Here is a 111404-nt window from a genome sequence, read left to right as displayed (position 1 = left end):
GAAGGGTTCGATGCGGCCGAGCCCGCCCTGGCGGATGCCGTGGCCGCCGGTATGAGGCCAGTCCGATGCCCACAACAGGCGCTCGGGGGCGGCATCGGCCAGGCGCCGGGTGAACGCCGCCAGTTCGTCCAGGTACGCGCCGCCCGGCGCGGCGCGATAGGGCGCCGACAGCTTCACGTACAGGGGCATGGCGCGCACCAGCGCCACCACGGTGTCGGCCGGTTCGGCCGTCGCGGCGCCAGGATGGGCGAGCAGGCCCGCGAAATGATCCAGCACCACGGGAATCTCCAGCGCCGACAGCGTCTCGGCCAGGGCGGCCACCCGGCCGATGTCCGCGTGCAGTTGCAGGTGCCATCCCAGCGGCGCGATCCGGTCCCGGGCGCGCAGCAATTGGCTGACGGTATCCGGTCCGCCGGCGGGGTTCCGCACCGCCAGGTTCAGGCGCACGCCGCGCACGCCCTGCTCATGCAAGGCCGGCAGATCGAGCAGCGGATCCGCCAGTTCTTCCAGTACCGCGATGCCGCGAGCCCGGTCCGGACCGAACGCGTGCAAGCCTTCCAGCAGCGCGGCATGGTCCGAGGCATAGACGCTGGGCTGCACCAGCACCACGCGCGCCATGCCCAGCCGCGACAGGAAGGCGTCCAGGTCGCCGGTCTCGGCCGCGCCCGGGGTATAGGCGCGGTCCGCCGCATAGGGATGGCGGGCGGGCGCGAACACATGGACGTGGCAATCGCAGGCCCCCAGGGGCGGCGGCACCATGGGTGCCTCGACCGCCGCCAGCGAGACCCGGGACGGGCCGGTGTCCAGGTGCGCTTCATTCATTTCTGGTCTTCCTCTTTTTGGTATTTTATGGAATCATAGTACCAAAATAAAAAGAAAAACCAGCTTTAAAAAGCTATTGAAAGGTTCTTTTTGATTGATAAGTTCCAACAAGAAGTGTTGATAGGACGGCGTGTATGATTGCCGGAGCCTTCCCTTTTCCGCCCCTTCGTGACTCGACCCCTTACCGATACGCTCGCGGCCGACATCCACCGCTACATCGCCACCCAGGGCCTGGGAGCCGGCCAGCGCCTGCCCGAGCGCGCGCTGGCCGAACAATTCCGCGTGTCGCGTTCGCCCATTCGCCGCGCGCTGGAGCGGCTGGCCGTCGAGCGGGTGGTCGAGGCGCGGCCCGAGGGCGGCTACGTGGTCACCGAGGCGGCAATGCGCCTGCCCCGGGAACAGGCCGAAGAGGCCTACGGCGCAGCCAGCGAGGACGACGTCTATTTCCGCATCGCGCGCGAGCGCCTGGCGGGCCTCTTGCCCGACCGCTTCACCGAAAGCGAATTCATGCGCCGCTATGGCGTGACCCGTGGGGAACTGGCGGCCATCCTGCGGCGCATGGCGCAAGAGGGATGGGCCGAACGGCTGCCCGGCCACGGCTGGGCCTTCCTGCCCACGCTGGCCTCGGCCGAGGCCTACGGGCAGGGTTATCGGTTCAGGCTGATGCTGGAGTCGGGAGGGATACTGGAACCCAGCTTCAAGCTCGATCGCGAGGCGCTGCTGCAATGCCGCGCGGAACAGGAAGCCCTGGTCGCGGGCGCGGTCCATACCGCTTCGCCCGCCTATCTGTTCGACGCCAACAGCCGCCTGCACGAAACCATCGCGGCGTGCTCCGGCAATGCCTTCATCCTGGATGCGCTGAAGCGGCTGGACCGCCTGCGCCGCCTCATGGAGTACCAGAAGGCGGTGGATCGGCAGCAGGCCGAGCGCCGCTGCCGGGAACACCTGGTGTTGATCGATCTGCTGTTGTCGGGGCAGCGCGAAGCCGCCGCCGATTTCATGCGAGTGCATTTGCGGCAGGCGGCCATCGAGAAGCAGGCGGGGCCGCACGACGTGGGCGGGGCCGGGGATTAGGTCCGGGCACGCCTGGACGACACACGCCAAGGAGGCAACACGGGTGGATGCGCTAAGCCCTTCTCTCTGGATCGCCGTGGCGGCGATCATTCTTGCCGTTCCCGGACTGGGCATGGCCTTCGGGTCGCGCGGCCTGCGGCCGCTGCGGCGCCTGCTGGGGCTGGCGCTGGTTGCCCTGAGCCTGGTCTCCGGACTGCTGGCCTTCACCGTCTACCGCTACCTGGAACTGTTCGAGGACCGGCACGTGGCCACCATCGAACTCAAGCAGGACGGCCAGCAGCGTTTCCGCGCCACCGTCGTGCTGCCGCCCGGGCCGGCGGGCGCGCCCCAGGGCGAGCGCCAGTTCGTGCTGTCGGGCGACGCGTGGCAGATCGATGCGCGCGTGCTGCGCTGGCGGCTGCCGGCGGCGCTGGCCGGGGTGCCCTCGTTGTATCGCCTGGACCGCATCGGCGGGCGCTATGACGACATCGAGCGCGAACGCAGCGTCCTGCGCACCGTGTATGCGCTGGACGACGACCGGCGCCTGCCCGACCTGTGGGTGCTGAAGCGCGAGTTCTCGCGCTGGCTGCCCTACGTCGACGCCGAATACGGCAGCGCCACTTTCATGCCCATGTTCGACGGCGCGCGCTACGACGTGTTGTTCAACGATCGCGGCGGCCTGCTGGCCAAGCCGGCGGACGAGGCCACGGCGGCGCGCCTGCGCGGAGGCTGAAGTTTCACGCCGGCAGCGGCAGCTTGCTCGAGAACTTCACTTCCCGCAGCGACAGGCTGGTGCGCACCGTGGCCACGTTGGGCAGCGTGCGCAGCACCTTGTCGATGAAGTCGCGCACCGAATCCAGGTCCTCGGCCACCACCATCATCACGAAGTCGGCCTCGCCCGTGACGCGGTGGCAGGTCAGCACCTGGTCGTTCGCCGCCACCAGTTGTTCCAGCGCCTCGAAGGCCTGGGCCGTGTGCGGCGAGAAATTCAGGCTGATGAAGGCCAGTTCGCCCAGCCCCAGCTTGCGGCGGTCCAGCATCGCCTGATAGCCCTGGATGTAGCCTTCGGATTCCAGCTTGCGCAGCCGGTGCCAGCAGGGGGTTTCGCTCAGCGCCACGCGCTGGGCCAGCTTGGCGTTGGACAGGCGGCCGTCTTCCTGCAGGTGACGCATCAGTTGCAGGTCGGTCTGGTCCAGGGATTCGGTTGGAGCATTCTTTTTCATTGCTCCATTTTAATAGGAGATTCTTCTTTCATCCGGCCCTTAGCCTGAAATCGTAAATCCAAGGGCGGAGTTTCTTCGACAAGATCCGTCCGCTGTCCGCGTGCAGGGAATTCAGCAAGACATTGAATTCTTCGGGAACGACGACCGAAGGAACCATGAAAAGCGCGGGCGCAGACCTGTCGTCGAGCCAGCGGGTGCCGAGCTCGACGCTTGCTCTGTCCCAGGGCGTGGCGTCCCAATTGGCGGGCGCGTCGGCGTGATCGAGTCGCTTTGCCGCCTGCCAGACATCGTCGGGTATTTCCAGGCGGACGAGGAAGCGCCGGACTGGCAGGGTCCCTGTATTGATGTGCACGAGCGTTTCCAGGCACGCCAGGGAAATGGACGAGGCGGCATAAACGACGGGGAAGCCGGGACGGTTCCACCTGCCACCCCTTTGCCCGGCGCCTTCTCCACCCAGGTCCTCGGCCAGGTATCCCAGCCCATCGGACGCGATGCGCCACGCAAAATAGGTCATGCGTAAGCGCTGCCCTGGGCCATGGCGAGAATGTGGCGAACGAGTTGTTGCCCTTTCATCGTATCCATGTAGCTTGCCGGTGTGGCATTGCCCAGCGCCGGATTGGGCTGTTCCAGCCATGCGCCTACCCAGGCGGCGGCATCGAAGGGCTCAGTGGATCCCGATTCCCGGACGATCGTTTCGGCCAGGCCCACCAACTGGGACAGCCCGATGGCGCGTTCGGATTCCTCCTGGCTGAGTTTGTCGTCGTTGCCGAGCCGTCGTTTGATGGTCGAACGACCGAAGCCCAGCAGGCTGTAGACTCGGTCTTCGCTGGTGGACAGCCGGCTGACGAACCGCTGGAACTCGCGGGCGTCCACGCGCGCCTTGATCCAGTCGACAATTTCCCCATCCGAGGCAAGAAAGGCTGTGGTGTAGTCGACCAAGGACGGCGGACGCCGCGTTGGGCGGCGAGGCGCGTTCTTGGCGGGTTTGCCGTGAATGGCTTGAGTCATGGCTTCATCTCATGTGAGCCAATATTTTATCCCATATGGGACGTGAGCGCCGTATCGGTCGTCGCTTCCGTCTGCGTCGGTGCGAGATCATTCCTGCCGATGCGGTTTCGGCCCTGGCGCTTGGCCTGCGCCAGAAGCCGATCGACGTGGGCATAGGCGTCTTCGAAAGACACTTCGCGTCCGAAACTGCCTATGCCGAAGCTGGCCGTGCAGCGCAGCCCAGGCACGATGGAAGAGAAATCGTGCTGCGCCAGGGCCGCCTGCAATCGCGCCGCGGCCTGCTCGGTTTCCCCTAGTGTCGCCCCGGGCAGGACCAGCATGAATTCCTCGCCGCCTATGCGGCCGATGGCGTCCATCTTGCGCACGTGCTGCGCCAGCACGCCCGCCATGGCCCGCAGCACCGCGTCGCCCACGGGGTGGCCGTAACGGTCGTTGATCTGCTTGAAGTGGTCCGCGTCCAGGATGACGAGCCCGTAGTACTGCGTCGCTCTGCGGCTCCTGGCCAGGAAATCGAGCAGGCTGTTGCGGTTGCGCAGCCCGGTCAGCGCATCGCGTTCAGATACCAGGCTGAAATGGGCGATGGTGCGGAACGCCGTCAGCAGCACCAGCAGCCCCGCCGCGCCCACGCTGAAAAGATAGAAGCTGAGCTGGGTCAGCACCCAGTACATGCCGCCGTCGTAGCCATAGGTCAGGGTCTTGGCGTTCATGGTCAGCAGCACGCGCGGCAGCAGGCTGACGGTGCCCAGCAGCAGGAAACCGAACAGCAGCCGTTCCAGCGCCGTTCCCCGCGCCAGATGCCGGATCCGCCACAACGCCAGCAGGAACAGCAGGGTCACCGCCGCGTACAGCGCGCCTATCCGCAGGCCCGACCAGGCCGGATCGCGGGTGCTCCACAGGCGCACCGCCAGCATGGCCGCCAGGACCAGGGCAGATGGCCAGGCCGGCAGGCGCTTGCGTTCCAGCTGCGCGATGCCGCTGGCGAACAGGAAGGCCGCGGCGCCGTACAGCACGCCGGTCGCCGCGATGTTGACCGTCTGGTTGGCGGGCCAGAGCGTGATCTGCAGGATCAGCCCTGTGCCGTAGCCGGCGAAGGCGCCGATGAAATACCGCAGGTGCGCAGGGCGCCCCATGAATCGCCACGCGCCCACCAGCAGCGCGGAGATCAGCAGCGCCACGAGAGGGTGGGAAAGCGCGAGCAGCGTATCGGTATGGGGCATGGGAGGGTCTGTCCCCGCCAGTGTAGCCCTGATGGGGTTTTTGGGACTTTTTGGGTGTCTGGATGGATGTCTAGGGATTTCTTCCTTGAAAATCACTAAATAAGGAAGAATCTTCTTTCCGGGCCGGCGGAATGCCCAAAAAAAGCAAGGCTATTTCCGCCCGCCTGGAAGATACTATCGATCGTATCTGTATCGGCATCACCACACTCAGGAGCGGCTCATGGGGCGGCAAGACGACAACAAATCCAAAGTGGCGATCATCGGCTCGGGCAATATCGGCACCGACCTGATGATCAAGATCATGCGCCATGGCAAGGCCCTGCAAATGGGCGCCATGGTCGGCATCGACCAGAAATCGGACGGCCTGGCCCGCGCCGAGCGCCTGGGCGTGCCCATCACGGCGGGCGGCATCGACGGCCTCCTGGCCATGCCCAACTTCGGCGAGATCCGCATCGCCTTCGACGCGACCTCGGCCGGCGCCCACAAGCGCCACAATGAACTGCTGCAGGCCAAGGGCGTGCAGGTCATCGACCTGACCCCCGCCGCCATCGGCCCCTACGTGATCCCGGCGATCAACATCGACGAGCACCTCGACTCGCCCAACATCAATATGGTCACCTGCGGCGGCCAGGCCACGATCCCGATGGTCAACGCCGTCTCGCGCGTGGCCAAGGTGCACTACGGCGAAATCATCGCCTCGATCTCCAGCAAGTCGGCCGGCCCCGGCACGCGCGCCAACATCGACGAATTCACCGAGACCACCTCCAAGGCGATCGAAGTGATCGGCGGCGCCGCCCGCGGCAAGGCCATCATCATCCTGAACCCGGCCGAGCCGCCGCTGATCATGCGCGACACCGTGTTCACGCTGTCCGAGATGGCCGACACCAAGGCCATCGAGCAAAGCATCGCCGACATGGTCGCCAAGGTGCAGAGCTACGTGCCGGGCTACCGCCTGAAGCAGCGCGTGCAGTTCGACGAAATCCCGGCCAGCGCGCCGCTGAACGTCCCCGGCCTGGGCAAGCTGTCCGGCCTGAAGACTTCGGTGTTCCTGGAAGTGGAAGGCGCCGCGCACTACCTGCCCGCCTACGCCGGCAACCTGGACATCATGACCTCGGCCGCCCTGGCGTGCGCCGAGCGCTTCGCGCAGACCCACCTGGTCGAAGCCGCCTGAGGATCGAACTATGAGCAACAAGAAACTCTACATTTCCGACGTCACGCTGCGCGACGGCAGCCACGCCATCCGCCACCAGTACAGCATCAAGAACGTCCGCGACATCGCCAAGGCGCTGGACGAAGCCAAGGTCGACAGCCTGGAAGTCGCCCACGGCGACGGCCTGTCGGGCTCCAGCTTCAACTACGGCTTCGGCGCGCACACCGACCTGGAATGGATCGAGGCCGTGGCCGACACGGTCAAGCACGCCAAGGTCGCCACCCTGCTGATCCCCGGCGTGGGCACCGTGCACGACCTGCGCAACGCCTACGACGCCGGCGCGCGCGTGGTGCGCGTGGCCACCCACTGCACCGAGGCCGACGTCTCCAAACAGCACATCGAATACGCCCGCAACCTGGGCATGGACTCGGTGGGCTTCCTGATGATGAGCCACATGACCACGCCCCAGGCGCTGGCGCAGCAGGCCAAGCTGATGGAAAGCTACGGCGCCTCGTGCGTGTACGTGGTCGATTCGGGCGGCGCCCTGAACATGAACGACGTGCGCGACCGCTTCCGCGCCTTCAAGGACGTGCTCAAGCCTGAAACGCAAACCGGCATGCACGCCCACCACAACCTGAGCCTGGGCGTGGCCAACTCCATCGTCGCGGTGGAAGAAGGCTGCGACCGCATCGACGCCAGCCTGGCCGGCATGGGTGCCGGCGCCGGCAATGCGCCGCTGGAAGTGTTCATCGCCGCCGCCGAGCGCATGGGCTGGAACCACGGCTGCGACCTGTACACCCTGATGGACGCCGCCGACGACATCGTCCGTCCGCTGCAGGACCGCCCCGTGCGCGTCGACCGCGAAACCCTGGCCCTGGGCTACGCCGGCGTGTATTCCAGCTTCCTGCGCCACGCGGAAACCGCCGCCGCCAAGTACGACCTGAAGACCGTGGACATCCTGGTCGAACTGGGCCGCCGGAAAATGGTGGGCGGCCAGGAAGACATGATCGTCGACGTGGCGCTGGACCTGAAGAAGTAATCGGCAGGCCGTTGCGACGGCCGCCGCGGTGTTTGAGTAGTAGTTAGCACGTGGCGCCGAAGGGCGCTTTGGTAGCCCGGGATGGTTTTCCATTCCGGGCTTTTTTACGTAGTATCGGTATTGGCGATATTTTAGAATTATCGACATTGCCGATTTCTTGGCATTACAAGCCAACATTTGTTATTGCGCTATATCGAGAATGGCGATAAATTGATTTTATCGATATAGCCGATGAAAAGCCATGTTCCGAATTTCCATGTCTTCTCAGGTTGGAACCATGTTGGTCAGTCGCCGCAAGTCCATGGGCCTTTCCCAGACCGTGGTTGCCTCACGTCTCGGTATCAGCCAGAACCGTCTGTCGGAACTCGAAAAGAACCCCGCGCATCTGACGCTGGATCGCTTGTTGGCGTTGACGGCGATTTTGGGTTTGGACCTGGTGCTGCAGGAGAAGGGGAAACCGTCGACGGCCGGCGTCGAGTGGTGACCATGGGCCGTCCTTCCCAAACCCGGGCTCTGGACGTATGGGCCAATGGCATTCGAGTTGGGCAATGGCACCTTCCTGCCCGGGGCGCGGACGAATTCCTCTACGACGACGCTTGGGCGGTTTCGCCGGTCGGACGCCCGCTTTCCCTGTCCTTGCCTGTGCCATTGGATCCGATTCCGCTGCGCGGAGCGGCGGTCCGTAGTTTTTTCGACAATCTGCTGCCTGACAGCGATCGGATACGCCAACGTCGAGCGCATTTTGCGAGGAGCCGCTGGTTCGCCGCGAGGAGTCGGCCAACTCGATGACGATGACGAAGAGCTCAGGATCTCGATCGCCGGCGCTCAGGAGAAGACCGCGTTGCTGTGGCATGAGGGGCGGTGGTGTCGGCCGCTAGGTGCGACGCCCACGACGCATATCTTCAAACTGCCGCTCGGGTTGGTTGGGAACCGGCAAGCCGACATGCGTACCTCCGTAGAAAACGAATGGCTGTGCGCGCAAATACTGTCAGCGTTCGGCGTGCCTGCGGCATCGTGCCGGATCGGGGAGTTTGGCGAGCAGAAAGTATTGATCGTCGAGCGCTTTGATCGACGGCTTGCCGACGGAGGCTATTGGTTGCGCCTGCCTCAGGAGGACTTCTGCCAAGCCTGCGGCGTATGGGCGGACGTCAAATACGAAGCGGACGGCGGCCCGGGTTTGAAAGAGATTGCCGCCATCCTGGCCAACTCCGACCGCCGTGACACTGACTTGCGCACACTATTGCAGGCCCAATTACTGTTCTGGCTGCTCGCGGCCACGGACGGGCATGCCAAGAATTTCTCCATTCATCTGTTGCCTCAGGCGCATTACCAACTGACGCCGCTCTACGATGTGCTATCGGCATGGCCCGTGATCGGCAAGGGTGCTAATCGGCTCGATTACAAGAAGTTGAAGCTGGCGATGGCGTTGCCCGGCAAGAACAAGCACTACAAGCTGGCCGAGGTGCAACGCCGGCATTTCAACAACACCGCGCGCTTGTGCGGCTACGGGCCGGATATGGAGCAGATCATCGGGGAAACGTTGGCGAACGTCGATGGTGCGCTGGAGGATGTGGGTAACAAGCTGCTAGCGGGCTTTCCTGCCGATGTCTTTGAGTCGATTGCCTCGGGAATGCGTCAGTCCGCCGCCAGATTGGCGGCCATGCCGAGTTAGCTGCCAGCAAACCGGGCCATGGGGCGCAGGGGGCGCCCCCGCGCGCCCCAGGCTCGGAGTGCGAGAATCCTATTGCCTAGCGATCGCCGCGGCGGCATCGGCCTTCATCTTGCCCAGCGCCGCGCCGGAAAGATACCGGCCCTTTAGCACCACGGCCGAGATCCTGTCCAGGTTCGCCACGTCGGCCACCGGATTGGCGTCCAGCACCACCAGGTCGGCGTCCTTGCCTTCCTCCACCGAGCCCAGGCTGGACTGGCGCCCCAGGAACTCCGCCGGATCCCGCGTCGCCATCTGCAGGACTTCCAGCGGCGAAAAACCCGCCGAGGCCAGTTCGCGGAACTCTTGGTGCAGGCTGACGCCCGGCACCAGCCAGATGCTCATGTCGCCGCTGAAGTCCGACCCCGCCATGATCTTGACGCCGTTCTGCTTCATGAGCTTGGAAACCCGCTTCTGCAATTCATAAAACTGCTGCAGCGTAGTAACCGCGCTCGCGGGCAGCTTGGCGAACTGGTCACCCACCTGCTGCCAGATCGCGCGCGTGGACTTGTCGATATAGACCAGGTTGGGGTCATTGCGGTACTGCGCATCGTTGCCGTAGTCCTGCGTGCGCAGCCGGATCAGCGTCAGCGTCTGCCAGGTGCCGTTCTTCGCGAACAGCTTGCTCAGCTCGACGCACTTGGCTTCATCGTAGGTGTCCAGGATGCGCTGGTAGAACGGCGCGTTCTGGGCGCCGTCGTAGGCGCGCGGGTTGGTGACGAAGGTGGGCGGGAAGGGCGGCTTCAGCGACCCGGCCAGCGCCGCCGGGCGCAGCGTCTGTTCCTCGCTCGAGCAGTCCATCAGCAGCCCCCAGCCGGCGCCCAGGTGATCGAAGGACGGTGCGCCCGCGTTGCTCGCGTCCCGCGCGCTGATGGTGGGGTTCAGGTGCGCCTCGCCGCCATGGAAAATGACCTCCGGCGCCAGCACCCGCCCCGCGGCGCTGTCCTGGTTCAGGACCTTGCCGCGTTCCATGTTGGCCGGGGAATCGGATTCCTCGCGGAATCCCGTGATGCCGCTGGCGAGCATCATGGGCCAATAGGGCGGATCGCGGTCGGCACTTTCCACCGCATGCGCATGCATGTCCAGGTAGCCGGGCACGACGTACTTGCCCGAGACGTCGATGGCCTGCGCGCCGCCCGTGGCGCGCAGCGGCTGCGAGGTGATGCGCCGGATCTTCCCGCCCTCCACGTGGACGTTCATGCCTGCGGCGAGCGAACCGTCGCGCGTATTCACCACCGTCGCGTTCTGCAGGATCGTGCCGCCGGCCACGTCGATGCCGCCGTCCCCCCCGCCGCCACAGGCGGCAAGAATGGGCAGCAGCGCCGAGAGGGCGCCAAGAAAGGCGTGCTTGTGTCGTGTCATGGCCTGTCTCCTTTTGGTGTCGTTATCCGCGTCGGATCTTAGGAGGCCTTGGCACGGCCGAGGAGATGGCGGCTTTGCCACGACGATACCCGCGAGGTATCGGTAGGGCGCGCACCACCTGTTGCACCCCGTTGCCGCTTGTTCCAGGATAGTTGGGAATACTGGAGGCGAACTCATCCCACCCACGACAGGAGCACAGCATGGCCTCGGATAGCAACGTGGAAAAAGCCAAGGACGTCCTGGAAGAAGGCGCTGACGCCGTCGACAAGGCGGCGCACGCCACCGCCGACAAGGTGACCCGCGCCACGCGGCGCGCCAAGGACGCCGCCGCGGATGCCCTGGACGAAGGCAGCGATACGCTGGAAAACGCGCTTCTGTGCGCCAGGGACGTCATCCGCCGCCATCCCATCACGTCCGTGGCGGCGGTCGCGGCGGTGGCGTATCTGTGGGGGCGGATCCGGGGATAGGTCCGGAGGAACCGGCAGCGCCGGTCGGGACTAACCGGCCGGGCGCGCCGCCAGCTCGCGTCCGGCGTGCTGGAACATGCCGCGCAGCCACCGGTGCCCGGGATCCTTGTGGCTGCGTTCGTGCCAGTACGCCGCGTAGCGGATGCGGGGCAGGCGCAGCGGAACCTCCAGCAGCCGCAGCGGGTACTGGTCGGCGAATGGCCGGGCCAGCATGCGCGGCAGGGTCGCCAGCATGTCGGTGCGCGAGACGATGGCCGGGATGGTCAGGAAGTTCTGGACCAGGAACGGCCGTTCGATCTTCCGCCCCTCTCTTGCCAACGCCTCGTCCAGCACGACGGCCGTGGTCGGCCGTCCCGTTCCCAGCGGGCGCACGTGTGGACATCCCAGGAAGTCCTCGACCGTCAGCCGGTCCCGGATCGTGGGGTGCGAGCGGCTGGCCAGGCACACGACCTGGTCCTGGAACAAGGGCATGGAACGCAGCGTGGGCGTGGGGGCCAGCAGCCAGGCAATGCGCAGATCCAGGTCGCCCGCCTCCAGTTGTTCGATCGCCCGGGCCGGCTGCGGCGGGCGCACTTCGATGCGGATGTCGGGCGATTCCCGCCGCAGGCGCTCCAGCAGGGGCGGCATCAACATGTGCTCGGCATATTCGGGAATGGTCACCACGAAGCGCCGGCGCGAGGTCGCGGGATCGAAGCGGTCGGCGGGCGACACCATCCGGTCGTATTCCGCCAGGATCTGGCGCGCCGACTGTTCCAGTTCGCGCGCCCGTTCGGTGGGCACCATGCCGCCGCGCGTGCGGACCAGCAGCGGGTCGTTGAAGTGTTCCCGCAGCTTGCCCAGCGTCTGGCTCAGGGCCGGCTGGCCGACGCCAAGGAGATTCGCGGCGCGGGTGACGTTCCTTTCCGTGACCAGGACGAGCAGGGCACGCAGCAGGCGAAAATCCATATTATCCATGGTTGGTGATTTTAAAGATTAGCGAATGCCCATGGTAACGGGCAGGGGGGCTGGAGTCTAATCCGGTCGTGATCAATGACCCGCCCGCCACCATGTACTCGACCTTTCAGCAAGCGCAGCAGGCGCTGGCCGGACAAGCGCCCGGCGATCCGCTTGCCCAGCCCATCGAGGAAGCCCGCCTGCGGCAGTCGCGCTACTTCCAGGCCTTGAACACCGGCGTCTCGGACGTGGCCCGGTCGGACGACCACGCCATCGGCGGGCCGCATGGAGATATCCCGGTGCGGATGATCTGCGCCCACCGGCGTCCGCACGCGCCCTGCCTGGTATTCCTGCGCGGCGCGGGATTCTGGGCCGGCGGCATCGATTCGCACCTGGGTACCCTGCATCGCCTGGCGGTGCTGACCGGCTGCGTGGTCGCCGCCATCGACTACCGCAAGACCCCCGAGCACCGCTATCCCGTCCAGCAGGACGAAATCCTGTGCGTGCTGGCATGGCTCCGGCGCCATGGCGCGGAACTGGGCCTGCGGCAGGGCGCATGGGTGTTCTTCGGCGAATCCGCGGGCGCGACACTGGCGCTGTCCGCCACGCTGGCGCTGCGCGACGGGCAGCAAGACCTGCCCGCCGGACTCGTCCTGTTCTATCCCAATTGCGGCGGCCCCCGACCCGGCGCGCGGCCGTATTCCCAATGGGTATGGCGCAGCTATCTCGGCGACGCGGATCCCGACGCCGTACCCGGACCGGTCCCTCTGCGCCAGAACCTGCACGGGCTGCCTCCCGTATGGTTGGGCTGCGGCACGGCGGACCCCTTGCTGGCCGATGCCCAGGCGCTTGCCGACGGCCTGCAACGGGCGGCGGTCCCCCACCAGCTCGCGCGCTTCCCGGACATGCCGCATGCGTTCGTGATGCACGCGGCCGCGCTGCGCCCGGCCCGCCTCGCACTGGAGCAGGCCGCGGCACAGGTCCGCAGCCTGTTCGATTTCCCCCTCATGGAAACCCTTCCATCATGAAGCGATACACCCCCACCCAGGAAGAAATGCAAGGCCGCATCGCCAGGTTCAAGGATCTGGTCTCGACCAAGGCGCGCATCCAGGAAAAACTGGGCCTGCCCCAGGAGGTCATGGAAATGATCACGGCCAAGGCCACCTTCAACGTCATGTCCCCAGGGCCGTTGCCGGGGCAGATCTCGCCCCGTCCCGCCGTGGAAGGCGGGGACGCCGGCGTGTTCCGGCTGGGCATCGTCACCTGCCCGCCCGGGCAGGGGCCGGGGCTTCACGTGCACTATCACACCCACGAGACCTTCATGTGCCTGACGGGGCGCTGGCTGATCCAGTGGGGCGACCATGGCGAGGAAAGCACCGTGCTCGAACACCTGGACCTGATCGCGCTGCCGCCCGCCGTCACCCGCCGCTTCCAGAACCTGTCGGAGCAGGACGCGCAATTGCTCGTGATCGTGCAGGGCGAACGCGACCAGTTCGACGACATCGACCGCGATCCGGCCACCGCGGAGAAAATCGCCGCCCGCTTCGGGCCCGAGATCGTCTCCAGGCTGGAGACGGCCGGCTGGAAATTCACGATAGGCAAGGAGGCGGCCCATGAACCCGCGCGAGCCTGACATGGCGTCCTTCGACCCGGACGCGCTGGAGCCCAGGCAACAGTACAAGCTGATGAGCGGGACCATCATTCCCCGCCCCATCGCGCTGGTGACGACCCTGGCGCCCGACGGCGTGGCCAACGCGGCGCCCTTCAGCCTGTTCAACATGGTCGGCGTCGATCCGCCCATGCTGATGTTCTCGCTGACGCCGCGGGCAGGGGAAGTCAAGGACACCGGCCGCAACATCGAGCGCCTGCCGGAATTCGTCGTCCATATCGTGGACGAAGGCGTCAAGGAAAAGATGAACATCTGTTCGGCCGATTTCCCGCCGGGCACCAGCGAGATCGACTTCGCCCGGCTGCGGACGGCACCGTCCGTCAAGGTGCGACCGCCCCGTCTGGTGGAATGCCCGGCCCAGTTCGAATGCCGCCTGATCGACATCATCAAGGTCGGCCGCCGGCCCAACCATCTCGTCATCGGCGAAGTGGTCATGATGCATTACCGGGAAGGCATCGTGGACCCGGCCAAGTTCTATGTGGACGCCGCGCGGCTGGCCCCCATCGGCCGGCTGGAAGGCGCCGGCATGTACACGCGGGTGACCGACCGCTTCCAGATGGGACGCCCCGAGATTCCCGGCGTGCCCGCCACCAGCGGCTGAACCACCGCAGGCTTCCCAAGAAAAGGAGACAACATGAAGATTTCACACTGCCTGCGCGGCATTGCCGCGGCGGCCGCCCATGCCGTCCTAGCCCTGGGCGCCCCGGCCATGGCGCAGGGCTTTCCCGCCAGGCCGGTCAAGCTCGTGGTTCCCTACACGCCCGGCGGCGCCGCCGACATCCTGGGCCGCGTCGTGGCCGATGGCCTGGGGCGCCGGCTCGGCCAGCCGGTCATCGTCGAGAACAAACCCGGCGCGGGCGGCGCCATCGCCGCCAAATACGTGGCCGATGCCCCCGCCGACGGCTACACCATGATGCTGGGCGGCACCACGCCCCTGGTACTTTATCCGCTGCTGTACGAACGCCAGGCCTACGACGCCCGCAAGGACTTCACCGGCATCGGCATGCTGGCCTACTCGCCGCTGGTGCTGGTGGTGAACGCGCAATCCCCGGTCCGGTCCGTGGGCGACTTCGTCAAGGCATCGCGGGCGGGCTCGCTGGCCTATGGTTCGGCCGGCAACGGTACCGCCATGAACATCGCCGGCGAACTGTTCAAGAGCCAGGCCGGCGCCGACCTCATGCACGTGCCCTTCAAAGGCAGCCCGCCGGCGCTGAACGCGCTGCTGGCCGGCGACATCGCCTCGGTGTTCGACCTCGTCGCCTCGGCCAAACCCTTCATCGACGGCGGCCGGCTGCGGCCGCTGGCGGTCCTGAGCGGCCGGCGCAGCGGCGCCCTGCCCGACGTGCCCACCTTGCGCGAGCTGGGCTACAAGGACTTCGACTTTTCCGTGCGCTATGCATTGATCGCCCCCAGCGCCACCCCGCCCGCCGTCATCGGCCGCCTGAACACCGAACTCAACGCCGTCCTGCGCGACCCCGCGGTCGCCAAGCAACTGGCCGGCCAGGCGCTGGACGTCATGCCCGGCCCTCCGGAGGCCGTCATGGACTTCGCCCGAGCCGAGATCGAACGCCTGGCGCCGGTCATCAAGAACGGAGGAATCCGCCTGGACTGAACGCGGCGCCGCCGCGTCTCCCGCCGGCTTGCCCCGGTGCCTGGTATCCGTACCGGATGCGCGCCCCCGCGCGGGGTGCGAGAATACGGCATAACACCACGGCATAGCCCGGCAGGAGACGATTTTGCAGAGCCCCCTGTCCTCCCTCAAATTCAGCACCGCCTCCGGCCACATCTGGCTGGACGAAGAGCGCATGCTGCTCCTGCACGCGCGCGCCCTGGGCGCCCTGCGCAAGGAACTGTTCGACTCCCTGGGCGTGGAGCGCACCCGGGGCCTCCTGGTCCGCATGGGCTACGCCTCCGGCATGCGCGACGGCGCCTACGCCGTCAAGCGCCGCCGCGCCGGCATGCAGACCAACGAAGCCTTCCTGCTCGGCCCCAAGCTGCACGCCGTAGAAGGCGTCGTCCAGGTCGAACCCATAGAACTCAGCATCGACCTTGCCAGGAATCACTTCTACGGCGAATTCCTGTGGCGCAACTCCTGGGAATGCGAAGCCGACGTCCAGGAATACGGCCACGGCGAAGACCCGGCATGCTGGACCCAGATCGGCTATGCCTCCGGCTATTCCAGCGCCTTCATGGGCTCGCCCATCGTCTACAAGGAAATCGAGTGCCGCGCCCAGGGAGACACCCACTGCCGCATCGTCGGCCAGCCCGCCGACGCCTGGCAGGACGAGGCCTACCTCAACTACTTCGCGCCCCATCCCTTCGCGGGCCAGCTGATCGAATATTCCATCGGCCTCGAACACCTGCGTTCGTCCTCCACCCGCAAGCCCGCCAACCAACCCCTGGCCGGTGCTTCCGCCGCCTTCCAGGCGGCGTTCGAACTGCTGCGCAGCGCGGCCGGCAGCCCCATCACCGTCCTGCTGCAAGGCGAGACCGGCGTCGGCAAGGAAGTGTTCGCCCGCTGGCTGCACGACAACGGCGAACGGGCCAAGGGACCGTTCATTGCGGTCAACTGCGGCGCGATTCCGGCCGACCTGATCGAGGCCGAACTGTTCGGCGTGGAGAAGGGCGCCTATACCGGCGCCCACCTGGCCCGCTCCGGTCGCTTCGAGCGCGCCAACGGCGGCACCCTGTTCCTGGACGAAATCGGCGATCTGCCCCTGGCCATCCAGGTCAAGCTGCTGCGCGCGCTGCAAAGCGGCGAAATCGAACGCCTGGGCAGCGAAAAATCGCAACGCGTCGACGTCCGCATCGTTGCGGCCACCAATGTCGATTTGCAGAAGGCCATGCAGGACGGGCGCTTCCGGCCGGATCTGTACTACCGGTTGAATACCTTTCCCATCACCATTCCGCCATTGCGCGAGCGGCGGGCGGATATTCCCGTGCTGGCCAGCCGTTTCCTGCAGAAGTACGGCGGGCTATACGGTAAGAAGCCGGGCGGGCTGACGGATCGGGCGATGCAGGAGTTGCTGAATCACCATTGGCCGGGGAACGTGCGCGAGCTGGAGAACGTGATCGAGCGCGCGGTGTTGTTGAGTCCGGATGGGGAGTCGATCGAGGCGACGCATTTGTTCGGGCAGCGGCTGCCGGGCGGGGATTGTCCGGGGCGTGTGGCGGATGGTGGGGAGGTGGTGGAAGGGGAAGGTGGGGAGATCGATCTGGTTTGTGGAGATCTGATCGAGAGGAATGTGCCGCTGGGGACGCTGGAGCAGGGGATGATGCGCGTGGCGATGCAGCGGGCGGGGGGGAATTTGAGTAAGGCGGCTCGGTTGTTGGGGATTACCAGGGCGCAGTTGGCTTATCGGTTGAAGAGGGAGGGGATACCGGTTTAGGGGGGGGCCGACGGCCGGGCCCTTTCATAGCCTGTGGTCCGATTGCTTGCGGATTATCGTTCGAGTATTTAAAATGAGATCAATTCTCATTTTTACTTGCTCCCTTTCGCCCTGATGCCCGCTCCGGATTTACCGCTTGCCGATGACTTGACCGGCCTGTATGCCGAGCACAGCACTTGGCTTCAGGGCTGGCTGCGCAGGCGCATCGGCGACACATTTACGGCGGCTGATGTGGCGCAGGATACTTTCCTAAGCCTGCTGGACCGCAAAACTGCGACCGAGGAGATCCGTGAGCCGCGGCCGTTCCTGGCGACGATCGCCAATCGGCTGCTTGCGCACCGCCATCGTCGGCAACTGCTCGAAACCGCCTATTTCGAAGCCATCGCGAGCCTGCCCGAAGAAGTGGCCCCTTCACCAGAGACGCGACTTATCGCGGTCCAGAGTCTTCAGGAGATTGACCGCGTGCTTGATGGATTGCCTCTCAAGGTGCGGGAAGCTTTTCTGTTGGCACACTTGGCCGAACTGAGCTACGCCGAGATCGCCAAGCGGCTAGGGGTCTCGGCCAGCTCGGTCAAGCAGTATCTCGCCAGGGCCAACCGCGAATGCCTGTTCGCAATGACGTTCTGACGCCGTGGCCACCCATAGCGACACCTTGACCCTGCCCAATGGTCGGGTGATCAGCCGGGCCACTGCGGATGCTGCCGCGGACTGGCTCACGCTGTTGATGTCTGGTGAGGCGGGTGAGGAGCAGCAAAGACAGTGGCGCCAGTGGCGCCAGGCGCATGCCGACCATGAAGCTGCCTGGCAGCACGTCGAGTCCGTCACGGGTCGAATGAAATCGTTGGGACCCAGTCCGGCATACACGGCTCTGTCATCCTATGGTGCGAGCCGCCGGCCATCTTCCGTGGTTCGTCGACGGACCACGCAGGTACTCGTGTGGGGCGGTCTAGCCGCCGGCGCCGGGTTTCTCGTTTCACGTACCGGTCCCTGGCAGGCCAGTATGGCCGACTGCCGGAGTGCTACAGGAGAGCAGCGCCGCTTTGCACTAGCGGACGGCACGCAGCTCATGCTCAACACGGGCAGCGCAGTGAATCTTCGATTCGATGCCAGTGAGCGCCGCATCCTGCTGGTGGCGGGCGAAATCATGGTCGCGACTCGTCATGGGCCGAGTTTGTCCGCCGATCCCCGGCCGCTGCTGGTGGAGACCGCCGAAGGCATCATCCGCTCGCTGGGCACCCGTTTCACCGTACGCCAGCGCCCCGAACGCACCAGCGTAGCGGTTCTGGAGAGCGCCGTTGAGATCTCTTCCCGGGGAACGCCAGCCAGCACGCGTGTGCTGCACGCTGGCGAGCAGACGCAGTTCAGCCGCGAGACGATCGAGGCACCCGGTCTGGCCGGTGAGCACACGGACGCGTGGACTCGGGGCCAACTCCTGGCTGACGAGCAGCGCCTCGATGATTTCCTGGCCGAGTTGGATCGCTACCGGCCGGGCATGCTGCGTGTCGATCCCCAGGTCGCGGGTCTGCGCCTGTCAGGCGTCTTTCCCTTGGCGGACACCGATCGCATTCTGGCCACGCTGCCCAGCGTGCTGCCGGTACGCGTGCAGTGGCGTACCCGTTACTGGGCGACGGTTGTCCCTGCGGATCGGCGCCTCTGAAATATTTTTTCCGCATTGACTGCCCGATTGGCATTCTCGCGGCACCTACCTCATGAGGGACCGGAATTTCCGGAGGTCCGATCACGAGGAACGACATGTCGAATTTGCAGCGGGGCCGCCATTCGGGGGGGCCACATCCATCTCCCGTCGCGCTCGCCGTCCTGGCACTGGCCCTGAGCGTTACGGTCGGGGCACCGTCTCTCGCGAGGGCGCAGGGCGCTGCGCAAGCGTCCGGTACGTCCGTCACCGACTTCCGCATACCCGCCGGGCCGTTGGCCCCAGCGTTGCGCGAGCTGGCAAGCACCGCCAACATCATGTTGAGCTTCACGGCTGAGCAGAGCGACGGCAAGCGCACGACCGGCGTGAACGGTCGCTACCCAGTCGCTAGCGCCTTGGGCCTGCTGCTGGACGGGACCGGCCTTCGGGCTGTGCAATTGGACAACGGCGCATTCGTGCTGCGAGCCGACAGCACTCCCGCAGCCTCGCCACCGGCTTCGGCTGCCGAGGCGCCCGCGGCCGGCATGCTGCCATTAGTCACCGTGATCGGCACGGCTGTTGCCGACAGCACCACCGAAGGTACGCACTCGTATACCACGGGCAGCACGAGCACGGCCACCCGGCTCAACCTGTCGATGCGCGATACGCCGCAGGCCGTCACCGTCATCACCCGCGAGCGCATTGAGGACCAAGGCCTGGCGACGGTCAACGACGTGGTCCAGACCGCCCCCGGCCTGACCTTTCGGCGGTTCGGGCCGGAGCGCGCATCCTTCTATTCGCGCGGCATGTACGTAGACAACATCATGTACGACGGCCTGCCGGTGAGCCTGGACAGCTCCAACCTGTCGCAGGACCTGCTGGCCACCGACATGGCCATCTACGACCGCGTGGAGATCGTGCGTGGCGCCACCGGCCTGGCGCAGGGCGCGGGCAACCCCTCAGCCGCCATCAACCTGGTGCGCAAGCGACCGACCAAGGTGCCGCAAATGTCCGTCGGCGTGAGCGCTGGAAGTTGGGACCGCTACAGGGCAGAGTTGGACGCCTCCGGTCCGCTGTCGGAGGACGGCAGTCTGCGCGGTCGCACGGTGATCGCCACTCAAGACTACGGAAGCTACAAGCGCGGCGAAAGCAGCAAGGGCCAGACGCTCTATGGGATCCTGGAGAAGGATCTGGATGCCTCCACCACGGTCACGCTCAGTGCGTTGCACCAGGAAAACCGGCTGCACGGCAACGGCTTCACCGGCCTTCCCGTGGCTAGCGACGGCAGCGATCTGGGACTGCCCCGGTCCACGTCCTACGCCAGTAACTGGGAACATTGGAACAAGACTACCGACTCCGCCTTCATGGGGCTGGACCACCGATTCGACAACGGCTGGCGTATGCACCTCTCGGCCTACTATGCACAGGCCGATGTCGACATGCAGGGCCATTACCTCAGCCACAGCGTTACCACCGGCAACTACAGCCAGCTCGGCGCGCGCAACGCCCACCGGGAAAAGCAGAGCAGCGTGGACCTGTATGCCAACGGCCCCTTCGAACTGTTGGGCCGCAAGCACGAGCTCGTGCTGGGCGCCAGCTACCGCAACATCGATTTCGACGGCAACAGCCGCCAAGGCCTGGTGCTCAACAGCAGCCTCGACCCGTACAACTTCGATCCCGGCGCCGTGGCCGACCCGAACATCCCTTTGCGCGACTGGATGGACGCGAAGATCACCCAGCAAAGCGTGTACGCCACGACGCGCCTGAATCTGGCCGACCGGCTGAAGCTGATACTGGGCGGGCGGGTGGACTGGTTCGACTACAACGACACCGTCAACACGTATCCGAACTTCAGCTCCAACACGCCTTCCGTCAGCGCTAACAACCGCTACAGCGTCAACAACCATCTGACGAAATACGCCGGCCTGGTCTACGACCTGAACGATCAGCATGCGATCTATGCGAGCTATACCGACGTCTTCAAACCCCAGAACTACCGGGATGCCAGCAACAAGCTGCTCGATCCGGTGGTGGGCCGCAATTACGAAATCGGTATCAAGGGAGAATACTTCGATGGCGCACTGAATGCCTCGGCAGCGGTGTTCCGCATGGACCAGAAAAACCGCGCATTCCGCAGCACCGACCAGACTCAATGCGCAAACTACCCGACCGTCACGTGCTATTCGGCCGCTGGAGAGGTCCGCAGTCAGGGCGTGGAGTTTGAGGTGCAGGGCGCCATCACGCCCAACTGGCAGGTGGGTGCCGGCTACACGGTTGCCATCGCGCGCTATCGCAAGGATGCGACCGCCAGCAATGTAGGCGCGCTCTTCGACACCGATACGCCACGGCACCTGTTCAAGCTGTCGACCATGTACCGGCTGTCCGGTGACCTGCAGGGCTGGCGCATCGGTGGGTCGGTTTATCGCCAGGGCTTCATCTACAACAAGGGCACCACGAGTGGCGTCCCCTTCAACATTACTCAAAGCGCCTACGTCGTGGTCGACCTGGTGGTGGGCTGGCAGGCCACACAAAATCTGGACCTGCGGCTCAACATCAACAATGTATTCGACAAGAAGTACTACAACGCGTTGTCCGGCAGCGCGAGTTTCCCCAGCAACGTCTATGGCGAGCCGCGCAACGTGATGCTGTCCGCGCGCTACCGGTTTTGAAACGCGGCGGCATGCGCGGCGCGCTGGTAGTGCTGCACCGCTGGTGCGGCCTGTTCATCGCCGGTTTCCTGTTCATCGCCGGCTTGACGGGCGCGGTGATTGCCTGGGACCACGAACTCGACGAGTGGGCCAATCCCCGACTGTTCCGGGCTGACTCCGGTGCGACGGATACCCCGCTTGCACCTCTGGAACTGGCGCGCCGGGCCGAGGCGGCCGATCCGCGCCTGCGGGTCAGCTTCCTGCCGCTGACGCTGGAACCCGGCCACACGGCGATGCTGGGCGTGGCCGCGCGCATCGATCCCGACACCGGCGCACCATACGCCCTCGGCTTCAACCAGTTGGCCCTGGACCCGGCCACCGGCCAGGCCCAGGGCCACAGGCAGTGGGGACGAATATCGTTGTCGCGCGAGAACCTGCTGCCCTTCCTCTATAAGCTGCACTACACCATGCACATTCCCAAAGGTTGGGGCATCGAATTCGGGGTGTGGCTGATGGGGGTTGTGTCGGCGGTGTGGACCGTCGACTGTTTTCTTGCGCTCTGGATTTCCTTTCCCAGCGCGCGCTCCTGGCGCAAGTCGCTGAGCTTCCGGCTGCGCCAGGGCGGCGCCAAGCTCAATTTCGATCTCCACCGCTCCGGCGGCGTGTGGGTATGGGGTCTGCTGCTGATGCTGGCCGTGACCTCGGTATCGCTGAACCTGGGGACTCAGGTGATGCGGCCGCTGGTATCGATGCTATCGCCTCTGACTCCCTCGCCATTTCAGTCGCGCCAGGGCAGTCGCGAGCGGGAACTGGCCGACCCGCTGCTGAGCCGAGAGCGGGCTATCGAAGTGGCCGAGGCCGAGGGCCGCCGCCGCGGCTGGACCGCTCCCGCCGGATCCATCTTCTATGCCCAGCGCTTCGGCATCTACGGCGTGGCGTTCTTCACGCCCGAAAACGACCGGGATGACGACGGCATGGGCAACGAGGTTCTCTACCTGGACGGGGACTCGGGGGCGGTCGTTGGCGAAAAGGTGCCGGGTCAAGGCACCGCGGGCGACGTCTTCATGCAGGCCCAGTTGCCGCTTCACTCCGGCCGGCTGCTGGGCATGCCGGGGCGCGTGCTGATGTCGTTCATGGGGGTGTTTGTCGCCGCGCTGAGCGTGACAGGCCTGGTGATATGGGTGCGCAAGCGCCGAGGCCGGATAGCGAACAAATTGCGCTCGCAATCGTAGGCGGCGTGGCGTTTCGTCCATCGCCGCCTTGTTCCACACATAGAAGAGTACGCCAAGGGGCTTTTCAGACGTCCACCAGGGCGTTGTTGAAACCGGAAAAAACCTCCTTCACACAATCCCCCATCCGCCTAGCCAACGCCCCAACCGGAAAATTCTCCGACGTAACCGCATAACTATAAAGCTCCACCTTCTCCGAAAACCCCACCTCGCAAACCCCCGGAACCCGCATCGCCCTCGCTACCACCGGATTCACAATCGATACCCCCAACCCCTTAGCCACCATGGTGCATATCGTCGTCGCATAAGGTGTCTCGATCGACAGCACCCGCTTATCCCGCACAAAGTGCCGATCAATCGCCGCCCGATTGAAACTCCCCGCCGGCAGCGAAATGAAATCCTCCCCGTCGAAGTCCGAAGGCTTGAGCACCTTCTTCCTGGCAAGCCTGTGCTTCTTCGGCACGACCCCCACACCGTAAGCCGTATTGATCCGCTCATACTGCAAACTCGGCAGATCGGTATGTATCGAACAAAACCCGATATCGCAATACCCTGTCGCCACCCATTTCGCCACGACATCCGATCCACCGGTATTGACCACCACCGGGATGTCCGAAACCTTTTCCCGGAAGATCCGCATGGCATCCGGCATCACACATTGCGTGATCATCCCCACCGCCCCCACGCGCAGCAATCCCTTGCCGCGCAGCCGGATCGAGTTGGCGCTGTCGTTCAGCGACTCCAACCCGATGAACGCGCGCTCCACGTCCGCGTAGAACGCTTCCGCTTCCGGTGTCGGAATCAAGCGTGTCCCCAATCGCTGGAACAGCGCGAAACCCAGCGTCTTCTCCAGCAACGCAATCCATCGGCTGACGTTCGGCTGCGACGTATGCAGCAGCCCCGCCGCGGTGGTCATCGACCGCGTCATCATCACCGCGCGAAAGGCTTCGACCTGCTTGAAGTTCATGGCTGATTCCATTCCGATGCATGCGCGTCGAGCATATCATTTTTGTATTTGAAACCGTCAATCTGTGATTTGACGTATGGGTTGGCCGAGATGGAGACTGCATTCCTGCATTCATCACCGGCCCACCACATGGAATCCAAAGTCAGTGCCCGCCTGAAGCAACCCCTCGCGCAGGAGGTGATCGAGTTCATCTTCCTGCCGCGCCTGAACCGGGAGTTCTTCGCCAATTTCGAATTGCTGCATCAGATCAATCTTGCCCATCTGCTGATGCTGGACGAGCAAGGGATCCTGGACAAAAGCACGTCCATCCAGCTCGCCAAGGCGCTGCTGAAAATGCAGGCCGACGGCCCGGACGTCGTGGAGCTCGACCCGGCGCGGGAAGAAGCCTATTTCAACTACGAGGCCCATCTGATCAAGCTGGCGGGCCAGGACGTGGGCGGCCGGCTGCATACGGCGCGCAGCCGCAACGACATGGGCGCGACCATCGATCGCATCCGGGCGCGGGATTTCGGGATGCGCATCGGTACGGCGTTGATCGGCCTGGCGCAGGCCGCGCTGGATCGGGCCGGGCAATATGCCGATTGCGTGATGCCCGGCTACACGCACATGCAGGCGGCCCAGCCGATCACCTACGGCTACTACTTGTCGGCGCTGGTGGACGCGTGGTCGCGCGACATCGATCGCGTGCTGCACACGCTGGATACGGCGAATGCGTCGCCCCTGGGTTCCTGCGCGCTGGCCGGCACGTCGTTCCCCATCGACCGTGCGCTGACCAGTTCCATGCTGGGCTTCAGCCAGCCGCTGGCCAATGCGCTGGACGGCGTGGCCTCGCGGGATTTCGCGCTGGAGCTGAGCGCGGCGCTGGCTATCATGATGATCACGTGCAGCCGCCTGGTGCAGGATTTCTACATCTGGTCCACGCCGGAGTTCGGTTTCCTGTCCTTCCCGGACAGCATCGCCAGTACGTCCAGCATCATGCCGCAGAAGAAGAACCCGGCGGTGCTGGAGAACCTGCGGGGCAAGGCGGGCCACTTGATCGGCCTGACGACGGCGGCTTTCTCCACCGTGAAGTCCACGCACTTCACGCACTCGGGCGACAGCAGCCGGGAAAGCACCCGGACCTGCTGGGAGGCCTGCGAGGAAGCGCTGAAAGCCCTGACCTTGATGAAGCTGCTGGTGGAACGGGTGGAGCCCAACCGCGAGCGCATGGCTGCGCGCGCGGCGGAGGACTTCTCCACCGTAACCGATCTGGCCGATCTGCTGGTCCGCAAGGCCGATACCTCGTTCCGCGACGCGCATCACATCATCGGCGCCGTCGTGCGGCAGGCGCTGGACCAGGGCTTGTCGGCCAGGCAGATCACGCCCGCGATGATCGCGACGGCGGCCAGAGAGCAACTGGGGCGGCGGATCGAGCTGCGCGAGGACGACCTGGCCAGTTGCCTGGACCCGCATGGCAACGTGGCCGCCCGCCAGTCGCAGGGCGGTCCCGCACCTAAGCGCGTGCTCGAGCACCTGGGCGAGCAGCGCGCCCGCCTGGACAAGCAAAGAACCGTCATCGACCGGACGGCCCGGCGCATCCACGACGCCCGGGAGTCGTTGCAGGAACGCATCCGCGCGCTGGTCGCCGTCGAAGCGAAGTGAGCACGGATCCCTTCAATCACTTGATAATCATGTGCAGGAGAGCAATCATGTTCAAGCCCATCGCCTTGCTCGCGATTGCCCTGGGCGTCTGCCCCGGGGCCCAGGCCCAGACTTATCCCAACAAGCCCGTCACGCTGGTCGTGCCGTTCGCGCCCGGCGGCACGGTCAACCTGATGGGCCGCATCCTGGCCACCCGCATGTCGGAAGTGCTGGGCCAGCCCGTTGTCGTCGAGAACAAGGGTGGCGCGGGCGGCAGCATCGGCGCGGCCATCGTCGCCAAGGCGGCGCCCGATGGCTATACGCTGCTGTTGGCCACCATGGGCCAGCAGTCCATCCAGCCGCTGCTGTCCAAGGACCTGCCCTATGACGCGGAGAAGGATTTCGCGCCCATCGCCTTGTTCTCCACCGTGCCCAACGCGCTGGCGGTATCGACCAACGTGCCGGTGAAGACGGTCCAGGAACTGATCGCGTACGCCAACAAGCATCCCGGTAAGCTGAACATGGCTTCCGCCGGCATTGCGTCGGCCAACCATCTGACCGGCGAACTCTTCATGCTGCGCTCGGGGGTGAAGTTCACGCATGTGCCCTATCGGGGCGCGGGGCCCGCGACCGCCGACCTGCTGGCCGGCCAGGTACACGTAATGTTCGCCAACCTGCCCAACGTGCTGCCCTATATCAAGCCGGGCAAACTGCGCGTGCTGGCCATGGCCAGCGAGAAACGCAGTCCCGCCGCGCCCGACGTGCCCACGCTGGAGGAAGCCGGCGTGAAGGATGCGACGGTCGAGTCCTGGTACGGGCTGATGGCGCCGGCCGGCACCAGTCCGCAGATCATCAAGAAACTGGAAACAACGATCATCGGCATCGCCAAGGAAAAAGCCATGGCTGCGCAACTGGCCGAGCAGGGCGCCTTGCCGTTCCCCGGGACCAGCGAGGATCTGGCCAAGCTTTCCAGCGAAGAGACGAAGCGGTGGAAAGACATCATCTCGCGCGCCAACATCCAGTTGAACTGAACGCACGGCATGCAGCACAGGGGCAGAAGAACGTGGTTCCAGTCGGCATCATCGGGGGCATGGGCCCGTTCGCGGGGGCGCACTATGTCGGCCTGTTCCTGGATGAATGCGCGCGGCTGATCGAGGCGGGCGGGGCAGGCGTGACCGACCAGCGCTTCCCGCCCCACTATCTGTTCCAGTTGCCGGTGCCCGACAGGACGTCGGCGCTGTTGGGGGCGCGGGACGAGTACGGGCGCGTGCTGCATGCGTTGTCCGGGCAGATGGACGGGCTGCGGGCGCTGGGGGCCAGGGTGGTTGCGATGTCGTGCAATACGGCGCATGCGTGGCATGCCGAGTTGCGGCGCATGCATCCGGACATGGCGCTGCTGCACATCGGCGATGCCACGGCAGACTATCTGGTTGGACAAGGCGAGACGGAAGTCGGGCTGTTGTCCACGGCCGGGACGGTGAAGTCGGGCGTCTATGCCGAAGCGTTGGCTCGGGTGGGGATCGCGTGCAGGGCGGCGGATGGCGACGAGCTGGATCTGGTCATGCGGGGCATCTACGACGGGGTGAAGGCGGGCGACAGCGAACTGGGGCGAGCCTGCTTTACCAGTGCATTGCTACGGATGCGCGGGCGTACCGGCGTGACGGGTTTCCTGATGGCGTGCACGGAGATTCCGCTGGCGCTGGGCGCGAGTGATGTGCCGACGGAATGCCGGTTGTATGACCCGGGGCGGTTGTCGGCCCGGGAACTGGCGAGGCGGGCATTGGCATGACGGCCGCCGGCTCCGTCCCATAGTTGAGGCACAATCCCGGCTAGGATTCATACGATTCGGCCGAGACGTGAGCCTTCCATCCCGTCCCTCGTCGCTGCGCCTGAGCGCGCTCGATGCCCATCTGCTGCTCGGCCGCGACCGGCCAGGCCTGACCGGCATTCCCCGCTACGACGCGCTGCTGGTCATCATGACCTTCACGATCGTGGCCAATCTGAAGCACATCAAGGAAAGGGTTCACGTGCCGGAGTAGGCGCGGGTCCGCATCCACGGGCAACTTGCCAAGCAAGGCTTGTTCAAACAATAATAATAATCAATTACCTTTCACCAAAGCTTCTGCGCCCCGCTCCCCACGGCGCACCCGAACCCCTATGCACGAGCGCTACTACCGCGAGCTGTTGCGCTATTTCACCCGCCGGGCGGGAAATGGCGACACGGCAGCGGATGTCGTGCAGGAGGCCTATGCCCGGGTATTGGCATTGCAGCGCACCGGCGCCCCCATATTCGAGCCCCGCGCGGTGCTGTACCAGGCCGGCCGCAACATCCTGGCGACATTGCGTCTGCGCAGCGCGGTCGAGGCAAGGGTGCTGGAAACACTGGCGCTGGTGGGCGACGACAGCCGGCCGTCGGTGGAGCGCGAGGTCGGCGCCCGGCAGCAGCTCGAACGTTTGCTGGTCCTGTTGAAGAGCATGCCGTCCAGGCGGCGCGACGTGTTCATCCTGGTGCGCATCCATGGCATGAGCTATGCGCAGACCGCCGCGCACATGGACATGACCGTGCGAACGGTGGAGCGGCAGATGGCGCGCGCGCTGCTCGACTGCGCGGGCTATGCTCCCGGGGAAGATTGAAGCCCGTTCACGCCATGGCACCGAAGCCTGTCCCCCTGTTCGACCGCGAAGAGCGGCGCGCGCCACGCCAGTTGGTCGAGCACGCGCTGATCCTGATCGGCCGCATTCACCATGGGGATGCGGCCGCCGCCCAGCGTGCCGAGCTGGCGCTGCAAACGTGGCGCGAGTCCTCGTCCGAACACGCCGAAGCCGCCTTGACCGCGCAGCGTATCTGGAATGCCACCGAGCCGGGTGCCCTGCGCTCGCAAATCGCCAAGCCCGCCAGCGCGGCGCAGAGGCAGCGCCTGCGGCGCCGCGCGCTTGGCTTGGCCGGTGTGGGGGTGGGCCTGGGGCTGTTGGGCGTGGGCGGGCGCTGGGCATGGCGGCTGCCGGTGTACGAGATTGCGCTGCGAACCGGACGCGCGCAACGGATGACGCAGGCGTTGCCGGACGGCAGCAGCGTGGACTTGTCCGCGCGTACCGCGGCCCAGGTGACGTTCTTGCGTGCCAGGAGAACCGTCAGGTTGACCGAGGGCGAGGCGCGGTTCTCCGTGGCGTCCGACGCCGAGCGCCCATTCTGGGTGGAAACGGATTGGGGCCGCGTGCGCGTGGTCGGCACCGTGTTCACGGTTTCCACCCGCGAGGCCCGCATGCGGGTGGAGGTCGCCGAAGGCCGGGTCGCCGTGTGGGGCGCGGAGAACGGCCAGGCGGCGGATCCGGCGCCTTCCGTTTTTTTGGAGGCGGGCCAGGCTGCCGACATCGACGGCCGGGGGGTCGGTTCGCCTCGTCCGGTGGATCCGGGCGAAGTTGGCGGCTGGCGGCAGGGATGGCTGTTCTTCCGCGACACGCCGCTGCCGGAAGTCGTATCCCGGTGGAACGACTACCTGTCTCGCCCCCTGAGGTTGTCCCCGCGGGATGCGGCCCTGCGCGAGATGCGGGTGACCGGCAGCTATTTGCTGAAGGACCCTCAGTCCTTTCTCGACAGCCTGGCGCACATGCTGCCGGTGCGGGTGATGCCCGCGGACGAGCAGGGTATCGAGATCCGGGCGCGCGGTTGATTCCCGCCGGCGAAGTTGCTTTTTGTTGCAAGTGGGGAGGGGGGGCAAATGCGCCGTGGCGTGTCTTCTGCATGACACGTTCAGTTCTTTCACCATGACCGCACACGACGCTTCCCGATTCTTCCGACCGTTCGCCGCCCGGCGCAGCCGCCATGGCGCGGCCATGGCTCCGTTTCTTCTGGCCTGCGCCGTCGGCGCCGCGGGCCTGCTGCCGGCCGGGTCCGTCCGGGCCCAGCCCCAGCCCGCGCTCGCCTCGACGCCTGTCGATCTGTCGCTGCCCGCCCAGCCCCTGGCCAGGACGCTGGCCGCGTTGTCCAGGCAGTTCGGTGTTTCCATCGGCGGCGAGGCCGGGTTACTGGACGGCCGCCAGGCGCCCGCGCTGAATGGGGCCCTGACCCTGGAGCAGGCGTTGCGGCATGCCTTGGAAGGCTCGGGCCTGGTTGCCGTGCGCAGCGGCGCCTCGGCGATGACGGTGGTGCGCGGATCGGATGCCGTCACGACCCTGCCGGCCGTGACGGTGACGGCGCGCGCCGATGCCCTGGGCGGCGAGCGTCCGCCCGCCTATGCCGGCGGGCTGGTGGCGCGCGGCGGGGGCCTCGGCCTCTTGGGCGACACCGATTTCATGGATACGCCCTTCAACGTCGTCAGCTACACCGCGCAGGCCGTCGAAGATCAACTGCCCCGCAGCGTGGCCTCCTTCCTGGCCCGCAACGATGCGTCGGTGCGGGTGGTGGGCGGCGAGGGCGATTCGACCGACACGCTGCGCATCCGCGGCTTCGATCTGGCCACCGACGAAATCGCCTTCAATGGCCTGCCCGGACTGCTTGCGCAGTATCGCAGTGCGGCCGAATTCATGGACCGCATCGAAGTGCTCAAGGGGCCGGGCGCGATGCTGAGCGGCATGTCGCCCAGCGGCGCGGCGGGCGGCGCCGTGAACATCCTGACCAAGCGCGCGGACGACGCGCCGTTGACGCGGCTTACGACCAGCTACTTCTCGGATTCGCGCATCGGCCTGCATGCCGACGTGGGCCGCCGGTTCGGCGCCGACGGCGAGTTCGGCGTGCGGGTCAACGGCGTCCTGCGGCGGGGCGATACCGCACGCGACCACCAGGACGAACAGATGGGCATGGGCGCCGTTGCCCTGGACTATCGCGGGCAGCGGCTGCGCGCGTCGCTGGACTACGTCAAGCAGTCGCACCGGGGTCACGCGGTACGCACCGTCCTGAGCAGCTTCGCCGTGGCGCCCGGCGTGTCCCTGCCGGCACCCGCCGGCAGCACGAACTTCGGCCAGCCCTGGAGCTATCTGCGCAGCGGCGACGAAACCCTGGCGGCCCGCGTTGAATACGACCTGGCCGACGACGCGACGGCCTATGCCGCGATAGGCCGCTCCCGCGGCTGGCACGGCGGTATAGGGGGCAACATCTACCTGATGTCGGCCGACGGCGACACCACGCAGAACGCCGCGGCCTCCGCCTTCGACCTGCATACGACCTCGGCCGAGGCCGGCGTGCGCGGACGCCTGCGGACCGGACCGGTCTCGCATCGCTGGGCGCTCAGCGCGAACACCCTGAAGCGCGACGTTGCCTATGGTTTCTCGACATCGGTGGCGACGTTCGAGTCGAACATCTACGACCCCGTCATCTACCCCCAACCGGACGGCATTCCCGGCGTGGCCGCACAGCCGGCATCGCAAACCCGATTGCGCAGCATTGGCTTCGCCGACACGCTGGGTTTCGCGGATGACCGCATCCTGCTGACGCTGGGGCTGCGCCACCAACAGGTCAAGGTGCAGAACTTCCCGGCCACCGCCGGCCAGTACGACGAGTCCGCCGTCACACCGCTGGCAGGCATCGTCGTCAAACCCTGGGACAACGTCTCGCTGTACGCCAACTACGTCGAAGGGCTGGCCCAGGGCGGTACCGCGCCGGATGGCGTGGCCAATGCCGGACAAGTCCTCAAGCCCCTGAAAACCCGCCAGGCCGAAGTCGGCATCAAGCGCGACTGGGGGCGCCTGGCGACATCCGTCAGCCTGTTCCAGATCCGCAAACCCAGCGGCTTGCTCGACCCGGCCACCAACCGCTACGAGGCGAACGGCGAACAGCGGCATCGCGGCGTGGAGCTGAACGTCTGGGGCGAAGTGACGCCCGGCTTGCGCATGCTGGGCAGCCTGGCGTGGATGGATGCGGAGATGACCCGGACCAACTCCGCGGCCACGACGGGCAAGGACCCGGTGGGCGTGCCGCGCATGACCGCCAACGTCGGGCTGGAGTGGGACGTGCCCGCGCTGGCCGGCGTCACCCTGACCGCCGCCGCCATCCATACCGGCTCGGTATACGCCGACGGCGCTAACGCCACGCGCGTATCGGGCTGGACCCGCTTCGACTTCGGCGCGCGCTGGGCCACCCGGGTCATGGACCGCAACGTGACCTTCCGGGCGATGCTCGAGAACGCCTTCGACAAACGCTATTGGACGATAGGCACCTGGCAATCCGCCTATCTCGGCCTGCCGCGCGCGGTCGTGCTGTCGGCCACCATCGACTTCTAGGGATTGCGCCTGGCCAGCACCTGGTCACGCGGGCCGGCATCGACCACCTTGCCGGCTTCCATCACGACAACGGTGTCGAACCGTTCGAGCAGGCTGGGCCGGTGTACCGAGGCCACGATGCAGGCCGACGGGAACGCCGCCACCATGCGGTCGAACACCCGGCCCTCGGCCTGCGGGTCGAGCGCGCTGGTGGGCTCGTCCAATAACAGCAGCGAACTCCCTTGCGCCGCCAGCGCGCCGCGGGACAGGGCCAGCCGCTGCCGCTGGCCACCCGAAAGATTGCCGCCGCGTTCGTTCAGCGGACTGGCCAAACCCTCGGGCAGGCGTTGCAGCACCTCGTCGAACACCCCCGCATGCACGGCCGATTGCAGCGCCGCCGCGTCGGCCGGCTCGCCGAAGGTAAGGTTCTCCTCCACGGTGGCTTCGAACACCTCGGCCTCCTGCGGGATCAGCGTGGCCAAGGTGCGCAGTCCGGCCCAATCCACCGTCAGGCCGTCGCGCAACAGTTCGCCCTGCTGCGGCGGATAAAGGCCGGCCAGCATGCGCAGCAACGTACTCTTGCCGCCCCCGCTCGGACCGATCAGCGCCACCCGCGATCCTCGTCGCAGCAGCAGATCAATCCCATGCAGCCCGCCGCGCGCGTCGTCGGCATAGCGCCAGGTGGCGCCGCGCAGCTCCAGCGTTTGCCATGGCGCGTCGCGCACCACGGCCGGCACCACCGCATCGGGGTCGCCGGGCGCTTCCCAGATCGGCTCCGCGCTGCCGTAGTCCGTATGCATGCGCGCGAAACTCTGGAAGTTCGACGCCATCGCGCCCACCACCGTCGCGGCCTGCTGGGCGTACTGGTAGATCATGAAGACCGTGCCCAGCATCACCGCCTGCCCGGGCTGCCGCGATTGCAGCACGTAGACCACCACCAGTATCCAGGTGAGCCCCATGCCGAGTATGTCCACGGTGAACCACTTGCCTTCCGTGACCATGACCGCGCGGCGCAGCGGCGCCATCACCGCCTGCATGCGGCGGCCGAGCACCTTGCGCGAGGCCGATTGCAACCGCAGGCCGATCACCGTGCCGGCGTTGCCGACGAAGTCCAGCAGCGCGGCGGCATAGCGTCGCTCCGCGTCGTTCTCGGCGCGGGCAAGCTGCATCAGCGCGCGGTCGAAGCGCATGATGATCAGCGCGATGATGACGTAGCCGGTGATGGCGATGGTGCCGCTGGTGCGCGACAGCAAGGCCAGGGCGACCAGAGGACCGACGAAGTTGAAGGCGCTTTGCAGGTAGCCGAACTGGTTCTGGGCGAAGTCGGACAGGGCGCGGCTGGATTGGACGACGCGGTGTTGGAGTTCGCCGGAGTGCCGGCCGTCGCGCCAGGCGAGCGGGGCGGCGGCGATGCGGGCGTAGAGTTGGTCGGCCAGGCGTTCGCGGACCCGGACGCCTACGTTGCGTTCCAGGATGCGGCCGGGGCCGTGGAGGAGCCAGGACAGGAGGTAGACGCCGACCAGGTAGGCGATCCAGCGGCCGGCTGTTGGCATGTCGCCTTGCTGCAGGGCGTTGATGGCCTGTGCGGCCAGCCAGGGCATGGTCAGGCGGAGTAGCTGGGCTGCCGAGAGCAAACCGGCGGCGCCGAGCATGTGGGGGCGAACGCCGGCTGCGTGGCGCCATAGGGCGCGGTAGAGGTCGCGGGCTGCGGTGCCCAGGCCGATGGGAGGTGGGCGGTGCGGGGAAACGGGTTTCGTCACGTGAAGACAAGCATGCTTTCAGATCAATAGCGAATTTGCAGGAGGCCCGGTGATCTTTGGCGTGGTGGGTAAATCGGTTCCTGCTAAAGGTGATTGAGTGCTGCAAGGACGCAGTCGGATGCCCAAAGCCAAGCAGCAGCATATGCTACATGGAAGCGTTCTTGATCCTCCAGTTTTTTCCATGGCCCTCGATAGAGACCTTCAACGCAGCACACATCTCCTTATGCACGCGGCGGTTGGGGGGCGTTGCTGGCGCAGCGCGTACAAGCGATTGCCGAATGAGCGCCCGCGCGGACATCCGCCTCATTCCAGTTCCGTAATGACCTGTGCCGATCGATGCAGCCGTCGCGCGCCGCCAGCGCCGATCAGGTAGTTGTCGCATACCCAGCTGTACACCGATGCGGTGCGATAGGTGGGATGCACGACGATGTTCATGTCCGCCGCGAGCGCCATGGGATCGTCATCGCGCAGCGAGGGGCGTTCCACCAGGTCATAGCCTTGGCCGTGGCTGAAGAGCCGCTTTTCTTCAGGGCGTCCGACGTTGCGCATGAAGGCGTTGTGCGCATGCCAGATGTCCGCCGGGGTGGCGCCGGGACGCAGTTTTCCGGTGGTGGCGGCCTGGGCCTCGACGGCTATCCGGAATTCGTCGCGCAATTCGTTCGAGGCCTTGCCGAGCACGCAGGTCCGTCCCAGTTCGGTGTAGTAGCCGCCGGGTCCGTTGACCTCGATGAGCATGGTGAAATGGTCGCCTTTTTGCAGCACCCGGTTCTGAAAGTGGCGGTGTCCTTTGATTGCCGGCGTGCCCAAAGGCGCCGAACCGGTCAGTATCAGCCCGTCCGTGCTGCCCAGACGCTGCGCATGGGCGAACGCATGCGATGCGACATCGACCTCGCGCATGCCCGGTTTCACGATGTTGAGGACCTCCGCCCATACTTCGTCCTGCAGTGCCGCCGATCGCTCGATCAGCGAGATCTCCTCGGCGCTCTTGACCGCTTTTATCCCGTCGACCATGGCGGACACGTTGACAAAAGCGCTATCCGGGAAGGAACGCCGCAGGCATTCTCCGAAGCTCCATCGGATCGCCCCCTGGCCGATGATGCCGATGGTCGCATGAGGATGATCGGCGATCGCGCCTGCCGCCAGCCGGCCATCGATCTCGTCCGTGGTGCACTCCGCGGTGCCGTACGGGCCCGTCAACACCGCGGCGACTCCCCTGAACAGGTCCGAGCCATCGTCGGCCGGCATCTGTCGGCCGCCCCGCGGTCCCGATGTCACGACGATCATCCGGCCGACGCGTGGGAAGACAACCGTGATCGGAACGCCATGACGGGCCGCGACATCGGTGAACCAGCGCACATAACCGCCGTTGTGCTCGTTGCTGTTCTGCATGACCAGGACGTCGATGCCTTGCGATTCCATTTCACGGCGCACGGATGCCCAGCGCCGTTCCAGCTCGGCACGGGAAATCCGGTGGGCCAGACGTTGATCCAGTGGAATCATTCAATTTGTTCCTTGTAGAAAGTCTCGAAGCGTTCCGGCGCTTGGGGCCGGCCGTCGTTCAATCGATGCTCGCGCCGGATACGCGGACCATGCGCGCATAGTAGGTCCGCTCTCTTTTCATTCTGGCCAGGTACGTGGAAGGCAGGCCATCCGATGGCTCCATATAGAGACGGCCCAGCCTGTCCTGGACGTCCGGCATCTTCAGCGCTGCCTGGATGCTCGTCGATAGTCGGCCGATAGCGGCCTGCGGCGTGCCGGACCTGACCAGCACGCCTATCGTGGGAACGACCTCGAGCGGTTCGTGCAGGGTTTCTTCGACCGTCGGCGTATCCGGTATGCCTTGGTAGCGGTGTCGCGAGGCGACGGCAATCGGTTTGGCCTTCCCGCTGGAAAACAGTTGTCCCGCGCTGACGGGGCTCGTGCAGATGGCGGATACGTCCCCGGTCACCAGCGCGGTAACCATCTGGGCGGCGGACTTGTAGGGAATGTGGGTCAGTTCGACGCCCGCGATGTTGGCGAGCATTGCCATGCATAGATGATGCGGACTGCCGTTGCCGACGGTACCGTAGTTGAGCTTGCCGGGTTGTGCGCGCGCGAGTTCGACCAGTGTTCTGAGATCCGGAATGCCGCTATCGGCTCGTGTCCAGATGAAGAACGGCTGCGAGCCGATCTGTCCGACAGGAGTGAAGTCTTTGAGCGGCTCGTAATTCAGGTTTTTCTGGAGCGCGGGCGTAATGGCGAGCTGGCCGCTGTCGGCCACCCATAGAGTCTGTCCATCAGCGGGAGCGTTCAAGATGGATTGGGCGGCAATGGCTCCGCCCGCGCCGGGCTTGTTCTCCACCACCACGGATTGGCCAAGGTCGGCGGACAGTTTTTCCGCCAGCATGCGGGCAAGCTGATCGGGCGTGCCTCCCGGTCCATACGGGACGACGATGCGGATCAGGCGCTGCGAGGCTGAGTCAGCCAGGCAAGCGAAAGGCAGCGATAGCGCCAGAACGATGGTCAAGGATCGCAACACGGTAGTCTCCGTTCTTGTGTGTCTTTATCGGTTTGGGTGACCGCATCGCATTCAGGCCGTCGTGGATGGTTTGCGATGCGCGTTGGGGGCGAGGATCACGTTCTCCAGCATGTCGGGCTGCCCTTGGAAGTAGGCGCGCAGGTTGCGCTCCAGCAAAGGCAGCGCCCGGGCCTCGTATTCCTGGACATGGCCCGCGACGTGCGGGGTGACGATGATGCGCGGGTGGCGCCAGAAGGGATGATCGGCGGGCAGGGGCTCCTGGCGGAATACGTCGAGCGCAGCGCCTGCCAGGCGTCCGGTTTCCAGGGCGTGAAGCAGTTCGGCATCGTCCAGCACGTCGCCGCGCGCCAGGTTGACCAGATACGCTCCGGGTTTGATCGCTCGCAATACGCTGCGGCCGATGCCGCCGCGGGTGATGGCGTTGGAGGCCATGGCAAGAACCAGGAAGTCGACATCCGCCACGTGCGCCGCGACGTCGGAAAACGTGACGCAGGCCTGCGCGTCGGACAGTTGGCGAGGGGTTCGGGATGCGGCGACTACATGCATGCCGAACGCCGAACAGAGACGGCGGATCTCATTGCCCGATGTGCCGGTGCCGATGACCATGACCCGTTTGCCCGAGAGCAGGGAGCCTTTGGGCCGGTGCCATGCCGCTTCCATTTGCTGGCGAAAGAGTGTGGGGGTGGCGCGGGCAAGGCTGAGCATTGCCCAGATGGCCATTTCCGCCAACTGCGCGCCGTGTATGCCGCTGGACGAGGTGAGCAAGAGATCCGCCGGCAGGTCGGGCCGCTTGAGCAGGTAGTCCGTGCCGGCGCTCAAGGCATGGATCCATCGAAGACGCCCGGCGTTGGCCAGAAAACCATCGGGAAGGCTGGAGCCGAAAGCGGCCAGGACTTCACTGCGTCGAATGTCAGAAGCGGCGTTTCCCGCGGTGGATGCCGCGACGAATTCCACGTCCGGGAACCGGGGGGCCAATGCGTCGCGGTACCACGCGGCGCTGGAGTCGATGATGAGAACTCGGGATGAGGACGGCATGGACATGGACTTACGACCTGGCAGGATGGGCGCTTTCTTCGCGGGCGGAACGGAGCTAGGGCAGTCGCGGGTGGTCGCGGCTGGAGGTCATGCTAGATAATGGACGGATATCGGAGAAGACCCTTTTTTCGTTTGGGGATCATGAAAAAATCGTTGGAGCGGCTGCCGGACATTGCCGAGTTGAAGGCCGTGGCGGCGATTCTGCGGAATGCATCCATTACGCATGCAGCGGCCGAGTTGGGTGTCAAGCAATCGACGCTGAGCTACACGCTTGACCGCATCCGCAGCCGGCTGGGCGATCCTTTGTTCGTCCGGGTCGGAAACCGGATGGTGCCCACGCCCTGCGCGGAAAAATTGGCGGAGTTCGCCCAGCGCCTGGTGGCGGACATGGAAAGAGAAATCGACGAGCTTTCCGGCTTCGATCCGCGCACGACGCAGCGTACTTTTCGTGTGGCGATCAACGAGGTGGGCTCCATCGTCATGCTGCCGGTGCTGCTCCGGAAGTTGAACATCGAGGCGCCTTCCGCGCGGCTGGTTCCCATGCAGGTAAAGGGGGCCGAACTCGAGAGCAGGCTGAGTTCGGGCGAACTGGACGTGGCGGCCGGCCACTTTCCCACCGCGGGGGCCAACCTTTTCCGCCAGCTGCTGTTCCGGCGCAAGTATCTGTGCATCGCCAGACGGGGGCATGCCCTGGCCAGGGGTTCCGTCTCATTCGAACAACTGGCCCGCACGCCGCAGGTCGTGAACGACTTGATGCCTGCGCCTTACGTGTGGCTTCATGAACAATTGACCGAACGGGGCCTGGGGCTGCCCATCGCCATGGTCAGCCAACACGGCGCATCCATTCCCTTCATCGTCGGCGCTACTGACTTCCTGGCGGTAGTCGCGGAGGATGTTTTCGCGCTTTTCAAGGATTCGGCCGGCATCGAAGCCGTGTCGCTGCCCGTGCAACTGCCCCAGGTGGACATCTTTCTGTATTGGCACGCCCGAGTCGGAACCGACCCGGCCAACATGTTTTTGAGGGAAGTCATCAAAAAGGCGGGCCGGTTGCCGTTCGCCATGCAAGAAGCCGGCTAGGAGACCAACATGCCGCATGCACTTTCATCCCGTGAAAGCAGCGGGAGGCTCGATGACACGCCATCCCGGGATTCTCCGTATCACATGGTACGCGGCCTGGAGCGTGGGCTGCTTGTGCTGCAGGCGCTCAACCGGCTGGGCGAAGCCTCTTCGCAGCAGGTCTCCGCCCAGGTCGGGCTACCCCGCCCCACTGTGCACAGATTGCTCGAGACGTTGCGCTTTCTCGGGTATGTCGATCGCGGAAGGCTTCGGGATCTCTATCACCTGACCTCTCGGGTCACCCAACTGTCGGTGGGGTATCGCCGGGTCGACAAGTTGGTCGAGGCAGCGACTCCCATTCTGCAGTCGTTGTCTTCGGAAGTGATATGGCCTGTCAACGTCGCGACCTATGAGGACGGCGCCATGGTGCTTCGGGCCAACACTCATCGCGACAGTCCGCTTTCGCTGGTGGCCGCCTTGCCCGGGACCCGCGTTCCCATGCTGGGCACTGCCGTCGGCCGCACCTATCTTGCATTCTGCGGCCCGGACGAGCGTCGGTGGATACTCGAACTGCTGGGCGAGGACAAGGCGTCTGGCGAACCATCGGCCGCGGATCTTTCCCGGGGCCTTGCCCGGATTCAGGACGACGGCTATGCCATCCAGGAGGGCTGCGTTTGCAAGCGTTCTGCCGCGCTTGCTGTTCCGATCAAGACGGATGGGCATATTGCGGGCTGCCTCAACATCATGTGGATCCGCACGGCGCTTCGGTCCGAGGTGGCCACGACCCTGTTTCTCAAGCGGCTCCAGGCTGCCGCGGCGGCGATCGAGCAGAATCTTGCCCGCCTCGACTGAATCCCGCGGGAGGGCTGGACGTTCAGTATCTGAACAAAGCCGTTTTGCTTCTTTGTCCCCTCTTTCCTGACTGATACGCTGGGTTCCTCGTGTGATCGATGGCGCGACCAGACGCCATTCATACAAGGCGAGGAGACAGTGATGAATGCATCATGCCATCGGAGGTTTGCGGCAGGGGCCGTCGCCGCGGTTCTGATTTCCCCATGCGCATCGGTCTTGGCTGCCGACGGCACGGACGCCTACCCCTCGAGGCCGATCCGCCTCTTGACCGCCAATTCGCCCGGCGGCTCCGCGGATCAGCTTCTACGCAGCATTGCGGAGGTCCTGTCGAAAGAGCTGGCGCGGCCCGCGGTGGTCGAGAACAAACCGGGCGCGGAAGGACTGCTGGCGGGGGAGGCCTGTGCCCGAGCCGCTGCGGATGGACACACGCTATGCATGCTGGATCTCTTCAACTGGGCGCTCCTGCCGAAGATGAAGGCGAATCTTTCCTATCGGCCGAGCGATCTCGAGCCCGTCATGCTGCTCGCATACATCCCTGCCGGCTTTTGGTCCCAGCCCAAGCTCGATGCGGGCAACATGAAAGAATTGCTCGCTCGCGTCCGAAGCAGACCGGAAGAGATCACATTGGGAAGCTGGGGCAGGATGAGCACGCCCTACCTGTATGGCGAATTCTTTCGGCATACCGCCGGCGCGACGTTCAATGTCATCTCCTATAAGTCGGTCACCCAGGCATGGCAGGCGTTGGTATCGGGAGAGGTGCAGAGCACGACGTATTCCATACTCGCCGGCTTGCCTTACATGAACAGCGGGAAGGTCAAGCTGCTTGCCGTCAATACTGCGCAGCGCATGCCGTCGCTGCCCGACATTCCGACTTTTGCGGAAGAAGGCATGCCCAGCGTGATGCAGTGGCTTGCGCTGTTCGCGCCGCGCGGAACCCCGCCTGCGATCGTCGAGAAGATCAACGCCGCGTTGGCCAGGGGCGCCTACGCGGATCCCGCTGTGTCCGCCCGGATTTTCTCCCAGTTCAGCCTCTCCGATGTGGCGGGCGGCGCCGCCGGCGATTTCAAACGGTTCCTGAACGATCAGCAATCGCAGTTCGACCAACTGCTGAAGGCGGCCGATATCAAGCCGGAGTAGTTCCGCGTCCCGGCTTGATCCGGCTCTTTCGCGCAACCCGAATGGAGTTACAGATGAATAGCACCGATGGTTCTTCGCTTACCCATCTCGACTACTGTTTGACGGGCCCCGGCACGCTCGGGGGCCGATACATGCGCCGTTTCTGGCAGCCTGTCAGCCGGAGCGAGGATCTACCCAGGGAGCGGGCCCGACCGATCCAGATACTCGGCGAGTCGTTCACCCTGTATCGGGGGGAAAGCGGCCAGCCCTATGTGGTCGGGCAACGTTGCCCGCACAGAGGGACGCAATTGTCGGTAGGGTGGGTGGAGGGCGAGACGATACGCTGTCGCTATCACGGCTGGCGGTTCGACCACGTGGGGCAGTGCGTCGAGATTCCGGCCAACTCCGCGGCTTTTGCCGCCAGTATGCGGATCGCGGGTTATCCGACGATGGAGCGGTTGGGGCTCATCTTTGCCTATTTCGGGGAAGGGGATCCGCCGGATTTTCCTTATCCCGACTTTGCCGGGCATGGCGTGGTCGAGACCCGCGTCCAGGAACTGGGCTGCAATTTCTTCCAGAGCTACGAGAACGATTGGGATCTCTATCACGCTGCGTGGACGCATCGCACCGGAGGGCTGCACATACCCGTCGATCCCGCCCGCATCTCGTTCGAGGAGACCGCCTATGGCGTGATCATGCGAAGCGTGCGCGACACGGGGCTGCCGTCCACCTCCGTGCTGATGCTGCCCGCTGCGATACGCTTGCCGGTGCCCACGCACAATGCGCTGGCGTACCGGCAAGCCGGTCCGGCATGGCGCGACACCTACATCATCCACGTGCCGACGGACGACGAGAATCACCTGGTGTTCGTCACGCAAGAGGTGCGCATCAGCGAGGATGAACTGCCGGAGTACCGCCGGCATTACGCCGATTACCTGGCCGAACGCCAGGCGATGCCGGTAAAGGAATACGGAGAGCGCATCGTGGCCGGCGAGCTCTATCTTGCCGATGCGCTGAATCATCCCAATCTGGTTACTCTGGAAGACTACATCGCCCAGGTGGGCCAGGGCAGGCTGGTCGACCGGTCGCAGGATCACTTGTCGCGTACGGACAAGGGAGTCATGCTGCTCCGGCAAATATGGCTGAGAGAGCTGCGTGCGCTCAAGGAAGGGCGGCCCGTGAAAAACTGGGAGCCCATGGGTGAAAGGCCCGATGCGGAAGTGGTCGAGGCGGTACTGCGGCACGAGGGAACGGGGGTGCGGAAACCTGTAGGCGTGTAAGTTCGGGCGCGGAGGTTCCCGCGCCGGACGCGCGCGGCTTCCGCGTGCGGTGGTTCCGTGGCTGGATCAAGTCCGTCCTCTTTCACCATTTCATAAAGCTGCACCGCAGCATTTCCCCTTTTCCGCATCCAGGAAATCCCGCACCTCTGGTCTCGCGCAGAAAAATCCCCCGCCAAATCAACCACTTGCCCCCGCTGGCACGCCCGTTGCACTTCTCATGGCACCACCGCAGCCCCCGCTGCGCCAAGTCATGAAATCAACGAGGGCATCACGCCCCATGGAGACACGCCCATGGATGCAACCGCCGCCGGCACGCCACCGCATCCCTCCCGCTATGTCCGCGTCCTGGGTCTGCTGGAAAGCCGCTACGTCGAGTTCGAGTTCTCGATAGGCGATCCGGAACTGGCCGTGGAGCTGGTGCTGGAGTTTCCCCAATTCCAGGAGTTCTGCCGCCGCAACCGCGTGCGGATGGTGGGCGCGGAGGAAGCGGCCCGCCTGGACCTGGAGCGCATGAAGTGGCGCTACGGCTCGCCCGGCGTGGCCGAGTAGCGCCTTCCCTTTTTCCCCTTCCGACGAGACCCAGCCATGCAAGTCGATATCAAGACTTCCGACATCCGTCCGATTCGCCAGACGTTTTCCCACATCGCGCGCCGTTTCGGCGCGGACAAGCCGGCGTCGCGCTATCAGGAGGCGACCTATGACCTGCAGCCGGAGGTGAATTTCCACTACCGGCCGTTGTGGCAGCCGGAGTTCGAGCTGTACGACACGCGCCGCACGGCGGTGGCGATGCGGGACTGGTACGCGTTCAAGGATCCGCGTCATTACTACTACGGCACGTACACGCAGGCCCGCGCGCGGCAGCAGGAGGCGCAGGAAAGCGCGCTGGAGTTCGTGGACAAGCGCGGCCTGCTGCGCGAGGCGCCGGGCGAGGCGCGGCAGCGCATCGAGGAACTGGTGCTGCCGCTGCGCCACTACGAGTGGGGCGCGAACATGAACAACTGTTATGTGACGGCCTATGGCTATGGCGCGGCGATCACGCAGGCAGCGCAGTACCAGAGCATGGACCGGCTGGGGCTGGCGCAGTACCTGAGCCGTATCGGGCTGCTGCTGGACGGCAATCAGGGGGCGTCGCTGGCGCGGGCGAAGCAGCATTGGCTGGGCTCGCCGGAGTGGCAGGGGCTGCGGCGCGAGATGGAGAACCTGTTCGTGACGAAGGACTGGTTCGAGGTGTTCGTGGCGCAAGACTTCGCGCTGGACGGGCTGGTCTATCCGCTGGTGTTCCAGGCGCTGGAGCGGGAGCTGTCGGCGGCCACGGGCAATGGTTTCGGGATGAGCGTGGAGTTCATGCGCGACTGGCATGGCGAGAACCTGCGCTGGGTGGACGCCTGCCTGAAGACGGCGGCCGAGGAATCGCCGGAGAACGCGGCCTTGCTGTCGACGTGGTTGAAGGACTGGCTTGCGCGCGGCAAGGAGGCGCTGGCGCCGTGGGCAGCGGTTGCCTTCGGCGACCGCGCCGCCGCGCAGCTGGACGAGGCGGCGTCGGCGCTGCGCCAGCGCGCCGCGAAGTGCCAGATCGCCGTTTGACCCGAACCCCCATCAAGCAAGGAACCGCCATGTCCCAGAACGTATTCATCGCCTTCCAGGCCAATGACGATACCCGCAGCATCATCGACGCGATCCTGCAAGACAACCCGCGCGCGCAGCGCCAGGATTTTCCGGCCATGGTGAAGATCGACGCGCCGGATTCGCTGGTGGTCCGGCGCGCCTCGGTGGAGGAGCGCCTGGGCCGCGACTGGGATCTGCAGGAGCTGCACGTGAACCTGATCTCGCTGTCGGGAAACATCGACGAGACGGACGACGAGTTCACGCTGGCCTGGCACCGCTGAGGCCGGCAAACGCCATTCCCCATCAAGCAAATACGGAGACGCACATGACCACATCGACGCCCGCGCGCAAGCTGGGCCTGAAGGAGCGCTACGCGCTCCTGACCCGCGACCTGGGCTGGGAAACCAGCTATCAGCCGATGGACAAGGTGTTCCCCTACGACAAGTTCGAGGGCATCAAGGTGCACGACTGGGACAAGTGGGAAGATCCTTTCCGCCTGACGATGGACGCGTACTGGAAGTTCCAGGGCGAGAAGGAGCGCAAGCTGTACGCGATCATCGATGCCTTCGCGCAGAACAACGGCCAGTTCAACGTGACCGACGCGCGCTACATCAACGCGATCAAGCTGTTCCTGCAAGGGGTGAGCCCGCTGGAGTACGCGGCGCACCGGGGCTATGCGATGGCGGGGCGCAATTTCCGCGGGGTGGGGGCGCGCATCGCGAGCCAGATGCAGTCGATCGACGAGCTGCGGCATTCGCAGACGCAGATCCACACGATCAGCCACTACAACAAGTATTTCAACGGCCTGCATGACTTCAAGCACATGCATGACCGGGTCTGGTACCTGTCGGTGCCGAAGTCGTATTTCGACGATGCGATGTCGGCGGGGCCGTTCGAGTTCGTGACGGCGATCTCGTTCTCGTTCGAGTACGTGCTGACGAATCTGCTGTTCATGCCGTTCATGAGCGGCGCGGCGTTCAACGGCGACATGGCCACGGTCACCTTCGGCTTCTCGGCGCAGAGCGACGAGTCGCGCCACATGACGCTGGGGCTGGAGATCGTGAAGTTCCTGCTGGAACAGGATCCGGACAATCTGCCCATCGTGCAGAAGTGGATAGACAAGTGGTTCTGGCGCGGCTATCGGCTGTTGACGCTGGTGGCGATGATGATGGACTACATGCTGCCCAAGCGGGTGATGTCGTGGTCCGAGGCCTGGGAGATCTATTTCGAGAAGAACGGCGGCGCGCTGTTCCAGGACCTGGCCCGCTACGGCATCCGCATGCCGAAGTATCACGAGCAGGCGCGCAAGGAGAAGGATCACATCTCGCACCAGGCCTGGGGCATTTTCTACAACTACACGCACGCGGCGGCGATCCACACGTGGATTCCGCGGCCGGACGAGATGGCCTGGCTGTCGGAGAAGTATCCGGCCAGCTTCGACCGCCTGTATCGCCCGCGCCTGGAGCACTGGGACCGGCAGGCGCGGGACGGCAAGCGCTTCTACAACAACGCGCTGCCCATGCTGTGCCAGATCTGCCAGATCCCCATGGCTTTCACCGAGCCGGACGACCCGACGCGCATCTGCATGCGCGAGACCACCTATCACGGCATGAAGTACCACTTCTGCTCGGACGGCTGCAAGGACGTGTTCGAGGGCGAGCCCGAGAAGTACGTGCAGGCCTGGCTGCCGGTGCACCAGATCTTCCAGGGCAATTGCGGCGGCGCCACGGTGCCCGAGGTGCTGGACTGGTACCACCTGAAGGCGGGCGAGGACAACGGCGATTTCGACACCTCGGCCGACCGCCGCAACTGGGACCGCTGGACTGGTGGCGACACGCCGGAAAAGCAGGTCGCGTAAGCAAACTCTAGGAGACGAACATGCCTGTCATCGCGCTCGAACCCGGCTATGCCGGTCCCGTCCAGGATACCGAGGACAAGTTCGGCGGCAACCGGCTGCTGTACATCAACTGGGACGGCCACATGATGTTCTGCTCGCCGGTGTGTCTGCCGGTGCCGCCGGACATGCCCTTCGCCGCCCTGGTGGACGAGGTGCTGCCCGGCATCTACGGCGCCCATCCCGATTTCGCCCGCATCGACTGGTCGGCGGCGCAGTGGGAACACGGCGGACAGCCGTGGCGGCCGGACCCCGGCAAGAGCCTGGCCGACAACGGCCTCGCGCACAAGTCGGCGATACGCCTGCGCACGCCGGGCCTGGACGGCATAGGCGGCAGCCATTCGTAGGATACGTGGGAGCAGCACATGAGTTACCAACTCACCATCGAGCCGCTGGGCCAGACCATAGACATCGAGCCGGGCCAGACTGTGCTGGACGCCTGCCTGCGCAGCGGCATCTGGCTGCCGCATGCCTGCGGCCACGGCCTGTGCGGCACCTGCAAGGTGCACGTGCAGGAAGGCGAGGTGGACCACGGCGCGTCCAGCAGCTTCGCCCTGATGGATTTCGAGCGGGACGAAGGGCATTGCCTGGCCTGCTGCGCCATGCCCGAGGCCGACCTGATGATCGAGGCCGACGTCGACGAAGAGCCCGACGCGCAATACCTGCCGCTGGAGGACTATGTGGGCGAGGTGGTGGCGCTGCGCGACCTGACGCCCACCATCAAGGGCGTGTGGCTGCGCACCGACCGGCCGGTGCGCTTCCAGGCGGGGCAGTACGCCAACCTGGCGGTGCCGGGCGTGGAAGGCCGGCGCGCGTTCTCGCTGGCCAACGCGCCGGGTGAGAACGTGGTGGAGCTGCACGTACGCAAGGTCGAGGGCGGCGCGGCCACGGGCTACATCCACGAGCACCTGCGCGAGGGCGAATGCCTGCCGCTGTCGGCTCCGTTCGGGCGCTTCTACGTGCGCAAGTCGGCGCGGGTGCCGATGATTTTCCTGGCCGGCGGATCGGGGCTGTCCAGCCCCAAGTCCATGATCGCCGAACTGCTGGCCGAGGGCTGCGAGCAGCCCATCACGCTGGTGCACGGCGCACGCCATGCGGGCGAGCTGTACTGCTCGGACTGGTTCGAGGAACTGGCCGCGCGGCACGCCAACTTCCGCTACGTGCCGGCGCTGTCCGACGCGCACGACGGGCAAGGGCGGTGCGAGACCGGTTTCGTGCACGAGGTGCTGGCGCGGCTGTACGCGGGGCAGGACGGGCGCGCGGATTTTCGCGGCCACAAGGCCTATCTGTGCGGACCGCCGCCCATGATCGAGGCCTGCATCGGCACGCTGATGCAGGGCCGGCTGTTCGAGCGCGACATCCACGTCGAGAAATTCCTGACCGCGGCGCAGGCGCAGGAAGGCCGCCGCAGTCCCTTGTTCAAGGCGATCTGAGTTCCATGGATGCCGACACCCACGAGGTCCACATCCTGGATACCGGCGAGCGGTATCGCTGCGCGCCGTCGCAGACTCTCCTGGCCGGGATGGAAGCCCTGGGCCGCAGAGGGATCCCGGTGGGCTGCCGCGGCGGCGGCTGCGGCGTCTGCAAGAGCCGCGTCGTGCGCGGCGCCTACCTGGCCTTGAAGATGAGCCGCGGCTGCGTCAGCGCCGAGGAAGAGGCGGCAGGCGTGGTGCTGGCCTGCCGCGTCATGCCGCGCGGCGACATCGAGGTCCAGGCGCTGGACCGGATGCGCCGCTGCGTGACCCGGCACTTTTCCCGGGACGTCCTGGAGGAGGGGCGTCCCATTTCAACCTCCGACGAGTGACCATAACGATGAAAAGCGCGAGACTCCTGCTTCCCCTGGCCCTGACCTGCGCCACCCCGGCGGTGGCGCAGACCACGACCACGCTGTACGGCATCATCGATGCCGGCGTGAACTACCTGTCCAACTACGGCGGCAAAGGTTCCTGGTCCATGGACACGGGCCTGTTGTCGCCCAACCTGTTCGGCCTGCGCGGCAGCGAGGCGCTGGGCAACGACATGAAGGCGGTGTTCACGCTGGAAGGCCAGTTCGCCGCCGACAACGGCGCCAGCGTGGGGCCGCTGTTCGGCCGTCAGGCCTACGTGGGCCTGAGTTCGCAGTCCTGGGGCACGCTGACCCTGGGCAAGCAGTACGACTTCAGCTTCGACATGCTGGGGCCGGGGCGCTACGGGCCATCCTTCCCGATGATCGGCCTGTACAACCTGCGCCTGGGGCCCTTCGGCGGACTGGGCGTGCCCGGCATGCCGGGTGGGGCGATGGACTTCGACGGCGTGGCCGGCGCCAAGCGGGTCGACAACTCGGTCAAGTTCACCAGCGCCAACTACGGCGGCCTGACCTTCGGCGCGTTGTACGGCTTCGGCGAACAGCCGGGCAGCATGGGGCAGGGCCGGACCTACAGCGCCGGCCTGTCCTACGCGCGCGGCCCCTTCGCACTGACGGCCGCCATTACCGATGCCCGCAACGCGGCCATCAACAACGGCAACGACGGCATCCGCACCTGGGGCCTGGGCGGCCGCTACCAGCTCGGCGGCGCCGTGCTGAACGCGCTGTATACCAACACGCGCAACACCTTCACCGGCGGTTCGGTCCAGGTGGCGCAGGTCGGCACGACCCTGCCGGTGGCGGCCAGCACCACGCTGCTGCTGGACTACCAGTACCAGTGGGCCAATGCCACCCTGAACAAGGTACACGCCCACCAGGCCAGCGCCACGCTGGGCTACGCCCTGTCCAAGCGCACCGACGCCTACGCGGCCCTGGTCTACCAGCGCGCGGGCGGCGCGCCCGGCGCCACCGCCTGGATCGCCGGCATGAACGGACCGTCCGACGGCAAGACCCAGACGCTGGTGCGCGTGGGCATGCGCCACATGTTCTGACCCCGACCATCTTTTGCACACCCCAAGGAGACTCACATGGCAATAACCGGAGTGCTGCGTCCCGGGCACGTCTGCATACGCGTGCTCGAACTCGAGCCGGCGGTGCGGCATTACGTGGACACCATCGGCCTGACCGAGGTCATGCGCGACAAGGCCGCCGACGGCAGTCCGCGCGTGTTCCTGAAGGGCTGGGACGAATCGGACCACCACAGCGTCGTGCTGCGTGAGGCCGACGAATCCGGCATGGACTACATGGGCTGGAAAGTCGATTCTGACGCGACGCTGGAGAAGCTGTCGGCCGACGTAAAGGCCAGCGGGCTGGCGACCGAGATGAGCTGGATCGATGCCGGCGAACATCCCAAGACCGGCAAGCGTTTCCGCTTCACCATCCCCACGGGGCACGTGATGGAACTGTATGCCTATCGCGAAGCGACCGGCTGCGCCACCGGCTATCGGAATCCGGACCCGTGGCCCGACGACCTGAAGGGCATGGCCCCGCGTTCCTTCGACCATTGCCTGCTGTATGGCGATGACCTGGACGGCACCTACAAGCTGTTCACCGAAGTGCTGGGCTTCGGCCTGTCGGAGCAGGTCGTGGCCGACGACGGCAAGCTGATGATCGGCGCTTTCCTGAGCTGCGCCAACAAGGCGCACGACGTGGCCTTCATCCGCCAGCCGGTCAAGAACAAGCTGCACCACGTGTCCTTCCTGCTGGACAACTGGGGCGAGGTGCTGAAGGCGGCGGACATCATCTCCAAGCGCCGGGTGTCGCTGGACATCGGCCCGACGCGGCATGGCATCACGCGGGGCGAGACGGTGTACTTCTTCGATCCCAGCGGCAACCGCAACGAGGTGTTCTCGGGCGGGTACACGTGGTACCCCGACAAGCCTGTGATCACCTGGACCGATGACCAGCTCGGCACGGGCATCTTCTACCACGACCGCAAGCTGAACGAGAAATTCCTGAGCGTATTCACCTGAGCCGCCGCGGGGTCAGCGGGGTTCGGGTTTGCCTGATCGTCTTTGGTCCATATATCGGACCAAAGACGATCAATTTTTTTCAGAGTCCGAATAACATTCGTCCACTGTTCAAAACGGATGTTCCATTTTTCGGACTTTGCCTGCCCATGCCCAGAACCCCCTGCCCCGCGGCCCGGCTCCCATGACCGGCCGCGCACTCTATCTGATGTACGCCGAGGACGTGGACCACAGCGAGGCGCTGCGTGCGCCCCTGCGCGACGCCCACATCCGCCGCCGCGCCGAACTGGCCGCCCAGGGCCGCGTGATCGTGTCGGGTCCTTTGCGGGATTCGGACGCGGGCCAGGGCGGCTACTGCGGCAGCCTGCTGGTGGCCGCTTTCGATTCGATGGACGAGGCCCGGGCCTGGGCCGACGCGGACCCGTACGCGCAGGCCGGCATCTATCGCCGCATGGTCGTGCGCCGCGTCAACACCCACTTCTTGGGCCAGGAGTCATCGTCATGATCACCCGCCGCGCCTTCGGCCTCGCTTCGCTGGCCACGCTCGGCCTGCCCGCGCTGGCGGCCTTTCCCGACAAGCCGATCCGCATTCTCGTGGGCTTCGCCGCGGGCGGCCCGGCGGACACGTGCGCGCGCCTGGTCGCGCGCCTGCTGAGCGACAGCCTGGGCCAGCAGGTCGTGGTCGAAAACCGTCCCGGCGCCGGCGGCGCGCTGGCGACCCGGGCGGTCAAGGGCGCGCCGGCCGACGGCCACACCCTGCTGCTGTGTGCCTTCGCCGACGTGCTCAATCCCATCATCAACCCGGCCGAGGCCAACTACAACCTGGTGAACGACTTCGCTCCCGTCACCCGCATCACGGGCGTGGGTAACGTGCTGGTCGTGCATCCCTCGCTGCCGGTGAAGACGGTGCCCGAGCTGGTGGCGTACGCGCGCTCGCGGCCGGGGCAGTTGAACTACGGCTCGGCGGGCATAGGTTCGGCCAGCCACCTGGCGGGCGAGCTGTTCGGCGGTCTGGCGGGAATCAAGGTGACGCACGTGCCCTACAAGGGCACCGCGCAGGCGCAGGTGGACATGCAGACCGGCACGCTGGCCTTCATGTTCGACAGCCTGATCAGCGCGCTGCCCAACATCCAGGCGGGCAAGCTGCGCGCGCTGGCGGTCACCACGGCGGTGCGCTCGCCGGGCGCGCCCGAAGTGCCGACCATGGTGGAGGCGGGGGTGCCGGAGTACGACCTGACCTCCTGGTTCGGCCTGGCCGCGCCCAAGGGTACGCCGGCGCCGGTGGTCGAGCGGCTGGCCGGCGCGGTGCGCCAGGCGATCAAGCGCGACGAGGCGGTCGAGGCCCTGCTGCGGCTGGGCGGGCAGCCCGATGACATGGATGGGGCCGCCTTTGAACGCTATCTGCGTGGCGAAGATGCGCGCTGGAAGAAGCTGTTCGCGGCGGGTACGGTGCGCATCGACAAGTAAAAGAAAGAAGGGGGCCGGTGTGTCCTCCGCGCCCGCGATCATGCGCGAAACCGGGCACGAGGCTCATCCCTGCGACGATTTCCCCTCCAGCGCGATCACCCGCGCCTCCAACGCCTGCACCTGCGCTTCCAGCGCATCCACCTTGGCCCGCGTGCGCGCCAGCAACTCGGTCTGGATGTCGAATTCCTCGCGGGTGATGAGGTCCAGCCTGGTGAAGGTCTGGCCCAGGAATCCCTTGACGTTGCGCTCGATGTCGGCCGCCGGGCTGCGGGCGATCAGGTCGGAGATGTTCTTCTGCAGGTCTTCGAACCAGTCGGTGCGATTGATCATGATGTCTGTCCTTTAAGTCGGCTGCCGGCCTCCAGTGTAGTCCCGCCCCGCCGTAGACGCGCGTGCCATCAGATGGTGCGGCCGCCCGCGGCGTGCACGCCGCCATGCACCAAATTGGGTCGTCCGACGGGCGACGGTGGTGCGTTTCATGGGGAAAGCAAGCTGGCACGGGAAATGCTCAGTAACAACCAACCGGGGTCCGCCTGACCGCGAAACCCCGTGACCACGCCAGTTGCGCCACCCACGCACTGGACCGCCTGGCTGACAACCCGCCCTGGAACGACAGATGAAAAAGACCCTGCTTGCGACCGCCCTGGCCCTGTGCGCCACCTCGACCGCCTACGCCGCCGACCCGGAGCCCGACTTCACCTTCACGGGCAACGCCGGCCTGTTCAGCGACTACCGGTTCCGCGGCTTCAGCCAGACCAACCTCAAGCCGGCCATGCAGGGCGGCTTCGATTTCGCCCACAAGTCCGGCTTCTACCTGGGCAACTGGAACTCCAACGTCGCCAGCGAGCTGTTCAGCGGCGGCAACCTGGAAATGGATTTCTACGGCGGCTACAAGTTCAAGTACGAGGATTTCGCCTTCGACGTGGGCGGCCTGTATTACTACTACCCCGGTTCCAAGCTGAACGGCAGCACGATCGACAACTTCGAACTGTACGGCGCGGTGGGCTGGGGCCCGTTCACGCTGAAGTACTCGCACGGCATGACCGATTTCTTCGGCACGCCGAACAGCAAGAACAACTATTACCTGGACCTGGGCGCCGCCTTCGACCTGGGTGACGGCTGGGGCGCGAACGCCCACGTCGGCTACCAGAAGCTGAAGAACGACGCGACCGGCCTGGACCACTACGTCGACTACAAGGCCGGCGTGACCAAGGATCTGAACGGCTGGATCCTGGGGCTTTCGCTGGTGACCACCAGCAAGAAGGACTGGGTCATCACCAACAAGGGCAAGAACGCCGGCCGCTTCGGCGCGGTGCTTGGCCTGAGCAAGGCGTTCTGATCCCGGGGCGGCCGCCGGGCCGCGCTGGTCAATTTCGATTCATCACCATGTGGGGTTCGTCATGAAACTCATCACTGCAATCATCAAGCCTTTCAAGCTTGACGAGGTACGAGAAGCCCTCTCCGGCATCGGGGTCCAGGGCATCACCGTTACCGAGATCAAGGGCTTCGGCCGCCAGAAGGGCCATACCGAGCTGTATCGCGGCGCCGAGTACGTCGTCGATTTCCTGCCCAAGGTCAAGATCGAGATCGCCCTGGCGGACGATCTGGTGGACCGCGCGATCGAGGCCATCGAGACCTCGGCCCGCACCGGCAAGATCGGCGATGGCAAGATATTCGTATTCCCGCTGGAACAGGTCATCCGGATTCGTACCGGGGAAACCGGCAAGGACGCCCTCTGATAGGACGATTCAAAAATGAAAACAATGCATGCTTCATCGATGAAAGCCCTTGGGGCGGGACTGGCGCTGGCGCTGGCACTGTTCGCCGCGCCCGCGCTGGCGGAGGATGCCGCCCCCACGCTGGTCGGGGCCGATCTGGCCTGGCTCAGCACGTCCACCATCCTGGTGCTGCTGATGGTGGTGCCCGGCCTGGCGCTGTTCTACGGCGGCCTGGTGCGCAGCAAGAACATGTTGTCGGTCCTGATGCAGGTCCTGGTCACGTTCTCGCTGATCGTCGTGCTGTGGTTCATCTACGGCTATTCGCTGGCCTTCACCGAGGGCAATGCCTTCTTCGGCGGGCTTGATCGCCTGTTCCTGAAGGGTCTGTTCGATGCCGAGACGGGGACCTTCCCGCTGTCGGGTACCGTGCCCGAACTCAGCTTCGCGGCCTTCCAGGCCACGTTCGCCGGCATCACCTGCGCGCTGATCGTGGGCGCCTTCGCCGAACGTGCGCGCTTCTCGGCCATCCTGCTGTTCATGGTGCTGTGGTTCACCTTCGCCTACATCCCCATCGCGCACATGGTGTGGTTCGGCGGCGAGGTCAAGGGCTTCCTGTTCGAGCGCGGCGCACTGGATTTCGCGGGTGGCACGGTGGTGCACATCAACGCCGGCGTGGCGGGCCTGATCGGCGCCTACGTGATCGGCAAGCGCATCGGCTTCGGCAAGGAAGCCCTGTCGCCGCACAACCTGCCCATGACGATGATCGGCGCTTCGCTGCTGTGGGTGGGCTGGTTCGGCTTCAACGCGGGTTCGGCGCTGGCTGCCAACAACGTTGCCTCGCTGGCCTTCATGAACACGCTGATCGCCACGGCCGCCGCGGTGCTGGCGTGGGTCTTCACGGAATGGGCCGTGCGTGGCCATCCCTCGATGCTGGGCGGCGCGTCCGGCGCGGTGGCGGGCCTGGTGGGCGTGACCCCGGCGGCCGGCGTGGTCGGTCCGGTGGGCGCGCTGGTGATCGGCCTGGCCGCGGGCGTGATCTGCGTCTGGGGCGTGACCGGCCTGAAGCGCATGCTGAAGGTGGACGACTCGCTGGACGTGTTCGGCGTGCATGGCGTGGGCGGTATCGTCGGCGCGCTGCTGACCGGCATCTTCAACGCGAAGGTGCTGGGCGGGCCGGGCGTGGACGGCATGACCATCCTCGGCCAGCTGTGGATACAGCTCGAGGCCGTGGTGATCACCATCGTCTGGACCACCATCGTCGCATTGATCGCCTACAAGATCGCCGATGCGCTGCTGGGACTGCGCGTGACCGAAGAGGAAGAGCGCGAAGGCCTGGACATCACGACGCACGGGGAAAGCGCATACCACTCGTAGATAAGTTCCCCCCTACGCGCTGATGCGCGCCACCCAGGGGGCGATGCGGGTGGACCGTCAAAGCCGGATCCACCGCATCCTGGCAACATCGGGTGGGTTCTTGCAGGAGCGGCGTCCAGAATTGGGCGCCGCTTTTTTTCAGGGGTTGTATACGGGGCTTGGCGTTTTCCCTAGGCCTGGTACAAAGTTCTTGTTATCGGTCGGAATATCTGTATACAGTCTGTATCCAGCAAAGCGGTAAAGAGCTGTAACGGAGACATGACTACCCCCTGCCGTATTCCGGGCGCCATCGGCGCCTTGCCTGTCCGGACTTCCTGTCCGCGTTCCCCCTCTTCGCTGCGAGGCCTGCATGACTGAGCGGGCTTCCGCGCGCGACCGGGCCGAGGGCAAGGCCAAGTCGGGCGGCGCGCAGACGACGGCGGCCGAACTGGGCCTGCGCGAGCTGATCCTGTCGGGCGAACTGACGCCCGGGGCGCGCCTGTCCGAACCCAGCGTGGCCGAGCGCCTGGGCATCTCGCGCACGCCCATCCGCGCGGCGATGGCCAGGCTGGAAGACGAAGGCCTGCTGGAGGTGATTCCTTCCGGCGGCTATGCGGTCAAGGCCTTCACCGAATCCGAGATACGCGATTCCATCGAGGTGCGCGGCACGCTGGAAGGATTGGCCGCGCGCATGGCCGCCGAGCGCGGCGTGTCGGCCGCCGACCTGGACGCGATGCGCGACTGCCTGACCGAGATCGACCGCATCCTGACGGGCCGCGACAAGGGCGTCGCCGACCTGTCCAGCTACATCGAACTGAATCGCCGCTTCCATCAGATGTTGCACTACCTGCCGGGCAGTTCGGTTCTGGAGCGCCAGATCGCGCGCGCGACCAACCTGCCGTTCGCCTCGCCCAACGGCTTTCTGCAGGCCCAGGCCGACGACGAGGAAGCCTGGCTGAGCCTGATCGTCGCGCAGGACCAGCACTGGATGGTGCTGGCCGCCATCGAGAACCGCGAAGGCGCGCGTGCCGAGGCCATCATGCGCGAACATGCGCGCATCGCCTTTCGCAACATGCAGTCGGTGCTGCGCAACCAGGACATGTTCTCGCAGATTCCGGGAGCCCGACTGATACGCAGACGCATACCGCGATAACGTTTTGCGCCTGCGGATTACCCGCAAGCGTCACTTTTGCCGTTTACAAGCTGATACGCTATGCCGCGTTTTTCGGCGGCCCCTGGCCTCTGATTTCCCTCGTTGTCCCATCTGGTGAGTAAAGCAAGGAGACACCATGAACAACAAACGCAATCTGCTCAAGATCGCAGCCGCGCTGATGCTGGCGGGCACGGCCGCCGTGCCCGCCTACGCGCAGAACGTGGTCAAGGTCGGCCTCATCCTGCCGATGACGGGCCCGTTCGCATCCACCGGCCGCCAGATCGAGGCCGCCGTCCGCCTGTACATGGCCGAACACGGCACCACCGTGGCCGGCAAGAAGATCGAGCTGATCATCAAGGACGACGCCAACGTCGCCGACACCACCAAGCGCCTGGCGCAGGAACTGGTGGTCAATGACCGCGTCGCCGTGCTGGCCGGCTTCGGCCTGACGCCGCTGGCGCTGTCGACCACGCCCATCGCCACCCAGGCCAAGATCCCCATGGTCGTGATGGCCGCCGCCACCGCGATGATCACGGAACAGTCGCCCTATGTCGTGCGTTCCGGCTTCACGCTGCCGCAGGCCACGCTGGGCATCGCCCAGTGGGCACCGAAGAACGGCATCAAGAAGGTCGTGACCCTGGTCGCCGACTACGGCCCCGGCATCGATGCCCAGAATTCGTTCAAGAAGGTCTTCACAGCCAACGGCGGCGAGGTGATGCAGGAACTGCGCGTGCCGGTGAACAACCCCGACTTCGCGCCCTTCCTGCAGCGCGTGAGCGATGCCAAGCCGGACGCCGTGTTCGTGTTCGTGCCCTCGGGCATGGGTTCGGTGGTGATGAAGCAGTTCGCCGAGCGCGGCCTGGACAAGGCCGGCATCAAGATGATCGGCACCGGCGACGTGGTGGACGACGACCTGTTGAACGACATGGGCAACGTGGCGCTGGGCGTGGTGACCTCCATGCACTACTCGGCCGCGCTGGACAACCCGGCCAACAAGTCCTACGTGGCCGGCATCGCCAAGGCGAACAAGGGCATGCGTCCGAACTTCCACAGCGTGGGCGGCTATGACGGCATGCACCTGATCTACAAGGCCATCGAGGCCACCAAGGGCGACACCAACGGCGACAAGCTGCTGGCCGCCATGAAGGGCCAGAAGTGGGACAGCCCGCGCGGCCCGGTCATGCTGGACCCGCAGACGCGCGAGATGGTGCAGAACGTCTACATCACCAAGGTGGAACGGGTGAACGGCGGCCTCTATAACGTCCCCTTCGACAAAATCGAAGCGGTCAAAGATCCAGCGAAGATTAAGTAACCCCCCCTACGCGCTTCGCGAGCCCCCCCAGGGGGGCGGCACTGGCGGACCGGCGGAGCCGGATCCGCTGTGCCCTGGGGTACTACCGGGCTGGCCGGGGGTGGCGTTCTGTAGTGACGTCATGCGGGTCTTGGGTGTTGCCGTGTCTTGAGCGCGGTTTGGAATTGCGGTGGCTTCATGTTGACTATCTTGTTCGATGGCATTGCATACGGGATGCTGTTGTTCGTGCTGGCTTGCGGGCTGTCCGTGACATTGGGGTTGATGAACTTCATCAACCTGGCGCACGGGGCCTTCGCGATGGTGGGCGGTTATGTGACCGTACTGGCCATGCAGCGCCTGAACGTGCCTTTCCTCTTGTGTCTGCCGCTGGCCTTCATCGTGTCGGCGGTCATGGGGGCGATCCTGGAGCGCACGTTGTACAAGCGGGTGTACGGGCAATCGCACCTGAACCAGGTGCTGTTCTCGATCGGCCTGACCTTCATGGCCATGGCCATGGTCGATTACTTCATGGGTTCGCAGCAACAACTGCTGCACCTGCCGGAGTGGCTGAGCGGCCGTTCGGTCATCGGCGGCGTGGGCATCGGACACTACCGGCTGTTCGTGATCGTGATCTGCGTGGCGCTGGTGATCGGGCTGCAGCTGATCCTGAGCAAGACCCGGTTCGGCAGCCGCCTGCGCGCCTCGGTGGACGATCCGCGCGCGGCCAGCGGGCTGGGCATCAACATCAACCTGGTGTTCCTGTCGACCTTCGCCTTCGGCTCCGGCCTGGCGGGCCTGGGGGGCGCGCTGGGCGCTGACCTGCTCGGCCTGGACCCGACCTTCCCGGTCAAGTACATGATCTATTTCCTGATCGTGGTGGCCGTGGGCGGCACGTCCTCCCTGACGGGGCCGCTGGTGGCCTCGCTGCTGCTGGGCGTGGCCGACGTGGCCGGCAAGTACTACATCCCCACCGTGGGGGCATTCATCATCTATTGCGTCATGATCATCATGCTGATGTGGCGCCCGCAAGGCCTGTTCGCCCGGGCGGGGGGTAAGTAATGAAAGCCACGATCGCATCCCAGGCCGCCGCCGCGGCGGCCCCTGATTCGCTGCGCGCCGTGGGCGCGCGCTGGTCCCGCATCCGCTGGTTCGAAATCGTCTTCTGGGTGGTCGCCATAGGCGCCGCCTTCGTGCTGCCCAGGGGATTCCTGCTGCTGAACGAACTGGCCATCCTGGCGTTGTTCGCGGTCTCGCTCGACCTGATCCTGGGCTACGCCGGCATCGTCTCGCTGGGCCACGCGGCCTTCTTCGGGCTGGGCGCCTATTGCGCGGCGCTGCTGGCCAAGCATTTCGGCATCGACCCCATCCTGGGGCTGGCCATCTCGGCGGCCCTGAGCGCGCTGCTGGGGCTGGTGACCAGCGTGCTGGTGATGCGCGGTTCCGACCTGACGCGCCTGATGGTGACGCTGGGCGTCGCGCTGATCCTGTACGAGATCGCCAACAAGATGGGCTGGCTGACGGGCGGCGCGGATGGCCTGACCGGCGTGACCATGGTGCCGTTGTTCGGCACCTTCGAGTTCGACCTGTTCGGCCGCACGGCCTATACCTACTCGGTCATCGTGCTGGCGATACTGTTCTTCATCGCCCGGGCCATCGTGCATTCGCCGTTCGGCATGTCGCTGCAGGTGGTGCGCCAGAATCCGCTGCGCGCCGCGGCCATGGGCGTGGCCGTCAACCGCCGCCGCGCCGCCGTCTACACGCTGGCGGCGGCGTATGCGGGCGTGGCCGGCGCGCTGCTGGCGCAGACCACGGGCTTTGCCTCGCTGGACGTGCTGGCCTTCCATCGCTCGGCCGACGTGATGCTGATGCTGGTGATCGGCGGCGCCGGCTACCTGTACGGCGGCATCATCGGCGCCGTCATCTTCAAGTTCATGCAGGACTGGCTGTCGGGCATCACGCCGCAGTACTGGCAATTCTGGATCGGCCTGCTGCTGGTCGTCATCGTGGTCGTCGGCCACGACAAGCTGGTGCGTCCGTGGACCTGGTTCCGCCGTGGCCAGGGAGGCAAGCAATGACCACCGTATTGCAGACCTTCAACCTGACCAAGCGCTTCGGCGGCCTGGTCGCCACCAACGACGTGTCGATCAAGGTCGAGCGCGGCGCCCGCCAGGCGCTGATCGGCCCCAACGGCGCGGGCAAGACCACGCTGATCAACCTGCTGACCGGCGTGCTGGCTTCCACCTCCGGCCGCATCGAACTGGAAGGCGAAGACGTCACGCGCCTGCCGGTACATGCGCGTGCGCGCCGCGGCCTGGTGCGCACCTTCCAGATCAACCAGTTGTTCGCCGAGATGACCCCCGCCGAATCGCTGGCGGTGGCCATTTCCGAACGCGAAGGCAAGGGCTGGCGCTGTCTGCGCCCGCTGGGCAAGCGCGGCGAGATCATGGACGAATGCGCGGCCCTGATGGAGCAATGCAACCTGCTCGACGTGAAGGACCGCAAGACCGCGGTGCTGCCTTACGGCAAGCAGCGCCTGCTGGAGATCGCGCTGGCGCTGGCCGCCAAGCCCCGCGTGCTGCTGCTGGACGAGCCCGTGGCCGGCGTGCCCGACGGCGAGCGCCGCGAGATCCTGAACACGGTCGGCGCCTTGCCCGAGGACGTGACCATCCTGCTGATCGAACACGACATGGACCTGGTATTTTCCTTCGCCAACCGCATTTCGGTACTGGTCAACGGCGGCCTGTTCGTCGAAGGCACCAATGCCGAGATCGCCCGCGATCCGCGCGTGAAGGCGGTGTACCTGGGCGAGGAAGTGGTGGAGGGCTACCATGACTGAGCTGCTCAAGCTGGAAGGCATCGTCGCCGGCTACGGCGAAGCCAAGGTGCTGATGGGCATAGACCTGAGCCTGGGCGAAGGCCAGGCGCTGGCCTTGCTGGGCCGCAACGGTACCGGCAAGACCACGCTGATCAATACCATCGTCGGTCACACGCGGCGCTTCGCCGGCCGCCTGCACCTGGGGGGCCGGGACATCACCGGGCTGCGTCCGGACCAGCGTGCGCTGGCGGGCATCGGCTGGGTGCCGCAGGAGCGCAACATCTTCAAGTCGCTGACCGTCGAGGAAAACCTGACCGCCGTGGCCGTGCCCGGACCGTGGAACCTCAAGCGCATCTACGAAATGTTCCCGCGCCTGCTGGAACGCAAGGCCAACATGGGCAACCAGCTCTCGGGCGGGGAGCAGCAGATGCTGGCCATCGGCCGCGCGCTGATGCTGAACCCGCGCGTGTTGCTGCTGGACGAGCCGCTGGAAGGCCTGGCGCCCATCATCGTGCAGGAACTGATGAGCGCCCTGCAGCGCATCATCCGCGACGAAGGCATGTCGGTGATACTGGTCGAGCAGAACGCCCGCAAGGCGCTCGGCATCACCGACACCGCCATCGTGCTGGAGCGCGGCAGCGTGGTGCACGCCAGCACCGCGCAGGCCTTGCTGGCCGATGGCGCGACACTGGACGGGCTGTTGGGCGTGGCCAAGCACTAGGCGTGGCGGACGCCGGAAGTCCCTGGCGGCTTCCGGCGTTTTCGTATCAGGGCCGGGCGTCGGCCTGCTCGCACTGCCTGGGCAAGGCAGGCACCGCGGCGCGGCGATAGTCGCGGGGCGTGAAGCCTTGCTGGTCGACGAAGAACTTCGAGAAATGGCTTTGCGCGCCGAAGCCGCAGCGCTGCGACAGCTCGGCGATGGGGCCCGGGTCGTCGGCCAGGTATTCCACCGCGGCGTGCAGCCGCAGCATGTTGACGTAGTGCTTGGGCGAGAGGCCCGTACAGGCGGTGAACAGCTCGAAGAAACGCGAGCGGGACAAGCCCACCCGCGCGGCGATCTCCTGGGTGGGCAGCGGCTCTTCCAGATGCTCCTGCATCAGCGCGATGGCCCGCCGGATGCGATAGTCGTTGCTGCGGGCGGGCCGTTCGCGATTCGGATACGTGGGGCCGTGCTGGTGGCACAGGTGTTCGGCCAGTTCGCCGAACAGGGCCTGGACCTCGGGGGTGTTGATCTCGGGCGCCTCCAGCATGCGTCGGGCCAGGCGCTGGGCAAGCTCGACCGTGGCGGTCCCCAGTTGCACGCTGCTGTCCCGGAAGAACCGCACGTAGGCGGGCAGGCCCGGGAATTGTTCCTCTATCCACAGCGGCGAGAAATACAGCATCAGGATCGTGCTCTTGCCGTGGCCGACGGAAAGGTTGGCGTGCAGTTCGTGGCTGTTGACGAGGATGGCGTGGCGGGGAGCCAGTACGGCCGAGGCCTCGCCCACCTGGTATTCATGGCAGGGGCCGTCCAGTTCGATCATGGCGTGGTGGACGGGGTGGGCATGCGCGCCGGCGGGACGCACCTTGTCGAGCAGGCAGGCCCGGCCGATGTGGCCGTGGGTAACGGCTAGGACTCTGGACACGTGGCACTTCCTTCGCCCCGCGGGCGATGAGACGGCGATGTTGCGTGTGTGCGGACAGTATATCCAAGGCCCCGGCGAATGCCATCGGCCGTTCAGACAAAATCGGATGAATTCATAAATCGGCAGACGCGGACGTAATGGCCGCCCGGGCCCGCGTTCCTACACTCCTTGGCACCCAGGACACATTGCCAAGAAAGGAGAGACGGAATGCCCCAGGATCTGATCGTCGGCGGCGCCATGCTGCCGCACGCCCCGCAGTTCTTCACGATGCCCGACACCGAGGACAAGGACACGGTCCAGCGCGTCCGGGACGTGGCCGCGTCGATCGGGGAACGGCTGCAGGCGCTCCAGCCCGATCTGTGGATCATGATCGCCAACGACCATGCCCAGCAATTCTTCCACCAGTGCGCGCCGCCGTTCACGCTGCACGTCGGCGGCGTCGCCAAGGGCGAGTTCGCCGGCCGGGGCTTTCGCTACCAGGTGCCCAGCGACGTTTCCTTCGCGATCGTCGAGGACCTGTACCGGGCGGGCTTCGATCCCGCCTTCACCAGCAGCGCCGAGATCGACTACGCGCTGGGCATCCCGCTGACGCATCTGGGAGTTTCCGCGCCCGTGCTGCCGGTCTACGTCAATGCCTACCTGCCGCCGCAGCCGACCACCGAGCGATGCTATGCCTTCGGCGTGGCGCTGGCCAACGCGGTACGCCGCCTGGGGCTGCGCACGGTGGTCGTGGCCAGCGGCGGCATGTCGCATTTCCCCGGCACGGATCGCTACAGCCAGCCCGACCTGGACTTCGACAACCGGGTGCTGGATACCCTGAGGACCGGCAACCTGAAGTCGCTGATCGGGTACGGCGAATCCAGGCTGGACGATACCGGCAACATCGAATTGCGCTGCTGGGCGCTGGCCGCGGGGGCGCTGGGCGAGCGCGTGCCCGACGTGGTGCAGATGGATCCGAGCTGGCACCACAACTATGCCTCGGTGGGGTTCTTCTCTCCCCCCCAGCCGGCGCCCCGCCCGCACTATCCGCGCATCGCGCCCGAACTGGCGGAGCTGACGCGCGCCCTGCACGGCCTGGCCTACGACCGGGCCAACCAGCGTGCCTTCGTGGCGGATCCCCAGGCCTACGCCGCCCGCTTCGAGCTGAGCGAGGGCCATCGCGGGGCGCTGCTGGCCATGGATCAACTGAAATTCTCCGAGATGGGACTGCATCCGCTGATCGGCTTTCTGGCCAACATGAACATCCGGCATCTGCGCGCCGAATCGGGAGGCGGACAATGAAGGCCGCGTCGGCTGGAGAGGTGCAATCCTCGTTCATCGACGGCGCCCAGGTGGCGCCGGGCGCCGTGCGCATGTCGTGGCACCAGGCTGGCAGCGGCGGCATGCTGGCCATCGCCGAGGCGGACGAGGGCGTCGTGGCGCAGGCGGTCGCCAGCGCGCGGCGCGCGTTTCAGGCGCAGCGGCCTTCGCCGTTGACCGTGCGCTTGGGGCATCTGCAATGTCTGCGGGACGCCTTGTCCCGCGAAGCCGCGGCCCTGGCGCGTCTTATCAGCGAGGACGTCGGCAAGCCGATACGCGTGGCCCGGGGCGAGGTGGCGCGCGGCCTGCAGTTCGTCGAGGCCTGCATGTCGGAGCTGTCGCATCTGGGGGGCGAGGTCCTGCCCCTGGACGCCGTGTCGTCCGGCGTGGGACGAGTGGGCTACACCCGCCGCTTTCCCTACGGGGTCGTGGGTGCGATCACCCCCTTCAATGCGCCGGTGAACCTGCTCGTGCAGAAGCTGGCCCCTGCGCTGGCGGCCGGCAACGCATGCGTGGCCAAGCCCGCGCCGGCGTCGCTGCGTACGGCGCTGCATCTGGCCGCCGCGGCGGTCGAGGCCGGCCTGCCGCCGGGCATGATGAATGTGCTGGCCGGGGATAAGGCGGCGGCGCTGGGCCTGGCGGGCCATCCCGACGTCGGCGTGGTGTCGTTCACGGGAGGGGTGCAGGCAGGCGAAGCCTTGGCCAGGGCGACCGGCGTGCGCCGATTCGTGTCGGAGCTCGGGTCGAGCGCCGCCAATGTCGTCCTGGCCGACGCGGACCTGGAGTCGGCTGCCGCCAAGATCGCCGCGGCCGCGTTCGAGGCCAGCGGCCAGCAGTGCATCTCGGCGCAGCGCGTGATCGTCGAGGCCGGCGTCTACGACGCGTTCGCGGAACGATTCGCCGCCGCCGCCGAAAGGATGCGCGTCGGGCCCGCCGACGACGAACAGACCGACATCGGTCCGCTGGTGTCCCTGGCCTCGGCCGACCGCATCATGGAGTTGTGCAAGGACGCGATCGCGCACGGCGCCCGCTATCGGCTGGCTCCCCGCCGCGAGGGCCTGGTCCTGTCCCCGGTCATCGTCGAGGCGCTCACGCCCGCCGCGCGGCTGTGGTACGAGGAAGTATTCGGACCGGTGGCGGTGCTGATCCGGGCCGACGACGCCGATCATGCGCTGGCGTTGGCCAACGATTCCCCGTTCGGCCTCCAGGGGGCGGTGTTCACCCGCAGCCTGGGCCACGCCTTCCGGTTCGCCGAGTCCTTCGAGGTGGGGGCGCTGTGGGTGAACGAGGCCAGCCGCTTCCGCCTGGATATGTATCCCTTCGGCGGCATGAAGCTGAGCGGCACCGGACGGGAGGGGGTGCGCTATGCCATCGAGGAGCTGTCGCAGCTCAAGTTCACCGGCATTGCCTGGCAGTAGCGGCGGGGCGTGCCGCCCGAGGCGGGCGGCACGATCGTTCGTCAGTTCATCGGGGGCAGTCCCTGTTCGGCCACGACACGCTTCCACTTGGCGACCTCGCCCTGGAAGAACTTGTCGAACTGCGCGGGAGAGCCTGGCATGCCTTCCGCGCCCAGTTGCTCGAGCCGCGCCTTGAACTCGCTGGAGGCCAGAGCCTTGCCCATCATCTCGTTGAGCTGGGCCACGCGCCGGGCATCCATCCCCGCGGGCCCGAAGACGCCGAACCACGACACGAACGAATACTTGGGGTAGCCCGATTCCGCCACGGTGGGAAGATCGGGCAACGCCTCGGCGCGCGCGGCGCCGGTGACGGCGATGCCGCGCAACTTGCCGCTGCGGACGTGGCCCACCACCGCCGGCATCAATTCGAACACCAGGTCGAGGTTGCCCGCCATCACGTCGGCCATCGCCGGGCCTCCGCTTTTGTACGGCACGTGGAGCAGGTCCACGCCGACTTCGCCCTTGAACAGCTCGACCGACAAATGACTGGAGGTGCCGATGCCCGCCGTGCCGAAGGTCAGCTTGCCGGGGTGCTTCCTGGCTTCGGCGACGAGATCGGCCACGGTGCGCAGCCTGGATGAGGGATGGACGGCGATGACGTTCTGCAGCGAAGCCACGCCGCCGATGGCGACCAGATCCTTGAGCGGATCCACCGGCATGCTGCGCATCAGGCTGGGATTGCTGGCCAGGCTGGTGGCGCCGAGCAGCAGCGTGTGGCCGTCCTTGTCCTGGGCGCGCGCGACGAGCTCGGCGCCGATGTTGCCGCCGGCACCGGGCTTGTTCTCGACCACCACGGGCTTGCCCGCGATGCCCGCCAGTTCCTTGGCGACCGAGCGTCCGAGGATGTCGCCGGCGCCGCCAGGCGCATACGGCACGACCAGTGTGATGGGACGCGTGGGAAAGGACTCGGCGGCGGGCAGGGTCGCATGGGCGCCGAGGGCCAGGACAACGATGGCGGCCTGTTTCAGGGCGTGCGGCGGACAACGATGCATGAGGACTCCTGGTGGTTGAAAAAGCACCGGCGAGTGTAGGAGGGGACTCGTTCTTCGTTGTTATCCCGCTGTCCTCCCATTTACGCATTGATCTCATTTTTTTCGCGAGCGCGGCCGGCGCACGGGGCGCGTGCAATAAATCGGACGCCATCGTAAATGCGGCGACGAAACAGTAATGGGACTCGGCGGCCCCGTTCCTATAATCCGCTTCAATTTCCAAGTACGCCCGCGTCACCTGATTACAAGGAGTCAGCATGAACCGGCAGTCGAGTCTTTGCGCGGCGATCCTCGTCGCGTTGTCGGGAGCCGGCACGGCAAGCGCCGCCGGCTATCCCGATCGTCCCATCAAGATGGTGGTGCCGTTCGCGGTGGGTGGGCTGAACGACGTGCTGGCCCGCATCATCGCGCCGCGGCTGACGGCCGAATTGGGGCAGGCCGTGGTGGTGGAGAACAAGGGCGGCGCGGGCAGCGTCGTGGGCACCGAGCAGGTGGCGCGCGCCAAGCCGGACGGCTACACCCTGCTGTTGTCCAGCGCCGCGCTGGCCATCAACCCCACGCTGTACAAGAAACTGCCCTACGACGTGCAGCGCGACTTCGTGCCCATCATCCAGATCTCCAGCACCCAGATGGTGCTGCTGCGTTCGCCCAAGTTCGAGCCGGAATCCGCGCCCGCGCTGGTCGACTACATACGCAAGCATCCGGGCAAGGTGAACTACGCGTCGTCGGGCGTGGGCTCGCCCAGCCACCTGGCTTCGGAGCTGTTCGTGCGCACCTACAAGCTCGACACGGTGCATGTGCCCTACAAGGGCGCGGGGCCGGCGCTGGCGGCGATCGCGGCTGGCGAGGCGGAGTTCTGCGTGGACGTGCTTCCCACCGCGATGACCATGCACAAGTCGGGCATGCTGAAGATCCTGGCGCTGGCCGGGGACAAGCGCTCGCCGCTGCTGCCGGAGGTGCCGACGCTGGCCGAGGTGGGCTTTCCCGAGTACTCCGCCAGCTCGTGGAACGTCATCATGGCGCCGGCGAACACGCCCGCCGACGTACTGGACAAGCTGCGCACGACGCTCAAGAAGATCATGGAGTCCGGCAGCATGCGCGAGCGGATGCAGCAATTGGCGGTGGAGCCCCGGTCTGTGACGGGGGAGCCGCTGGCCGCGTTCATCGCCAGCGAAACGGCCAAATGGGGCAGCCTGATCCAGTCGGCCTCGATCACGGCCGACTAGCAAGAACCGATATTTGAGGAGCGAAGAGAAACATGCGAGACGGATACCATGTCGTGGACCTGCGGGCCCGGCCGCCTACCAAGGAGATCCTGACCTATTTCACGCCGGATCACCTGAAGTTCTTCGGCGGCCATCTGGGGATGAAGACGATCCCGCCGTCTTATCTGAATGCTTCGGTGGAGCTGTTCTTCCAGGAGGCGGACCGCGCCGGCGTGGACCGGATGCTGTGCGTGCACCGGGTGGTGCCGGCCGCGGGCGGATCGCCGCGCAGCGATGTCTCCAACGACCATATCGCCGAGGTGGTGCATGCCCACCCCGACCGGCTGTCGGGTGTCGCGGGCATCGACGTCGGCGGGGATTTCGGCGACCCCGTGGAGGAAACCCGCCGGGCCATCGACGAGCTGGGCCTGCGGGGCATCCACATCGCGCCCACGCGCAGCGCGCTCGCCACGCACTGGGACGACCGGCGCCTGTATCCGCTGTACGAGCTGTGCGACGACCGCAAGGTACCCGTGGTGCTGATGTCGGGACCGTTCGCGGGGCCGCAGATCGAGGACACCCATCCGCGGTACATCCAGGGGGTGGCACGGGACTTTCCCAACCTGTCCATCGTCGCCGGACACGCCTGCTGGCCCTTCTTCGCGGAACTGCTGGGCGTGGCCTACCGCCACGAGAATGTGTACGTGTCGGCCGATGCCTACCTCTTCATGCCCGGCGGGGACCTGCTGGTCCAGGCGGCCAACGGGTTCCTGCAGGACCAGATGATGTACGGATCGGGGTATCCGGTGCGGGAGATCGACGCCTGCCTGGATGCGTACATGCAGCTGCCCTTGTCGGATACGAGTTTCCGCAAGACGCTGGGCGAGAACGCGGTGCGGGTGTTCGGCCTGCCCGGGCCCGGCCAGGAGGGGCAGGATGGCCGCGCCGGCCGGTGACGGCGTGACGGTGATCACCGGGGCCAGCGGCGGGATAGGCGCGGCCCTGGCCCGGCGCGTGCTGGCCGAGGGCGGGCGGGTGGTCAACCTGTCCGACCGGCCGTCCACGGCGCCGCTGGGCATCATCGACCGGATCGTCGACCTGACGGATGCCGAGGCCACGCGTGAAGCATTCGAGGCTGTCCTGGGCGAGCATCGCGTGACGGGCTTCGTGCATTGCGCGGGGATCCCGCACATGGCGCCGGTCGAGGCCTTCGACGCCGGGGGCTTCGATCGCATCGTGCACCTGCACCTGCGCGCGGCCATGCAATGCATCGGCCTCGTGGTTCCGGCCATGAAGGCCCGGCGGCATGGCCACATCGTGCTGCTGGGCAGCCGCGTCAGCCTGGGACGCGTGCGCAGTTCGCTCTACGGCGCGGTGAAGTCCGGCATCCTGGGCATGGCCAGGGCGCTGGCGGTCGAACTGGCGCCGCACGGCATCAACGTCAACGTGGTCAGTCCGGGGCCGGTGGATACGCCCATGCTGCGGGTCTATCATCCCGCCGGCTCGGCGCAGGCCCAGGCGCTGGAGGCCTCGATTCCCATGGGGCGGGTGGCGCGGCCCGAGGACGTGGCCAATGCCGCCATGTTCTTCCTGCGGGACGAGACGTCCTACGTGACCGGGCAGAACCTGTTCGTGTGCGGCGGGCGGGACATCGCGGCGTCCGAGGGGAACTGACGGCGCCTTCAGTCGGCATCCATGATGGATCCGCAGGTCAGATTGACGATGGCCCCCGTCATCGCGCCCGCGCGGTCGGAGGCTGCGAAGGCCGCCGCATCCGCCACCTCGGCGATCCGCGGCAGGCGCCCCAGCGCCGTCCCGGCATCCATGTAGTCCCGGGTCTCGCGATATTCGACCTGGGCTTCGGGCGGCCAGGTCTCGGGCAGCGCGTCCGACCGCAGGCAGACGACGCGCACGCCGTGCCGCCCCAGTTCGCCGGCGAAGGTCCGGACCATGGCTTCGATGGCCGTGCAGGCAACGGCGAATCCGCCGGTCTTGTGATAGACCCGGTCCCGGCCCGACAGGCCGGCCGACGTCGCCGATAGCGCCAGGATGACACCGCGCCTCTGTCGGACCATGTGCCGGGCCGCGCCGCGCATCGTCAGGAAATTGGCGCGCACGCCCGTTTCCACCGGGGCCATGAAATCGGCCAGGGGCATGTCCAGCAGCGGCGTGCCCTGCAGGTCGCCGCGAATGCTGGCGGCGTTCAGGCTGACGTCGATGCGGCCGGCCTTGGCCGCGACCCCGGCGGCGTGGCGCTCGACCGCGGCTTCGTCCAGCACGTCCAGCGTCGCCCAGTCCGCGCCGAGTTCGCGTGCCAGCGCCTGCAGCCGGTCGGGCGTGCGGCCGGCAAGAAAGAGCCGCGCGCCTTCCCGGGCGAAGGTGCGGGCGACCTGGCTGCCGATGTGGCCGGCGGCGCCGTAGACGATGGCGGTCTTGTCCTGAAGCAGCATGGAGTGTCTCCCTGGAGCGGGCCGTGGGCGGCCGTGCATGGATCTTCCGATCATAATCGGGGGAGGCGCGAATTCTTTGGCGCCGATGCGGCTGTTTGCATCAGGATCGACAAGTACGGCGCCAGCTACAACGTCCCGGCGAGCGAGACGCGGCCATGCGCCGTCAGCCCGGGATGGGCTGATCGGCGCTTTCCTCCAAGCAACGCGCCAGGCTGTCGCGTATCGCGTCGGCCGGCAGGTCGCGGCCGATGAAGACGAGTTTGCTGCGCCGGGGCGTCGTGCCCCACGGCGCGCCCCGATCGACGGCGATCGTCAGTTGGACCGCCTGCACGACCACCTGCCGCGCTTCCCCTTCCACCCACAGCACGCCCTTGCACCGGTAGAGGTCGGTACCCAGTCCCTCGGCCAGGGCGGACAGCAATTGTTCCAGGCGGCCAGCGTCGAACGGACGATCGGTGGTGAAGGCGAAGGAGGCGACGTCGGGCGTATGTTCGGTGTTGTGCGCATGCACGGCCTCGTGCCCATGAGGGGGGCAACTGCCGTGATCGTGGCCAGGGTCGTTTCCATGCGTATCCAGCTCGGCGGCATGCTCGCGCAAGACCGAGGCTGCATCGAACGCGGCCACGTCCAGCAGTTCGTCGAGATGGGTCCGGCCTTGCCGCATCCACGAGATGGGGGCACGCGGATTGATGCGCGCCAGCGCATCGGCCAGTTCCGGCAGGTCGGCGGCCTGGACCAGATCCGTCTTGGAAACCAGCAGGCGGTCGGCATAACCGACCTGGGCGCGCGCCTCGGGGTGGGCGGCGAGCGTGGGAAGGCCGTGGCAGGCGTCGACCACGGTCAGGATGGCGTCCAGCCGGTAGACGGCGGCCACGCCGGGTTCGAGAAAGATGGTCTGCGCCACGGGTCCGGGATCGGCCATGCCCGTGGTCTCGATCACGACCCGGTCGAAGCGCAGTTCGCCCCGCGCACGGCGCAGGGCGAGGTCTTCCAGCACGCGCGCCAGGTCGCCGCGCACCGAGCAGCACAGGCAGCCGTTGCTCATTTCGACGATCTCTTCGCTGGCTTCGCGCACGAGCAGATCGGTATCTATGCTCTCCGGTCCGAACTCGTTCTCGATGACCGCGATGCGCTGGCCGTGGCGCTCGGTCAGGATGCGATTGAGCAGCGTGGTCTTGCCCGAGCCGAGGAATCCCGTCAATACGGTGACGGGAGTGCGGGGTGTGGCGTCGTCCCCGGGCTGCCGGGCGTTCATGCCGCTTCCCCGCGCGCCGGTGGCCCGAGCGGCGACCGGTCCTGTCCCAGCGCCGCGAGTTCGGTGGGGTTATCGCGCATCATGCGGTAGATGCCGGCCAAGGGCACGTCGTAGCCCTGCAGGCGCTGGCCGAACATGCGGAACTGCTCGTCGGGGAACAGGCCCGAGATCATGCCGCCGCCGTCGGTGGACATGACGCAGCGCGCGGCGCCCACGCGCTTGATGGTCTCGGCCATCAGCTCGTAGTCGTAGCGCAGTTCCTTGCGGTGCCGCGAGGGGATGAGCAAGGTCGAGCACAGCTCGATATAGGCGCCGCGGCGGGTGATGTCTTCGGCGTACTCGATGTCGACGCGCGGGAAGTAGTAGATATGGTTGACCAGCACGCGCGCGCCGATCTGCGCGCAGCGGTCGACGATGAGCGAGATTTCCTCGGGGCTGAGGTGGGCGGTGCAGAACAGCGCGTCGTACTGCTTGACCAGGTCCAGGATCTCGAGGATTTCCGGCGTGAGCCGGCCGTCGGCATCGAGCACGGTGACGCCGCCGCGTTCGCTGCCGGGCAGCACCATGCCGGGTACGCCCCATTTGCCGAACTCGCCGGTAATGGTGCCGTGGTAGCAGGCGTGGCCGGTCGGCCCCCAGACGATGCGGCCGCCCAGCATGAAGGCGGCTTCGACGGCGGCCGGGTTGACGCCGCCCACGCATTGGTTGAGCGTGACGCCGCCGATCACTTGCAGGCCGGGCACCGCCGTCTGTGCGTGATAGGCGCGGGAAACCGTGTTCTCGTGATGGCTCTTGAGCGCGATGGCGCGCATGCCGGCATCGCGCGCCCGCCGGGCCATGTCCAGGTCGTCCCCCAACCGGGGGAACAGGCAGGGCGCCGAATGCACGTGCAGGTCCACGCAGTCGGTGAGGTCGAACGGGCCTTGCACGTAGCGGCCGTGCAGAGTGGAAGCGTCGGTCATGTTTGTCTCCTGGTTCGTGATGAAGGCGGGGCGCCGAGCCGCGGCCAGCGTGCCGTCAGTTCTGCGGCGGGATGGCGAGCCGCTTGACCAGTGCGCCTTTTTCCTCGTAGTCGCGCATCACGCTGGCGGTGAAGGCCTTGCGGTCCTTGTAGACGATCTCGTCGCGCAGCATCTTGACCGCCGCTTGCATGACGTCCGTTTCCACCGCCTTCTTGCATGCGCCTTCGAGCTTCGTCAGGACGGCCGCGGGCGTGCCCTTGGGCGCCATCAGTCCGACCAGCGCGGGCTGCAGCGAAGGCAGCCCCAGTTCTTTGAGCGTCGGCACGCCGGGCATCTCGGGGTGGCGGCGATCGCTGATGATGGCCAGCATGCGTACCGGCCGGGAGGTCGCCAGCGTGTTGCCCACAGTGACGATGCCAAAATCCAGCCGCGCGGTCTGCAAGTCGAGGAACATCGGAGTCTCGCCCCGGTAGGGAACGCCGGTGACGGAGAAATTACGACCCTGGATGGCCGTTTCCAGGGACAGGTGCGTGATGCTGCCCACGCCCAGGTGGCCGTAGCTCAGCTTGCCTGGCGAGGCCTGGATGGCGGCGTATAGGTCTTGCAGGGTCTTGTAGGGGGAGTTCTGCGGGACGGCGATGGCGAAGCGGTTCTCGAAAACCTGGCAGACGTACTCGAGCGAATCCACGCCGTAGGCCGGTTTGCTCATCAGGTGCAGGGCGTTGGTGATCGGTGTGATCGGACCGAAGTTCAGCACGTAGCCATCCGGCGGCGCGGACACGGTGGCGGCCGTGCCTATCATGCCGGAAGCGCCGTCGCGGTTCTCGACCACGACGGGCTGGCCCAGCTCCTGGCTCATGGCGCGTGCGAAGCCCCGTGCCATGGTGTCGATGCTGCCGCCGGCCGCCCACGAGACGATGATCTGCACCGGCTTGGTCGGATAGGAGCCCTGGGCGAACGCAACGATGGGCAGGGCGAGGACGGCCAGCAGCGTGGCTGCGCGCCGTGGGATGGGCGATCGGGGGTAGCGGTGCATGGTGTCTCCTGTGGGATTCCTCAAGGTGGGCAATGACGGGCGGTGCTCAGGTCTGGAGCCTGGCTTCGATCAGGAACGGGCCGCTGCGGGCAAGCGCCGAGCGCAACGCGCCGGCGAACGATTCGACCGTGTGCACCGCCACGCCCTCCACGCCCATGCCGCGTGCCATGGCGACCCAATCGAGCGCGGGGTCGTCCAGGTCCAGCATGCGCCGGGCGTTCTCGCCCGCCGCCCCGGCACCGACGTTCTTCAGTTCGGCGTGAAGGATGGCGTAGCGGCGGTTGGACAGGATGATGGTGACGACGTCCAGGCGCTCGCGCGCCTGGGTCCACAGGGCCTGCAGCGTGTACATGCCGCTGCCGTCGGCCTGCAGGCAGACGATGCGGCGATCGGGGCACGCGATGGCCGCTCCCGTTGCCATGGGCAGCCCGGAGCCGATGGCGCCGCCCGTAATCTGGAGGTAGTCGTGGGGCGCGGCTCCGCGAGTCTGTTCGAACAGGTCGCGCCCCGATGACACGGATTCGTCGCACAGGACCGCGTGCTCGGGCATCAGACGCCCCAGGGCGGTGATGAGGGAGGCGGGCGTCAGGCCGCCGGACGGCAGGGGGCCGGCGCCCGGTGCTTCAAGCAGGGGCAGCGGCGCAGCGCTCGAGCCCAGTTCGTCCGCCAGCCAGTCGAGCGTGGCCACGGGATCTTCACCCTCGGCCGCCAGTTCGACGACTTCGCAGCCGGCGGGAAGCAGGCTGCCGGGTTTGCCGGGATAGGCGAAGAAAGCCACCGGGGGTCGCGCGCCGACCAGGATGAGCTGTTCGGCGTCGGCCAGGCTTCGCAGCGCCGAATCGACACTGAAGGGCACCCTGTTCACCGCGACCCGGCCGGCGCCGCGTTCCATGCGGCCGTTGGACTGCGGTGCGAGCAGACGTGCGCCGCAGCCTTGGGCAACGCGGCTGGCCGTGGCGAGCGGCGCTGCACGCAGTGCCCCGCCTCCCAGCATCAGCACGGTGCGCCTGCCATTGCGCAGCCGCTCGACCACTTTGCGCATGGTCTCGGGTGAGGGCAGGCCTGGCGTGTCGAGGGGCGCGGCCGCGTGCCCGCCGCCGGCGGAATCCGACCACGCGACGTCGGCGGGCAGGATCAGTGTGGCGATGCGTCCCGGCTTGCCGCGCGCGACCGCGACGGCCGTGGCGGTATCGGACTGGATGTGGGACGGGTCGGGAATGGTGCGGACCCACGCCGACATAGGGCGAGCCAGCGTTTCGATGTCCGACGTGAGCGGCGCGTCGTAAGGCAGATGGTGGCGTGCGTGGTCGCCGACGATGTTGACGACCGGAGAGCCGGCCCGCCGCGCGTTGTGCAGGTTGGCCAGGCCATTCGCCAGTCCCGGCCCCAGGTGGAGCAAGGTGGCCGCCGGTTTGTCGGCCATGCGGGCGTAGCCGTCGGCGGCGCCGGTGACGACACCCTCGAACAGGCCCAGCACACAGCGCATGGCTGGCTTGCGGTCGAGGGCGGCGACGAAATGCATTTCGGACGTGCCGGGATTGGCGAAGCAGGTGTCGATGCCGTGATCGAGCAGTGTGTCGCACAGGACGTCGGCGCCGGAAAGGGCGGAATGGTGGGTCATGGTCGGGCGGTCGGACAGTCGAGAGGGGGACTGTAGATCGCAAGCCGCCGCCACGGTCGGGTTTGATGCAACGCATCGAATGAAATCACATATGTGATTTCGAGGCGCGCGAGGCGGTTTTTCGTTGTCCACGCGGACGGGGGGTTCTTATGATCCGCTCCAGGCAGCGGCGCTACGTGGCCGCGACAAAACCAGACGACAGGAGACACACATGCTGATACGAACGCTGGGCGCCATGCTGGCGGGACTCTCGCTTACGCTTGGCAGTGCGGCGGTGGCGGCCGATGCGGCGGCGGATTTCCCTTCGCGGCCGCTGCGCCTGCTGGTGGGCTCGCCGCCCGGGGCGTCGACCGATACCTATGCGCGCATCATTGCCGAACCGCTAAGCAAGGTGCTGGGCCAGAACGTGGTGGTCGAGAACCGCACCGGCGCCAGCGGCATCGTGGCCACCAGCGCCATGCTGAACTCAGCGGCCGACGGCTACACGCTGCAGTTCGTCTATACGTCATACACGCTGGCTCCCAGCCTTTACAAGGACCTGCCCTACGATGCCAACAAGGACGTGGCCGGCGTTTCCATGGTGGTGACCTCGCCTTTGACCCTGGTGGTGGGTGCTTCGTCCACGCTTTCCAGCATCGATGACCTGGCCCGACTGTCGCGCAAGCGATCGCTGAACTACGGATCGGCGGGAGTGGGCAGCGGCGGCCACCTGACCGCCGAGATGTTGCGGCTGGCGGCCCACATGCCCGCCGTGCACGTGCCCTATCGCGGCGCCGCGCCGGCCGCGGCGGCGGTGGCCGCCGGCGATGTCGATTTCGCGTTCGTGGCGCAGGTCACCGCCAGGGAGCTGATGCAGGCCGGCAAGCTGCGTCCGATCGCAATCACCAGCACGCGGCGCACGCCCATGCTTCCCGAGGTGCCGACCATGCAGGAGCTCGGCATCAAGGATTACGAGTTCTTCAACTGGTTCGGCGTGGTGGCTCCCGCCAAGACGCCGCCCGCCATCCTCGAGAAGATCGCCCGCGGCATTGCCCAGGTGCTCAAAAATCCCGACGTGCGCGCGCGCCTGACGTCCGACGGCTCGGAGGTGGTCGGCAATACGCCCGCCGAATTCAATCGCTTCCTCTTGGCGGACATCAAGAAATCGGGTGAACTGGTACGCCAGATCGGCATCAAGCAGGAATAGGAAATCATGGACGCAACAAGAACCGCTGAACAGGGGCCGCTCGCCGGCGTGCGGGTGGTCGACCTGTCGACCGTCGTGGTGGGGCCGGCCTGCACGCTGGCGCTGGCCGATCACGGCGCGGAGGTCATCAAGGTCGAGGCGCCGGACGGCGACCTGATGCGCCAGCTCGGCGGCGGCGCGCGCCATCGGGGCATGACCGGCAAGTTCATGAACTTCAACCGCAACAAGCGTTCGGTCTGCATCGACCTGAAGACCGAAGGCGGCCGGGCGGTGCTGCGGCGCCTGCTGGAAGGCGCCGACGTATTCGTCACCAACATGCGGACCAGTGCGTTGGACAAGCTGGGGCTGGACTGGGAGTCGCTGCGCGCGGTCAACCCCCGGCTGATCCATTGCCTGGTGCTGGCCTTCGGCCGCAAGGGGCGCTATGCGGGCCGTCCCGCCTACGATACGGTCATCCAGAGCGCGTCCGGCGTGGCCGGGGCCTTCCAGGCTTCGGGTGGCGAACCCCGTTTCGTGCCCTTCGTCATGACCGACCACATCACCGGCCAGATCGCCGCGCAGGCCATCGGTTTCGCGCTGTACCGGCGCACGCGTACCGGCGTGGGCGAGTCCATCGAAGTGCCGATGTTCGAGACCATGGCGGCCTTCGTCATGCGCGAGCACATGGGCAATCTGACTTTCGATCCGCCCATCGGTCCGGTCGGCGACGCGCGCATTCTGAATGCCGACAATCGTCCGGTGCCGACCAAGGACGGCTACATCGCCATTTCCCCCAATACCGATGCCCAGGCCTTCGCCTTCTTCGAGGCCATCGGGCGGCCGGAACTGAAGACAGACCCCCGTTTTTGCAGCGTGGCTGCGCGCACGGCCAACAGCCTGGACTACTACGCCCTGCGCGCCAGCGCGCTGAGAGGCCGGACGTCGGCCGAGTGGCTGGAGATCCTCGAGCGCATCGACGTGCCGGCCATGCGCTACAACACACTGGAAAGCCTGCTCGACGATCCGCATCTGGAGGATGCCGGTTTCGTGTCGCGCGTGGATCATCCCAGCGAGGGTGCGATCCGGCAGATCGGCCTGCCCAATGCCTTCTCCGGCGGCAACCGGCCGCAGACCCGGCCCGCGCCGCGGCTGGGCGAGGACACCATCGAGGTATTGCGTGAATGCGGCTTCGGCCAGGATGAGATCGATGCGGCCTTGCGCGATCGCATCGTTCATGGCGTCAAGCCGGAGGAAAGACAATGAGCCACGCCCATGCCGCCGACGAGGCGGAACTGGTGGTATCGACCGACAATCACGTACGGCTGCTGAGATTGAACCGTCCCGAGCGCCGCAACGCCTTGTCGCGTTCGCTGATGGTGGCCATCATCGAAGCAATGCTGGATGCCGAGGAAGACGACGAGGTGCGCGTCGTCGTGCTGACCGGTACCGGCGACGCGGCGTTCTGCGCCGGCGGCGATCTCAAGGAGATGCGCGGCAACGACGAGGCGGGCGCGCGTTTTCGCTCGCCCATGAATCGGCTGGAGCGCAATGTGTTCGAAGTCGTGCTCGAGGCGAAGAAACCCACCATCGCGGCGCTCAACGCCAGCGCGGTCGCCGGCGGTTTCGAGCTGGCGCTGGCCTGTGACCTGCGCATCTCGCATCCCGGGGCGCGCTTCGGCCTGCCCGAGACCAAGATAGGCATGGGGGCGAATTTCGGCTCGGTGCTGCTGCCGCGGCGGGTGGCGCCCGGCATCGCGTTGGAGATGCTGTTTACCGGCGAATACATTGACGCAGCCGAGGCGTATCGGATCGGCCTGCTGAACCGTGTGGTGGACGCGGCGCAGGTGTTGCCGGCGGCGCTCGAGCTGGCGGGCAGGATCGCCGGCAACGCGCCCATCTCGGTACGGCGCGTGAAAGCCGTGGCCCTGCGTGGGCTGGAGCTGCCTGTGGCGGCGGCACTGCGTCAGGACCCGGGCGCCAATCCCTACCTGAGCGAAGACCGCAAGGAAGGCATACGCGCGCGCCTGGAGAAGCGCAAGCCGGTATGGCGCAATCGATAGGAGCGAACGATGAAGACCGCATGGCCCAAGGTATTGATCACCGACGAGACGCTGCGCGACGGATTGCAGATAGAGCGCGAAGGCGTGACCGTGGACGAGAAGCTGGAGATATTGGAGATGCTGGTCGGCGCCGGCATACGGCGCCTGGTCGTGGGGGCTTTCGTCAATCCCAGGTGGAGCCCGCAGATGGGCGACACGCTGCGCCTGGTCGAGCGGCTGCAGCCGGTGCCGGGCGTGGAGTTCTTCGCGCTGGCGCTGAACGAGCGAGGCCGCGAGGACCGCAGGCGGCATGCGCCGCCGCTGAGCCTGGAGCCGCTGCCGGCGACCCATCTGCACATGTGCGAGACGTTCCTGTTGCGCAATACCAACCAGACCATGGAAGGGCAGGAACGGATATGGCGCGCGCCGGTCGAGAAGGCCCGCGCGTCCGGCGTGACGCAGGCCGCCGTGGGCCTGAGCGCCGGCTGGGGCTCGAACTGGAGCGGCAAGTTCACGCAGGCGGCGCGCCTGGACACCCTCCAGCGCCAGGTCGATGCCTGGAACGAGGCGGGCATCGAAGTCAAGCGCGTGGACCTGGCCGATCCCATGGCATGGAACACGCCGCTGGAGGTGGCCGGCGACCTGGAGGCGATCAAGCGGCGCTTTCCGACCATCGATGTCTTCCATCTTCACCTGCACAATGCCCGGGGCATGGCGATGCTGTCCATGTACGAGGCGCTCAAGCTGCTGGAGGCCGGCGATACGCTGGTGGCCGACACCGCGTTGGGCGGGATAGGCGGGTGCCCGTACTGTGGCAATGGCCAGGCGACCGGCATGATTCCCACCGAGGACTTCGTCCAACTGCTGCAAGTGCTTGGCGTGGACGCGGGCGTGGATCTGGATCGCCTGGTCGAGGCCTCGGTGCGCCTGTCCGGGATCCTGGGGCGCCCGCTGCATTCGCAGGTGGCGCGCAATGGTCCGTTGCCGGCGGCGGGCCGCCTCTACAGCCCGGACGTGCCCGTGGTCTACACTTTCGACGAGGCCCAGCATTTTCGGCTGGGGTCCTCCGTCTATGAAGGCAATGCGCGGCCCTGGGTCAAACCGGCTGCGCCGACCGGCACGTAGCGGCCTCGCACCGCCGCGCCGGATGGTACGAGGCGTGGAGCTATGGAAGGGACGATCAAGTCGGCGCGGCGGGTGCTGGAGATTTTCGAGTTCTTCGCCCAGACCCATGCGGCCGCGACGGTCAAGGAGTTGTCGCAGTGTCTGGGCTATCCGCAGTCCAGCACCTCGCTGCTGCTCAAGAGCCTGCTGGCGCAAGGCTATCTGCGCTACGACCCGCTTACGCGCACCTACTATCCGACCTTGCGCGTGATGCTGCTCGGTTCCTGGGTGCATGACGAGATTTTCGGCAACGGCAGCCTGATTTCATTGCTGGAGGGATTGCGCCGGGAGTTCGGACACTCGGTGCTGCTGGGCATGCGCCAGGGCATCTACGTGCGCTACATCGTGACCCTGTGCGCCGAAACCACCGGCTTGCCGCCCTATGCCACCGGCATCCTGCGGCCGGTGTGCCGGGCGGCGGTCGGCAAGATCCTGCTGGCCGGGCTGCGCAATGCCGAGATCTCGCTGATCGCCCGCCGCGCCAATGCGCAAGAGACCTCCCCTGCCTGCAAGGTCGCGGTGCCCGAACTGCTGGCCGATATCGAGACCTGCCGCGAGCGCGGCTGGGCCGAAAGCCGGGGGCGGGTGGTGGCGGGACGCAACGTCATCGCCATGGCGCTTCCGCCCGTGCCGGGCCAGATGGACCTGGCCATAGGCCTGGGCGGCCCCGAAGACGCCATCACGTGTCAACGCGATCAGGTGGTGGACCGCATGCGGCAGATAGGCCTGGCGCTGCAGGGGCGGGCGACCATCCAGGCGGGGATGGCGCCTGCTTCGTTGGAAGCCCGGCACTAGGGCCTCTTTTTAGTGTGAACAGGCCCTGGCGGTTCTCCCGTTCCGGTTTTCGTGGTCGAATGGCCCTGTATCGGCCTGCCGAAGGCGCTTCATGCATCTGCTCTGGACCTTTCTCAAGCCGCACCGCTCCCTGGCCTTCGTCGCGCTGCTGCTGGCCGGCGTCTCCCAGGTGCTGGCCCTGGTCGATCCCATCATCTTCGGCCGCATCATCGACGAGTACGCGATCAACCGGGCCGGCAAGACCGAGCACGAGCTGGTCACCGGCGTGCTGGGGCTGCTGGGCCTGGCGGTGGGGATCGCCATCCTGTCCCGGCTGGCCCGCGCCTTGCAGGAATACACGACCCGGCTGGTGGTGCAGAAGCTGGGCACGCATCTTTTCAACGACGGCCTGCGGCAGGTGCTGCGCCTGCGCTTCCAGGAGTTCGAAGATTTGCGCAGCGGCGAGGTGCTGTCGCTGCTGCAGAAGGTCCGGGCCGACAGCGAGCGTTTCATCAACACTTTCATCAATACGGTGTTCGCCGCGGTGGTGGGGGTGGGGTTCCTGACCTGGTATTCGGTCACGAAGAACTGGCTGCTGGTGCCGGTGTTCCTGGTCGGAGTGCTGCTGCTGGGCGGGCTGACCGGCCTGCTTAGCCGCGAGATCAAGACCCAGCAGCGTTCCATCGTGCGCGAGACCAACCGCAATTCGGGCTTCATTACCGAGTCCCTGCGCAACGTGGAGCTGATCAAGAGCCTGGGGCTGACCTATCCGGAAATCCGCCGCCTGCAGGCGCAGACGGCGGCGATCTTCGCGCTCGAAATGGAGAAGGTCAAGCGGATACGGGTGCTGTCCTTCCTGCAGGGCATGACGCTGAGCCTGTTGCGGCTGTCCATCCTGTTCGCGCTGCTGTGGCTGATCTTCCGCGAGGTGCTGAGCCCGGGCGAGCTGATTGCGATGCAGTTCATCTCGGTGGCGATCTTCGCGCCGTTGCAGGAACTGGGGAACATCATTCTGGCCTATCGCGAAGTGGATGCCTCGCTGCTGAATTTCGGGGCGCTGATGAAAAAGCCGGTGGAACGGCGGCCGCCCGGCGCGGTGGACGTGGGGCCGGTGCGCAACGTGCGTTTCGAGCAGGTCCGCTTTCGCCACAAGGACGCGCCGGACTACGCGCTGGAAGACGTGTCGTTCGGCGCGGAACTGGGCGATACGATCGCGTTCGTGGGGCCGTCGGGCTCGGGCAAGTCGACCCTGGTGAAGCTGCTGGTGGGGCTGTACCCGCCGGCCAGCGGCACGGTGTCGTACAACGGCCAGCCCACGACGGCGCTGCGCTTCAACCGCGTCCGGCGGCAGATCGGATTCGTGACGCAGGAAGCGCACATGTTCGCGGGCACGATCCGCGAGAACCTGCGGCTGGTCAAGCCCGACGCCACCGACGAGGAAATGGTGGCGGCGATGGAGCAGGCCTCCTGCGCCTATCTGCTGACCAAATCGCCGGACGGGCTGGACACGGCGATAGGCGAGATGGGGATGAAGCTGTCGGGCGGCGAGAAGCAGCGCCTGTCGATCGCCCGCGCGCTGATCCGCCAGCCCCGGCTGTTGATCTTCGACGAGGCGACGTCGGCGCTGGATTCGCTGACCGAGGAACAGATCAACGAGACGGTGCGGCGCATCTGCGCGCGCCGCACGCAGATCACGATCCTGATCGCGCACCGGCTGTCGACGGTGATGCAGGCCGACACCATCTTCGTGCTGGAGAAAGGGCGTATCGTGGAGCAGGGCAGCCACGCCAACCTGCTGGATGGCAAGGGCCTTTACTATGCGATGTGGCGGCAGCAGATAGGCGAGCGGCCCGCCGCGCCGATCTCCGAGGACCTGCCCGCCGACGAACCCGAGGATGCCTATGACCCGCTCCCGCCCGGGCCCTGACGCCCCCGATTCTCGCTTCGGCCCCGGCCGCCATGCCCTGCGTGGCGCCACGCTGAGTTTCCATGCCGACCCCTTCCTGTCGGATCCGCAGGCGTCGTATACCCACCTGTCCGATGCGCTGGTGGTGGTCGATGACGGCCGGATCGCCGAGGTCGGATCCTACGGCCGTCTGCGCGCCGCGGTCGAAGGCTCCATGCCGGTGGCGCACTATCCGGACGCGCTGATCCTGCCCGGCTTCATCGACACCCACATCCATTATCCGCAGACCCAGATGATCGGCGCCTTCGGCGAGCAATTGCTGGAGTGGCTGAACAAGTACACCTTCGTGACCGAGCAGCAGTTCGCCGACCCGGCGCACGCGGCGATGGTCAGCGAACTGTTCCTGCGCGAACTGCTGCGGGCGGGCACGACGACGGCGGCGGTGTACTGCACGGTGCATCCCGGGTCGGTGGACGCCTTCTTCCAGGCCTCGCAGCGCTTCGACACGCGCATGATCGCCGGCAAGGTGCTGATGGACCGCAACGCGCCGCAGGCGCTGCGGGATACGGTGCAAAGCGGCTACGAGGATTCCCGGGACCTGATCGCCAAGTGGCACGGCAACGGGCGCCAGCTGTATTGCATCACGCCGCGCTTCGCGGCGACCTCGTCCCAGGCGCAGCTGGAGTCGGCCGCCCGCCTGTGGCGCGAGCATCCCGGCACCTACATGCAGACCCATCTGAGCGAGAACCTGGGCGAGGTGGGCTGGATCGCCGAGCTGTTTCCGGACTGCTGCGATTATTTCGAGGTCTACCGGCGCGCCGGGCTGGCGGGGCCGCGCGCCATCTTCGCGCACGCGGTGCACGTCTCGGAAGACGAACTGTGCGCCTGTCACCGGGCAGGGGCGGCACTGGCGCACTGCCCGACCTCCAATCTGTTCCTGGGCAGCGGCCTGTTCCGGGTGTTCGACGCCAAGCGGGCCGACCGGCCGGTGCGGGTGGGGCTGGGCACGGACATAGGCGGGGGCACGGCCTTCTCGCAATTGCAGACCTTGAACGAAGCCTACAAGGTGGCGGCCCTGAACCAGACGCGGCTGACCGCCGCCCACGCGTTCTACCTGGCGACCCGGGGCGGTGCCCACGCGCTGTACCTGGACGACCGCCTGGGGGCCATCGAGCCGGGCTACGAGGCCGATTTGGTGGTGCTGGACCTGAAATCCACGCCCCTGATGGATTTCCGGATGCGCTATTGCGCCGACCTGATGGAGCAGTTGTTCGTGCTGATGACGCTGGGCGACGACCGGGCGGTGCGCGCCACCTACGTGGCGGGGCGGCCCGTGTACGACCGGTCGCGCCAGCCGGCGCCTTTCCGGTACGCGGACGGTTCGGCGGCCCCCGCGCCGGCTTGCTAGAATCAGTATTCGTTTCCGCGCCCGCGTCAGGCGGGCATTCAAGGCCATCCATGCACGTACTTTTCATTGTTGACCCGCTTCCCGCGCTCAAGGCCTACAAGGACACTTCAGTGGCGATGATGCGGGCCCTCGTGGCCCGCGGCCACCGGCTGAGCGTGGCGATGCAGGGCGATCTCTACGTCATCGACGGCACGGTGCGCACGGCTTCCCGGCCCATCGAACTGGTGCCGGACGCCGACCTGCACGAACATGCCTGGTGGAAGGAGGGGGCCGAGGGTGACCAGCCGCTGACCGCCTTCGACGCGGTGCTGATGCGCAAAGACCCTCCATTCGACATGGAATATGTGTATTCCACGCACCTGATGGAGCGGGCCGAGGCTCAGGGCGCGCGGGTGTTCAATTCCGGCGCGGCGATCCGCAACCACCCCGAGAAGCTGGCCATTGCCGAATTCCCGCACCTGACGGTGCCGACGCTGGTGACGCGCGACATGGCCCGCCTGCGGGCCTTCCACAACGAATACCACGACGTCATCGTCAAGCCGCTGGACGGCATGGGCGGCGCCGGGATCTTTCGGCTGGCCCCCAGGGAAGCCAACCTGAATGCCATCCTGGAAACGCTGACCGACAATGGCCAACGCAGCATCATGGCGCAGCGCTACATCCCCGAAATCCTGCAGGGCGACAAGCGGGTGCTGCTGATCGGCGGCGAGCCCGTGCCCTATTGCCTGGCGCGCATCCCGCAGGCGGGCGAGACCCGCGGCAACCTGGCCGCCGGCGGCCGGGGCGTGGCGCAGCCGCTGTCCGGGCGCGACCTGGCCATCGCCCGCGAACTGGGGCCCAAGCTGGCCGCGCGGGGCCTGCTGCTGGTGGGCCTGGACGTGATCGGCGACTACGTCACCGAGATCAACGTGACCAGCCCGACCACGTTCTGCGAAATCACCGAGCAGACCGGCTTCGACGTCGGCGCGATGTTCGCGCGGGCCCTGGAGGACGCCGTCGCCGCGAAGCCGGAAGCGAGATCGGCATGACCGGCGTCGTCATCGTCGCGCACGAGCCGCTGGCTTCGTCGCTCCTTTCCTGCGCATCGCACATCTTCGGCGAACTGTCCGGGGTGCTGGCCTACGATGCCGGCAACGACGAGGATCCCGACCAGATGTTCCGCGCGGTGCTCGAGCGCATCGAATCCGCGGCGGCCGGCGAGGGCGTGCTGGTGCTGACCGACGTGGTGGGCGCCACGCCCGCCAACCAGACCGACCGGGCGGCGCGCGAAGCGTCGCGCCTGGGGACGCCCACCACCGTGCTGGCGGGCGTCAACATACCGATGCTGCTGCGCACCTTGCCTTACCGCCACCTTTCCCTTGATGATCTGGCGCAGCGCGCCCTGGCCGGCGGCGCGCAAGGCGTCTTGCGCGTCGACGGCGAACCTGAAGACCATTGACCATGCCGAGCATCGACATCGCCGTTATCAACAAGCTGGGCCTGCACGCGCGGGCATCCGCCAAGCTCACCCAGCTCGCCAGCAGGTTCCGCAGCGAGATCCATATCGCGCGCGGCACGCGCCGCGTCAATGCCAAGAGCATCATGGGCGTCATGATGCTGGCGGCGGGCATCGGCACCAAGGTGACCGTCGATGCCGAGGGCGAGGACGCCCAGGAGGCCCTGGACCAGATCCGGGCCTTGTTCGAGCAGAAGTTCGGCGAGGCCGAGTAGCCTATGGAGACCTCGATGCTGGCCTTGCACGGACTGGGGGTGTCGCGCGGCTATGCCATCGGCCGCGCCGTGGTCATCGGCGCGGCCGCTCTAGAGGTATCGCACTATCGTATCGATGAAGAGGAAGTGGAGGCCGAGTGCGCGCGCCTGGCCGCCGCGATTCGCGCCGCTTCCGACGAACTGGCCCAGCTGGCCGACCATCTCCCCCCCGACGTACCCCGCGAACTGGGCGCCATCCTCCAGGTGCACAGCATGATCCTGGCCGACGAGATGATCTCGCTCGAACCGCTGGAGATCATCCGTTCCCGCCACTACAACGCCGAGTGGGCGCTGACCGCGCAGGGCCAGGCCCTGGCCGAACAGTTCGCGCAGATGGACGACGAGTACATGCGCGAGCGCGGCGGCGACGTGCGCCAGGTGATCGAGCGCATCCTGCACGCGCTGGCCGAGGCCGACGGGCGGCCGCGCGGCTTGAAGGGATCGGCCATCGACGCCCACGGCGATCCGCTCATCGTCGTGGCCCACGACATCTCGCCCGCCGACATGCTCAAGCTGCGCGGCGCCCGCTTCGCGGCCTTCACCACCGACCTGGGCGGCGCGACTTCGCACACGGCCATCGTCGCCCGCAGCATGGGCGTGCCGGCCGTGGTGGCGCTGGGCGCGGCCCGTACGCTGTTGCGCGACGGCGATATGGTCATCGTCGACGGCGAAGCCGGCGTGCTGCTGGTCAATCCGCCGCCGCGCGTGGTGGCCGAATACCGCGCCCGCCAGGCCGACTATGCCCGCGAGCGGGCCACGCTGGCGATGCTGCGGGATGTGCCGGCCATCACGCTGGATGGCGTGGTGGTGTCCATGCTGGCCAACATCGAACTGCCGGACGAGGCGCAGGCGGCGGTCGATGCCGGCGCGGAGGGCATCGGGTTGTTCCGCAGCGAATTCCTGTTCATGGGACGCGACGACCTGCCCGGCGAGGACGAACAGTACGAGGCCTATGCCTCGGTGGTGCGGACGATGGCGGGACGCCCGGTCACCATCCGGACGCTGGACATCGGCGCCGACAAGACGCTGGACGGCGAAGCCACCGTAGCCACCAATCCGGCCCTGGGCCTGCGGGCGATCCGCTACTGCCTGGCCCACCCGGAATTGTTCGCCACGCAGCTGCGCGCCATCCTGCGCGCCTCGGCGCATGGTCCGGTGCGGATACTGATACCGATGGTGGCTCATCTGCGCGAGGCGCGCGCTTCCCATGCCGCCATCGCCGCCGCGCGGCAGGAACTCGACGCGCGCGGCCAGCCCTACGGCGCGAACGTCCTGGTGGGCGCGATGGTCGAGATACCGGCGGTGGCGATCGCCATCGAGCCTTTCGTGGAAGTCTTCGATTTCCTGTCGATCGGCACCAACGACCTGATCCAGTACACCCTGGCCATCGACCGGGCCGATCCCGACGTGGCCAGCTTGTACGATGCGCTGCACCCGGCGGTGCTGCGCCTGGTGGCCAACACCATCAACGCGGGAGCCCGGGCCGGCAAGCCGGTTTCGGTATGCGGCGAAATGGCGGGCGACACCGAGCTGACCCGGCTGCTGCTGGGGCTGGGACTGACGCAGTTCTCCATGCACCCGCAGCAGTTGCTGGACGTCAAACGCGAGATCCTGCAAGCCCATTCCAATGCCCTGCGGACCAAGGTCGCGGCGGTGTTGAACCGTGCTTCGGAAATGGATCTGTCCTTGCTGAACCAATAGGGTGTAATGATGTCCCGGAGATTCGTCCGCACGAAACGGCCGGGCAGGCCGTGAGGTTCGCCACGCGTGTGCTGCGGTCGCTGCGGCCGTTGATCGGCGCTTCGTGCACGGCGGACATCGGCAAGGTCATCGGCGATTTCGCCGCCGAGCTGGACGCCATGCATTACGCGCTGGGCATCGTCCAGCACACGCCGGAGGGCGACGTGCTGCGGTGGCTGTGCGAGGACTCCCGGCGTTGGTGGGAGGCGTTTCGGCCCGAGTTCTCTCCCTTGATCGCGACCACCGGATGGCGCGTCGGGCAGATGCGCGTCGCCTGGCGGATGCTGGACGATGACCAGTTCTTTCCCGCGCATGACGAGTTGCGGCGCCTGGGGGCCCAAAGCGGGTTGTTCCTGGTGGCCGACGGGCTGCGGCCCGGCGACACCGTTGCCTGCTTCGCGCTGCTGTTCGGTTTCGTGGACGCGACGGCCGGGCGCCACGCCCATGCGCAACTGACCGATCTGTGCCACCATGCCGCGTCGCTGCTGCTCGAGGCCTATCTGCGGCTGCCGTGCCAGCAGAGCAAGCCGACATGCGCGTCCACCCGGCTTTCGGCGCGCGAGCAGGAATGCCTGCGCTGGGCCTCGGTGGGCAAGACCGGCGGCGAAACCGCCCAGATCCTGGGCGTGAGCGAGCGCACCGTGAATTTCCACCTGGGCAACGCCTTTGCCAAGCTCAGGGTCAACAACAAGCAGGCGGCGGTGGCCCAGGCGATCCTGCGGGGTCTGTTGTAGGGCGCCCGCCCGCGGCAAGGCACGCCGGGGCCGGTGCTACAATCCTTCGCATCTTTCATTGGCGCCGATTTGCCTGGTCCGCTTGCGGGCGCCCGATAAATCCAGCTAAAGAGTTCCGTCCATCGTGTCTTCCGATTCGCATCTCGAAGAGGCGTTGACCGCCTTTCTCGACACTCCTGCCCCCCCTTCCATCGGTCTCGATTCCGTCGGTGTCGTCCAGCCGCAGGCCATGACGTTCGACGAGCCGCTGCAATTGGCCAGCGGCACGGCCTTCGGCCCCTATTCGCTGATGGTCGAGACCTACGGCCGCCTTAACGCCGACCGCTCCAACGCGGTGCTGGTCTGCCACGCGCTGAACGCCTCGCATCACGTGGCCGGCGTGTCGGCCGACGATCCGTCCGATGTCGGCTGGTGGGACAACATGGTGGGGCCGGGCAAGCCGCTGGATACCGATCGCTTCTTCGTGATCGGCATCAACAACCTGGGCTCCTGCTTCGGATCCACCGGTCCCGCCAGCATCGATCCCCGCACCGGGCGGCCCTACGGCGCGTCCTTCCCCGTGGTCACGGTCGAGGACTGGGTCCACGCGCAGGCCCGCGTGGCGGACCGGCTGGGCATCGCCCGCTTCGCCGCGGTCATGGGCGGGTCGCTGGGCGGCATGCAGGCGCTCAGCTGGGCCATCACCTACCCCGAGCGCGTGGCGCATTGCGTGGTCATCGCCAGCACGCCGCGGCTGTCTGCGCAGAACATCGCTTTCAACGAAGTGGCGCGCCGCGCCATCATCACCGACCCCGAGTTCCACGGCGGCGACTTCTACGCCCATGGCACGGTGCCGCGCAACGGCCTGTCGGTGGCGCGCATGATCGGCCACATCACCTATCTGTCGGGCGACGACATGGCCGAGAAGTTCGGGCGGGCGCAGCGTTCGCCCGGCGCCGACGGCGCGTTCCGCTATGGCTACGACGTGGAGTTCGAGGTGGAGTCCTACCTGCGCTACCAGGGCGAGAAGTTCTCGAAATATTTCGATGCCAACACCTATCTGCTGATCACGCGGGCGCTGGACTATTTCGATCCCGCCAAGCAGGCTGGCGGCGACCTGGCGCGCTCGCTCGCGCCGGCGCAGGCCGAGTTCCTGCTGACTTCGTTCACGACCGACTGGCGCTTCCCGCCCTCGTGTTCGCGCGAGATCGTGCAGGCGCTGCTGCGCAACGGCCGTCCGGTCACCTATGCCGAGATCGAGGCGCCGCACGGCCACGATGCTTTCCTGCTGGACGACGCCCGCTACCATTCGGTGGTGCGGGGGTATTTCGATCGCGTGGCCCGCCAACTGGGCCTGGGCGAGGCGGGAGGCGCGCAATGACCCGCCACGCCGCTTCCCTGCGCCCCGACCTGGCCCGCATCGCGGGCTGGATCGCCGACGGCTCGCGCGTGCTGGACCTGGGCTGCGGCGACGGCACGCTGCTGGCCCACCTGCGCGACGCGCAGCAGGCCAGCATCGTCGGGGTCGAGATCAGCGACCAGCACGTGATCGAATGCGCGCGCAAGGGCGTCAACGTCATCCAGCAGAACCTGGAGGATGGCCTGGCGCTGTTCGAGGATGGCCGCTTCGATACGGTGGTGCTGTCGCAGACGCTGCAGGCCGTGCACAATACCGAGCGCATCCTGCTCGAAATGGCGCGGGTGGGGCGCGAGGGCATCGTCTCCTTCCCCAATTTCGGGCATTGGACCCATGGCTTGTCGATTCTGCGCGGACACATGCCCGTGACCGGGCAGATGCCCTACCAGTGGTACAACACGCCCAACATCCACCTGTGCACGCTGAAGGATTTCGAGGCGCTGGCCGCCAAGCTCGGGCTGCGCATCCTGGCCCGCGCGACCTTTGCCGATGCCCACGAGATCTCGTGGCTGCCCGGATGGCGCAGCACGCTGGCCGTGTATCGCTTCGCCTCGCCGGCGGGGCGCGGGACGAAGGCGGCGTGACCCCCGGCGGGCACGTCCGGCAAGTGGCATGAGCCAGCGGCGCGCCCTGCACAGGTTCTACTTCTTCGGCCTGATCGGCCTGGTGCATGCCTACGTGTGGCTGCGCCTCGTTCCCGACCTGGGCGCCGTGCCGGGCCTGGCGTCGGCGCTGTCCGTCGTGCTGGCGGCTTCCGCCGTCCTGATCCCCACCAGCATGCTCGCGCGGCGGCGCTCGGCCGGCCGCCTGCTGCTGGGCGCGATCTGGCTGGGGCTGCTGTGCATGGGCCTGTTCTCGTCGCTGTTCGTGCTGACGCTGCTGAGAGACCTCGTGCTGGCTGGCGCGTCCGCGCTGGCGTGGTTCGGGACCGGAGGCGGACACGCGGTGCTGGCGTTGCCGTCAGCCCTGTTCGTGGTCGTGGCCTCGCTGCTGATGTCGGTGGCGGGCTTCGTCGGCGCCCGCCGCGTGGCGCGCGTGGTGCGCGTCGACATCCCGCTGCGCGGGCTGCCCGCCGGGTTGGACGGATTCACCATCGCGCAGATCAGCGACATCCATGTCGGGCCCACCATCCGCGCGCCCTACGTGCGGCGCATCGTCGATGCGGTGAACGGGCTGCGGCCCGACATGGTGGCGGTCACCGGCGATCTGGTCGACGGCAGCGTGGCCGATCTCGTGGCGCACGCTCGGCCCTTGATGGAGCTGATGTCGCGCCACGGGACTTTCTTCGTAACGGGCAACCATGAGTACTACTCCGGCGCGCACGCCTGGGTCGATGCGCTGCGCGACATGGGCATGCGGGTGTTGCTGAACGAGCACGAGGTAGTACGCCACGCGGGCCAGGAACTGGTGGTGGCCGGCATCACCGACTACAGCGCCCACCAGTTCGATCCGGCGCACCGCAGCGATCCGCAGCGCGCGATGGCCGGCGCGCCGGCCGGCGCCGGCGCCCGCGTAATGCTGGCCCACCAGCCGCGCAGTGCGGCGGCGGCGGCCGCCGCGGGCTTCGACCTCCAGTTGTCGGGCCATACCCACGGCGGGCAGTTCCTGCCCTGGAATTTCTTCGTGCCGCTGCAACAGCCGTTCGTGGCGGGGCTGCATCGCCAGGACGGCATGTGGGTGTACGTGAACCGCGGCACGGGCTACTGGGGGCCTCCCATGCGCTTCGGCGTGCCGTCGGAAATCACGTTGCTGCGGCTGGTGCGGGCCCGGGAGTAAGGTCCGGCACGCGGCCGGCGGTCAGTCCCCGGGGCATTCCAACTGGCCGGAGCGCGGATTGGGGCCTTGCTTGCCGGGGCCCGGTCCGGTCGCGGGCAGGCCGTAGACCGCCTTGACCTGCGCGTTGTCATCGACCCGGAAGCCGTCCTTGTCGAGCACCCAGGCGTCGAAATAGTTTTCCGGATTGAAGGGCCGGGTCCCCGTGCTCTTCATGAAGTCGGTCAGCAGCGGCACTTCCGACGGCAGATAGGGGAAGTGCAGTCCGTACTCCAGGCTGAAGCCGACCTGCACGCCGTCCACGAGCGTTGCCCGGGTGCCGAGGTGGTGAGGCTGGAAGTACTTGATGCCGAAGGCCGGCATCAGCACGCGCGCCTGGTTGACGACACGGGACTCCGGACCCCCCTGCCAGAGGTCGATGTTTTCGATGCCGGCGTCGTTGACGGCCTGCTGCAGATTGGTGAACGGTGAACCGTAGACCTTTTCCTGCGCGGTACCCTTGTTCTTGACGCGGGGAATGAACAGGTCGACGCCCCCCGCGCCGCTGTCCGAGGCATAGATACTGAGGGGACCGCCTTTGGTCCGTGCCGTGATCAGGAAGCCGAAGGTCTCGACGCCGGCGGTGCCGTTGCCGGCCTGTCCGCAATCCAGGCTGTGCAGCCAGCGGACGACCCGGATGGCCACGAAATCGTTGATCTTGAAGGTTTCGCCGCCGTCCAGGGTCGTGCATTGGGACGCGGGGTTGCCATAGGCGGCGACGGCGTCGCATACCGCTTGCGGTGCATAGATATGCTTGCCGGTCTGCTTCGCGTACTCGGGAATCTGGCGGGCATGGTCGCTATGTTCGTGGCCGACGAGCAGAAAATCGACCGTCCCTTTTTTCTCCAGCGCGCTCAAGGCCTTGCTTACCGCAGCGGGGTTGGGCGTTCGTCCGGAATTGACCACTTCGCCGTCGAGAATGAAGCCGACGTCTCCGATCTGGTAGTGCCAATTGCTGATGCCGAACCAGGTCGTGCGTATGGCGCTGGGAGCATTCGCCAACGGATCGGTCGGCGGTGGATCGACGGGGTTGCCCTGCTGGACCGCGCCGTCGCCGCCGCACGCGGCGAGGGTGAGTGCGCCGACCATGGCGGCGACGGCAAGGGCGATATAGGTCTTCTTCATCATGTCTCCTCATCGGGTTTTTCTTCTGCGGCCCTGGAAGCAACCAACGGCGCGGGGACAAGATATCGAACCGCGCCTTTCAGAGTGCTTTCATTCAGGCAAACTCGAGGTCCGGTGCGATGAAAGCATTTTGAAAGGGTGGGCGGCGTACTGTAGGCTCGGGCCGGACGAGCCTGTCCGGACGCGGCGATCCCTTCGCTGCTGTCCGGGAAAAAAAACGGAGACGAACCGCCAATGCGCATCCTGCTTGCCGAGGACACCCGCGAGCTTGGGGAGTGGATCACCAAAGCCCTTCGGGAACTTGCCTACTACGTCGACTGGGTCGACGACGGCCGCCAGGTCGGGCGAGCGCTCGACCAGGAGGACTACGATGCGCTGATTCTCGACCTGGGGCTGCCCGGCATCGATGGCCATGCGACGCTGCTGCGATTGCGCGCGGCGGACCATCGCATTCCTGTCCTGGTGCTGACGGCGCGGGATTCCTTGAGCGAGAAGGTCAAGACGCTGAACGAAGGCGCCGACGATTTCCTGATCAAACCCTTTGCGCTGGAGGAGCTGGCGGCGCGCCTGACCGCGCTCGTCAGGCGTTCCCGGGGCATCGAGTTTCCCCGGTTCGCCTGTGGTCCTTTGTTGCTGGATTCGGTGACCAAGCACTTTTCGGTGAATGGCGCTCCGCTTGCCTTGCCACCGAGGGAGTACGCCGTGCTGCGGGCACTGATAGTCAAGAGCGGACAACCGCTCAGCAAGCATGAAATCCTGTCCAAGGCATTCCAGGATGGCGATGAGCTCTTGCCGGAGATCGTCGAGGTCGTCGTGCACCGCTTGCGCAAACGGCTGGAAGGAACGGGCGTTCGCATCGTCACCATGCGCGGACTGGGTTATGTACTGGAGCCGGTTTAGACGCTGGAGCCTGCGGGCTCAACTACTTGCCCTGCTGCTGCCGACCGTGCTGGTCATCGTCGGCATCGAGCTGCTCGCGACGCGATATTCGTCGGTCGACGCGGCCAATGCCGCGTACGACAGGTCCGTCGTGGGCGCCTTGCGATCGCTGGATGCCAATATCTCGACGGCATCGGGAGGTTTGTCCATCGAGTTGCCCTACCGGTTGTTCGAGTTCTTCGAGCTGACCGCGAGCGGGGACGTGTATTTCAGGGTGGCGACGGGAGACGGATTGGTGGAGATCGGGAGCCCCGACCTGCCCATGCCCGACACAGTGCTGGAGCCGGATGCGCCGGTTTTCTACGATGCGATGTATTTCGGCCAATCGCTGCGGCTGGGCGCGTACATGCGCAAGCTGGCCGATCCCGTGGTGGACAGCGACAATCCCTACGTGATCATCCAGGTCGCCGAGAACACCGCCTCGCGCGATGCCTTCACGCGCCATTTGATGATGAGGGCGGTGATGCGCGATCTTGGCGTGCTGGTGGCGGTCGCGCTGTCGCTGGTCTTCATCACGCATCTGGCCACCCGGCCGGTGTCCGATCTGGCGGAGCACATCCGGGCGCGTCCGGCATCGAATCTTGCGCCGCTCAACATGTGCCGTCTTCCGGCCGACGTGTCGGTGCTGGTTGCCGCCATCAACCACCTCCTGTTTCGTTCGCAGCGGATTCTGGAGCAGCAGCGCATGTTCGTGGACGATGCCTCCCACCAGTTGCGAACGCCGCTGGCCACGCTGCGGACACAGCTCGACTACGCACGCCTGACCAAGGATCCGGTGCAGGTCCGCGAGACGCTCGATGCACTGGCCAGACAGGTCGATCAGGCCACGCATTCGACCAACCAGCTGCTCGCGCTGGCTCGCAGCGATACGGCAGCGCTGAGTCTGGAGTCTTTCGATGCGCTGCAACTGCTGCGAGAGGTGGCGTTGCGCCTGGTGCCCCTGGCGCGCGCGCGAAACATCGATTTCGGGATCGGTACGGAAACCACGGTCGAGGTCCTGGGCGACTACACCTTGCTGCGCGAAGCGGTCTTCAATCTCGCGGACAACGCGATCCGCCATACGCCCGGCGGTGCGGTGGTGACCTTGAGCGCCGGAGCGGACGATCGCCATTGCTGGATGGAAGTCAGCGACGCAGGTCCGGGCATGCCCGCCGAGATCGCGCAGAGCGCCGGCCAACGCTTCATCCGCGGCAGGCGCAGCGACGGGGCCGGCCTGGGCCTGGCGATTGTCCGCGCGGTGGCCGACCGGCACCATGGCATCTTGTCGTTGATATCCGAACCAGGCCGGACGGGTTTGACAGCCATCCTGCGCTGGCCCGCCAGTTCCATTTCCAATCCGGAGGCTCGCGCAAATGAGAATCCTGCCGCCTGATGTCGATGCGCCAAGACGTCGCTTGCTTGCCCGTGCCGCGGCCGTGGCACTGGGCGCCCAACTGCCCGCAGCGCTGCGGGCCACGTCCCGTCCCGGACCATCCACGGCCGAATGCATCGTGCCGGCCAAGGCGGGGGGCGGTTTCGACCTGACCTGCAAGGTGGCGAAGTCCTTGCTCGATCGATCCGGAGCGTTGGGCAGCCCGGTGAAGATACGCTACGTGCCAGGGGGTATCGGGGCCATCGTCTACAAGCAGACGATCATGCGCAGCAGCGATCGCGCCGAGCAACTGATCGCGTTTTCCGGCGGGTCGCTGTTGAACATCGCCCAGCGCAAATTCGGTCCCTACGCGGAGGACAGTGTCCGATGGGTGGCATCGCTGGCCATGGACTTCGGGGTGGTCGCGGTCCACAGGGATTCACCCATCCGCAATTTCAAGGATCTGGTCGCCGCAGTCCGTGCCCGTCCCATGGAGATCGTGTTCGGCGCGGGAGGCACCATCGGCAGCCAGGACTGGATCAAGTCCGCCGAGATCGCGAGGGCGGCTCAATACGATTTCAAGTTGTTGCGTTATGTCGCCTTCGAAGGGGGCGGCGATGCGGTGGCCGCGCTCGAGCGCGGCTACGTGCATGTCATGCCGGGAGATGCATCGGAGCTGACCATGCATCTGAAGCAAGGCGCGGCGGTACGCGTCGTGGCCTCGTTTTCCGAAGAGCGGCTGCCGGGGCTGCTGGCTTCGGTGCCGACAGCGCGGGAACAAGGCTTCGACATCGTCTGGCCCGTGGCGAGGGGGTTCTATGTCGGCCCTCGGGTCGACGACGCGGCCTACGACGCCTGGGTGTCCCTGTTCGAAAAGGTGGCCGCGTCCGCCGATTATCGTGAGCTGATGAACGAGAACGGCATGCAGCCGTACTTCCTGGGGGGGCGCGACCTCACCCGGTATGTCACCCGCCAGGTCGAGGCCTATCGGACGCTGGCCAGGCAGTACCAATTGCTCTGAGTGCGCGTCGTCAGTCCGGCTTGATCCTTGCCGTATTGACGACCGCCTTCCAGCGAGCCTGCTCGACGTCGATGAACCGGGCGAATTCCGCGGGCGTATCGCCCACGGCGATGGCGGCGTCTGCATTCAGGCGGGCCAGGGCATCCGGCGCACGTACGGCCTGGGCGGCGGACCTGGCCAGTTTATCGAGATGCGCCGGCTGGAGGTTGGCGGGCGCAAGCAAGCCGTACCATTGCGTCATCTCGAAGCCGGGGAAGCCCTGTTCCGCGACGGTGGGGACGTCGGGCAGTTGCGGAATGCGTTGCGGCGTGCCCGTGGCGATGCAGCGCACCTTGCCGCTCTTGATGTATTGCAGGATGGCGGGCGCGCCCACCGCCGCCGCGTCCAGCCGCCCCGCCATGAGATCGGTCAACTGGGGGCCGGTGCCTCGGTAGGGGACATGGACGATGAAGGTCTTGCTGGCCATCTTCAGGTATTCGAACGCCAGGTGGCCCGCGCTGCCGTTGCCGGCCGAGCCGTAGTTGAGCTTGCCGGGATTGGCGCGCAGCAGCGCCAGGAATTCCTGCAGGTTCCTGGCCGGTACGTTCGGGTTGACGACGTAAAGGCTGGGAACCTTGGCGAGCAGGGACACGGCCTTGAAGTCCTTGACCGGATCGTATGGGAGCTTGTCGTAGATGTAAGGGTTGACGGCCAGTGTGCCGATGTGTCCGAGGATCAGCGTGTGCTGGTCTTCGGCCCGCGCAACCTCGGCCATGGCGATGTTGCCGGAGGCGCCCGGCTTGTTGTCGACGAAGATGTTCTGCCCCAGAAGGCGGCTCAGTTCCATGGCGCAGGAGCGGGCCACGATTTCGGAGCTTCCTCCGGGAGCAAAGGGAACGACGAAGCGGACGGAGCGGGTGGGCCAGGCGTCGTCCTGGGCCCGCCCCATCCGGGGAGCCAGGCCGGCGACCGGCAGTGTCAGTCCGAGCTTGAGCAGTGAGCGGCGAGGCATGGCGGCATTCATGTTGTCTCCTGATGGTTGATTTGCAGGGGATCATGACTGCCGCCGGCTTTCATTCCGCTTTCGTTTTCGATGTCTTACCGCGCCAGCGAGGCCCGCACCGCGAACAGCGGCCGCTGCACGGTCTGCGCGATCAGCACGCCGGCCAGGCTGATGCCGCCGCCGATCACGTGGTAGGCGCGCATGGGCTCGTCCAGCAGGGCGATGGCCAGGCCCGCGGTCAGCACCGGCAGCAGGTTGATGAAGATCGCGCAGCGGTTGGGGCCCAGCAGTTTCACGCCCTGTATCCAGAAGAAGGTCAGGATGATGGACGAGAAGATGCCGGCGTAGGCGATCAGCGGCACCGTCTTCGCGTCCAGCGTGGCGGTGCCCGCGGGCAGGGCCAGGAACAGCGGGAACATGAACACCAGCGCGAAGGCTGCCTGCATGTAGGTCGACTGCCAGGCGGGGATGGCCATCCGCCAGCGCTTGAGCAGCACGCCATACAGCGAGTAGGCCAGCGCGGCGAACAGCATCAGCACGTCGCCCAGGTGGGCGCCCTGCGCCAGCACCGCGCCGATGTCGCCGTGGCCGACCAGGTACAGGATGCCGCCGAACGACAGCACGCCGCCCACCGCCATGCCCAGGGTGACGGCGTCGCCCAGCAGGGCGGCGCTCAGGATGGCCGTCAGCAGCGGGATCAGGGCCGTGACGATGGCCATGTTGGTGGCCGTGGTGCTTTCGGCGGCGCGGTAGGACAGGGCCTGGAACAGGGCCATGGACAAGAGGCCGCCCATGGCCAGTTGCCACCAGTGGCGCCGGATGGCGTCGCGGTTGCGCCAGATCGGGCGCACGAGAAAGGGACTCAGCAGCGCGATGGCCAGCACCAGCCGGTAGAACGTGATGGCGGTGGGCGAGATGGCGGAGGCCGCCATCTTGGACACGATTACGTTGCCGGCCCAGAAGACGATGGCCAGGAAGGGGAAGAGATACGCGGCGGGGGACATCGAAAAGGCTCCGGAAAGAGGGGAGCTTCATGCTCCGCGCTACCTCGCCGGCTGTCTCACGCTAATATGAAGCTAGTTATCTTAAAAGTGACATTCCATGGATGTCGATGTCCACCTGCGGGATATGGCCCGGGCCGGCGTGCCCGTCACCGCCATCGCCGCGGACTATCCCCACGGGCATGTGATCGCCCCCCACAGCCATGCCTACAGCCAGTTGCTCTACGCCATCGAAGGCGTGATGTGCATCGACGCACAGGGCGGCCGCTGGGTGGTGCCGCCCACGCGCGGCGTGTGGCTGGAGGCCGGGATCGCGCACCAGGTGCGCATGAGCGGCGACGTGAAGATGCGGACCGTGTTCGTCGCGGCCGACGCCGGCGCGCAACTACCCCAGGGCAGTTGCGTGCTGGGCATTCCGCCGCTGCTGCGCGAACTGATCCTGGCCGCCATCGACCTGCCGCCGGGCGATGGGCCGGCGTCGCGCGCGGGTTGTCTCAGGCAGTTGCTGCTGCACGAACTGCGGGCGCTGCCGGTGCTGCCGCTGCATTTGCCGTTGCCGTCCGACCCGCGCCTGCGCGCGGTGTGCGAACGGCTGATCGAGGCGCCGGACGACGGCCGCACGGTCGATGCCTGGGCCGGCGGCGCGGGCATGTCGGCCCGCACCCTGCACCGCCTGTTCCAGCAGCAGACGGGCATGCGCTTCGGCTATTGGCGCCAGCAGGTGCGCCTGCTGGCCGCGCTGGAGCGCCTGGCGCGGGGTGATAAAGTGGTCGACGTCGCACTCGACCACGGCTACCAGAGCCAGAGCGCCTTCGCCGCGATGTTCCGCCGGCATTTCGGAATGCCGCCCACGCTGTTCTATCGATGATCCCCCACAAGGAGAACCCATGATCCGGAGCGCCTTTGCCGTTGCCATGCTGGTCCTTGCCGCCGGCTGCGCCGCCCCCGCGCCCGCCGCCGGCCCCCAGCCCGAAGCGCAAGCGCCGCAGGGACAATGCCGGGCCGAGGCGGCCCAGTCCCTGGTCGGCCAGCAACTCAGTTCGGTGCTGATCGAGGAGGCCCGCAAGGCCTCCGGCGCCGGCAGCGCGCGTGTGCTGCGCCCGGGGCAGGCCGTCACCATGGAGTTCAACCCGTTCCGCGTGAATGTCGAGGTCAACCGGCGCGAAGTCGTGACAGCGATACGCTGCGGTTGAGGGCGGCTTTTCAATCCGGCGCGGGCTTGCCCAGCGGCGCGTGCCCGCGCAGCGCCGAGGCCGCTTCCTCGATATAGGTGGCCAGCGCCCGCGCCTCGGGGCTGAGCGGCCGGATGGACGAATAGTAGATTTCGGTCCACAGCTCGATGCGCGGCCGGAAGGGCCGGGTCACGACGTCGGGGAAGATGCCGGTGGACAGCAGCATGGGATTGATCAGGCCGATGCCCACGTCCTGCTGCACCAGCGCGCACACGCCCATGGACGTGCTGGCGAAGATGGTCTTGGGTATGCTGACGCCCGCTTCCTGCAAGGTGGCGCGCACCAGGATGGAAGTGGGCGATTCGTCGGGCAGGGCGATGACGGTGGCGCCGACCAGGTCTTCCGGGCGCACCACGGACTTGGCCACCAGCGGATGGCGCCGGTGCAGCGCGGCCACCAGCAGGTCCTCGGATATCGTGTGGCGTTCGCACAGGTCGACGCTGCTGGCCGTGTTGGGCGCGGGCGGGTTGGTCACGCCCAGGTCCACCTCGTGGTGCGCCACCGACTCCAGCACCTTGGGCGGGCCTTCCACGCGCAGGTGCACGTTGACGTCGGGATGGCTTTCCTTGAAGCGCTGGATGGCGCTGGGCAGGATGGCGATCAGCGGCGGCGCGTGGGCCGCGACGATGACGGTGCGCACCGACCCCTGGTCCAGCGCATAGGCCTCGTCCAGCGCCCATTCCAGGTGCTTGGCCGCCTGTTCGGCCCGCGGCAGCAGGCGGCGCGCCGCGGCCGTGGGCTCGAGGCGTCCGTGCGCCAGCGTGAACAGCGCGACGCCGGTTTCCCGCTCCATCAGCCGCAGGGTCTTGCTGACCGCCGCCTTGGAGATGCCCAGCCGCAGCGCGGCCTCGCTCATGCCGCGGCTGCGCATGAGGGTGGCGAAGATCTGGAAATGGCGGCTGTTCAGGAGACGTGACACGGCAACGGCCAGGTGGGAAATCGTTAACCTCAGGTTAACAAGAAATGCCATTGTCACACACCGGCCCTGCCTACAATTTTCAGCATGGACGAGCCGGGAAGCCCCGACCCGGGCAGGCCGGCCGTCGCTGTCCAACCCTTTACGAGATCGATGCGATGATGCGCAAGCTGTTTTCCCTGGTGGCCGTGTCGGCCCTGGTTCCCGTGGCCGCGATGGCCGACACCTTCCCGTCCAAGCCCGTGACCATCGTGGTGTCGGTGCCGGCCGGCGGCACCATCGACGCGATCGCGCGCATGGTCGCCAAGGACATGGGCGAGTCGCTGGGCAAGCAGTTCGTGGTCGAGAACCGGCCGGGCGCCAACGGCAACATCGCCGCCGACTACGTGCGCCGCGCGCCCGCCGACGGCTACACGCTGCTGATGCTGGCTTCGAGCACGCTGGCCCTGGGCCCGTACGTGATGCAGAACGTGCCGTTCGACCCGATCAAGGATTTCGCCCCGGTGGCGATGACGGCGGGCCTGAACATGGCGCTGCTGGTCAATCCCAAGGTGGGCGTCTCGGACGTCAAGGGCCTGATCGAGAAGATGAAGGCCAACCCGGGCAAGCTGAACTACTCGTCCACCGGCAACGGCTCGTTCCCGCACGTGGCCGGCGCGCTGCTGAACCTGGAAACCCATACCGACGCGACCCACGTGCCCTACAAGGGCCTGGCGCCTTCCATCCAGGACCTGCTGGCGGGCCAGGTGGATTTCACCTTCGATTCGGGCAGCGCCGTGCACGTCAAGTCCGGCAAGCTCAAGGCCCTGGCGGTGATCGGACCCAAGCGCGCCTCGGCCTTGCCCGACGTGCCCACCTTCCGCGAAGCCGGCCTGCCCGAGCTGGAGAAGGTCAGCGGCTGGCACGGCGTGTTCGCCCCGGCCGGCACCCCGGCCGACGTGATCAAGCGCCTGAACGCCGAGATCAACAAGAGCCTGAAGAAGCCCGACTCGGTCGAGCGCATCCAGGCCATGGGCTTCGAAAGCGTGGCCACCACGCCCGAGGCGCTCGGCAACGCGCTGCGCACCGAATACAAGAACTTCGGTGACCTGATCGCCAAGACCAAGATCTCGGCGTACTGATCCGCGTTCCGGCCGGCGCGCCGCGCGCCGGCCGTCCCTTCTTCCTGCTTTCCGCATCACCGCGCATGGGGTGGGGGCCGTGCTCACCCCGGCCGCCCCGCGCGGTCCGGACGGAGCCGATGTCCATGCCCAGCTTCCATTTCGAAACCACGCCTCGCATCGTCTGCGAGCGCGGGGCCGCCCTCCGGCTGGCCCGGATCCTCCAGGCCGGCGGCCAGCGCCGAGCGTTTCTCGTCACCGATCCCGGGCTGGTCGCGGCCGGGCTGATCGATGCGCCCGCCGCCACCCTGCGCGCCGCGGGCCTGCACGTGACCGTGTACGACCGCGTAGAGGCCGACCCGCCCGAACACGTGGTGCTGGAGGCGGCGCAGGCCGCCCGCGACGACCGCGCCGACTGCGTGATCGGCCTGGGCGGCGGCAGCTCGCTGGATACCGCCAAGCTGGTGGCCCTGCTGGCCGCCCACCCGCAGCCGCTGGCCGACATCTACGGCCCGCAGCGCGCCCGCGGGCCGCGCCTGCCCCTGATCCAGGTACCGACCACCGCCGGCACCGGCTCCGAAGCCACGCCGACCTCGGTCGTGTCGACGCCCGACCACCAGAAGCGCGGCGTGATCAGTTCCCTGCTGTTCCCCGACGTGGCGGTGCTGGATGCCGAGTTGACGGCGGCGCTGCCGCCCGGACCGACCGCGATGACCGGCATCGACGCCATGGTCCACGCCATCGAGGCCTACACGACCCGGCACAAGAAGAACCCCATGTCGGACATGCTGGCCGTGCGCGCGCTGCAGCTGCTGCACGGCCACCTGGGCGGCGCGGTGCGGCAGGGCGGCAACCTGGATGACCGCGAAGCCATGCTGCTCGGTTCACTGCTGGCGGGCATGGCTTTCGCCAACGCCCCGGTGGCCGCGATCCACGCGCTGGCGCATCCGCTGGGCAGCCACTTCCACGTGCCGCACGGACTGGCCAACTCGCTGGTCATGGTCCCCATCCTGCGGTTCAACCTGCCGGTGGCCGAAGGCGCGTATGCCGAACTGGCGCGCGCGCTGGATCCCGGCCTGCGCGATGCGGCCGATGCCGAGGCGGCGCTGGCTTTCATCGCCGCCATGCAGGCCCACGTGGCGGCATCGCCCATCCCGCAGCGGCTGCGCGACGTCGGAGTCGGCGAGTCCGATCTGCCGGTGCTGGCCGAAGCGGCGATGACCGTGGACCGCCTGCTGATGAACAACCCCCGTGACCTGACCCGCGACGACGCGCTCGCGGTCTACACCCAGGCCTTCTAGCGCGCCGTCTTTCATGGAATCCTGACATGACCGAACACATCCAGACCCTGATCGCCGGCTCCTGGCGCGATGCCTCGGGCCCCCGGTACGTGACCGAATATCCCGCCGACGGCAGCGAGGTCGCCACGCTGAACGCGGCCACCGCCGACGACGTGGACCAGGCCGTGCGGGCAGCCGAGGCCGCGCGCCTGCGCCCCGAATGGGCGGGCTTGAAGCCGCACGAGCGCGGCGCCATCCTGACCCGCATCGCCGCCGGCATCCGGGCCCGGGCCGAGGAACTGGCTCAGCTCCAGCGCCTGGACAACGGCAAGCCCATCAACGAGACGCGCGCGCTGGTGGCCAGCGCGGCCGGCACCTTCCAGTTCTTCGCGGCCGCCTGCGAGACGATGGAAGACACCATCACCCCGTCGCGCGGCGACTACGTCAGCATGAGCGTGCACGAACCGCTGGGCGTGGTGGGCGCCATCACCCCGTGGAATTCGCCCATCGCCAGCGAGGCACAGAAGCTGGCGCCCGCCCTGGCGGCCGGCTGCGCGGTCGTGTTCAAGCCGGCCGAGATCACGCCGCGCATGGCCATCGAACTGGCCCGCATCGCGCAGCAGGCGGGCGTGCCGGACGGCATCCTGAGCGTGGTGCCCGGCAAGGGCTCGGTGGTCGGCGACGCGCTGGTGCGCCATCCGCTGATCCGCCGCATCGCCTTCACCGGCGGCACCACCGTGGGCCTGGGCATCGCCCGGCTAGCGGCCGAGCGCCTGATGCCGACCTCGCTGGAGCTGGGCGGCAAGTCGCCGACCATCGTCTGCGCCGACGCCGACCTGGACCACGCGGTGGCCGGCGTGCTGTATGGCATCTTCAGTTCCTCGGGAGAATCGTGCATCGCCGGTTCGCGCGCTTTCGTGCATGCCAGCGTGTACGAGGCCTTCAAGGAACGCCTGCTGGCGGGCGTGCGGGCGCTGCGCGTGGGCGACCCGGCCAGCGAGCGGACCCAGATGGGCCCGCTGGTCAGCCGCGCCCACCGCGAGTCGGTGGAACGCTACGTGCAATTGGGCGTGGACGAGGGCGGCAAGGTGCTGGCCGGCGGCCAGCGGCCCGTGGGCGCCGGTTACGAGCGCGGCAGCTACTACCTGCCCACGGTGATCGAAGGCCTGCCCAACGAGGCCCGCATGTGCCAGGAGGAAATCTTCGGCCCGGTGCTGGCGCTGCTGCCCTGGACCGACGAGGCCGACCTGATCGCCCAGTGCAACGACAGCGTGTTCGGCCTGGCTTCGGGCATCTGGACGGGGGACTACAAGACCGCCTGGCGCCTGGGCGCCGCATTGCAGACGGGCACCGTCTGGGTCAACACCTACAAGCTGTTCTCGGTCAGCACGCCCTTCGGCGGCGTGAAGATGAGCGGCACGGGGCGCGAGAAGGGGCGGCTGGGCATCCTGGAGTACACCAACCAGAAGAGCTACTACTGGGGCATGAACGCGGCGCCGCTGCCGTGGAGCCGGTAACACGTAACTTCGTATATCTGAGTATTTGCAAGAGATGTATGTATTGTTAACGTAGTGAGTACATCTCGTATTCCCTCTGTAGACTTCCGCCGCTAGTAAACGCTTACAACAAAAAACTGGCCTGAGCAACCGTCAGGCCAGGCGGATTCCAAACAGGGGAAATCATGAAACACGACGCTACGTTGGGCGAGAGCCCGGCGGACGGACGCGCGCGCGTCCGTTCATCCCGGCTGCCGGCCTTGCTGGCGGCCCTTGGCGCCGCGCTGGTGCTGGCCGCATGCGGCGGTGGCGACGGCGCTTCGTCCAGTCCGCCGCCCACCGACCCCGAACCGCCCACCAATCCCGAGCCACCGATCACGGTGACCGGCAAGGTGAAGGGGAAGGTCATCAACGGCCAGACCGGCGAAGCCATCCAGAACGCCCGCCTCAGCAACGGCTCGGCCAGCGCCATGTCCAATGCCCAGGGCGAGTTCGAACTGGCCGGCGTCGCGCCCGCCAGCCGCACGGTGATCCGCGTCAACGCCACCGGCTATGGCGAGGGCCTGCCCACCGCCGCCGTGGTCGCCGACCAGACCACCGACATCGCCACCGTCGAGCTGCATCCCGTGGACGTGACGGGAGGCGGCGACGCCGCCACGGCCATCACGGTCACCGCGCCCAACACGCCGGCCTCGGTTTCTTTGCCCGCCAATGGCCTGGTCCGCCCCAACGGCTCGCCCGCCACGGGCCCGGTCTCGGTCGCGCTGAGCGCCGTGAATCCGGCCCTGAACGTCAACGCCATGCCGGGCCAGTACCTGGTCTCGACCTCGGGCGGCGGCACCGGCGTCATGGAAAGCTGGGGCGCGATCAATGTGACCCTGCAGAACGCCGCTGGCGAACGGCTGAACCTGGCCCCCGGCAAGACCGCGACCATCCGCATTCCGGTCGCCACCCGCAGCGCCAGCAACCCCGCCACGATCCCGCTGTTCTACTTCGACGAGGCGACCGGTTTCTGGAAGCAGGAAGGCTCGGCCACGCTGGCCGGTTCGGGCGCCGATCAGTACTACGAAGGCACCGTCAGCCACTTCACGTACTGGAATGCCGATCAGCTGATGAACACGATCTACGTGAACGGCTGCGTGGCCGATGACGCGGGCGCCTCGTCGCTGGCGAACATCCTGGTCACGTCGGACGGCATCGACTACTCCAGCTCGTCGTCCGTGCGTACCGATGCCCAAGGCAAGTTCCGTATCGCGATGAAGAAGGACGGCAAGGCGACGCTGTTCGCGCAACAGGGCGTCAAGCTGTCCAACACCGTGTCGGTGGGGCCGTTCGCCGCGGACACCACTCTGGCTGAATGCCTGTCGCTGACGACGCTGACCGATGCCATCAGCATCAAGCTGACCTGGGGCGCCAAGCCCGTGGACGTGGATTCGCACCTGTTCGCGCCGGATGGCACCGAGATCTACTATGGCAGCAAGGGCAGCCTGGGCACCGATCCCTTCGCCAACCTGGACGTCGACGACACCACCGGCTTCGGTCCCGAGGTGGTTACCATCCGCAAGCTGATGGTGGGTACCTATACCTACGCGTTGAAGAACTACTCGGGCACCTATGATCCCGGCATGACCCGCTCGCCGGTTCGTGTCGAGCTCAACAACAAGGGCACGATTTCGGTGTTTGGCCCGACTGCCGGAGAAGTGGCGGGTTCGACGAACTGGTGGACCGTGTTCAAGCTGACCGTGGACGCCAGCTGCCGGGTTACCGTCAACCGTGTCGGGGCGTGGTCCAGCACCGAACCGGCACCCGCCGCGGTAACGCGCCGCTACTGCACGGCACCTTGACGGAAGGGATGGACGGCGGATTTTCGGTAAGGTCCGCCGCCCGACCCCGTCATTCCTGCCTGGATGGCGCGGGCGCCGCCTGCGGCGTCCGTGCCATCCAGGCGATCAGCGACGAGCGCATCGCCTCTTCCACCGACATCTCGATGGGCGTGACCCACGAGGCCGGCACGAATACCGTGTAGCCGCCGATCATGTAGCCCATGGGCAGGTAGACGGCCACCCGTTCGCCGGGCAGGAAGCCCTCGGGCAGGCCGGCCATGCTGCGCCGGGTGACCAGTCCCACCAGTTCGAATTCCTGGCCCGGCATGCGCAGGATGACGACCTGCTGCCCGCCCTGGCTGGTGCTGGGCGTGAAATAGTCGGCGAAGCTCTTGAGCGAGGAATAGATGCTCTTGACCACCGGGATGCTGGTGAACGGCCATTCCACGTAGGACAGCAGGCGGCGCACCCGGTGCTTGGACACCAGCATGCCGACGGCGACGATGCCGAGCACGCCCAGGATCAGTCCCATGCCGGGAAAGTAGAAGCCGCCGACGAAGGGGCGGAGCACCGCTAGCGCCAGTGCCTCCATCCAGGCCACGCACACATACAGCAGGTACAGCGTCAACGCCAGCGGCAGGATGGTGATCAGGCCACGGAAAAAATACTTGTAGACGTTTTTCATCTCGGACTCCTGCGGCACCAGGGAAGCCGCCCCGCGCGGCGGTGGCCGGGGCGCCAAGCATAGCAGCAGAATGCGCGCGGCCAGGGGCCGCGCGGGAGATCAGCCGGGAACCCGGTAGCGGACGATGTCGTCGGCGCCGATCTCGCGGGCGACCACGCCCTGGTAATACAGCATGTGCAGGTGGGCGATGGCCTCGCCCAGCGCGAAAGTCATCTGGTGCAGGTCCAGCTTGCGCTTGAACAGCACGGGCACGATGTCGTAGGCCGACGCGGCCTGGCCGGTACAGGCCTGCTTGACCCGCGCCAGGTGGTCGGCGTGGTGGGCGTGCTGTTGGGCGATGCGCGTGTGGATGCCGACGAAGGGCCGTCCGTGCGAGGGCAGCACCAGGGCGTCGGCCGGCACGTGGGCATAGCCGCCGAGCGAATCCAGGTACAGCTGGAGCGGATTGCTTTCGGGGTCGATGTCCGTGACGCTGACGTTGGTCGAGATGCGCGGCAGCACCATGTCGCCGGAGATGACGATGTTCAGTTCCTTGCAATACAGCGAAATGTGCTCGGGCGCGTGCCCGTAGCCGGCGATGGCATGCCACTCGTGGCCGCCGATGCGCAGCACGTCGCGGTCCATGATGCGGTTGAACTGGGCGGGGACCTGGGGCACCAGCTGCGGGTAGTAGCGGGTGCGGGCGCGCACGCCGTCGAGCGAGGCCGGATCGGTCATGCCGTTGCGGGCGAAGTGCGCGGCCATGCGCTCGCCGCCCGAGATGGCCTGGCCTTCGACGAACAGGTGGGCGGTCAGGAAGTCGGTGGCGCTCATTTGCAGGGGAACGCCCCATTTCTCGGTCAGCCAGTGGGCCAGTCCGATGTGGTCGGGGTGCATGTGGGTGACGATGACCCGCACCACGGGCAGTCCGTCGAGCTGCGTGGCGAAGACCTGCTCCCACAGCGCCTTGACCTCGTCGCGGGCGATGCCGCAGTCGACGATGGTCCAGCCGTCCCGCCCCTCGAAGCGGTCGCGCAGCAGCCACAGGTTGATGTGGTCCAGCGCGAAGGGCAGGGGCATGCGGATCCAGCGGATGCCGGGAGCGACCTGGATGGCGGCGCCGGCCTCGGGCAGGGTGTCGCCCAGCGGGTACTTCAGTTCGTGTTCGAGAGGATTCATGGCGGGTCGGGTGGGCCTGGCCGGTTCGTGCGGCGCTGCCTGGGCAGGTCTAAAATGGGCAGGCCACTTGTTGGTAAATTACAGCTAGTGTACCTAGGTGCCGGCGGATGCCTTCCCGGAACGCAGCCGCCGCCCCTGCCCGTGGCGCCCGCCGCTTTTCAGAGTCAGGAGTCGAAGATGTCGGATCCCGTTGTTATCGTATCGGCCGCCCGTACCCCCATGGGCGCCATGTTGGGCGAGCTTTCAGGGCTTTCCGCCAACCAGTTGGGCGCAATCGCCATCAAGGCGGCGATCGAGCGTTCGGGCCTGAAGCCCGAACAGATCCAGGAAGTGCTGATGGGCAACGTGCTGCAAGCCGGCCAGGGCCAGGCTCCGGCCCGCCAGGCCGCGCTGGGCGCGGGCCTGCCGCTCGGCACCAGTTGTTCCACCATCAACAAGATCTGCGGGTCGGGCATGAAGGCCACGATGCTGGCGCACGACCTGCTGTTGGCGGGCAGCGCCCAGGTCGCGCTGGCGGGCGGCATGGAAAGCATGAGCAACGCCCCCTACCTGCTGCCCAAGGCGCGCCAGGGATACCGCTACGGCCACGCCACCATGTACGACCACATGGCGATGGACGGCCTGGAAGACGCCTATGACAAGGGCCGCGCCATGGGCGTGTTCGCCGAGGACTGCGCCGCCAAGTACAGCTTCACCCGCGAACAGCAGGACGCCTATTCGCTCGAGTCGCTGCGCCGCGCCAAGGCCGCCAGCGAGGACGGCAGCTTCGAATGGGAAATCGCGCCGGTCACCGTGGCCGACCGCAAGGGCGAGAAGATCATCGCGCGCGACGAGGCTCCCTACAAGGCCATGCCCGAGAAGATCCCCACCCTCAAGCCGGCGTTCAAGAAGGACGGCACCGTTACCGCCGCCAACTCCTCGTCGATCTCGGACGGCGCCGCCGCCCTGGTCCTGATGCGCGCTTCCACCGCCGAAAAGCTGGGCGTCACGCCGCTGGCCCGCGTGGTCGCCCACGCGCAGCATTCGCAGGAGCCGCAATGGTTCACCACCGCGCCGGTGGGCGCGCTGGCCACGCTGTTCGCCAAGACCGGCTGGAAGCCGGGCGACGTCGACCTGTACGAGATCAACGAAGCCTTTGCCGTGGTGACCATGGCCGCGATGGCCGAGCACAAGCTGCCGCACGAGAAGGTCAACGTGCATGGCGGCGCCACCGCCCTGGGCCACCCCATCGGCGCCAGCGGCGCGCGGCTGATCGCCACCCTGCTGGGGGCGATGCGCCAGCGCAAGGCCAGGCGCGGCGTGGCCTCGCTGTGCATAGGCGGGGGCGAAGCCACGGCCATGGCTTTCGAACTGATCTGATCGCCAGGGCTGCATGACGCAACACCCTTCGGCCGGCGGCAAGCCGGCCGGCATCGACGCGGGCAGCCCGGGGGCTGCCCGCGTGTCCGCGGGCGCCGAAAGCGACGCGGTCAAGCCCAGCGATGCCTACGTGCAGTCCTTCGCGCGCGGACTGGCCGTCATCCGGGCCTTCAACGCCGAACGGCCCGCCATGACCCTGACCGAGGTGGCCGAGGCCGCCGGGTTGACGCGGGCGGGCGCGCGCCGCATCCTGCTGACGCTGGTGCAGCTGGGCTACGTGGCCGCGGAAGGCCGGCAGTTCCGGCTCACGCCCCGCATCCTTGAGCTGGGCTTCGCCTACCTGACCTCCATGCCGTTCTGGGACCTGGCCGAGCCCATCATGGAGCAACTGACCAACGAGGCGCACCAGTCCTGCTCGGCCACCGTGCTGGACGGGACCGACATCGTCTACGTGCTGCGCATTCCGACCGGGCGCATCATGTCCATCAACCTCGGGATAGGCAGCCGCCTGCCCGCCTACTGCTCGGCCATGGGGCGCGTGCTGTTGGCCGGCCTGGCCGACGCCGAGATCGACGCGGCGCTGGCCAGGTCCGACCTGCGGGCCCATACGCCGTTGACGGTGACCGATCCGGCGCAGCTCAAGGCCGCCATCCTGAAGGTGCGCGAGCAGGGCTGGTCGCTGGTGGACCGGGAACTGGAAACGGGGCTGGTCGCCATCGCCGCGCCCATCCGCGATCGCAGCGGCCGCACGGTGGCGGCCCTGAACCTGAGCGGCCAGGCGCACCTGGTGACGGCGCGGCAGATGCAGGACGAACTGCTGCCGCTGTTGTCCCGCGCCGCCGAGCGCATCAACGACTTGATGAAGCGCGTGTAATGGAGCGCCCATGACCGAACCCTATGCCTGCGCACCGCTGATACGCGAGATCGGCCGCGGCAAGGACGGCTCGCGCGCACTGGCGCGCGATCAGGCCGGCGAATTGATGGGCGCCATCCTGGATGGCCGGGTGTCCGAGCTGGAGCTGGGCGCGGTGCTGCTGGCCCTGCGCATGAAGGGCGAGTCCGTGTCCGAGGTGGCCGGCTTCCTGGACGCGGCGCAGGCGCGGATGACGCGCGTCGAGGCCCCCCCCGGGCGGCCCGTGGTGGTCCTGCCCACCTATAACGGTTCGCGCCACGCGCCCAACCTCGTGCCGCTGCTGGCCTGGACCGTGGCGCAGGCCGGCCTGCCGGTGCTGCTGCACGGGCAGGCCTCCGATCCGGCCCGGCCGGGCGCGGGTTCGAACGCCGCGCGCGTGCCTACCATCGATATCCTGGAGCAGCTCGGCATCGAGGCCTCGCCCGATGCCGGCGCCGCTTCGCGCGCGCTGGGCGATCGAGGGCTGGCCTATCTGCCGCTGGCCGTCGTCAGTCCGGGGCTGGCCTGGCTCGTGAGCCTGCGCCGCATCCTGGGCGTGCGCAACGTCGCGCACACGCTGGCCAAGCTGCTGCGCCCGGTGCAGGGTCCCAGCCTGCTGTTGTCCGCCTATACCCATCCCGAATTCGGCGCCATGCTGGCCGAGCTGTTCGCGCTGCGGCGCGAGGCGGCGCTGCTGATGCGCGCCACCGAGGGCGAGGCGGTCGCCAACACCCGGCGCCCGCAGCGCATCGCGCGCTGGCTGGACGGCATCGAGACCACCGCGGTCGAGGGCGCCGAGCGCGCCGAGGCCGAACTGCCGGCCCTGCCCGCGCGCGAGGCCGCCGCCACGGCGGCCTGGGTGCGCGCCATCCAGCAGGGACAGGAACCGCTGCCGGCCGCCATCGCGGCCCAGCGCGACGCCATCGTCGCCGCCGCGGCGCGCCTGGAGCAGGCCGCATGACGCCGCGCCGGGGCATCGTCCTGTTCGCGCATGGTTCGCGCGACCCGCAATGGGCGCGGCCCATGGACGGCCTGGCCCAGGCGCTGCGCATGCGCGATCCCGCCACGCCGGTCGAAATCGCATTCCTGGAATTGATGCCGCCCACCCTGCCCGAGGCCATCGCCGTCCTGGCCGGCCGGGGCGTGGCCGAGGTCATCGTCCTGCCGGTATTCTGGGCGGCGGGCGCGCACGTGACGCGCGACCTGGCGCGCCTGCTGGACGAGGCGCGGGCGGCGTATCCCGCGTTGCGGTTCGCGTCGCTGCCGGTGTTGTCCGAACTACCCGGCGTGCTGGACGCCGTGGCCGAGGCGGCCCTGCGCCCGGCCGCGGATCCGGCCCCGCCGGCCTAGCGTGTTTTCCTTCTTTCGAATCCCTTGCACCCGTACACGGAGATTTCCACCATGATGACCATCTGGGGCCGCCTGACTTCCATCAACGTTTCGAAGGCGGTGTGGGCCGCGCGCGAACTGGGGCTGGAGTTCAATCGCATCGACGTGGGCGGCCCCTATGGCGGGCTGGACAAGCCCGAGTACGTGGCCCTGAACCCCAACAGCAAGATCCCCACGCTGGACGACAACGGCTACATCCTGTGGGAATCGAACTCCATCGTGCGCTACCTGGCCGCCCAGTACGGCGCCGGCACGCTGTGGCCCACCGACCCGCGCGAGCGCGGCCTGAGCGACCGCTGGCTGGACTGGCAGGCCACCGAATTCGCGCCTGCCATGGCGCCGGCCTTCATCGGCCTGATCCGCACGCCGGAAGACAAGCGCAACCCCCAGGCCATCGCCGAATCCGTGGCGCGCGGCAACAGGCTGATCCTGCTGCTGGAGAAGTTCCTGGCCGACGGGCGCCAGTACCTGGCGGGCGACCGTTTCACCATCGGCGACATCGCCGTCGGCTGTGCCGTCGACCGTTGGTTCCTGCTGCCCATCGAGCGTCCGGCCACGCCGCTGCTGGCGCAATGGCACAAGCGCGTCAGCAGCCGGCCGTCGGCGCAGGGCGTGCTCCAGCAGAAGCTGGCCTGAGCCGGTACCGCCGCGGCCTGGCGCGGCGGTGCCGATCTGGCACAATCCGGGTAGGCACCCCCCGGGCAAAGGGCCCGGCAGGACCGTTCCAGGGCAGTTCCATGATCCGCGAAATACTGAAGATGGGCGACGAACGCCTGCTGCGCGTCGCCAAGCCGGTCCAGGAAACCGGGACCCCAGCGCTCGATGCGTTGATCCAGGACATGTTCGATACGATGGAGGCCGCCGGCGGCGTGGGGCTGGCGGCGCCGCAGATCGGCGTCGACCTGCAGGTCGTGATATTCGGTTTCGACAGCAGCGAACGCTATCCCGATGCGCCCGCCGTGCCGCGCACCATTCTCATCAATCCCGTCATCACGCCCTTGTCCGACGAAAAGGAAGAGGGGTGGGAAGGCTGTCTCTCGGTGCCGGGGCTGCGCGGCGCGGTGCCGCGCCACGTCGCCATCCGCTATACCGGCGTCGACCCCGCCGGCGTCCCCATCGATCGCGTGGCCGACGGTTTTCACGCACGCGTGGTCCAGCATGAATGCGACCACCTGATCGGACGCCTGTACCCGTCGCGCATCGAGGATTTCTCGAAGTTCGGCTTCACCGAAGTGCTGTTTCCCGGTCTCGATCCGAACAGCGACGACTGATACCGGGAGGTCGCCAACATGGCGGAAAGTCTGCTGTCGATCGGTCTGGAGGTCGCCACCCTGCACGTGCTGGGCGTCGTTGCCGCGTGCCACGCGATCATGAACACCCGCACTTCGCAGGGCGCGGTGGCCTGGGCCGTGGCGCTGGTTTCCGTGCCTTACCTGACGCTGATTCCCTATCTGTTCCTGGGCCGCAGCCGTTTCGCCGGCTACGTGGACGAACACCGGTTCAACAGCGCGCGGGCCCGCGCGCGCACCGAGGCCGACGTCAACCAGTCGCAACTGACGGTGGCCGCGCGCCGCGACGCCGCGACGGAGCCGGAACTGCACCGCTTCCTGGCGCTGGACCGGCTGATGGGCCGCCGCTTCCTGGCCGGCAACCAGGTCGGCCTGCTGGAGAACGGACGGGAAACCTTCGACGCGATCTTCGAGGCCATCGACCGGGCGCGGCGCTACGTCCTCGTGCAGTTCTTCATCGTGCGCGACGATCCGCTGGGGCGCGAACTGCACCGCCGCCTGCTGGCGCGCGCCGCGGATGGGGTCAAGATCCATTTCCTGTACGACGGCATCGGCAGCCACGCGCTGGCCCGCCGCTACGTCGAGTCCCTGCGCGCGGGCGGCGTGCAGATCCATGCGTTTTCGGTGCGCCGCGTCAGCAACCGCTTCCAGCTGAATTTCCGCAATCACCGCAAGATCGTCGTGGTCGACGGGCAGGTGGCCTTCGTCGGCGGCCATAACGTGGGCGAGGACTACCTGGGCGGCAATTCGCGCCTGTCGCCCTGGCGGGATACCCACATCCGTCTCGCCGGGCCCATCGTGGCGCAGATCCAGCGCACGTTCAGCGAAGACTGGTACTGGGTCACGCAGGAGCTGCCCGAGCTGTCCATGCCCGAGGAGAAGCCCGGTGACATGACCTGCCTGGCGGTGGCCAGCGGGCCGGCCGATCACCAGGAGACCGGTTCGTTGTTCATGGTGCAGGCGATCCAGGCGGCGCAGCGCCGCATCTGGCTGACCTCGCCGTACTTCGTGCCCGATTCCGCCGTGCAGTCGGCGCTGCGGCTGGCGGTGCTGCGCGGGGTGGACGTACGGGTGCTGCTGCCCTGCCGTCCGGATCATTTCACGGTCTACCAGGCTTCGCTGTTCCACACCTACGAGGCCGTGCGCGCGGGCGTCCGGATCTACCGCTACCAGCCGGGGTTCCTGCACCAGAAGGTCATGCTGATCGACGACGACACGGTGGCGGTGGGCAGCGCCAACCTGGACAATCGCTCGTTCCGGCTCAATTTCGAACTGAGCGTGCTGACCGTCAGCCCGAGGTTCGCGGCCCAGGCGCAAGCCATGCTGCTGGCCGATTTCGCGTTGGCCAAGGAGGTGGGGCAGGGCGAATGGGAGACCATCCCCCTGTTGCCGCGCGTGGTCATGCACGTGGCGCGGCTGTTCGCGCCCGTGCTTTGATGGCCGCCGCGGGAGCAGGCCCTAGCGTTTCTCGAACACCTCGGCGCAGCGCGAGAAGCTGAATCCGGCGCCGGACGATTCGCGCGTGGTCTGGATGGCGGTGATGCTGCCGTTGGCGCCGGCGTTGATCTGCAATTCGCAGAACAGCTCTTCGGTGCGGGCCGGCGAGACCATCACGCGGTCGGTCTTCTTGGAATCCTTGTCGCGCGGCACGTCGCGGTATTGCGCGGCGTGCTGGGTGCTTTTCTCGCCGCCGCGCCAGTTGTAGACGGAGCTGCCGTCGTTGAGCTTGTAAGAGCGCTGGGGCGGGCCGTATTGGGAAAAGAAGGCGTCGGTGGACTGGCCGATCCAGCGTGCCCGTATGGCCGAATTGGTTTCCTCGGTGGTGGCGCAGCCGGACACCAGTAGCAGGGCGGCCGCCAGGCCGGGCAACAGGACCTTCATGGGATTCTCCAGGACGGGTGGGTGGGGTTGGGTTCTCGTCAGGGGCGGATCAGGATGTTGGGGCCGATCTCGTCTATGGTGCGCGTGCCGGTCAGGGCCATGCTGACGTCCAGTTCGCGCTGGATGATACCGAGCGCGGCATCGACGCCGGGACGCCCCATGGCGCCCAGTCCGTACAGGAAGGCTCGGCCTATCATCGCGCCGCGCGCGCCCAGGGCCAGGGCCTTGAGCACGTCCTGCCCGCTGCGCACGCCGCCGTCGAACAGGACCTCGGTGCGGTCGCCCACCGCCTCGACGATGGCGGGCAGCGCGGCGATGGACGACAGCGCGCCGTCGAGCTGGCGGCCGCCATGGTTGCTGACCACGATCGCATCCGCGCCGCACGAGGCGGCGATGCGCGCGTCCTCGGGGTCCAGGATGCCTTTCATGATGAGCTTGCCGCCCCATTGCTGCTTGATCCACTCCACGTCCTTCCAGGACAGCGTGGGGTCGAACTGGCGGGCGGTCCAGCGGGCCAGGCTGTTGATGCCGGCGGCGTCCTTGACGTGGCCGGCCAGGTTGCCGAAGGTCCGGCGCCGGGC

At 66.8% G+C, this 111404-nt stretch carries 110 protein-coding genes and 1 pseudogene (2 of these 111 only partly in view); 83 read left to right on the top strand and 28 right to left on the bottom strand.

Annotated features, from left to right (window positions below; translation table 11 throughout):
- Window positions 1-822, bottom strand: partial view of an amidohydrolase family protein gene (locus EV675_RS03555; protein WP_242621321.1) — the 5' portion only. It extends 144 nt beyond the left edge of the window; only the first 822 of its 966 coding nucleotides appear in the window; its start codon is at window positions 820-822; its stop codon lies beyond the left edge, outside the window.
- Window positions 823-990: 168 nt separating this feature from the next.
- Here EV675_RS03555 and EV675_RS03550 point away from each other — a divergent pair, with 168 nt between their 5' ends.
- Together EV675_RS03550 and EV675_RS03545 are read left to right on the top strand one after the other, a co-directional pair.
- A complete protein-coding gene (locus EV675_RS03550; RefSeq protein ID WP_130356026.1) occupies window positions 991-1896 on the top strand; it encodes a GntR family transcriptional regulator in 906 nt (301 codons plus the stop codon).
- Window positions 1897-2008: 112 nt separating this feature from the next.
- Entirely contained in the window at window positions 2009-2608 is a 600-nt protein-coding gene (locus EV675_RS03545) for a hypothetical protein (RefSeq protein WP_423213215.1), read from the top strand.
- Between the two features lie 4 nt (window positions 2609-2612).
- Here the strand turns inward: EV675_RS03545 and EV675_RS03540 are convergent, their stop codons facing one another.
- From EV675_RS03540 to EV675_RS30175, 4 genes are read right to left on the bottom strand one after another with little or no spacing between them, the layout of a single operon-like run.
- Window positions 2613-3098 (bottom strand): Lrp/AsnC family transcriptional regulator, encoded by a 486-nt coding sequence (locus EV675_RS03540; RefSeq protein WP_087836751.1) that lies wholly within the window; start codon window positions 3096-3098, stop codon window positions 2613-2615.
- 28 nt (window positions 3099-3126) lie between these two features.
- Window positions 3127-3612: an RES family NAD+ phosphorylase gene (locus tag EV675_RS03535; protein WP_130356025.1), complete on the bottom strand. Its 486-nt coding sequence runs from the start codon at window positions 3610-3612 to the stop codon at window positions 3127-3129.
- Window positions 3609-4106: an antitoxin Xre/MbcA/ParS toxin-binding domain-containing protein gene (locus EV675_RS03530; RefSeq protein WP_130356024.1), complete on the bottom strand. Its 498-nt coding sequence runs from the start codon at window positions 4104-4106 to the stop codon at window positions 3609-3611. Before EV675_RS03530 ends, EV675_RS03535 begins: the two co-directional genes overlap by 4 nt.
- Before the next feature lie 26 nt (window positions 4107-4132).
- Window positions 4133-5323: a GGDEF domain-containing protein gene (locus EV675_RS30175; RefSeq protein WP_130356023.1), complete on the bottom strand. Its 1191-nt coding sequence runs from the start codon at window positions 5321-5323 to the stop codon at window positions 4133-4135.
- A 220-nt stretch (window positions 5324-5543) separates the two neighbouring features.
- On the opposite strand from EV675_RS30175, the gene EV675_RS03520 reads away from it, so the two are divergent.
- The 4 genes and pseudogenes from EV675_RS03520 to EV675_RS03505 all read left to right on the top strand — a co-directional run bounded on the left by EV675_RS03520 (window position 5544) and on the right by EV675_RS03505 (window position 9184).
- Window positions 5544-6494, top strand: a complete 951-nt coding sequence (locus EV675_RS03520; protein ID WP_130356022.1) for an acetaldehyde dehydrogenase (acetylating) — start codon at window positions 5544-5546, stop codon at window positions 6492-6494.
- Between the two features lie 10 nt (window positions 6495-6504).
- Complete coding sequence (gene dmpG, locus EV675_RS03515) at window positions 6505-7512, top strand: 4-hydroxy-2-oxovalerate aldolase (RefSeq protein WP_124691832.1); 1008 nt, start codon at window positions 6505-6507, stop codon at window positions 7510-7512.
- Window positions 7513-7753: 241 nt separating this feature from the next.
- The gene (locus tag EV675_RS03510; RefSeq protein ID WP_130356021.1) at window positions 7754-7996 is read left to right on the top strand and encodes a helix-turn-helix domain-containing protein; all 243 of its coding nucleotides are present in this window, start codon (window positions 7754-7756) and stop codon (window positions 7994-7996) included.
- A gap of 2 nt (window positions 7997-7998) precedes the next feature.
- Window positions 7999-9184: pseudogene (locus EV675_RS03505) on the top strand (HipA domain-containing protein).
- A gap of 69 nt (window positions 9185-9253) precedes the next feature.
- Here EV675_RS03505 and EV675_RS03500 read toward each other — a convergent pair.
- Window positions 9254-10582, bottom strand: a complete 1329-nt coding sequence (locus EV675_RS03500) for an amidohydrolase family protein (protein ID WP_165404410.1) — start codon at window positions 10580-10582, stop codon at window positions 9254-9256.
- Window positions 10583-10782: 200 nt separating this feature from the next.
- Between EV675_RS03500 and EV675_RS03495 the strand changes: the two genes are divergently transcribed.
- Window positions 10783-11049, top strand: a complete 267-nt coding sequence (locus EV675_RS03495) for a hypothetical protein (RefSeq protein WP_130356019.1) — start codon at window positions 10783-10785, stop codon at window positions 11047-11049.
- 30 nt (window positions 11050-11079) lie between these two features.
- On the opposite strand, the gene EV675_RS03490 is transcribed toward EV675_RS03495, so the two are convergent.
- Complete coding sequence (locus tag EV675_RS03490) at window positions 11080-11994, bottom strand: LysR family transcriptional regulator (protein WP_242621320.1); 915 nt, start codon at window positions 11992-11994, stop codon at window positions 11080-11082.
- A gap of 77 nt (window positions 11995-12071) precedes the next feature.
- Here EV675_RS03490 and EV675_RS03485 point away from each other — a divergent pair, with 77 nt between their 5' ends.
- The 9 genes from EV675_RS03485 to EV675_RS03445 all read left to right on the top strand — a co-directional run bounded on the left by EV675_RS03485 (window position 12072) and on the right by EV675_RS03445 (window position 22553).
- Complete coding sequence (locus tag EV675_RS03485; RefSeq protein WP_130356017.1) at window positions 12072-13010, top strand: alpha/beta hydrolase; 939 nt, start codon at window positions 12072-12074, stop codon at window positions 13008-13010.
- Window positions 13007-13615: a cupin domain-containing protein gene (locus EV675_RS03480; RefSeq protein WP_130356016.1), complete on the top strand. Its 609-nt coding sequence runs from the start codon at window positions 13007-13009 to the stop codon at window positions 13613-13615. The genes EV675_RS03485 and EV675_RS03480 overlap by 4 nt, the downstream gene beginning before the upstream one ends.
- Window positions 13596-14252, top strand: coding sequence for a flavin reductase family protein (locus EV675_RS03475; RefSeq protein WP_130356015.1), 657 nt, complete (start codon window positions 13596-13598; stop codon window positions 14250-14252). Before EV675_RS03480 ends, EV675_RS03475 begins: the two co-directional genes overlap by 20 nt.
- Window positions 14253-14285: 33 nt before the next feature.
- Window positions 14286-15263, top strand: coding sequence for a Bug family tripartite tricarboxylate transporter substrate binding protein (locus tag EV675_RS03470; RefSeq protein ID WP_130356014.1), 978 nt, complete (start codon window positions 14286-14288; stop codon window positions 15261-15263).
- Window positions 15264-15387: 124 nt separating this feature from the next.
- A complete protein-coding gene (locus tag EV675_RS03465) occupies window positions 15388-17040 on the top strand; it encodes a sigma-54-dependent Fis family transcriptional regulator (RefSeq protein WP_130356013.1) in 1653 nt (550 codons plus the stop codon).
- A 114-nt stretch (window positions 17041-17154) separates the two neighbouring features.
- Window positions 17155-17667 (top strand): sigma-70 family RNA polymerase sigma factor, encoded by a 513-nt coding sequence (locus EV675_RS03460; RefSeq protein WP_165404601.1) that lies wholly within the window; start codon window positions 17155-17157, stop codon window positions 17665-17667.
- A gap of 4 nt (window positions 17668-17671) precedes the next feature.
- Window positions 17672-18697, top strand: coding sequence for a FecR domain-containing protein (locus EV675_RS30170; RefSeq protein ID WP_130356012.1), 1026 nt, complete (start codon window positions 17672-17674; stop codon window positions 18695-18697).
- 95 nt (window positions 18698-18792) lie between these two features.
- Window positions 18793-21342: a TonB-dependent siderophore receptor gene (locus EV675_RS03450; protein ID WP_130356011.1), complete on the top strand. Its 2550-nt coding sequence runs from the start codon at window positions 18793-18795 to the stop codon at window positions 21340-21342.
- Between the two features lie 11 nt (window positions 21343-21353).
- Complete coding sequence (locus EV675_RS03445; RefSeq protein WP_130356010.1) at window positions 21354-22553, top strand: PepSY-associated TM helix domain-containing protein; 1200 nt, start codon at window positions 21354-21356, stop codon at window positions 22551-22553.
- Window positions 22554-22617: 64 nt separating this feature from the next.
- Here EV675_RS03445 and EV675_RS03440 read toward each other — a convergent pair whose 3' ends face one another.
- On the bottom strand, window positions 22618-23517 hold the full coding sequence (locus EV675_RS03440; RefSeq protein WP_130356009.1) for a LysR substrate-binding domain-containing protein: 900 nt from the start codon (window positions 23515-23517) through the stop codon (window positions 22618-22620).
- Window positions 23518-23646: 129 nt separating this feature from the next.
- On the opposite strand from EV675_RS03440, the gene argH reads away from it, so the two are divergent.
- The 7 genes from argH to EV675_RS03405 all read left to right on the top strand — a co-directional run bounded on the left by argH (window position 23647) and on the right by EV675_RS03405 (window position 31353).
- Complete coding sequence (gene argH / locus EV675_RS03435) at window positions 23647-25158, top strand: argininosuccinate lyase (protein ID WP_130356008.1); 1512 nt, start codon at window positions 23647-23649, stop codon at window positions 25156-25158.
- A gap of 47 nt (window positions 25159-25205) precedes the next feature.
- Complete coding sequence (locus EV675_RS03430; RefSeq protein ID WP_130356007.1) at window positions 25206-26168, top strand: Bug family tripartite tricarboxylate transporter substrate binding protein; 963 nt, start codon at window positions 25206-25208, stop codon at window positions 26166-26168.
- 32 nt (window positions 26169-26200) lie between these two features.
- Complete coding sequence (locus EV675_RS03425) at window positions 26201-26926, top strand: aspartate/glutamate racemase family protein (RefSeq protein WP_130356006.1); 726 nt, start codon at window positions 26201-26203, stop codon at window positions 26924-26926.
- A 67-nt stretch (window positions 26927-26993) separates the two neighbouring features.
- On the top strand, window positions 26994-27176 hold the full coding sequence (locus tag EV675_RS03420; RefSeq protein ID WP_130356005.1) for a hypothetical protein: 183 nt from the start codon (window positions 26994-26996) through the stop codon (window positions 27174-27176).
- A gap of 118 nt (window positions 27177-27294) precedes the next feature.
- Entirely contained in the window at window positions 27295-27771 is a 477-nt protein-coding gene (locus tag EV675_RS03415; RefSeq protein ID WP_130356004.1) for an RNA polymerase sigma factor, read from the top strand.
- A gap of 14 nt (window positions 27772-27785) precedes the next feature.
- A complete protein-coding gene (locus EV675_RS03410) occupies window positions 27786-28808 on the top strand; it encodes a FecR family protein (RefSeq protein ID WP_130356003.1) in 1023 nt (340 codons plus the stop codon).
- A gap of 163 nt (window positions 28809-28971) precedes the next feature.
- The gene (locus EV675_RS03405) at window positions 28972-31353 is read left to right on the top strand and encodes a TonB-dependent receptor (RefSeq protein WP_165404409.1); all 2382 of its coding nucleotides are present in this window, start codon (window positions 28972-28974) and stop codon (window positions 31351-31353) included.
- Here the strand turns inward: EV675_RS03405 and EV675_RS03400 are convergent.
- From EV675_RS03400 to EV675_RS03385, 4 genes are all read right to left on the bottom strand, one after another.
- Window positions 31350-32984 (bottom strand): ABC transporter ATP-binding protein, encoded by a 1635-nt coding sequence (locus tag EV675_RS03400; RefSeq protein ID WP_130356001.1) that lies wholly within the window; start codon window positions 32982-32984, stop codon window positions 31350-31352. The two genes, EV675_RS03405 and EV675_RS03400, sit on opposite strands and share 4 nt — an antisense overlap.
- A 411-nt stretch (window positions 32985-33395) precedes the next feature.
- Window positions 33396-34592: a M24 family metallopeptidase gene (locus EV675_RS03395; RefSeq protein WP_130356000.1), complete on the bottom strand. Its 1197-nt coding sequence runs from the start codon at window positions 34590-34592 to the stop codon at window positions 33396-33398.
- A gap of 58 nt (window positions 34593-34650) precedes the next feature.
- Window positions 34651-35610, bottom strand: coding sequence for a Bug family tripartite tricarboxylate transporter substrate binding protein (locus EV675_RS03390; protein WP_130355999.1), 960 nt, complete (start codon window positions 35608-35610; stop codon window positions 34651-34653).
- A 51-nt stretch (window positions 35611-35661) separates the two neighbouring features.
- On the bottom strand, window positions 35662-36651 hold the full coding sequence (locus tag EV675_RS03385; protein ID WP_130355998.1) for a D-2-hydroxyacid dehydrogenase: 990 nt from the start codon (window positions 36649-36651) through the stop codon (window positions 35662-35664).
- Window positions 36652-36786: 135 nt separating this feature from the next.
- Between EV675_RS03385 and EV675_RS03380 the strand changes: the two genes are divergently transcribed.
- The 15 genes from EV675_RS03380 (at window position 36787) to EV675_RS03310 (ending at window position 49788) form a co-directional block, all read left to right on the top strand.
- Window positions 36787-37722, top strand: a complete 936-nt coding sequence (locus EV675_RS03380; protein ID WP_165404408.1) for a LysR family transcriptional regulator — start codon at window positions 36787-36789, stop codon at window positions 37720-37722.
- A gap of 9 nt (window positions 37723-37731) precedes the next feature.
- Window positions 37732-38553 (top strand): helix-turn-helix domain-containing protein, encoded by an 822-nt coding sequence (locus EV675_RS03375; protein ID WP_130355996.1) that lies wholly within the window; start codon window positions 37732-37734, stop codon window positions 38551-38553.
- A 141-nt stretch (window positions 38554-38694) separates the two neighbouring features.
- A complete protein-coding gene (locus tag EV675_RS03370) occupies window positions 38695-39690 on the top strand; it encodes a Bug family tripartite tricarboxylate transporter substrate binding protein (RefSeq protein WP_130355995.1) in 996 nt (331 codons plus the stop codon).
- Window positions 39691-39743: 53 nt separating this feature from the next.
- On the top strand, window positions 39744-40949 hold the full coding sequence (locus EV675_RS03365) for a Rieske 2Fe-2S domain-containing protein (protein ID WP_165404407.1): 1206 nt from the start codon (window positions 39744-39746) through the stop codon (window positions 40947-40949).
- 291 nt (window positions 40950-41240) lie between these two features.
- Window positions 41241-41498, top strand: a complete 258-nt coding sequence (locus EV675_RS03360; RefSeq protein WP_130355993.1) for a phenol hydroxylase subunit — start codon at window positions 41241-41243, stop codon at window positions 41496-41498.
- A gap of 36 nt (window positions 41499-41534) precedes the next feature.
- The gene (locus tag EV675_RS03355) at window positions 41535-42533 is read left to right on the top strand and encodes an aromatic/alkene monooxygenase hydroxylase subunit beta (RefSeq protein ID WP_130355992.1); all 999 of its coding nucleotides are present in this window, start codon (window positions 41535-41537) and stop codon (window positions 42531-42533) included.
- Window positions 42534-42562: 29 nt separating this feature from the next.
- Entirely contained in the window at window positions 42563-42835 is a 273-nt protein-coding gene (locus tag EV675_RS03350) for an MmoB/DmpM family protein (protein WP_130355991.1), read from the top strand.
- A gap of 44 nt (window positions 42836-42879) precedes the next feature.
- Window positions 42880-44412, top strand: a complete 1533-nt coding sequence (locus tag EV675_RS03345; RefSeq protein WP_130355990.1) for an aromatic/alkene/methane monooxygenase hydroxylase/oxygenase subunit alpha — start codon at window positions 42880-42882, stop codon at window positions 44410-44412.
- Window positions 44413-44432: 20 nt separating this feature from the next.
- The gene (locus EV675_RS03340) at window positions 44433-44795 is read left to right on the top strand and encodes a phenol hydroxylase subunit P4 (protein WP_130355989.1); all 363 of its coding nucleotides are present in this window, start codon (window positions 44433-44435) and stop codon (window positions 44793-44795) included.
- A gap of 18 nt (window positions 44796-44813) precedes the next feature.
- Window positions 44814-45881: an NADH:ubiquinone reductase (Na(+)-transporting) subunit F gene (locus EV675_RS03335; RefSeq protein WP_130355988.1), complete on the top strand. Its 1068-nt coding sequence runs from the start codon at window positions 44814-44816 to the stop codon at window positions 45879-45881.
- A 5-nt stretch (window positions 45882-45886) separates the two neighbouring features.
- Window positions 45887-46252 (top strand): 2Fe-2S iron-sulfur cluster-binding protein, encoded by a 366-nt coding sequence (locus EV675_RS03330; RefSeq protein ID WP_130355987.1) that lies wholly within the window; start codon window positions 45887-45889, stop codon window positions 46250-46252.
- 8 nt (window positions 46253-46260) lie between these two features.
- Complete coding sequence (locus tag EV675_RS03325; RefSeq protein WP_130355986.1) at window positions 46261-47343, top strand: porin; 1083 nt, start codon at window positions 46261-46263, stop codon at window positions 47341-47343.
- A 36-nt stretch (window positions 47344-47379) separates the two neighbouring features.
- The gene (locus tag EV675_RS03320) at window positions 47380-48324 is read left to right on the top strand and encodes a catechol 2,3-dioxygenase (RefSeq protein WP_130355985.1); all 945 of its coding nucleotides are present in this window, start codon (window positions 47380-47382) and stop codon (window positions 48322-48324) included.
- 181 nt (window positions 48325-48505) lie between these two features.
- Complete coding sequence (locus tag EV675_RS03315; RefSeq protein ID WP_130355984.1) at window positions 48506-48826, top strand: YciI family protein; 321 nt, start codon at window positions 48506-48508, stop codon at window positions 48824-48826.
- Window positions 48823-49788, top strand: coding sequence for a Bug family tripartite tricarboxylate transporter substrate binding protein (locus tag EV675_RS03310; protein ID WP_130355983.1), 966 nt, complete (start codon window positions 48823-48825; stop codon window positions 49786-49788). The genes EV675_RS03315 and EV675_RS03310 overlap by 4 nt, the downstream gene beginning before the upstream one ends.
- 63 nt (window positions 49789-49851) lie before the next feature.
- Here EV675_RS03310 and EV675_RS03305 read toward each other — a convergent pair whose 3' ends face one another.
- The gene (locus EV675_RS03305) at window positions 49852-50118 is read right to left on the bottom strand and encodes an accessory factor UbiK family protein (RefSeq protein ID WP_130355982.1); all 267 of its coding nucleotides are present in this window, start codon (window positions 50116-50118) and stop codon (window positions 49852-49854) included.
- A gap of 286 nt (window positions 50119-50404) precedes the next feature.
- On the opposite strand from EV675_RS03305, the gene EV675_RS03300 reads away from it, so the two are divergent.
- From EV675_RS03300 to EV675_RS03260, 9 genes are all read left to right on the top strand, one after another.
- Entirely contained in the window at window positions 50405-51127 is a 723-nt protein-coding gene (locus EV675_RS03300) for a TorF family putative porin (protein ID WP_130355981.1), read from the top strand.
- Between the two features lie 61 nt (window positions 51128-51188).
- Window positions 51189-51527 (top strand): P-II family nitrogen regulator, encoded by a 339-nt coding sequence (gene glnK, locus EV675_RS03295; protein ID WP_087838131.1) that lies wholly within the window; start codon window positions 51189-51191, stop codon window positions 51525-51527.
- Window positions 51528-51551: 24 nt separating this feature from the next.
- Window positions 51552-52880, top strand: coding sequence for an ammonium transporter (locus EV675_RS03290; RefSeq protein WP_207221962.1), 1329 nt, complete (start codon window positions 51552-51554; stop codon window positions 52878-52880).
- 349 nt (window positions 52881-53229) lie between these two features.
- Window positions 53230-54012 carry a GntR family transcriptional regulator gene (locus EV675_RS03285; protein WP_124691794.1) on the top strand — a complete coding sequence of 261 codons (783 nt, stop codon included), beginning with the start codon at window positions 53230-53232 and terminating at the stop codon, window positions 54010-54012.
- A gap of 136 nt (window positions 54013-54148) precedes the next feature.
- Window positions 54149-55324, top strand: a complete 1176-nt coding sequence (locus tag EV675_RS03280; protein WP_130355980.1) for an ABC transporter substrate-binding protein — start codon at window positions 54149-54151, stop codon at window positions 55322-55324.
- A 177-nt stretch (window positions 55325-55501) separates the two neighbouring features.
- Window positions 55502-56362, top strand: coding sequence for a branched-chain amino acid ABC transporter permease (locus tag EV675_RS03275; protein ID WP_087838128.1), 861 nt, complete (start codon window positions 55502-55504; stop codon window positions 56360-56362).
- On the top strand, window positions 56362-57378 hold the full coding sequence (locus EV675_RS03270; RefSeq protein ID WP_130355979.1) for a branched-chain amino acid ABC transporter permease: 1017 nt from the start codon (window positions 56362-56364) through the stop codon (window positions 57376-57378). Before EV675_RS03275 ends, EV675_RS03270 begins: the two co-directional genes overlap by 1 nt.
- Window positions 57375-58139 (top strand): ABC transporter ATP-binding protein, encoded by a 765-nt coding sequence (locus EV675_RS03265; protein ID WP_124691790.1) that lies wholly within the window; start codon window positions 57375-57377, stop codon window positions 58137-58139. Before EV675_RS03270 ends, EV675_RS03265 begins: the two co-directional genes overlap by 4 nt.
- The gene (locus EV675_RS03260) at window positions 58132-58839 is read left to right on the top strand and encodes an ABC transporter ATP-binding protein (RefSeq protein ID WP_130355978.1); all 708 of its coding nucleotides are present in this window, start codon (window positions 58132-58134) and stop codon (window positions 58837-58839) included. The genes EV675_RS03265 and EV675_RS03260 overlap by 8 nt, the downstream gene beginning before the upstream one ends.
- Window positions 58840-58885: 46 nt before the next feature.
- On the opposite strand, the gene EV675_RS03255 is transcribed toward EV675_RS03260, so the two are convergent.
- On the bottom strand, window positions 58886-59743 hold the full coding sequence (locus EV675_RS03255) for a helix-turn-helix domain-containing protein (RefSeq protein ID WP_130355977.1): 858 nt from the start codon (window positions 59741-59743) through the stop codon (window positions 58886-58888).
- A 207-nt stretch (window positions 59744-59950) separates the two neighbouring features.
- On the opposite strand from EV675_RS03255, the gene EV675_RS03250 reads away from it, so the two are divergent.
- The gene (locus EV675_RS03250) at window positions 59951-61024 is read left to right on the top strand and encodes a DODA-type extradiol aromatic ring-opening family dioxygenase (RefSeq protein ID WP_130355976.1); all 1074 of its coding nucleotides are present in this window, start codon (window positions 59951-59953) and stop codon (window positions 61022-61024) included.
- Window positions 61021-62460, top strand: a complete 1440-nt coding sequence (locus tag EV675_RS03245; protein ID WP_130355975.1) for an aldehyde dehydrogenase family protein — start codon at window positions 61021-61023, stop codon at window positions 62458-62460. The genes EV675_RS03250 and EV675_RS03245 overlap by 4 nt, the downstream gene beginning before the upstream one ends.
- A 41-nt stretch (window positions 62461-62501) precedes the next feature.
- On the opposite strand, the gene EV675_RS03240 is transcribed toward EV675_RS03245, so the two are convergent.
- Window positions 62502-63491, bottom strand: coding sequence for a Bug family tripartite tricarboxylate transporter substrate binding protein (locus EV675_RS03240; RefSeq protein ID WP_130355974.1), 990 nt, complete (start codon window positions 63489-63491; stop codon window positions 62502-62504).
- A 254-nt stretch (window positions 63492-63745) separates the two neighbouring features.
- On the opposite strand from EV675_RS03240, the gene EV675_RS03235 reads away from it, so the two are divergent.
- The 3 genes from EV675_RS03235 to EV675_RS03225 are packed head-to-tail and all read left to right on the top strand — an operon-like array spanning window position 63746 to window position 66367.
- On the top strand, window positions 63746-64714 hold the full coding sequence (locus EV675_RS03235; protein WP_130355973.1) for a Bug family tripartite tricarboxylate transporter substrate binding protein: 969 nt from the start codon (window positions 63746-63748) through the stop codon (window positions 64712-64714).
- A 32-nt stretch (window positions 64715-64746) separates the two neighbouring features.
- Complete coding sequence (locus EV675_RS03230; protein WP_130355972.1) at window positions 64747-65649, top strand: amidohydrolase family protein; 903 nt, start codon at window positions 64747-64749, stop codon at window positions 65647-65649.
- A complete protein-coding gene (locus EV675_RS03225) occupies window positions 65630-66367 on the top strand; it encodes an SDR family NAD(P)-dependent oxidoreductase (protein WP_165404406.1) in 738 nt (245 codons plus the stop codon). Before EV675_RS03230 ends, EV675_RS03225 begins: the two co-directional genes overlap by 20 nt.
- Before the next feature lie 8 nt (window positions 66368-66375).
- Here the strand turns inward: EV675_RS03225 and EV675_RS03220 are convergent, their stop codons facing one another.
- The 5 genes from EV675_RS03220 to EV675_RS03195 form a co-directional block, all read right to left on the bottom strand.
- A complete protein-coding gene (locus EV675_RS03220; protein ID WP_130355970.1) occupies window positions 66376-67143 on the bottom strand; it encodes an SDR family oxidoreductase in 768 nt (255 codons plus the stop codon).
- Window positions 67144-67306: 163 nt separating this feature from the next.
- The gene (locus EV675_RS03210) at window positions 67307-68398 is read right to left on the bottom strand and encodes a CobW family GTP-binding protein (protein WP_130355969.1); all 1092 of its coding nucleotides are present in this window, start codon (window positions 68396-68398) and stop codon (window positions 67307-67309) included.
- Window positions 68395-69360, bottom strand: a complete 966-nt coding sequence (locus EV675_RS03205; protein WP_130355968.1) for a DUF6282 family protein — start codon at window positions 69358-69360, stop codon at window positions 68395-68397. Before EV675_RS03205 ends, EV675_RS03210 begins: the two co-directional genes overlap by 4 nt.
- Before the next feature lie 55 nt (window positions 69361-69415).
- Complete coding sequence (locus tag EV675_RS03200) at window positions 69416-70396, bottom strand: tripartite tricarboxylate transporter substrate binding protein (protein WP_130355967.1); 981 nt, start codon at window positions 70394-70396, stop codon at window positions 69416-69418.
- Window positions 70397-70442: 46 nt separating this feature from the next.
- Complete coding sequence (locus EV675_RS03195) at window positions 70443-72017, bottom strand: acetolactate synthase large subunit (protein ID WP_130355966.1); 1575 nt, start codon at window positions 72015-72017, stop codon at window positions 70443-70445.
- Window positions 72018-72228: 211 nt separating this feature from the next.
- On the opposite strand from EV675_RS03195, the gene EV675_RS03190 reads away from it, so the two are divergent.
- The 15 genes from EV675_RS03190 to EV675_RS03120 all read left to right on the top strand — a co-directional run bounded on the left by EV675_RS03190 (window position 72229) and on the right by EV675_RS03120 (window position 87868).
- Window positions 72229-73203: a Bug family tripartite tricarboxylate transporter substrate binding protein gene (locus EV675_RS03190; RefSeq protein WP_130355965.1), complete on the top strand. Its 975-nt coding sequence runs from the start codon at window positions 72229-72231 to the stop codon at window positions 73201-73203.
- 6 nt (window positions 73204-73209) lie between these two features.
- The gene (locus EV675_RS03185; RefSeq protein ID WP_130355964.1) at window positions 73210-74445 is read left to right on the top strand and encodes a CaiB/BaiF CoA transferase family protein; all 1236 of its coding nucleotides are present in this window, start codon (window positions 73210-73212) and stop codon (window positions 74443-74445) included.
- A complete protein-coding gene (locus tag EV675_RS03180) occupies window positions 74442-75242 on the top strand; it encodes an enoyl-CoA hydratase/isomerase family protein (protein ID WP_130355963.1) in 801 nt (266 codons plus the stop codon). The genes EV675_RS03185 and EV675_RS03180 overlap by 4 nt, the downstream gene beginning before the upstream one ends.
- A gap of 9 nt (window positions 75243-75251) precedes the next feature.
- A complete protein-coding gene (locus EV675_RS03175; protein WP_130355962.1) occupies window positions 75252-76346 on the top strand; it encodes a beta/alpha barrel domain-containing protein in 1095 nt (364 codons plus the stop codon).
- A 42-nt stretch (window positions 76347-76388) separates the two neighbouring features.
- The gene (locus EV675_RS03170; protein WP_130355961.1) at window positions 76389-77180 is read left to right on the top strand and encodes an IclR family transcriptional regulator; all 792 of its coding nucleotides are present in this window, start codon (window positions 76389-76391) and stop codon (window positions 77178-77180) included.
- A 91-nt stretch (window positions 77181-77271) separates the two neighbouring features.
- Complete coding sequence (locus EV675_RS03165) at window positions 77272-79086, top strand: ABC transporter ATP-binding protein (RefSeq protein WP_130355960.1); 1815 nt, start codon at window positions 77272-77274, stop codon at window positions 79084-79086.
- A complete protein-coding gene (guaD, locus tag EV675_RS03160; protein ID WP_130355959.1) occupies window positions 79061-80473 on the top strand; it encodes a guanine deaminase in 1413 nt (470 codons plus the stop codon). The genes EV675_RS03165 and guaD overlap by 26 nt, the downstream gene beginning before the upstream one ends.
- 50 nt (window positions 80474-80523) lie before the next feature.
- A complete protein-coding gene (gshB, locus tag EV675_RS03155; RefSeq protein ID WP_130355958.1) occupies window positions 80524-81501 on the top strand; it encodes a glutathione synthase in 978 nt (325 codons plus the stop codon).
- Window positions 81498-81911, top strand: coding sequence for a PTS sugar transporter subunit IIA (locus EV675_RS03150; protein ID WP_130355957.1), 414 nt, complete (start codon window positions 81498-81500; stop codon window positions 81909-81911). The genes gshB and EV675_RS03150 overlap by 4 nt, the downstream gene beginning before the upstream one ends.
- A 2-nt stretch (window positions 81912-81913) precedes the next feature.
- Window positions 81914-82183 carry an HPr family phosphocarrier protein gene (locus EV675_RS03145; RefSeq protein ID WP_087838112.1) on the top strand — a complete coding sequence of 90 codons (270 nt, stop codon included), beginning with the start codon at window positions 81914-81916 and terminating at the stop codon, window positions 82181-82183.
- Between the two features lie 3 nt (window positions 82184-82186).
- On the top strand, window positions 82187-83923 hold the full coding sequence (gene ptsP, locus EV675_RS03140) for a phosphoenolpyruvate--protein phosphotransferase (protein WP_165404405.1): 1737 nt from the start codon (window positions 82187-82189) through the stop codon (window positions 83921-83923).
- 50 nt (window positions 83924-83973) lie between these two features.
- Window positions 83974-84696: a helix-turn-helix transcriptional regulator gene (locus tag EV675_RS30165; RefSeq protein ID WP_278044753.1), complete on the top strand. Its 723-nt coding sequence runs from the start codon at window positions 83974-83976 to the stop codon at window positions 84694-84696.
- Window positions 84697-84850: 154 nt separating this feature from the next.
- A complete protein-coding gene (metX, locus tag EV675_RS03130; RefSeq protein WP_242621419.1) occupies window positions 84851-86056 on the top strand; it encodes a homoserine O-succinyltransferase MetX in 1206 nt (401 codons plus the stop codon).
- Window positions 86053-86676: a methionine biosynthesis protein MetW gene (gene metW, locus EV675_RS03125; protein WP_130355956.1), complete on the top strand. Its 624-nt coding sequence runs from the start codon at window positions 86053-86055 to the stop codon at window positions 86674-86676. Before metX ends, metW begins: the two co-directional genes overlap by 4 nt.
- Window positions 86677-86704: 28 nt before the next feature.
- Window positions 86705-87868: a metallophosphoesterase gene (locus EV675_RS03120; protein ID WP_130355955.1), complete on the top strand. Its 1164-nt coding sequence runs from the start codon at window positions 86705-86707 to the stop codon at window positions 87866-87868.
- Window positions 87869-87889: 21 nt separating this feature from the next.
- Here EV675_RS03120 and EV675_RS03115 read toward each other — a convergent pair whose 3' ends face one another.
- Window positions 87890-89029, bottom strand: coding sequence for an MBL fold metallo-hydrolase (locus EV675_RS03115; RefSeq protein WP_130355954.1), 1140 nt, complete (start codon window positions 89027-89029; stop codon window positions 87890-87892).
- A 234-nt stretch (window positions 89030-89263) separates the two neighbouring features.
- Between EV675_RS03115 and EV675_RS03110 the strand changes: the two genes are divergently transcribed.
- From EV675_RS03110 to EV675_RS03100, 3 genes are read left to right on the top strand one after another with little or no spacing between them, the layout of a single operon-like run.
- Window positions 89264-89929 carry a response regulator gene (locus tag EV675_RS03110; protein WP_130355953.1) on the top strand — a complete coding sequence of 222 codons (666 nt, stop codon included), beginning with the start codon at window positions 89264-89266 and terminating at the stop codon, window positions 89927-89929.
- Complete coding sequence (locus EV675_RS03105; protein WP_130355952.1) at window positions 89910-91340, top strand: sensor histidine kinase; 1431 nt, start codon at window positions 89910-89912, stop codon at window positions 91338-91340. The genes EV675_RS03110 and EV675_RS03105 overlap by 20 nt, the downstream gene beginning before the upstream one ends.
- Window positions 91341-91362: 22 nt before the next feature.
- On the top strand, window positions 91363-92340 hold the full coding sequence (locus EV675_RS03100) for a tripartite tricarboxylate transporter substrate binding protein (protein WP_165404404.1): 978 nt from the start codon (window positions 91363-91365) through the stop codon (window positions 92338-92340).
- Between the two features lie 10 nt (window positions 92341-92350).
- On the opposite strand, the gene EV675_RS03095 is transcribed toward EV675_RS03100, so the two are convergent.
- Window positions 92351-93343 (bottom strand): Bug family tripartite tricarboxylate transporter substrate binding protein, encoded by a 993-nt coding sequence (locus EV675_RS03095; RefSeq protein ID WP_130355950.1) that lies wholly within the window; start codon window positions 93341-93343, stop codon window positions 92351-92353.
- 74 nt (window positions 93344-93417) lie between these two features.
- Window positions 93418-94326 carry a DMT family transporter gene (locus EV675_RS03090; RefSeq protein ID WP_130355949.1) on the bottom strand — a complete coding sequence of 303 codons (909 nt, stop codon included), beginning with the start codon at window positions 94324-94326 and terminating at the stop codon, window positions 93418-93420.
- A 97-nt stretch (window positions 94327-94423) separates the two neighbouring features.
- On the opposite strand from EV675_RS03090, the gene EV675_RS03085 reads away from it, so the two are divergent.
- Complete coding sequence (locus EV675_RS03085; protein WP_130355948.1) at window positions 94424-95191, top strand: AraC family transcriptional regulator; 768 nt, start codon at window positions 94424-94426, stop codon at window positions 95189-95191.
- A 19-nt stretch (window positions 95192-95210) separates the two neighbouring features.
- Window positions 95211-95516: an I78 family peptidase inhibitor gene (locus tag EV675_RS03080; RefSeq protein WP_130355947.1), complete on the top strand. Its 306-nt coding sequence runs from the start codon at window positions 95211-95213 to the stop codon at window positions 95514-95516.
- A gap of 10 nt (window positions 95517-95526) precedes the next feature.
- Here EV675_RS03080 and EV675_RS03075 read toward each other — a convergent pair whose 3' ends face one another.
- Window positions 95527-96474 (bottom strand): LysR family transcriptional regulator, encoded by a 948-nt coding sequence (locus EV675_RS03075; protein ID WP_165404403.1) that lies wholly within the window; start codon window positions 96472-96474, stop codon window positions 95527-95529.
- Window positions 96475-96629: 155 nt separating this feature from the next.
- Here EV675_RS03075 and EV675_RS03070 point away from each other — a divergent pair, with 155 nt between their 5' ends.
- The 4 genes from EV675_RS03070 (at window position 96630) to EV675_RS03055 (ending at window position 102191) form a co-directional block, all read left to right on the top strand.
- Entirely contained in the window at window positions 96630-97592 is a 963-nt protein-coding gene (locus tag EV675_RS03070; RefSeq protein ID WP_165404402.1) for a Bug family tripartite tricarboxylate transporter substrate binding protein, read from the top strand.
- Window positions 97593-97717: 125 nt separating this feature from the next.
- Window positions 97718-98872, top strand: coding sequence for an iron-containing alcohol dehydrogenase (locus EV675_RS03065; RefSeq protein WP_130355944.1), 1155 nt, complete (start codon window positions 97718-97720; stop codon window positions 98870-98872).
- A 26-nt stretch (window positions 98873-98898) separates the two neighbouring features.
- Window positions 98899-100368, top strand: a complete 1470-nt coding sequence (locus EV675_RS03060; protein WP_130355943.1) for an aldehyde dehydrogenase — start codon at window positions 98899-98901, stop codon at window positions 100366-100368.
- 164 nt (window positions 100369-100532) lie between these two features.
- Complete coding sequence (locus EV675_RS03055) at window positions 100533-102191, top strand: YfaP family protein (protein WP_130355942.1); 1659 nt, start codon at window positions 100533-100535, stop codon at window positions 102189-102191.
- A gap of 49 nt (window positions 102192-102240) precedes the next feature.
- On the opposite strand, the gene EV675_RS03050 is transcribed toward EV675_RS03055, so the two are convergent.
- A complete protein-coding gene (locus EV675_RS03050; protein WP_130355941.1) occupies window positions 102241-102855 on the bottom strand; it encodes a DUF502 domain-containing protein in 615 nt (204 codons plus the stop codon).
- A gap of 99 nt (window positions 102856-102954) precedes the next feature.
- Entirely contained in the window at window positions 102955-104013 is a 1059-nt protein-coding gene (locus tag EV675_RS03045) for an MBL fold metallo-hydrolase (RefSeq protein ID WP_130355940.1), read from the bottom strand.
- A gap of 177 nt (window positions 104014-104190) precedes the next feature.
- On the opposite strand from EV675_RS03045, the gene EV675_RS03040 reads away from it, so the two are divergent.
- From EV675_RS03040 to cls, 7 genes are all read left to right on the top strand, one after another.
- Window positions 104191-105372, top strand: coding sequence for an acetyl-CoA C-acetyltransferase (locus EV675_RS03040; RefSeq protein WP_130355939.1), 1182 nt, complete (start codon window positions 104191-104193; stop codon window positions 105370-105372).
- Window positions 105373-105385: 13 nt separating this feature from the next.
- Window positions 105386-106246 carry an IclR family transcriptional regulator gene (locus tag EV675_RS03035; RefSeq protein WP_130355938.1) on the top strand — a complete coding sequence of 287 codons (861 nt, stop codon included), beginning with the start codon at window positions 105386-105388 and terminating at the stop codon, window positions 106244-106246.
- Window positions 106247-106256: 10 nt separating this feature from the next.
- Entirely contained in the window at window positions 106257-107225 is a 969-nt protein-coding gene (gene ybiB, locus EV675_RS03030) for a DNA-binding protein YbiB (protein WP_130355937.1), read from the top strand.
- Window positions 107222-107614 (top strand): sirohydrochlorin chelatase, encoded by a 393-nt coding sequence (locus tag EV675_RS03025; protein WP_130355936.1) that lies wholly within the window; start codon window positions 107222-107224, stop codon window positions 107612-107614. Before ybiB ends, EV675_RS03025 begins: the two co-directional genes overlap by 4 nt.
- 51 nt (window positions 107615-107665) lie before the next feature.
- Entirely contained in the window at window positions 107666-108289 is a 624-nt protein-coding gene (locus EV675_RS03020; protein ID WP_130355935.1) for a glutathione S-transferase family protein, read from the top strand.
- Between the two features lie 101 nt (window positions 108290-108390).
- On the top strand, window positions 108391-108924 hold the full coding sequence (gene def / locus EV675_RS03015; protein WP_130355934.1) for a peptide deformylase: 534 nt from the start codon (window positions 108391-108393) through the stop codon (window positions 108922-108924).
- 18 nt (window positions 108925-108942) lie between these two features.
- Entirely contained in the window at window positions 108943-110379 is a 1437-nt protein-coding gene (cls, locus tag EV675_RS03010; protein ID WP_130355933.1) for a cardiolipin synthase, read from the top strand.
- A gap of 21 nt (window positions 110380-110400) precedes the next feature.
- On the opposite strand, the gene EV675_RS03005 is transcribed toward cls, so the two are convergent.
- Together EV675_RS03005 and EV675_RS03000 are read right to left on the bottom strand one after the other, a co-directional pair.
- A complete protein-coding gene (locus EV675_RS03005) occupies window positions 110401-110823 on the bottom strand; it encodes a hypothetical protein (protein ID WP_130355932.1) in 423 nt (140 codons plus the stop codon).
- Window positions 110824-110861: 38 nt separating this feature from the next.
- On the bottom strand, window positions 110862-111404 hold the final stretch of the coding sequence (locus EV675_RS03000) for an alpha-hydroxy acid oxidase (protein ID WP_130355931.1). Its footprint extends 597 nt past the window's final position; the window shows 543 of its 1140 coding nt (coding positions 598-1140); its start codon lies beyond the right edge, outside the window; the stop codon is at window positions 110862-110864.

Origin of the sequence: Pigmentiphaga kullae (assembly GCF_004216695.1) — a bacterium.
GTDB lineage: Bacteria > Pseudomonadota > Gammaproteobacteria > Burkholderiales > Burkholderiaceae_B > Pigmentiphaga > Pigmentiphaga kullae.
Note: the sequence above shows the minus strand (reverse complement) of the source record. Positions and strands in the feature narration are given on the sequence as shown.

Bases quoted from the DNA above. Each gene is read 5' to 3' on its own strand.
- EV675_RS03545 (WP_423213215.1), top strand. From the start codon at position 2,009: ATGGCCTTCGGGTCGCGCGGCCTGCGGCCGCTGCGGCGCCTGCTGGGG.
- EV675_RS03540 (WP_087836751.1), bottom strand. From the start codon at position 3,098: ATGAAAAAGAATGCTCCAACCGAATCCCTGGACCAGACCGACCTGCAA.
- EV675_RS03535 (WP_130356025.1), bottom strand. From the start codon at position 3,612: ATGACCTATTTTGCGTGGCGCATCGCGTCCGATGGGCTGGGATACCTG.
- EV675_RS03530 (WP_130356024.1), bottom strand. From the start codon at position 4,106: ATGACTCAAGCCATTCACGGCAAACCCGCCAAGAACGCGCCTCGCCGC.
- EV675_RS30175 (WP_130356023.1), bottom strand. From the start codon at position 5,323: ATGCCCCATACCGATACGCTGCTCGCGCTTTCCCACCCTCTCGTGGCG.
- EV675_RS03520 (WP_130356022.1), top strand. From the start codon at position 5,544: ATGGGGCGGCAAGACGACAACAAATCCAAAGTGGCGATCATCGGCTCG.
- dmpG (WP_124691832.1), top strand. From the start codon at position 6,505: ATGAGCAACAAGAAACTCTACATTTCCGACGTCACGCTGCGCGACGGC.
- EV675_RS03510 (WP_130356021.1), top strand. From the start codon at position 7,754: ATGTTCCGAATTTCCATGTCTTCTCAGGTTGGAACCATGTTGGTCAGT.
- EV675_RS03500 (WP_165404410.1), bottom strand. From the start codon at position 10,582: ATGACACGACACAAGCACGCCTTTCTTGGCGCCCTCTCGGCGCTGCTG.
- EV675_RS03495 (WP_130356019.1), top strand. From the start codon at position 10,783: ATGGCCTCGGATAGCAACGTGGAAAAAGCCAAGGACGTCCTGGAAGAA.
- EV675_RS03490 (WP_242621320.1), bottom strand. From the start codon at position 11,994: ATGGATTTTCGCCTGCTGCGTGCCCTGCTCGTCCTGGTCACGGAAAGG.
- EV675_RS03480 (WP_130356016.1), top strand. From the start codon at position 13,007: ATGAAGCGATACACCCCCACCCAGGAAGAAATGCAAGGCCGCATCGCC.
- EV675_RS03475 (WP_130356015.1), top strand. From the start codon at position 13,596: ATGAACCCGCGCGAGCCTGACATGGCGTCCTTCGACCCGGACGCGCTG.
- EV675_RS03470 (WP_130356014.1), top strand. From the start codon at position 14,286: ATGAAGATTTCACACTGCCTGCGCGGCATTGCCGCGGCGGCCGCCCAT.
- EV675_RS03460 (WP_165404601.1), top strand. From the start codon at position 17,155: ATGCCCGCTCCGGATTTACCGCTTGCCGATGACTTGACCGGCCTGTAT.
- EV675_RS03450 (WP_130356011.1), top strand. From the start codon at position 18,793: ATGTCGAATTTGCAGCGGGGCCGCCATTCGGGGGGGCCACATCCATCT.
- EV675_RS03445 (WP_130356010.1), top strand. From the start codon at position 21,354: ATGCGCGGCGCGCTGGTAGTGCTGCACCGCTGGTGCGGCCTGTTCATC.
- EV675_RS03440 (WP_130356009.1), bottom strand. From the start codon at position 23,517: ATGAACTTCAAGCAGGTCGAAGCCTTTCGCGCGGTGATGATGACGCGG.
- argH (WP_130356008.1), top strand. From the start codon at position 23,647: ATGGAATCCAAAGTCAGTGCCCGCCTGAAGCAACCCCTCGCGCAGGAG.
- EV675_RS03430 (WP_130356007.1), top strand. From the start codon at position 25,206: ATGTTCAAGCCCATCGCCTTGCTCGCGATTGCCCTGGGCGTCTGCCCC.
- EV675_RS03415 (WP_130356004.1), top strand. From the start codon at position 27,295: ATGCACGAGCGCTACTACCGCGAGCTGTTGCGCTATTTCACCCGCCGG.
- EV675_RS03410 (WP_130356003.1), top strand. From the start codon at position 27,786: ATGGCACCGAAGCCTGTCCCCCTGTTCGACCGCGAAGAGCGGCGCGCG.
- EV675_RS03405 (WP_165404409.1), top strand. From the start codon at position 28,972: ATGGCTCCGTTTCTTCTGGCCTGCGCCGTCGGCGCCGCGGGCCTGCTG.
- EV675_RS03400 (WP_130356001.1), bottom strand. From the start codon at position 32,984: ATGCTCGGCGCCGCCGGTTTGCTCTCGGCAGCCCAGCTACTCCGCCTG.
- EV675_RS03395 (WP_130356000.1), bottom strand. From the start codon at position 34,592: ATGATTCCACTGGATCAACGTCTGGCCCACCGGATTTCCCGTGCCGAG.
- EV675_RS03385 (WP_130355998.1), bottom strand. From the start codon at position 36,651: ATGTCCATGCCGTCCTCATCCCGAGTTCTCATCATCGACTCCAGCGCC.
- EV675_RS03380 (WP_165404408.1), top strand. From the start codon at position 36,787: ATGAAAAAATCGTTGGAGCGGCTGCCGGACATTGCCGAGTTGAAGGCC.
- EV675_RS03375 (WP_130355996.1), top strand. From the start codon at position 37,732: ATGCCGCATGCACTTTCATCCCGTGAAAGCAGCGGGAGGCTCGATGAC.
- EV675_RS03370 (WP_130355995.1), top strand. From the start codon at position 38,695: ATGAATGCATCATGCCATCGGAGGTTTGCGGCAGGGGCCGTCGCCGCG.
- EV675_RS03365 (WP_165404407.1), top strand. From the start codon at position 39,744: ATGAATAGCACCGATGGTTCTTCGCTTACCCATCTCGACTACTGTTTG.
- EV675_RS03360 (WP_130355993.1), top strand. From the start codon at position 41,241: ATGGATGCAACCGCCGCCGGCACGCCACCGCATCCCTCCCGCTATGTC.
- EV675_RS03355 (WP_130355992.1), top strand. From the start codon at position 41,535: ATGCAAGTCGATATCAAGACTTCCGACATCCGTCCGATTCGCCAGACG.
- EV675_RS03350 (WP_130355991.1), top strand. From the start codon at position 42,563: ATGTCCCAGAACGTATTCATCGCCTTCCAGGCCAATGACGATACCCGC.
- EV675_RS03345 (WP_130355990.1), top strand. From the start codon at position 42,880: ATGACCACATCGACGCCCGCGCGCAAGCTGGGCCTGAAGGAGCGCTAC.
- EV675_RS03340 (WP_130355989.1), top strand. From the start codon at position 44,433: ATGCCTGTCATCGCGCTCGAACCCGGCTATGCCGGTCCCGTCCAGGAT.
- EV675_RS03335 (WP_130355988.1), top strand. From the start codon at position 44,814: ATGAGTTACCAACTCACCATCGAGCCGCTGGGCCAGACCATAGACATC.
- EV675_RS03330 (WP_130355987.1), top strand. From the start codon at position 45,887: ATGGATGCCGACACCCACGAGGTCCACATCCTGGATACCGGCGAGCGG.
- EV675_RS03325 (WP_130355986.1), top strand. From the start codon at position 46,261: ATGAAAAGCGCGAGACTCCTGCTTCCCCTGGCCCTGACCTGCGCCACC.
- EV675_RS03320 (WP_130355985.1), top strand. From the start codon at position 47,380: ATGGCAATAACCGGAGTGCTGCGTCCCGGGCACGTCTGCATACGCGTG.
- EV675_RS03315 (WP_130355984.1), top strand. From the start codon at position 48,506: ATGACCGGCCGCGCACTCTATCTGATGTACGCCGAGGACGTGGACCAC.
- EV675_RS03310 (WP_130355983.1), top strand. From the start codon at position 48,823: ATGATCACCCGCCGCGCCTTCGGCCTCGCTTCGCTGGCCACGCTCGGC.
- EV675_RS03305 (WP_130355982.1), bottom strand. From the start codon at position 50,118: ATGATCAATCGCACCGACTGGTTCGAAGACCTGCAGAAGAACATCTCC.
- EV675_RS03300 (WP_130355981.1), top strand. From the start codon at position 50,405: ATGAAAAAGACCCTGCTTGCGACCGCCCTGGCCCTGTGCGCCACCTCG.
- glnK (WP_087838131.1), top strand. From the start codon at position 51,189: ATGAAACTCATCACTGCAATCATCAAGCCTTTCAAGCTTGACGAGGTA.
- EV675_RS03290 (WP_207221962.1), top strand. From the start codon at position 51,552: ATGCATGCTTCATCGATGAAAGCCCTTGGGGCGGGACTGGCGCTGGCG.
- EV675_RS03285 (WP_124691794.1), top strand. From the start codon at position 53,230: ATGACTGAGCGGGCTTCCGCGCGCGACCGGGCCGAGGGCAAGGCCAAG.
- EV675_RS03280 (WP_130355980.1), top strand. From the start codon at position 54,149: ATGAACAACAAACGCAATCTGCTCAAGATCGCAGCCGCGCTGATGCTG.
- EV675_RS03275 (WP_087838128.1), top strand. From the start codon at position 55,502: ATGTTGACTATCTTGTTCGATGGCATTGCATACGGGATGCTGTTGTTC.
- EV675_RS03270 (WP_130355979.1), top strand. From the start codon at position 56,362: ATGAAAGCCACGATCGCATCCCAGGCCGCCGCCGCGGCGGCCCCTGAT.
- EV675_RS03265 (WP_124691790.1), top strand. From the start codon at position 57,375: ATGACCACCGTATTGCAGACCTTCAACCTGACCAAGCGCTTCGGCGGC.
- EV675_RS03260 (WP_130355978.1), top strand. From the start codon at position 58,132: ATGACTGAGCTGCTCAAGCTGGAAGGCATCGTCGCCGGCTACGGCGAA.
- EV675_RS03250 (WP_130355976.1), top strand. From the start codon at position 59,951: ATGCCCCAGGATCTGATCGTCGGCGGCGCCATGCTGCCGCACGCCCCG.
- EV675_RS03245 (WP_130355975.1), top strand. From the start codon at position 61,021: ATGAAGGCCGCGTCGGCTGGAGAGGTGCAATCCTCGTTCATCGACGGC.
- EV675_RS03240 (WP_130355974.1), bottom strand. From the start codon at position 63,491: ATGCATCGTTGTCCGCCGCACGCCCTGAAACAGGCCGCCATCGTTGTC.
- EV675_RS03235 (WP_130355973.1), top strand. From the start codon at position 63,746: ATGAACCGGCAGTCGAGTCTTTGCGCGGCGATCCTCGTCGCGTTGTCG.
- EV675_RS03230 (WP_130355972.1), top strand. From the start codon at position 64,747: ATGCGAGACGGATACCATGTCGTGGACCTGCGGGCCCGGCCGCCTACC.
- EV675_RS03225 (WP_165404406.1), top strand. From the start codon at position 65,630: ATGGCCGCGCCGGCCGGTGACGGCGTGACGGTGATCACCGGGGCCAGC.
- EV675_RS03220 (WP_130355970.1), bottom strand. From the start codon at position 67,143: ATGCTGCTTCAGGACAAGACCGCCATCGTCTACGGCGCCGCCGGCCAC.
- EV675_RS03210 (WP_130355969.1), bottom strand. From the start codon at position 68,398: ATGAACGCCCGGCAGCCCGGGGACGACGCCACACCCCGCACTCCCGTC.
- EV675_RS03205 (WP_130355968.1), bottom strand. From the start codon at position 69,360: ATGACCGACGCTTCCACTCTGCACGGCCGCTACGTGCAAGGCCCGTTC.
- EV675_RS03200 (WP_130355967.1), bottom strand. From the start codon at position 70,396: ATGCACCGCTACCCCCGATCGCCCATCCCACGGCGCGCAGCCACGCTG.
- EV675_RS03195 (WP_130355966.1), bottom strand. From the start codon at position 72,017: ATGACCCACCATTCCGCCCTTTCCGGCGCCGACGTCCTGTGCGACACA.
- EV675_RS03190 (WP_130355965.1), top strand. From the start codon at position 72,229: ATGCTGATACGAACGCTGGGCGCCATGCTGGCGGGACTCTCGCTTACG.
- EV675_RS03185 (WP_130355964.1), top strand. From the start codon at position 73,210: ATGGACGCAACAAGAACCGCTGAACAGGGGCCGCTCGCCGGCGTGCGG.
- EV675_RS03180 (WP_130355963.1), top strand. From the start codon at position 74,442: ATGAGCCACGCCCATGCCGCCGACGAGGCGGAACTGGTGGTATCGACC.
- EV675_RS03175 (WP_130355962.1), top strand. From the start codon at position 75,252: ATGAAGACCGCATGGCCCAAGGTATTGATCACCGACGAGACGCTGCGC.
- EV675_RS03170 (WP_130355961.1), top strand. From the start codon at position 76,389: ATGGAAGGGACGATCAAGTCGGCGCGGCGGGTGCTGGAGATTTTCGAG.
- EV675_RS03165 (WP_130355960.1), top strand. From the start codon at position 77,272: ATGCATCTGCTCTGGACCTTTCTCAAGCCGCACCGCTCCCTGGCCTTC.
- guaD (WP_130355959.1), top strand. From the start codon at position 79,061: ATGACCCGCTCCCGCCCGGGCCCTGACGCCCCCGATTCTCGCTTCGGC.
- gshB (WP_130355958.1), top strand. From the start codon at position 80,524: ATGCACGTACTTTTCATTGTTGACCCGCTTCCCGCGCTCAAGGCCTAC.
- EV675_RS03150 (WP_130355957.1), top strand. From the start codon at position 81,498: ATGACCGGCGTCGTCATCGTCGCGCACGAGCCGCTGGCTTCGTCGCTC.
- EV675_RS03145 (WP_087838112.1), top strand. From the start codon at position 81,914: ATGCCGAGCATCGACATCGCCGTTATCAACAAGCTGGGCCTGCACGCG.
- ptsP (WP_165404405.1), top strand. From the start codon at position 82,187: ATGGAGACCTCGATGCTGGCCTTGCACGGACTGGGGGTGTCGCGCGGC.
- metW (WP_130355956.1), top strand. From the start codon at position 86,053: ATGACCCGCCACGCCGCTTCCCTGCGCCCCGACCTGGCCCGCATCGCG.
- EV675_RS03120 (WP_130355955.1), top strand. From the start codon at position 86,705: ATGAGCCAGCGGCGCGCCCTGCACAGGTTCTACTTCTTCGGCCTGATC.
- EV675_RS03115 (WP_130355954.1), bottom strand. From the start codon at position 89,029: ATGAAGAAGACCTATATCGCCCTTGCCGTCGCCGCCATGGTCGGCGCA.
- EV675_RS03110 (WP_130355953.1), top strand. From the start codon at position 89,264: ATGCGCATCCTGCTTGCCGAGGACACCCGCGAGCTTGGGGAGTGGATC.
- EV675_RS03105 (WP_130355952.1), top strand. From the start codon at position 89,910: ATGTACTGGAGCCGGTTTAGACGCTGGAGCCTGCGGGCTCAACTACTT.
- EV675_RS03095 (WP_130355950.1), bottom strand. From the start codon at position 93,343: ATGAATGCCGCCATGCCTCGCCGCTCACTGCTCAAGCTCGGACTGACA.
- EV675_RS03090 (WP_130355949.1), bottom strand. From the start codon at position 94,326: ATGTCCCCCGCCGCGTATCTCTTCCCCTTCCTGGCCATCGTCTTCTGG.
- EV675_RS03085 (WP_130355948.1), top strand. From the start codon at position 94,424: ATGGATGTCGATGTCCACCTGCGGGATATGGCCCGGGCCGGCGTGCCC.
- EV675_RS03080 (WP_130355947.1), top strand. From the start codon at position 95,211: ATGATCCGGAGCGCCTTTGCCGTTGCCATGCTGGTCCTTGCCGCCGGC.
- EV675_RS03070 (WP_165404402.1), top strand. From the start codon at position 96,630: ATGATGCGCAAGCTGTTTTCCCTGGTGGCCGTGTCGGCCCTGGTTCCC.
- EV675_RS03065 (WP_130355944.1), top strand. From the start codon at position 97,718: ATGCCCAGCTTCCATTTCGAAACCACGCCTCGCATCGTCTGCGAGCGC.
- EV675_RS03060 (WP_130355943.1), top strand. From the start codon at position 98,899: ATGACCGAACACATCCAGACCCTGATCGCCGGCTCCTGGCGCGATGCC.
- EV675_RS03055 (WP_130355942.1), top strand. From the start codon at position 100,533: ATGAAACACGACGCTACGTTGGGCGAGAGCCCGGCGGACGGACGCGCG.
- EV675_RS03050 (WP_130355941.1), bottom strand. From the start codon at position 102,855: ATGAAAAACGTCTACAAGTATTTTTTCCGTGGCCTGATCACCATCCTG.
- EV675_RS03045 (WP_130355940.1), bottom strand. From the start codon at position 104,013: ATGAATCCTCTCGAACACGAACTGAAGTACCCGCTGGGCGACACCCTG.
- EV675_RS03040 (WP_130355939.1), top strand. From the start codon at position 104,191: ATGTCGGATCCCGTTGTTATCGTATCGGCCGCCCGTACCCCCATGGGC.
- EV675_RS03035 (WP_130355938.1), top strand. From the start codon at position 105,386: ATGACGCAACACCCTTCGGCCGGCGGCAAGCCGGCCGGCATCGACGCG.
- ybiB (WP_130355937.1), top strand. From the start codon at position 106,257: ATGACCGAACCCTATGCCTGCGCACCGCTGATACGCGAGATCGGCCGC.
- EV675_RS03025 (WP_130355936.1), top strand. From the start codon at position 107,222: ATGACGCCGCGCCGGGGCATCGTCCTGTTCGCGCATGGTTCGCGCGAC.
- EV675_RS03020 (WP_130355935.1), top strand. From the start codon at position 107,666: ATGATGACCATCTGGGGCCGCCTGACTTCCATCAACGTTTCGAAGGCG.
- def (WP_130355934.1), top strand. From the start codon at position 108,391: ATGATCCGCGAAATACTGAAGATGGGCGACGAACGCCTGCTGCGCGTC.
- cls (WP_130355933.1), top strand. From the start codon at position 108,943: ATGGCGGAAAGTCTGCTGTCGATCGGTCTGGAGGTCGCCACCCTGCAC.
- EV675_RS03005 (WP_130355932.1), bottom strand. From the start codon at position 110,823: ATGAAGGTCCTGTTGCCCGGCCTGGCGGCCGCCCTGCTACTGGTGTCC.